This window comes from Nocardia sp. NPDC051929 (assembly GCF_044548645.1).
In the GTDB taxonomy this organism is placed as follows: domain Bacteria; phylum Actinomycetota; class Actinomycetes; order Mycobacteriales; family Mycobacteriaceae; genus Nocardia; species Nocardia sichangensis.
Map to the genome: position 1 here is coordinate 1 of NZ_JBIUCG010000005.1, position 115,343 is coordinate 115,343.

Here is a 115,343-nt window from a genome sequence, read left to right on the forward strand (position 1 = left end):
TGCACCATCAGCAACCACATTCCGCAGTTCTACCGGAATACCCAGCACCCCAACACAATCGACACCCGCCCATCATCGAAAGTGGGACAGAGCCAGATTCGGTGAGCGCAGTCACCGTTGGCCGACCGGGTGCTCGCACGCACGACGGCCGCCGGACCGGCCGGCCACGATGTGGTCTTCCTCAGCCTGCCGCGCGGCCAGTCCGCGGCCATCGCCGCCGAGTTGCCCGAATCCACGGTGATCATCGACTGCGGCGCTGACTTCCGGCTCAGCGAACCGAACGCCTGGGAGATTCATCGCTGAACCATCCACCAGCTCCCAGCAGCCGCCCGCCCCCTTGCTAGCCGCGGATCCCTTCGCGGACAGCTGCATGGAAGAAACTTTGCCGCTGATTCGTGAACCCAGCGACGAAGGCTTCCGGTTGAGAGGGCGTTCTGAGCACCTACAGGACCCCATTCCCGACCGATCGAACCGCCCACCCGTGTCAGCGCCTCCGCTTTTGACCGACTAACTACGCAAATTTGCGGATCTGCGGTGTCCAGACCATCTCAGAGGGCCTGAAAAGAACGCATCCTCCGCAAATTTGCAGAGGATGCATGACAAAACGTGTCCGGAGGGGGAGTGGACCACTACGCACACGTGCTTCATCAACGACAGATCCTGCCCCTGGCGTGAGGGCCAGACGGCGGTGTCTTTCCCGTCGGAATGGTGGGCCGCCGACAACCGCCCGGCAAGAAGGTGGTCGGAACCGAAACCGGATCGGCTGCTATTCGAAGACTTCCGCGTGCCACCAGCGATCGGGGTCACTGAACCAGGGGCCGACCCGGTCCGCGTCGAGGACCCGTAATTCCTTCAGATCGATGTTGTACCGGCGGTAGAGCGCTACGATCTCGCGCAACCCGTCTTCATCGACCGCGTCGAGATCTACGGTGAGGTACAAGGTGCGCACCCGTCCTTGGTAGGACTCGATGCAGGAGATCTTGTCGAGCCACCCGAAGAACGCCGCCTCGTCTTGCGGCGAGTAGTAAGTGACGCCGGTGGCCTCGATGACCACGGTGCCGGTGCTGTTCATCGCGACTTCCCGCCTGGGTACACGTTCGTATAACCACCTTTCTTCTCTTGCACGTCCCAGTGCGGGCCGCCGTGCGCTGTCGAGCCTTGACCGGTTGGCACCCACACACGCCCATCCGCGTCGAGCCAGCCGGACCCCTTACCGTTCGGGTTGGGAACCCACTTGTCACCGTCTTTAGGTGGCACGAACCCTTCCGCCTCGCCCGGACGGCCCGGGGCCTTCGGCCCATTAGGGTCATACGCATTGGCTGGCGGCTTGTAGTTGGAATTGAACGTCGCATCACCGGCGATGGACAGGATAGTCAGTCCAGTGATGGTGGCCAGCGCGGTCGTAGCCAGTGCTGCCGCGCTGAACTTGATTCCGCTCAACGCCGTGAAGAACGTTCCGATTACACGTGCGATGGCCGTCGCGGCGCTGTCGAGGGCGGGGCCTTCCACCGTTGCGGCTCTGGGATTGCGAATCCACACCACGGTTACAGCGATCACGACCGATGCGGCGACTAGCGTCGCCGCCACCTGGGTGTTGATGTCCGCACGGACGCCGACAAGCGCTGCGTGGTGGCTGGCAGTCGCACCGGCGAGATCGTCGGCCGCCAGCTTGATCTCGCCGGCGTTCTTCGACAGTGTCCTGAGGTGGTCGGTCAGGTTCTGTATATCGGGTGCGTCGAACTTGGCCAACCCGTCGGCAACGGCGCGCAGCCGGGCTTCCGCTCCGAAGATCGTGTTGTCGTCAGCGAATGCTTTCCACGCTTTGGCGGCACGATCCAGCTTCTCGGTGTCGCCGTCGGGGATCTCACCGCCCCCAAGCTTGGCAATGACCTTCTCGTACAACTCGGGGAATTCGGACTCGAGACCACTACCGTTGTCTCTCGATGACGCCACACCGACGACAACCTCAGCGCCATAAGGCAGTTCGGACGGAATCGTGCGCGGACACGATGGGCCGACCCCTTTGTTCGGATCACGATTGGCCGCATAGTTGGCGCATTCCCAGTTGTAGCCGGACGCGATGAGGATATCGCCGAAATGCTGCAGGGCCCTGGCGAAGTTGGTCGCTGCGGTGGTGAAGGCGCCGGCGCGTTCGTCGTAGCTGACGGACCACGCCTTCACAGCTTGGTAGCTTCCGGCCATACCGCCGGTTTCCAGAAGAGCTGTCTGCAACGGGTTATAGGCGGCCTGAAACTCCTTTGACAGCTTGTAACAAGCGTCCGCAGCGGTGTAGTACGACTGCGGTGCGACAACGGCCATGTCATCCCCCCGTCATTCGCCGGTTCACATCCAGCGCGTTCGCGTAGGAATCGCGGGCTGCCTGTGCCGCCTGCTCCATCTGCGCCAGTCCGTCGAGCAACTCACGCGCCGCGGCCATCCAGTCCTGATGCTCCTCGGCGTAAGCTGCTGCTGCTTCGCCCGTCCATCGCCCGGCGTTCACCAGCTCCTGCACGCGGCTTTCCAATTGATCGAGATGGTCGGCGAAGAACTCCTTGAAGCCGCGGGCGCGGGCGGTCACCTGGTCGATGTGATCGAGGTCGAACTCGAACTGGGCGGACATGTCGTCAGTCCAACTGCAGCGAGCTGAGTGACGACGCGTTCGCGTCGTCCCGGTTCTGGAACGCCGAGGAGGTGACACCGAGCTTTGCTGCCAGGTCGGTGAGTGCGTCCCACGCTTTCAGCGCGCCGTCCTGCATGTCGTCCCAACCGGCCCGGTACGCATCGGCGGCGCTGCCCTTCCAGCTACCGAACAGCGCTTGAACTTCACGGTCCAACGACACCGAGCCCGACCTCAGCTGCTCGGCCACGTCATAGGCGAACCTGCCGACCGCCTTCACTTCCTCTGGCACCACATGCAGCGGTGTGTCACCTGTCGTCATGATCTCCCCCTCCGGCTACCGCGGACGCGTCGAGAGTATATCGACAGGTTCTGTAGTTTCTGCCCATGGCGCCGAGGTCCAACGCAGGGCTGTGTTCGGGCCGACTCGTGTCGAACCGGGTGATACGGCGGGTGCAGGTGCAGCGGCGAGCCAGGGATATCCGGCGCTGCTACGACATCTGGATACAGACTCCCGCCGTACACGCCGATGACCTGCATCACCGTCCACCGCTGTCGGTTAGTACGGGCAGTGCCCCGTCGACTATTCCGAGCCAGAGGTAGTCTCGGGCGCGGGTTACGGCGACCAGTTGGCGGCGGGCGGCGAGTTCGTCGGTGTCCTGCTGTGACGCGGTCCGTCGGCGGGGGCGTTCGCCTGGCAGCACCGGGCGGAAGACCGCTGGAAATTCCAGTCCTTTGGCGCGTTGGACGGTGCCGACCTTGACCGCGTCAATATAGCTGCCGTTGTAGTCTTCGAGCAGCTGGATCGGGATGCCCGCCGCTTTCAGCACCCACCGGAAACGATTCGCCTCGGTGTTGGTGCGGGTGATCACGGCGACGTGGCCGTTGGGTGCCCCGAGTGCGCGGATCGCCGTGGTGAGCGCGGCATCGATCTGGTTGTCGGGTCCTTCCCATTGATCGACGTGCCCGCCATCGAGGACGCCGCGCGCGTCGCGCAGCGTCACACCGGTACCGCCATCAAGGTCGTCCACCGTGTTGCGGGCGTCGATTCCCTTGGCGTAAGCGAGAATCGCTGCTCGATTGCGGTAATTGACGGACAAGAGTTCGCTGCGGTTGCGAACGTCGAACCCGGCGTGCGAGAGCCGCCAGCCACCGGGATATACCTGCTGTTGACCGTCGCCGACGAACAGCAGGGAATTGGGGGTATTGGCGGCAATCTCCCCGACCAGTCGCAAGCCCATCAACGTTACGTCTTGCACCTCATCGACGACCACCATTGAATACGGTGGGTCAAGCGGTCGTTGGCGGAGCTCCGCCAACGCTGCGGCGATCAGGTCGTTGGCGTCGAAGACCTCACGTTCGCAGCGGATTCGCTCGTACTCCTCGAAGAGCTTCCACACCAAGGGGCGCTGATCTTCACGACGCAGTGCCAAGCCCTCACGCCCGGTGCGGACCAGTGCTGCATAATCGTTGTAGTCCGTGATACCACGGCCTTTGATCAAGCGGTCGATCTCGTCTGCCCAGTATTCGAGGTTGGGCTCGATGTCGGCGAGTGGCCCGTTTTCACCGCCCACATGCGCCCATGCCAGTGACAGTGCTGTGCGCGCCCGCACAGGTTCCATACGCACCGGCTTGCCCCGCAGCCGCAGAAACTGGCTCGCCCACGCGTGTAGTCCGATGAACTCAACGCGATCGACGACTTCGGGAGCTAGCCGGGTGAAGGGAGTCCTGTGGCAAGCAGGGAGCGAGCGCACAAAGCTGGTCAACAGCAGTTTGCCGGTGCTCTCTCGTGCGATGCGCGCCAGTCGATGCAGCGCCACCACCGTCTTTCCCGTTCCAGCCGGTCCGATGATGCGTGCGGGGCCATTGTAGTTGCGCCGCACGAGGCTCAGCTGATCGGGATCGAGGAACGACAGCCAGGTCAGTAGCGGTTCCGATAGAGCACGCTCGCGCTGATCGGCGATGGCATCGTTTTCCTCGAACAGTCCCTCCGCTTCGGGTTCGGCATCGGTGCCGGTCGCTGCGATGTGTACGGGACGATATTCGGATCTGTCGGCGACTGCTTTGGAGACGTGTTCGGCGTCACGCTGTTCGAGTACACGTCCGGCGAAGAACGCGCGACGCAGCGTTCGTTCGTCGGCGACGACCACTCGATTGTCGACATGGCCGAGATCGGTGCCCACCGGCACGACCAATGCCACTCGAACCGTGCTCGCCACGAACACATTCGACCCGACCGTCAGCTTGTCGAAGAGCCGTTGCGTGCGGGCACGGACAGCGTCGATCGTCTGGCTAGTAGGTGCGGTGGTGGTGAATATCAGCGCGAACACCCCGCCGCGGCCGACCAGCAGCGCGTGCGCTCGGCCGGTCGGAACGTCGACGATGGGATCGCGCACCAGCAGATACGCCCCCCGCTCCATCAGCATGCCCGCGAACACGCTCCGGTAACCAGGTGGAAGCCCTGGCAGCGCATTGAGCGCGTCGTACACCTGTTGACGACGAACCTCTTGCGAATGCCAGCCGCGATTCACTTCTCCCACCCTTCCGCCCGCCGACCCCTGACAGGCACATCGCAAGAAGGCTACAGCCAAGCTCCAGGGGAAGTTCGCCAATTGCGCATCATGGCAACAACTTTCGAGCAGGACGGCACGCAATGCTCACTTATTCTGCACGTATATGCAGGAGAACGGTCGCAGTTCGTGAGACTACGTAGCCTCGGCCGGTCCGCCCTCGGCGTACCATCTCACCGACCGACCTCGCGTATTGCGCCATACCGCTATGGCGGTGCTGCGAGAGGCTGTGGGTCCGGTGTTGGTTGGGGTCTGCTGGCGCCGGTGCAGCCAAGGCGAGCTGGCACGGATGTACAACCGAAATTCACGGATAGCTATCGGCCGAGATACGGTCTATCGCGGCGTTCCAAGCACCGCGGCGAAGTCCCCCGGCTTGAAGTAGGGAGCCTGCTCGTTGGGGAAGGCCACGGCATCGCCCACGAGATCGGGAGAGTAGCCGTATGGGATGGATCAATTCCGGAGGCTACGCATCAGAACCGTTTTATTCGTGTCCGGTGCCATGACGTGATCCATCAGCAGTTGGCCGCCTACGAGCTGGATTCCGCTGGAGAGCGTAGGCCCATCTTCGCTCGGCGAAGACCACGTCGGGACTGAACACGATCAGTGCAGCGCAGGTGAAGTCGGCACCAATTGTAGTGCCACCAACCCAAGTCTAGGGTCAGTTCGTGCTCACCTCGGAAAGCGTCATGTCGATAGGTGCGTGCCACCGCACCGCCCTTGCTGAACTCGACCCTCTCTTCGCATCCCTCCAATCCCGCTTCCGAGGCGAGCTGTGACCGCGCCGGTGTCGGCGATGCCGGTGTGGTCGGGCCTTCTCACGCCGGTACTGGAAGTCCTCGCCGACGGCCACATCTGGCGCAAGCGCGACCTCCACACGGCGGTAGAGGACCATGTCGGGCTGACAGCCGAGCAGCGGGCCGAGGTGCTGCCGTCGGGGCAGGGGCGCGCTGACAACCGGATCGGGTGGGCCCTCAGCGGGCTGTACCGCGCGAAGCTCATCGACAAACCGGCCCGCGCTACCTTCGTCATCACCGATGCGGGCCGAGCTCTGCTCGAAGCTCACCCCGCAGGGATCACCGAGAAGATCCTGAAAGCGCTACCCCAGTATCAGGACTACACACCCGCGCGGACAGGCTCCTCGAATGGCGACGCCGTAGCCGACACACATGTCGCCGACGAAGTAGTCGACCCACTCGAGCAGATCGAGCGTGGTGTCGAACGCCTCCATTCCGAGGTCGCCGCCGACCTGCTGGCACGGCTGCGCGCGCAGGATCCGGCGTTCCTCGAACACTCGGTACTCGACGTTCTCGTCGCCATGGGATACGGCGGCACCGAAGGCCGGGCCGCCCGGATCGGCGGGTCCGGTGACGGGGGAGTGGACGGCGTCATCGATCAGGACCCGCTCGGCCTCGAACGCATCTACGTGCAGGCCAAGCGCTACGCCGCGGACAACACCGTCGGTCGGCCGGAGATCCAGGCGTTCGTCGGCGCGTTGCACGGCGTAGGAGCCGCCCGTGGCGTCTTCATTACCACGAGCGCCTTCACGTCGGGTGCCCGCGAGTACGCGCAGAACATCGGCACCCGCGTCATCCTCATCGACGGCGGGCGCCTCGCCGAGCTGATGATCCGCTACGGCGTCGGCGTCCAGACGCGACAGACCTTCACGGTCGTCGAGGTCGACGAGGATTACTTCGAATGACCCTAGGACTCCCATGAACACACTCCACCGCTGCGCCAGCGACGAGAACTTCGCCGAGCTACAGCAGGACCCGTTCTACGACCCCGCAGTCGACCTCATCGCCGACTACCTCACCCACGCGTTCGACGACCCCGCCAGCGGGGAGGTGGACCGGTGGACGCTGAGTGCGCTACCCGCCACGAACAGGACCGCCGCGCGTCAGCGCCTGTTCACGCTGAACGTCGGGCCGATGGAAGTGCTGTATGTCGAGCGGTTCCTCGAGGGCAACGGCATCGTGGACTACCGCATCGCGATGTACATGTCGGAGTACGCGCTCACCGGAGAGACCCTCCGCACCCTGGATCAGTTGGAGAACACTTTTCCACTGTTGCATTTTCAGCGCACCGGACTGGCCTCTGCGGGCGGCGACGGGATCGTCGTCGACTGGTTCGTCTCCGACGAAGGCGCCGACGAGCAGTTCTTCGGCCTGCCCCTCGCCGCAGCGACCCGACGCCTCGCTGAGCTCCTTGTAACCAAGGGGCGTGGACCGTACGCGCCGTATCACAACCGCGCCTTCGCAGCCGACGTCCTCGGGCGCATCAGCGGCGCCTGAGGATCAGCATTTACCGACTGTCGGCGCACCGACGGCGGAAAGGATCTCGGCATCGTAACCCCCCGCGGGTTAGTCTGCCTCAACTCTGGTAACCGCGGCCTCCTGAGCGGGGGCCAGATCAGGTGGACCGACCTCACGGGGTCACGTCAAAACCCACGGGCCATTGGGAGCGGTCCACCTGACCTTGTAACTCGACTGACTTCGCGCGCACTGGCCGCGCTCTGTGGTAGATCGGTACAGAGGTGGTCGTAGGCGTGATCGGGGGTTGGCGATGGCTCGGCGTCGGGGATTCTTCGCGGAATTGCAGCATCAGTTGCGGATGCGCGAGCGGGAGCAGCAGCGGATTCTTCAGCGGCAGCAGAGACTTGAGGCGCAGGCGGCGCGGGAGCAGCAGCGTGCCGTCAAGGCCGCCGAGCTGGCATCGGCCCGTGCCGCCAAGGAGCAGCAGGTCCGCTACGTCGAGCAGCGGCGTGCCTATGCTGCACACCGGACTCGTATGGTTCGTGAACGAGTCGAGGAGCTTGCCTCGCTTCTGGCCAGCTACGTTCCCACAGAGGTGCTCTGGCCAACCGACCTGCTACGGAACGAGTTCCAACCGCGGCCGTTCACCCCTGGGCCCGAGCTAGCGGCCGCCAGTCCTGCGCCGGTGTGGGAGCAGTTCGCACCACCGGCACCGACGGGCTGGCAGCGCGTGCGGAGTAGTGGGTACCAGCGGCAGGTCGAGCAGAAGCGGGCGGATTTCGAAGAGGCTCTGGCGCAGCACATGAGCCGAGAAGAACATCGGATGGCTGCGTGGGATGCGGTCGTGAGAAGCCATGAGGCCGCCGAGCGGGTTCGAGCCGAGGAAGTCGAGCAGAGCAACGCTCAGCTGGAAGTCCTCCGGCAACGCTTCGAAGCAGCGGACCCGGCTGCGGTCGAGGAGTGCTTCGAAGTGTTCCTCAAGGCAGCGGGACTGCCTGTGGACCTGCCGATCGATGTCGAGGTCGCGTATCAGTCACAGCCTCGGCGGCTGTTGATCGACCGGAGGCTTCCAGGGATCGAGGTCATCCCACCAGAGCGAGAATACCGTTACGTCCGCGAGCGCGATGAGATTGTGAGTTCTGCTCGTTCGCCCAAAGAAGTGCAGCAACGTTATGCGGATCTGCTCGGCCGACTCGTGTTGCTCACGATGCGGGATGCTTTTGCTGTGCGGCCGGGCTCTCTGGTCGAGGAAGTCGCGGTCAACGGCGTGGTCGCCGGGCGGAACAAGGCCACTGGGCGGCCGGAGGATCACGTCTTGATCAGCGTGTCCGCGACTCGCGCGCAGTTTGAGGATCTGGTGCTGACCGAGTTGGATCCTGTGGCGTGCCTACAGCAGCACTTGAACGCGATCGTTTCCCCACATCCTTGGGATCTCGAGCCGGTTCGACCGATTTTCGACCCGGACCTATCTCGCTACAAGCGGACCGACTCGGTTGATGTGGCTAGCCAGCTCGATTCACGACCCGTGTTAGTGGAGATGCCGTGGAAGGACTTCGAACAGCTGGTGCGAGAGCTGTTCGAAGCAATAGGTATGCAGTCGTGGGTCACCCAGCCGTCCAAGGACGATGGTGTCGACGCCATCGCGATCAACCCCGACCCTGTCATGGGCGGCGAGTGTGTCATTCAAGCCAAGCGCTACAAAAAGGTGGTCGAGATCGATGCGGTGCGCGCATTGGCAGGTGTCATGGAGGACAAGCACGCCAGTCGCGGGGTGTTGGTGACGACCTCATGGTTCGGCAAGGCCAGCGACGATTTCGCGCGACGACACAATCGCATCCAGCTGATCGACGGCGCGCAACTGAAGTATCTCATCAAGGAGCATCTCGGCAAAGACGTCATTCCCGGCGCAATCAAGCCCTCACGACGCAGGGGACCGTCCACGCGCTCATGAGCCGCTCAAGACAGGCGTGGGCAACATACTGCTGCACGGATTGAGCAGGCCATGAGATTCGACCGTCCTCCGTATGTGGTAGTGGACGCCACCGAGTTACGTTCGGATTTTCGACGGCGCCGCTGCTCCAGGGCAGGGTGAGACCGGCGCGGACGGCGTCGTAGTCACGCCGCAGGCCTCGAACGAAGGAGCGCAGCGCTGGTAGGTCGTCGGATTCGACTGCGGTCATCCACGCGTCCAATTCGCCGCCACGTCGCTCACGCATCATCACCGCGAAAGCACGTACCTGCCCGGCGAGCGGTGAGTTCCGGACTGGCGTCGAGCACGGTGTCGAGGCGTTGCCGATCGTGGGGATCGAGTGTGGTGAGATGGCTCATCAGCCAGGTAACGAAGCGGCGGACCGATAAGGGCTTGGCTGGGAGCCGGGGTGTGCGCTGGGCGGTGCGCAGTGGCTGCAGGAAGTCGAACAGGATCGTTCGGCTGCCGCGATATCCTCGTGCTCGGATCTCGGTGAGCAGCTCGCGCGTGTTGGTGCACCCTTCGTTCCAAGGTGCAGCAGACTAGGGTGTTTGAACTCGTCCAGCACGCTCGGTCGTTGTTTGCCGGCCGAGTCCCGGATCAGCTCGTCGGGGGTGGACGCGCGGGCCGGACGCCGGACGGTGGCGCGGGCGAGACCGAGCCGCAGGCTGATCGCGCACCGGCGCGGTCGCGGCAGATGATGTCGACACCGGGATGGGCGTGCAGCCAGGCGCTGAGCGTGTCGCTGGTGCGGTCGGCGAGCACATCGATGGGCCGCCTGGTTTCGATATCGACGAGGATCGTGCCGTAGCGGTGTCCGCGGCGTAGCGCGAAATCGTCGACGCCGAGCACGCGTGCTGTGGCATGTTCGGGGTCCGGCATCGCACGGATCTGTCGTAGCAATGTCATCCAGCTGACTGTCGCAGGTTGGAGCCCTCGGCGGGGCACACAAAACATGGGCAACTGGAAAACACCTGGTGATCGTGGGCATGTACTCAATGTGAGGGTCGCGATGATCGCGTCCGGAGAGCCGGTCATTTCCATGTTCACGGCGCCCTCGGCGGGGCGTTGTGAACGTGGGAATGGGGACGACCTGCGGTTTCGGGCGGTCGGTTGGTGATCGAAGTCGACCGGCTCGATACCGACGATCTCTCCCGCGTCCCGCCCGATCTTCTCGGGCGAGCAGCATTGCAGCCCAACCAGATCCAGATCGCGATGCTCGCGGATGCGGCTGATCATTTCGGTGCCGAGGTTGCCGGTGGCGACTGGAAGACTCGGACCTGGCCGGAAGAGCTCACGGCGAGACGCCTTTCTGTCATGAGGGAGGGTGATGTCGTCTGTTGTGTGCCAGTAAGTGCCGGTGACCGCCCGCGGCCGGGGTGCGACCGCGCCGCTGCCGGGTCGTGCGGGCGCGGTGGCCCCGCCAGGCGGTGTAGAACTGCCTCGCCCATTCGCGCACCGCGGTGAATCCCTGGATTCCTTGCGTGACAACGCAGGTGGGTCCGAGTAACGCTGGTGTGCCCAGATGCGGAGGTCGACTTCGAACTGGTCGATGACGAAATCGGCCATCGTCTCGCCGTATTCGGTGATCTCGGGGCTGTCGTCACCGGGTTTGCGGCCGATCCAGTTGCAGCGTTGGCCGGACGGGCCCGTGGTCTCGGGCGCGCGGGGCCAGGGCCGCGGCGAGTCGCCGCCCGCGCTGGCTCCGGCGACGACGATTCGGGCGGGGTCGGTTCCCGGCTGCTCGGCGATCCAATCCGTCGATGTTCGCGAACAACGCGTTCTCCGCGTCTTCTCTTGTGCGCCAGGCATTCCCGTATGCAAGCTCGGTCCTATAGCCTGACCTACTGCCCGAAAACAGGAAGGACGCCCTGTGGCCGTGACCGACCAGCCACGAGCACGCTATGCATTATCGTTCACGAGTGGCGGCCTCTTGGTCCGTGAGGGCGAGGTGGTCGCCGAGGTATATCTGGGTTGCCGTTCCTGGGACGAGACTCGCACCCGGATCGTAGAGGGTAACCGGCTACAAGCACGCACGTCCTCATCGAGCACTCGTGTCACCCGCGAGACCGTTCAACGTCTGTCCGTGCTGAGCGACAGTGAGCTCGAGCTGCTCATCGATGCAAGCCCCACCGAGCAGCGTCATCTCATGTGGGTTGCGGCCTGCCGTCGCTACGACTTCATCGGCGACTTCGCCGAAGAAGTTCTCCGCGAACGTTTCCTGCTGATGACCCCCACCTTGAGCACCGAGGACTTCGACCGTTTCCTGACCGGCAAGAGCCTGTGGCACCCGGAACTCGACGAGCTGAAATCTTCGACCAGTCAGAAGCTCCGCCAGACCCTGTTCCGGATGCTCCACGAGGCAGGACTGCGCACCACGAGTGAGGACATCATCCCTGCGGTGCTCTCCGCGCGTGTCGCCGAGCTACTCGGCCGCCGGACCCCTAGTGACCTCCGGTTCTTCCCGACCATGGCGCCGATCAGCGAGTTCGACCACGAGGTGCAGCTATGAGGACCACCCAACGGGACCTCGTCAGCGACGAGAAGCACGTCTACGACGTGCTGCGCAGTGAGCGGTTCCTGAAGATGGAAGGCCTGTCCAAGGAAGTCCCGTTCTTCATCTACCACTTCCCGCCGTCATGGGCACTCGGCGTCGACGACATGCGTGACCGTGTGCAGACGAAGCTGCAAAGCGACGAGGGGCGCAGTGTTGTGGAAATCAATCTCTACGACCTTGCCGTGGAGCTGTTGAAGGCCCGCGGTGTCTGGGAACGCGTCCTCGACCTCGAGCCAACGATGGACAAGTCGGAGTTCCGTGGGGTGTTGCAGGGCATGCTCGATCCGCACGACCACCTCGCACCCGCCATCCGGGCACGGCTCGATGAGCAGCCCAGCGACATGGTCTTCCTCACCGGCATCGGCGAGGTATTTCCCTTTATTCGCACCCACACGGTGCTCGAGAACCTGCAAAGCGTCGTGGTCGGGCGTCCGATGCTCGTCTGGTTCCCGGGCACCTATGAGTTCACCCAGACAGCCGGTCACCAGCTGCGCGCACTGAACCTCGGTGCCAGCGACAGCTATTACCGGGCCAAGGACATTCTGGAGCAAGAAGCATGAGCATGCGCACGATCAACGAGATCTTCGCCAAGCGGATCGACCGAGCAATCGAGGGTGTTATCAAGGCCGATGACACCTCCCAGCTCGCCACCGAGGTGGAGGAGTATGTCCTCACGAACGAGGCCGCCAAGGGCGTGGAGCATGTGCTGGAGGCCTACACCAACTACACGAACGCCAACGGAGTGTGGATCTCCGGCTTCTTCGGCTCCGGTAAGTCACACCTGTTGAAGATGCTCGCCCACCTGCTCGGTGATATCGACGGCCACAAGTATCCACGGGCCCGGGTCTCGGAACAATTCCGGGCCAAGGCCGATGACGCCTTCCTGCCTGCCCTGATCGCGAAGGCCGACCGGATCGCGGCCAAGAGTCTTCTGTTCAACATCGACCAGAAGGCCACGCTGATCTCGAAGGACCAGAACGACGCGTTGCTCAAGGTTTTCGTGAAGGTCTTCGACGAGTCCCGCGGCTACTACGGCAATCAAGGGCACATCGCCCGATTCGAACGCGACCTGGACTCCCGTGGTCAGTACGCCGAGTTCAAGGCCGCCTTCGAGCGCATCGCAGGGATTCCGTGGTCGCAGGGCCGCGAACAGGCGGCACTGGAAACCGGGAACATCGACAAGGCATTCGCCGAGGTCAACGGCTCCGAGAGCCCCGGCATCATCCGCCAGTACAGCCAGACCTACAAGGTCTCGATCGAGGACTTCGCTGACGAGGTCGCCGCCTGGCTGGGTCGGCAGCCCGAGGGCTACCGACTGAACTTCTTCGTCGACGAGGTCGGCCAGTTCATCGGCACCAATACCCAGCTCATGCTGAACCTCCAGACCATCGCGGAGTCGCTTGCGACGAAGTGCAAGGGGCGCGCGTGGATCTTCGTCACCTCGCAGGAGGACATGGAGAAGGTCGGCGGAGACCGCACCAAGCAGCAGGCCAACGACTTTTCCAAGATCCAGGCCCGCTTCAAGAACCGGCTCAAGCTCACCAGTCAGGATGTCGAAGAAGTCATCCGGAAGCGACTACTCGCCAAGACCGCGTCCGCCACAGGTGAGATCGCGGCGATCTACAGCGCCGAGCACGCGAACTTCAAGACGCTTTTCAATTTCGTCGAGGGACGTCACTACCCGAACTACCGGGATGAGTCCCACTTCGTGGGCACTTACCCATTCGTGAGCTACCAGTTCCCGCTGTTCCAGTCCGCGATCGAAGGCATCAGCGACCACAACATCTTCGAAGGCCGCAACAGCTCCGTCGGTGAGCGCTCCATGCTCGGCGTTGTTCAGCAGGTCGCCACCGAACTGGCCGACAAACCCTTGGGGACGCTCGCTTCCTTCGACCAGATGTTCGAGGGCATCCGCGCCTCGTTGAAGTCCGCAAACCAGCGGGCCATCAACGACGCCGAGCGCAGCCCCTCGCTTCCTCCACTGGCCGTCCGGCTGCTGAAGGCCCTGTTCCTGGTCAAGTATGTGGACACCTTCAAAGCCACCGCCCGGAACCTCACCGTGCTCGTCTATGACCACTTCGGCACGGATCTCAGCCAGCTGGGCAAGGACGTCAACGCGGCCCTCAATGCACTGGAGGCGCAGACCTATATCCAGCGCAACGGCGACCTGTACGACTATCTGACCAATGACGAGCAGAAGATCGAGCAGGAGATCAAGAATGTCGACATCGACAACCCCGAGGTCTCCGGAAAGCTCAACAAACTGCTCGCCGAGTCCGTGGTCAAGCTGACCAAGACCACCTACAAGAACGGGCAGAACTTCCCCTTCGGATACAAGCTCGACGGCACCCCGTACGGCAAGCAGTACGAGCTGTCGCTCCACTTCACCAGCCCTGAAAGCGAATTCAGCCTGGATCAGATCAAGGCCCACAGCGCCGGGCTCGACGAGCTGCGCGTTTTTCTCCCGGCCGAGGCCAACCGTATCCTCGGCGACCTGCGCCTGCTGCTGAAGACGGAGAAGTACGTCAAGCGTGCCCAGGGGTCGAGCCGCACAGCGATCGAGCAGACGATCCTGCAAGCGAAGGGAACTCAGAACGCGGAACGGGAAAAGGAGATCGTCGAACGGTTGCGTACCGCGGTCGGCGACTCGACGCTGATCCACAACGCTGGCGTCCTGGATGTCAGCTCGTCCGACGCACAGGCCCGGATCAACGAGGGGTTCCAGCGGGTCATCGCCGCGACGTACAAGAACCTCGGGATGCTCGCTGGCAAGTCCTTCAACGAGCAGAGCCTGGGTGAATTCGTGAACCCCGCAGGTGACGGCTTGTTCCAGCAGACGGCGAGCATCCTGGAGGTTCCCGGCGGAGACGTGCTCGGTCACCTGGAGCTGCGCCGCAAGCGCCATGAGCAGGTCACCATGCGGCAGCTCATCGATCGATACACGGCGAAGCCGTTCGGCTGGGATCAGTGGTCTGTCGCCGCGGTGGTCGCATACCTTGCCGGGCAGTCGAAGATCGAGATCCAACTGAACGGGAAGGTCCTGGCTCGTACCGAGATCACCGGTGCGCTGCGGAACACACAAAGCTACTCGGCCATGGTCGTCGCGCCGCAGCGGGTGTTCGATGCCAAGATCGTGAATGCGTTCCGCAAGTTCGTCGTGGAATTCACCGATGACGGAGGGGTCACCAAAGACCCGTTGGAACTAGCGCGGGCTGGCAAAGAACGCCTGGAAGCCAAACTCGCAGAACTGAAGACGCTGCGTACAGCTTCACCGTTCGCGTTCATCGATCAGCTGGACGAGCCGATCCAGATGCTCGCCGAGCTGTGTGAACACAAGGCGGACTGGTTCATTACCGACTTCAGTGACGCTGATGACCTGCTCGACGCGAAGGGCAACGTGATCGACCCGATCAAGGCCTTCCTGAACGGCAGCCAGTGCGGCATATTCGAAAAAGCCCTGGCCTTCATGCAGAACAACCAGTCCAACATCGCCTACCTGGTCCCCGGCGCAACCGACGCCGTCGAATCCGCCCTGGAAGACCCACAGATCTTCCGTGGCAACAAGACCCGGCAGCTCGGTGCCGCGGTGGAGGACCTGGAACAGCAGTTGCACAGCTTGATCGACGCGGAACGTACCGCCGCCACCGACAAGATCAACGACTACTGGCTTCAAGTGCCGCAAAGCAGGGCATACGCCGACGCAACCGATACCGCCCAGCATTCGGTGACGAGCAAAACGAAGGCCGTGCTCGACCGGGTGCGGCAGGAGACACAGATCCCGGCCATCAGGAACCTCGCAGCCCACTTCGCCGACACGATCTACCCGGAGATCATCGACGAACTGGAAGCCGCCAAGGCCGCGCCCGATCTGAGCTCCGAACCGAAACCCCAGCCCGGTACCGACCCCACCCCGAAACCCGCACCGGCGCCGACCAAGCAGACCGTGTCGATCAAGAAGCTGACGCTGCCCGGCAACGGTCAGGTCCTCGAAACCGCGGACGACGTCGACGCCTACCTCGACAGGCTCCGTGCGACGCTGCTCGCCACGATCAACGACAACAAGCGCATCACGCTCTGAGGCGGAAGAGAAACACATGGATACCAAGCCCCTGGAGCGATTCGCCACCCGGGCCCGCCGAGAACTGCTCGCTGCGGTCGAAGCTCAGGCTTCGGCGGTGCTCGCCGCTGGTTCGGTTGCGCGGAGCGAGCGTGGCCAGACGGTGAAGCGACTCGAAAGGGAGATCGCCGAGCACGGTCGCAAGCACGTGATCGACAAGGTCGCCTACACCTGGTTCAACCGGCTCATCGCACTACGCTATATGGATGCCCGCGGCTATACGACCGCCGGGATCGTCTCGACGGCGCACGGCCACGACCACGGCCAGCCAGAGATTCTCGCCGACGCTAAGCGTGGATACTTCGATGCCGAGGTAGTCACCAGCGACCGCGGGGCCGATGCGATCCTGGGGCTGCTCGACGGAACCCGTCGCAGCACGGACGCCGAAGGGGAGGCCTACGCGCTGCTCTTGACCGAGTACTGCCGGTACTGGAATAAGGCCATGCCCTTCATGTTCGAGCGTGAAGGCGATTACACCGAACTCCTCGTCCCGTCAGGGCTTCTCGCCGACGGTGGGATTCTGTCGCGTGCCCGCGAGGTGCTCACGGAGGACGTCTGCAAGGACGTCGAGGTGATCGGATGGCTCTACCAGTTCTACATCTCCGAGCGAAAAGACGAGGTCTTCGCCGGTTTCAAGAAGAACAAAAAGGCCGGCGCCGACGAGATCCCGGCGGCAACCCAGCTCTTCACGCCACGCTGGATTGTTCGCTACCTGGTTGAGAACTCGCTCGGCAGGCTGTGGATGCTCAACCGGCCGACGTCGCGCCTCGTCGACCGGATGGATTACTACATCGCCCCGGTCGACGAAATACCCGACTTCCTCGAGATCAACGGTCCTGAGGAGCTGACGGTGATCGACCCGGCCTGCGGGTCGGGCCATATGCTCACCTACGCCTTCGACCTGCTCTACGCAATCTACGAAGAAGAAGGTTACGCCCCCTCGGAAATCCCGAGCCTGATCCTCGCCCACAACCTCCACGGCACCGAGATCGACCTCCGCGCAGGATCACTGGCAGCCTTTGCGCTCACAATGAAGGCACGCGACCGGGACCGGCGCTTCTTCACCCGATCGCAGGTGAAGCCCAAGATCTGCGTCATCGAACCGATCTCGTTCGGACCCGATGAACTGGACTTCCTGGTGACCGCGGACGGCGAGCGGGGCGCGGAGGAGGCGTTCTGGAATCAGTTCCGCGACGCCGACCGGCTCGGTGCACTGATTCAACCGGACGCCGAAGAGGCCAAGCGAGCAGCTGGCGTACTTGAAGATTTGAAGGAGCAGAGAGGGACGCTCCTTTTCGAGACGCTGGACGAGGCACGCAAAGTCGTCGCGCAGGCCGCGATCCTCAGTCGCGAGTATGCGATTGCGGTGGCAAACCCGCCCTACATGGGCGGCAAGAACATGGACCCGTCGCTGACGGCCTTTGCGAAAGAGCGGTATCCGGACGCAAAGTCAGACTTGATGACCATGTTCATGAAGCGCTCCAATGTGCTGACGAGACACGGCGGGTGGTGGGGCATGATCAACCTGCCCTCGTGGATGTACTTGTCATCATTCGAAGAGCTCCGTGGGTGGCTCCTTCAAAATACCTCCATTGACACGATGTTGCATTTTGGGCGAGGAGTCTTTGGATCCGATTTTGGCTCGGTCGGATTCGTGGTTGAGAATCGGCGGCCACCCCAAGGAAGGCGTGGCGTCTACCGGAAGCTCTTCGATAAGCACGTTGAGGTGCGCTCGAATGAGAAAATCGAAACTCTCTTCAGGAGTCCTTCGTATCAGCGTTTTCATGTGGCTCAAGATGCGCTCCTCGGAATTCCTGGATCACCGATCGCGTACTGGCTCTCCGACGTCATACAGGCAGCCTTCACGGCTGGACAACCATTGCGGTTGAGCGCGGAACCGCGGAAGGGAATGGACACCGGCGACAACGCCAGGTTTCTGCGCTGTTGGTGGGAAGTGTCGCAACGAGCGACATCGTTGACCGAGTTCCGGAATGGCACTTGGAACCCTTACAACAAGGGTGGCGGGTTTCGCAGGTGGTATGGCTACCGTGAGTTCTTGGTGGACTGGCGGCATGGTGGGGCCGAGATGCGAACGCGCAGTGGAAGCCGCTACTTCGGACGGCCTGGTTGGACCTGGGGAACGGTAACATCCGGCGGGCTGTCGATACGGTTCACGCCTGAGGGTGCCGCATTCGATAACGGCGGTTGCACACTGTTTTCTGACCGAGATTTATCTGTTCCGGCCTTGATTTTAAATTCAACAACTGCGGACGCCATTCTTGCGGTAATTTCGCCTACACTCAATTTCCAGCCTATCAATATAGGGGCAGTCCCAATCGTGGACTCTGATTCGATTAAGCTTGCCGCAAATGATTCGATTCGAAGTCTGGTTGATATCTCACGGAGCGATTGGGATGATTTCGAAACGTCGTGGGATTTCGAACGCCCTTCGTGGTTGGATTCCACTCTCGTAGGCGGTTGTCTTGCTAAGCGCTACGCGGCATGGTCGTTGGCCCAATCTCGGATTGCTCGCGAGCAACAGGCGCGAGAGATGGAGAACAACCGCGTTGTCGCTGAAGCGTACGGATTATCAGACGAGGTGCCGGTCGATGTTCCGCTTCATCGCGTTTCGTTGACTCGCAATGTTGAATTCCGGTACGGCCCTGGTAAGTCCGGCGCCGAGTACGAGGCTTTGGAACGTGCTGATCTCGTTGAAGAGTTGATCTCCTACGCCGTTGGTTGCATGTTCGGTCGCTACAGCCTCGACGAGTCGGGTCTTATCCTCGCTGACCAGGGCGCGACGCTTCAGGACTACCTCGCGAAGGTGCCGTCGCCGACCTTCGCGCCGGACGCCGACAACGTCATCCCATTCGTCGACGATGGTTGGTTCGAGGACGACATCGTGGAGTGCTTCCGCAAGTTCTTGCGTACGGCCTTCGGTGCGGAGAACTTCGAGGAGAACCTGCGTTTCCTGGAGGAATCCCTGGGCGTCAAGACGATTCGGGACTACTTCATCGCGAAGTCGAACCCATCCGGTAAGAACGTCGCGAGGTCGAGGTTCTACGAGGATCACGTGCAACGCTACAAGAAGCGTCCGATCTATTGGATGTTCTCCTCTCCCAAGGGATCGTTCAACGCGCTGATCTACATGCACCGCTACACCCCCTCGACGGTGTCGACGGTCCTGAACGAGTACCTCCGTGAATACCGAGCGAAGCTCGAGGTCGCGCTCCAGCGCTCTGAGGAAGCCTCTGCCGGTGGCGCATCGGCGAACGCGCAGAAAGAAGCTGATCGCCTGCGAGCGATCCTCGCCGAGCTGCGCGACTACGAGCATGACGTCCTCTACCCGTTGGACATCCAAAGAGTAGAGATCGACCTCGACGATGGTGTGAAAGTGAACTACCCGAAGTTCTACCCAGCTTTGAGGACGATCAGGGGACTGGAGGCGTCGGATGGATGAGTTGAAGTCCCCCGGCGGACTGAGCGCGGCGGACCCGTTCGAGCGGTGGTCGGCGCCGATCGAGACAACACGGTCGGCTGTCGCCACGCCGGCGAGTGTGGCGTTGGCACTGCTGAATTGGCAGATCGGCCACCTGATCGGTACTGAGATACTCCGGCAGCAGCGCGCGGAGTACGTGGTTGCGCGTCGCGAACTCGGCCCCCGCCGAGATGACGAGGACGACGAATGAGCAAGACGCCCACGATCTCCAGCCACCTCGCGGATCGCTTCGCCGGGCAACGCATCGTCGTATGGCACGACCCCGACGGCGGCTACGCCGCTGACCTCGATAGCCACGTGCCGAGTGACGTCACCGTGCGGCGCATCGAGGGCAATGAGTTCGCCGTCAAGCATCGTGTGCTCCGCGAGGATACGACGACTCGGTTTCTGCTCTACCGCTCTGGACCCGTCGCTGAAGGGGCAGGGAACTGGTTGCTCGATCTCGAGTTGGCCTATGGACCCGTGTTCACGGCAGATCGTGGTGAGCTCATGCGGGCCGGCCTGGGGCTGACCCAGCCTGGTGCCGACGCGCTCATCGCCGAGCATGCCTCGTTCTTCGCTGACGCCACGTTGGTCGACAAACTGAAGGCGTTGCTCGCTCCGAGCGATGATCTCGTGACGGTGCGGGCGAAGATGTGCGCTGTCGCGATCGGGCAGAAGGAGCACAGCTTCTCCGAGCTCACACGTACCCTGCTGGTTCAACAGGCACAGGACAGCTCGGTCGGTTTCGACGCCCTCTCCCAGTATGGGCTCGCCGACTTCCACTGGACCGGCGCGAAGCACATCTATGGGTACCGATCGGAGTCACCGACAGTGCCGGGCTTCATTCTGTGGATGTTCCGGCAGGCTCGCGATGGCTTCGACGTCACCTCGTCGAAGCGTGCCCGCAACCTCGCAATCGATTTCCGTAGCTTCCGGGACTCCAAACGCAGCGCGACCGCGATCAAGGTACTCGCCCGCAAGGCCGAGGAGGACCTCGGCTACCAGGAGGGAGTCGCTGAAATCCCGTGGGACGCACTCAGGGACGCCGATATCTTCGAAGCCGCTGAGCGGGAGACAATCCGCCGTCTGGTCGATGGGCTCGTCAACCAGACGATGCCGCAGCGCGATGTTCTCGAAGCCATCGGCACCCGCCGTCGCGACAGCTTCTGGTTCGAGGACTACGCCATCCTCTACGAGGCATTGGCGGCCGCCGCCGAGCTTCTGCCCGCGATCCGCACCGGTCGACTGGATTTCACCAGCTTCGACGAGGGGATCACGCGGTACCGTGACGAGCTGTTCCGCATCGATCAGCGCTACCGCCAGTTCACCCACGCCTACCTGACGGCCGAGTTCAAGCAGCCGCTCGATGAGTTGGCGGGCCGGGTCGAGGCTGCCTACGTCACGAACTTCCTGGCCCCGCTCGGCATAAGCTGGCAGCAGCAGATCGACGCGGTCGAGCAGTGGCGTACGCCCGCCGTGACCTCTCAATCCTCGTTCTACGACCAGTACGTCGCGCAACTCACCAAAGGTGGTCACAAGAAGGCCGTCGTCGTGATCTCCGACGCGATGCGTTACGAGATCGCCGACGAGTTGACCTCGAAGATCCGTGGTGAGAACAAGTTCGAAGCCAAGATCGAGGCACTGCTGGGTGTGCTGCCGAGCTACACACAGCTGGGCATGGCGGCGCTCCTACCGCACAAGACCCTGGCGCATTCTCCGGCTGGTGATCCGGTTCTGGTCGATGGGCTGAAATCCGATAGTTCGGCGAACCGCAACAAGATTCTGAACGCAGTGGGGGGCGTGGCTGTCCAAGCGAAAGACTTCGTGGAGATGAAGCCGGCCGAGCGGCGAGAACTGTATTCATCCCACCAGGTACTCTACGTCTATCACGACACGATCGACGCCACCGGAGACAGCGCGAAATCGGAACACCGCACCTTTTCAGCAGTGGCAGAAGCACTCGATCAGCTGGTCGATATCGTGAAGAAGCTCGCCAACGCGAACGCCACGAACATCTTTGTCACCGCGGATCACGGCTTCCTCTATCAGCGCTCCAAACTGGCGCCGCAGTTCAACCTCACCGTCGAGCCGCAAGGTGATGAGATCGTTGCAGAGAAACGCCGTTACGTGCTGGGCCGTGGTCTGAAGGAGGATGCCGGATTCCGGACCTTCCAACCGGATCAGCTGGGGCTGTCCGGCGATCTCGAGGTGCAGATTCCGAATTCGATCCACCGGATCGTCAAGGCAGGTGCCGGGTTCCAGTTCGTGCACGGGGGAGCATCGCTCCAGGAGATCGTGGTGCCGGTCGTCTCGATCAACAAGAGACGCAACAACACAGTCGAGCCAGTCAACGTCGACATCCACCCCGAGTCCGACAAGATCACTACGGGTCAGATTGTTGTCAAGCTCTACCAGTCGATGAAGGTCGAACCGCACCGCACCGCACGACGGTTGCGTGCCGGGCTGTACTTCGGGGACCAGCTGATCTCGAACGAACAAGAGATGATGTTCGACTCGGCGAGCGACCAGGGGCGCGACCGTTTCCAGAGCGTTCGGCTCCTGCTGAGCAAGGACGCGGACGATGCGAACAACCAAGGTGTGGAATTCCGCCTGTCGGAGCCGATTGAGGGCACCGACCAGTGGAAGAAGTACAAGAGCGTGCCGTACACGATCAAACGTTCCTTCACAACGGACTTCGACTTCTAAGGGAGCGATGATGAGCGAAAACATCGACCTGAACCAGGCCGCGCCCATCGAGGACGTTCTGGAAGCCGAGGCGCCGCACGCAACGGGGCAGCCCAGCGATCTGGATCGCAAGATCAACGAGCACTTCGCTGGCGCCGTGGTCCGCAAGGACCTGGTCAAGGCGGTCAAGGGCAACGCGATCGTGCCCTCCTACGTGTTGGAGTACCTGCTCGGTCAGTACGCGGCCTCCGACGATGAGGCCACGATCCGGGCAGGCATCGACAAGGTACGAGAAATCCTGGCCCAGCATTACGTGCACCGCAACGAGTCCGAACTGGTCAAGTCGCGCATTCGTGAAAAGGGCCGCTTCCGGATCATCGACAAGGTGAGCGTCACCCTCAACGAGAAAGATGACGTCTACCAGGCATCCTTCGCCAACCTCGGAATCAGCGGAGTTCTCGTAGACCCGGGCACCGTCAACGCGAATCAGAAGCTGCTCGTCAGTGGCGTGTGGTGCCTGTGCGACATCGAATACTTCCACAGCGACGACCCCCGTGCCGTGCCATGGATTCTCGGCAGCTTGAAGCCGATCCAGATGTCGAACTTCGACTACCAGAATTACCTGGATGCGCGGGCGAAGTTTACCACGGACGAGTGGATGGATCTGCTGATCCAGTCGATCGGCTTCGACCCGGAGAAGTTCGGCCGTCGCGCCAAGCTACTCCAGCTCATTCGCCTCATCCCGTTCGTTGAGCGCAACTACAACCTTGTCGAGCTCGGCCCGAAGGGAACCGGCAAGTCGCACATCTACTCGGAGTTCTCGCCTCACGGCATGCTGATCTCCGGCGGAGAGGTCACCGTACCCAAGCTGTTCGTCAACAACGCCAACGGCCGCCTCGGGCTCGTCGGTTACTGGGACGTAGTTGCCTTCGACGAGTTCGCGGGCAAGAAGAAGCGCACCGACAGGGCGCTCGTCGACATCATGAAGAACTACATGGCGAATAAGTCGTTCTCCCGTGGAGTCGAGACCCTCGGCGCAGAGGCATCGATGGTGTTCGTGGGCAATACCTCGCACACCGTGCCGTACATGCTCAAGCACTCCGACCTTTTCGACGAGCTCCCCGAGAGCTACCACGACCCGGCCTACCTCGACCGGCTGCACTGCTACATCCCTGGTTGGGAATTCGACACGATCCGCGGCGACATGTTCTCCACCGGGTATGGATTCGTCGTCGACTACATCGCCGAGGTGCTCAAGTCGATGCGGGACCTCGACTATTCCGACCGCTACCAGCCGCATTTCACGCTTGGCTCAGACATCTCGAGCCGCGACCGCGACGGCATCCACAAGACCTTCTCCGGTCTCATGAAGCTGCTCTACCCGCATGAGAAAGCCACCGCTGAGGAGATCGAGGAGATCCTGCGCTTCGCGATCGAGGGGCGTAAGCGTGTGAAAGACCAGATCCTGCGTATCGACGACACCATGGTCGCGGTGAATTTCGGCTACCAGCCGCTGGCCGGCGAATGGACGGCCGTCACCACGCTGGAGGAAGACGAGTACCCGGGGCATTATCACCGTGGACGACCGAGTACAGGGGACGTCAATGAGGAAGCTGCGGATCCGGCTACGCCGGCGACCGCGGCTGCTTCGGCTACGGTCAAGGAGGAGTTGTACCAAGGCCAGCGGGACTTCGTCGAGAACCAGCGCGGAGTCTCCTACGAGACCCTTCTCATGCCGTACCTGCGTGGTGCGACGGAGATCGAGTTGCACGACCCGTATATCCGGATGAGTCACCAGGGCCGGAACCTGGTCGAGTTGCTGGCGTTGATCGCGTCGGCGAAGGACCCTGCTGACGAGGTGTTGTTCAAGCTGTTCACCCTCCTCGAAGATGATCCTGACAAACAGAAGAAGCAGTTGCAGATGCTCCACCAGATCGTTCAGGGATCCGCCCAGCAGGGGATAAAGGTAGAAGTGGCCAAGGACCCCGGGGGTCACGACCGCTGGATCCGCACCAACAATGGATGGCGCATCAACCTCGGTCGTGGTCTGGACATCTTCCAGAAGCAAGAAGGCGGCTGGTTCGACTTCGGTAGTACCCGTCAGGAGTTCCGCCAGGTTCGCGCCTTCGGAGTGACGTACATCCGAGATGACGGCTGACATCATTCCGAGATCAGAAACCGGACTGGCCTAAACCGTGCAGGTTAGCCGTCATCGCTACCGGCTGTCTTTCAACAGATTTCTACAGAAGGCGCGTGTTCGCCGCGTGCTCGGGCTGTTGAGGCGGGTGTCCGGCTGGGCTGCTCACGCTCGCCGAACTTCGTCGAGCGTGGTCACACCGGCAACCTCAAGGTGCTGGGCCGTCCCCCCAGGATGTTGGGCCCGTCCCCCATAGATCAGACCGATCGGTATTATAATTCTTGTTTGCCGGTGACCAGGATTTTCATCTGACCTGCACTTTCATGGCGAGTAGGCGGTCGTGGATGGCGTGTTTGTGTGTGCGGAAGTGGTCTTCGGGGCTTTGGCGGCGTGCGCTGCCGGTCCAGCAGGTGATGCGTTCCCAAGCGCGCCGCTTCACCGTAGTCACGTTGCCTGATTCAGTGTGTCATTAAGCCAGCTATGAACTCGGTGTCAGTGGCAGAGCCAGGTGGGCTGCGTCGCTCGGAGCTGCACTGTGGGATTCATTCCCACAATCGGGTGCACGGCAGTAGCGGCAGCAAGTCGTTGACCTCGTCGTCGATTGTGACGCTGAGTTTCGAGTCGGGGTAGCTGGCCGCGAGTGCGTCTGCGATATCTTGCGCTTGTTCGGCGGGTGCGCGGTAGTGCAAGTCGAGGCTGCCGGTTTCGATGTGGATGTGCCGGTATTCCCGGGTCTGATCCATGCGTCGCTCACCGGGGTTTGGTGGTTGAGGCGATGACCCGGCCGGCTTCGATGAGAGTTTGTAGCGCCGCGTCCTTTCTGCGGCAGTGCTTGGCCCGGCAGGCCCGGTGGATCTGCATGACCTGGTGTGCTTGGTACACGGTGAAGGGAACGACGGGCGCCTGGTGCGCCTGATCCTGGCACATGGCGATCAGCTGGTACATGGCGAGGGTGTGCATGCCGGTGCTCCGTTCGGGTCGCAATGAGAAGGTGCACCCGGCACCGAGGGCTTTCGCCACCGGTGCACCCCTGCGGTGGACCGGTGCGCCTTCGCGAGAGGAGGACGTCACCTGGGTACCGGGTGCAAGGCAACAGTTGCGGGTCCGGTGCTGCGGAGGTATTTCGATTCCTTCTGAGCCGCTATGCGTTCGGCGTATGCCGGATCACCAGTCGCCGCATTAGGCTTCGGTTTCTTTCACCGACTATGTCGATGAACTACCAGGTCAACCGATGGTTTGACGGAAAGGGGCATACGGTAATGAGCGTGACGGCAGACTCCGGTCACACTGCCAGGATGGAGCGGCACAAGGTCACCGGCGATGTTCATCTGTTGCTTCGCCGCGCTGATGAGGTGTTGTTCGGTCGACGCGAGAACACGGGATTCGAGGACGGGGCGTGGCATCTCCCGTCCGGGCATCTCGAGGCCGGGGAGTCGGTGGTCGAGGCGGTGGTGCGCGAAGCCGCGGAGGAGATCGGCGTACGAATTGAGCTTGCCGATGTGCAGTTCAGTCACGTCATGCACAACTCGTCCTCGGGCGGGCGTATGGCTTTCTTCTTCACCGTGCGCTCGTGGCGGGGAGAGCCGACGAACCTGGAGCCGGAAAAGTGCAGTGGACTCGACTGGTTCGCTATGGATGCGCTTCCGGACCGCATGATCAGCTACTGCCGGACCGCGATCCAGCACATTGCCAAGCAGGATCCATTCTCGACCTTCGGCTGGTAGGTCCGAGCGTGCCGACGCAGTGGCTGTTCTGGAAGCCGGCGGCAACGCTCCGCTCAGTTGTTTGCCCCATCAGCTGCGAATGTGACCCGGATGAGCGGCCACTGCCCTTCGGACTCCAGCAGACGACCGTGGCGGTGTCGTGGTCGGTTAAACAGCGGAGGCGCTGGATAGGGCGCAGCGCGGTCGCTTGTGTCGGCAGGTGGGGTGTCGTGGTGCTCATGACACCCCACAGCCGATTCTGACCAATGTTGTCCAGGGTGTCGGGCCTCGCGCTGTCAGAACAGTTGCCAGCCGTTCAGCTGTCCGATCAGTTCCTGGAGCCGCTGGGCACTCATTCGTTTCCGCTGGGCTTCCTCAGCGGTTTCACGGTTCGCGCCGGTTTGCCACCATGTGTGGCTGGTGTTGCGGTCCATGACGAGGAAGCGGTCTTTGACGGCGGGGCCGCGGATGACGAGTGAGACGGTGTACGGTTCGGCGACTACGGCGTGGACCATGCTGTGGTGGAGGGCGTAGCTGGTGCCGACGGGTTCTTCGCGTGCGTGCAGGACGGGCAATGTGTTGGGGTTGATGTGTTCGTCGAGTTCGGCGTTGCCGAACAGGTAGTGGCGGTAGTGGCCGCGCAGGATACGGCTGGCGTAGGACCAGCGGTGGTTGTGGGGGCGGTCGAAGTAACCGGGCAGAAAGACATGCAGCCGGACACGGACCCCGGATTCGCGATCGTCGAAGAGCACGATTTTGTCGAGAATGTCGTAGTGTTCGCACAGGGCCATCAGCTCTGTCCGGTTAGGTAGGTCGGTGAGCCGATGACGGATGGCCACCGGGTCGGTAGCCAGGGTGTCGAGTGCTGCGCGGCAGGTTTGTTCGACTTCGTCGATGTCTTCCCAGTCGATCTCACGCAGCTGGCCGACCACGTGGTCCAGCGCGTCGGTGGGTCTACGCATGACTATTCCTCCGGTTTGGCGCTGGATTTCCACAGTCGGCACATGGGCACGATGTCGTCGTAGGCGGTGCAGGAGGCTTGGCCCATAACGAGTTCTTCGGCGGGGCAGCCGCCGAGGCAGGCGGTGGCTTTGCATCCGCCGCAGGAGCTTTCGGCCAGAGCACTTGTGAACAGGTCGAATTCGTTGACTCCGTGGTTGAGTTGCACTTGGCCATCGACCATTTGGGCGAAGTGCAGGTCGGTGTCGAACAGGTAGGAGCAGATGTAGCAGCGGCCGTCGGGAAAGATTGAGATGCGGTCGAGCGTGCGGCCGATGCAACCTTGGTAACCCTCTGCGGCGTAGCGATCCATTTGGTCGCGGCGTGCGTAGGTCGGCTGATACCAGACACGTGTCTTGAACTGGGTGGAGATGTCGGTGAGGCGGTCGCAGAAACCCACCCATTCCGGCGGGGTCATGGCCATGTCAGAGTTACCGTGGCCGGTGCCGATGGTCGAGAAGACGTGGAATTTGACCAGGCTGACACCAAGGAAGTCTGCGATGTCCAGCAGCTGCAGCACGTCGGGTTCGTTGGCATTGTTGACAGTGCAGATGATGCGGGTGTCGAAGCCGCGCTCGACCAGCTCGGCGGTTGTCGCCAGCGCGGCAGCGAAGGTCCCTTCGCCGCGGATGGCGTCATGGGAGGCGGCAGTGCCGCCGTCGAGGCTGACTTGGATGTAGGCGAAGTCGTCGGGCTGCAGTTGCCGGAAGCGGCGCAGGGCGGGTTTCTGGGCGTTGGTGGTGGTAATGACGTGCTCGTACCCCAGTTTCTTACTGAGCCGGATGACGTCGCAGTAGTGCGGGTGCAGGGTGGGTTCGCCGCCGAGTATGGTCAGTTTGCTGCCGCCGAGGCGCCGCCAGGTGGTGAGGGTGTCGACGATCTTCGATAGCGGCATCTTCAATGCTCGCTCCAGTCTTTCGCCCATGTAGCAGTGCTCGCAGCGCAGTTGGCACGCTTCGGTGATGTAGAGGTAGACGTTGCGGAACCGGCCATAGTTCACACGGTCGATGCGGTCGGGTTCGGGCACACCCGCGTTGCGAGGCATGCGGCCGTGGCCGTAACCGTCACCGCTTGCGCGTGGGGTGGGGTTGGGCAGATCAACAGCGGTCATCGCACAGGACTCCGGGAAATGAGCAGCGGCGCAAGCAGGTCGGCTGCGCCGTTGATGGTGTGGGTAGTGTCGAGTTGGGTGAGTGGGATGTCGGCGCTGCGGAATGCGGCACGGATCCCAGCGGCGGTTTGGTGATACCGCTGCGTCCTGGCGCGCAACAACCGCGGTGAATCCCCACGACGCGGATGCAACAGTCCGCCACAACGAGCACACGTCCACGGGTCATCCGCGGCGGCGATCGCCGGCAGGCGGGGATCGTTGATCGGATCGCGTTCGCAGTGATGGCACACCCTCCGGTTGCGGGCACGTTGAGTCAGCGTCTTGAGATCTGTCACCACCTCGATGGCCTCGATATGACACGGCGTCAACGCCCACACCGTCGCCAAGAGCTGATCGACCTGCGCGGCCGAACCGGGGAAGTTGTCGAACAACACCGTGTGGACGTCCGGGTCCTTGTCGATGGTGTCGAGATACGCCCGCAGCGCCGCTGCCACGGCGCGTTCATCGATCCAGCCGAGACGATCCGGACGCGCAGCGGTCGCTTCCAGCACCTCTGGGGAGACGTGCTCCCGCAACCGGAACACCTGACGCCCAGGTGCTGATCCCAGGCGCAGCGTGAGGGTTGTCTTGCCCGCGGCGGGCGGGCCGAAAATGGGAACGACTAGGGACAATGCCACGGCTTACCCCTTTCCTTAGCGGCGTTTTCGTGACCGAACCAGCGTCGGATCAGCACGGGAAAACGACCACGACTAGCTGGTATGCGGGGTATGCATCGGACGTATAGTCGAAGCTGTCGAGTGGTTGGTAGGTTCACGCGATCAAGCAAGGCGACAACCCCAAAGTCGAACCTCGGGAGCGGCCCCCCATGAGTCGGGTACCAGTGGCACGGCGCTACTGCGCCCGATGCGGAACCAGACTCAATGGTTACAACACTGATTCCCTCTGCGGTCCCTGTGAGGTCACTACGCGTAGCGCGCGTCTCGAGCCACCCGGTGTGCCCACCACGTTCTGGCAGACCGACCAGATACGCGATGCCCTCGCCACCTGGCATATGGGTCGCGTCATCTACGCGTATCGAACGCATCCCTTCCACGGTCGGCAGCTGCCCCAAGAGCAGGTAGCGAGCTGGCTCGGCCTCACTCAGGCGCAGCTGAGCCGGATTGAGAAAGGTCCGGCGCCTGAACAGCTATCGAAGTTGACCCGCTGGGCGCAGACGTTGAAAATCCCGGCCGAACTGCTGTGGTTTCGTCTGCCGGACGGCGATGCGATGTCTGCGGAGGCAACCGACGGTGCCCGTCACAGCGCGATTGCGTTGGCGCGTTGGTTGATGTCGAACGGCACTGGTTCGCTGCCAGTAGGCCTTGCCGGGGATTTGCAGCGAGTCGGTGAGGCGCTGGAGGATGCTCGTCGCTATTTCGACGGGTCAGTCGTGGACTTCTTCCGCATGCAACTGGCCCGATGCAAGACCGATGACGGATCGCTTGGACCGGCGGATGCATTGCCGCTGACCCTTTCCGTTCTCGAGGTGATCCGACGGCACTGTCGGGAGGTACGCCCGGACGTTCAGCGTGAACTGCTAACCGTCGGTGCGGACGCGGCGGAATTCGCAGGCTGGTTGTACCGGGATCTGCACGATCCGGTAGCAGCTACCGTGCTGTACGACCGTGCGATGGAATGGGCCCAAGCGTCGGGCAACCTGCCCATGCAGGGCTACGTCCTGTTGAAAAAATCCCAGATGGCATACGACAGCCGCGATACCGGCACGCTGTTGACCCTGGCGCAAGCCGCCAAAGACGGGCCATGGCAGTTGCCCGCACGCGTGAAGGCTGAAGTCGTGCAACAGGAAGCGTTGGGCCTCGCTATGGTCGGCGAACCCCTCCGCGTGGTCGCTGAAACGCTCGATGAAGCCCAGCACCTCTTGAGCAGTGCGCGAAATATCGCTGATGAGCGTTTGACCAGCTATTTCAACGAGGCCACGTTGTTGGTTCGCTCGGCGTGCTGCTATACAGAGGCGGGCAAGCCGTCGATAGCCACACAACTGTTCAGCAAGGTGTTGGCCGGTGACGTGTTGTCACGTCGGGACGCAGGATTGTTCGGAGCCAGGCAGGCGAAAGCCTTCGCGTTGAGCGGAGAACCGGACGAAGCCGCCCGGGTCGCTGTCGAATCAGTGGTCATCGCCCGCGAAACCCGCTCGGAACGGACAATGAACGTCATCGTCGATGTCGTCCGTGCCCTCGACCCTTGGAACCACCGACCACAGGTGCGTCAACTGCACGACGCACTACTGTCGTGAGACGACTCCAGTGGTCAGCCACTCGGCAACGAGGCTGATCACCTCGGCCTGATACTTCTGGCTCCTGGGATTCAGGTATTGGGGGTCGTCGTGCACCGCGAAGCCGTGTTGAGATCCCTCGATCTCGACCAACTCAACAGGTGCCGTGAACTCGGCTACAGCCGCACGAGATCCCTCGATCGGAACCAAGGTGTCCGCGTTGCCGTGCACGACCAGCGTCGGCATCTTGATCTCATCCAGAACCTCGTTCGGCTTCAGCCAAAACACTTCATTCAGCAACGCTCGGCCGTGCTTCAGCGTAGGAGTGAACTGGACGGCCCCAGTCTCATTCAGCTCTCTGGCCTTCTCATCATTGATGACGTCACCGCTCCAATAGTCGCGGCTGTCGATGGTGCGCTTCTTGTAGTCCAGCTGGGGGTTCAGTAGGACGAGGCGGCATAGGTCATCGCTCCGCTTGGCGCAGTAATAAGCACAGACGCCGCCACCGAAGCTGGCGCCCAGCAGACTGATCTGTCGCGCACCGCTCGCCTCTCGCAAGGAGGCAACTGCGACGCGGATGTCGTTGAGGATCATCGACAGCGTGAGTTCTTCCTGTCTTCCTTCGCTTTCGCCGTGACCGCGTAGATCGAAACGGAGCGACGCGACCCCAGCCTCAGCAAGGCCATCCGCGAGGCGAGTAAAGAAACCGCCCTCCTCTCTGGTGACCCCTCCACCGTGTACCAGGACGATGGCGCGGTTGTCCTCATGTTCGGGAGTGACCACGGTAGCGGCGAGGTGGAGACCATCCAACGTGCGGATTCGAGTAACGGTACTAGACGAGGGCACCGCACCAGTCAATCAGATTCGCCCATGTTCCCGTCGTATCGTCATGCATGCTGACGAGTGACGCCACCCGACACTGACTACCGTGGCGGCACGTATCCGGCGATGACCACCGTGCCGCAGCGCAACTCTCGATCAAGCAGCGCTGGCCTGGTTTTTGATGTCGGCCAATGAGAAATCTAATGGCGCGCCACGTGTCGACGGATCTGGTGTGCTTGGCGCAGAAGCAGCAATACTACAGTTCGTAGTCGTAGCTGTATTCGTAGTCAGTGCCTGTTTCGGTTGCTTCAAAGGGCTCTTCGCAGCTTGCCCAGGTATCGGTGGGGGCTGTTGGTTGCGCAGAGGCCGGGTCGTGGTGCGTATCCAAATCGAGATGGCGTCGAGCCCGGTCTTCGAGGTCGCGTTGCGGCGGTGTCAGCTGCGTGCGGCGTTGCTGTTCGGTGAACGCGTCGTCGAGTTGGCGCTTCTCGTGAAGCCAGCGCTGTTCTGCCTGCGCCAGTTCGTGTGCAAACGCGCTGTCGCTCGTGTCTGCGGTCGCCAGCTCGGCGGCGCGCGCGGCATGGTTGTCGGCACGGTGAAGGATTGAGTCCCAGTTGTCCTGCGCTGTGCGCACTGCGGCTTGGGCGCGGCGGCTGGTCTCGCGGGCCGCAAGGAGATCCTTTTCGGCATCGTTGAGGACTTGGCGCAGGTGCTCGAGGCGGGATGCGTGCTCCGTGCGGGCGGTGCGTGCGGAGTCGGTGTTAGTGCGCCACCAGGGGATCTTTGGTGGGTTCTTCTGCGCGGTTGCCTGTTGCCGGTGAGCGCGGGTGAGGGCGTGTTCGGCGGCCGCGACTGTGGCCTGTACGGTGCGGGCGGTGCGGATCGCTGCCGCGTGTTGGTCGAGTTCGGCGTGAGCGCGGCGTACAGCGTCGGCGTCGCTGCCGCGCTCAGATCGCTGGCTACGTTCGATGATGAGCCCCATGTCCAGGATCGGGTCGAGATCGAAATCGCGCCGAGCAGACTGGATCTCGTCTTCCAGTTCCCTATCGCTCATGCGGCGCCACTGGTCGACCCGGAGTTCAGAGACCGCGCGGGCGAGTTGGTCGGCGCGGCGGCGCTGCGCGTCGTCGAGCGTTTCGACCAGTCGCCAGCGTAGCGCGGCGGCGGGCTGTTCATCCGGTAACGGGCGCTGCGTGGCGGCGGCGCGGACGGCAGTCGGTACGTCCAAGCCGGTGCCAGCGACATGGGACAGCTCCTCGGCCAGTTGTGGCCAATACGGGTCAGTCGTTATCCGTTTGTCGACTTCTTGGGCGAGCGTTGCCCAGCGGCGGGTGTTGGTGTCGAGGTCTCTGAGACGCGACCGCACTGCCGCATCCAGCTGGAGCTGGGTGCGGCGTTCGTCGACCGGGTATTGCACCGGTCCGGTCAGGCGGCGGTCGCGGTCGGGGACCGCGTGTGCTGCCCGCCAGATGGCGAGTGAGGCGGTGAGGTTCGGGTCGTGTTCGCCGAGCTGCCGCGCCCACACTGGTGCAGTTTCGGGTCTCCAGGTGTGGGTCGTAGCGCCGATTTGGGCAGCAAGATCCTTGATCTGGGCCGCGCGTACCCGCAAGTGTTCGCCGAAGTCGGAGTCGTCGCGCAGCGCCGGCGGGATCACCGGTATCCATCCCAGTGGGCCGCCGTCGATGGTTCGATTGCCGATGCGCCACACCAGCACGGCGGCTTTGTCGTCGGCAGTGTCGAGTTCCCGCGCGGTGATGGCGTCGCTGAGCGTCGTGATCGGGTCGCGCCCGGCCAGGGCGACCATGGCCAGGCGCTGGCGCAGCACTGGCCACGCCTCCTCATCGGTGAGACCGGGCACCAAGCGTTCGGCGGCCGCGGCGACGGCGGCGTGGTGCTCGTCGCCGAGCACTGCGTCGGCGGCCGTGGTAAGTGCCTCGAGGTAGGCGTCGACGACTCCGGCGAACTGCCGCTGCGGGTCGGCGGCTTGGCGGGCCTGGGTAGTCGCGGAGACTTGGCCCCCGTCGCGGCCGAGGATCTTGGTCAGCAGGTCGATCGCGGTTGGTGGATGCAGCGCGTTCCACGTCTCGGCGGGAGCGTCCTGGCCGTCGCCTGCGGTGGCGAGGTAGAGGTGTCCGCCGGCGCGGGCGCGGGTGGCCAGCACATACAGCTGGAAGCAGTCCTCGCTGCCGGTCAGCACGCCGTGGCAGGTGTCGGTGGTGAGCCCTTGCGCGGAGTTGATCGTGCGGGCGTAGCCGAGCTCGACGCATTCACGCACGTAAGCGGTGGGCAGGGTGACTTTGCGGCCGGATCCGATGTGGGTAGCCGTGATCCGCCCGTCCGGGTAGACGGCACGGACCTTCCAGCGGTAGCCGTTGCGGACGTGATCGGTTTGGGAGATCCGCAGCCGATAGTTGTTCTCCCTGGTCGTGATGATGTCCCCGACAGATGCCGAAAGCCCATCCGACAGCAGCATTTCCGGTCCGTGCAGGCCTTCGCGGCGGAGGCGTTCGTCGCGGGCGAGGGCGTTGAGCTGGCGCACCAGTTCGTTGGTCGGCGCCAGCAGCGCGACGTCGCGGCCTTGGGCGTAGTCGAGTCGCCAGGCCCGGTACGCGGCGTGGACGGCGGCGCCGAGGGTGCCGACGTGGACGCGGCCGTGGTCGGTGTAGAAGGCGATCGCGGCCGTATCGCCGTGGCGTAGGGCGAGGCTGGCGGCGCGCTCGCTCGGGTTGTCGAAGCGGACGACGCTGGTGAGGGTGGCGGCTCCGGCGTGGTGGACGATGTCGCGGATCACGCCTCCGGCCTGCACGGAGGACAGTTGCCGGTCATCACCGACCGCGCGCACGCTGGCCCCGCGTTCGATCAGCCAGGACACGGCCGCATCCAGTTTCAGGGTGGGTGTTTTCGCGGCCTCGTCCAGTACGACGAGGGTGCGGGGTCCGATCACCCGCACCCAGTCCGGTGCGTCGTCGAGGGCCCGCTCGCCCGACCGGATGTCGTTGATCACCGTGACGAGCATGTCTACGGTCTTGGAGTCCGCGCCGATCTCGCTGCCGAGGACACCGGCGGCCGGTCCTTCCGGTGCCAGCCCGAGCACGGTGCCGCCCTCGGCGGTCCAGGCGCGCACCAGCGCGGCCATGGCGGTGGTCTTCCCGGTCCCGGCCGGGGCGACCGCGACATGGAACCGGCGTCCGGAGGTGGCGAACTCGCGCAGCAACTGGACCTGGCCGTCGTTGAGCACCTGGCCGTTGTTGTTGGCGGCGTGCTCGATGATCGCGGCATCCACCGCGGCCGCCGCAATGGTGCGCCCGCCTTCGAGCAGGCTCGCCGCGATCAGGCGTTCCTCGGCCGCGAGGATCTGTGGGCTGGTGTAGAGCTGGGAGCCGGAGGTGGTGAACACGCTGGTTCCGTCGCGGCGGGTCAACGCCTCAACGGTGGGTGCGATGTCTTCGGCCTCTGGTGTGCCGCGGGGGATCGACCGGGGCTCGCTCAAGGCGGTGTCGGTGACCTGGGTGATGAGGGTGTGCCAGTCTGCGGGGTTGATGCTGCCGCGTAGCTGGCGGGTGGCTTCGGCGCGAATGTGGCGGAATTGCCAGGTCGCCCGGGAATCGGATACGACCTCCACCACTCTCGCGGCGGTCGCGGCGACCCACGCGGCGTCGGCGACCTCCCGCTGCGGGATCGGCTGTCCCAGGGCGGTCGCGACCATCGCATCGACCGCGCTCTCACCACCCAGCAGCTGCACGCCATCACGTCGCCAATCAGCGCGTTGCTCAGCACGCGAACGTGCCGCCACCTTGTGGCCCCTGGTTTTCAAGGTGGCTTCTTGGGCGAGGTCGTGCAGCTCACCCGGTGTCGGTGCGCGGCCACGCTCGGCCTGAAACCGCGTCGTGCGGGTGGTCAACTCGGCATCCACCGCAGCCGATCGCTTCGACCATTCCTCGGCCAAGCGCTCTTCGACGCCGACGATCTCCCGCACCGGCCGCTTCCCGCGCCGGCGTCGGCTGCTGCTGTGGCGTTCGGCGAACTGCACGCCGACCGACTGCTCGAGGTAGTGCTCCAACCGGGTGTTGAACAGCTCGGAGGCGGCGACGTTGTGCTGGTAGATCATCCTGCCGTCGAGTGCACCCCACTGCCCGTCATGGCGTTTGACCGCGTTCGAGATCACCACGTGGACGTGCAGATTCGGGTCACCCGCGCGACTATCGCGGTGCTGGAAAGCGGTGGCGATCAGGCCACCGACGACGTCGACCTGGCGGCGACTGTGCCGCCCGACCCGGGTGAACACCGCGTGCTCCTCCAGATAGGCCAGCACATCCTGCAGGGCGGCATCGACGGCGGCCTCGATCTTCTCCGACACCTCGCGAGGCGCCAGCGCCCACAACGTCGACACCGACTTGACCGGCGAGAACGTGAGGTCGAACCCGGCGACCCGCTTCGACGGCGCCCGGCTGGCGCGAGCCACCCAGCCCGACAATTCCCGGTCATCGCGGGGTGGGCGGCCATATTCCTCGGCGAACATGCGCCCAGCAACGTCGGTGGCGATGCGGCTGCGCTCCTCAGCGGGGATCGGGGCGTAGTGGACGCGGCCGTGCTCGGCGTTGTAGGCGGCATACGCGTGGGCCCGCTCGTAGCGGTAGGAGTACTCCGCGGCCACGTGTTTCGTGAACGGAGCACCCAGCCTTACCAGGCGTACCGCGTGCGCCCGCGCCGTGCGTCGCGAGATGCCGTCTGCGGCGCGGGCTTCTACTTCGGCGGCGATCATCACCTCGGCGTTCGGATGCAGGCCGTGACCGAACAACGCCCGCATCTGCGCTTCGGTCACCACCTCACCGACCTCGATACCGACGTTCGGCAGGCCGGAACCCAGCCAGCGGCCCGGGGATTCGCCGCGCTCGCTGTAGTAGGTCGAAAGGTCCTGCGGACCGCGATCGTTCACGTCCTGCGTGGCGATCGAACGAAGGTAATACTGGTAGCCGTCGCCACTGCCGAGCTTCGCCAGTGACATCACACAGTCCACCGTACGCGCTCTTACTGCGAAGTGACCGTGATGTTTCCGCGACCAGGGAGCATGAGGTGTGGCAGATTCTGGTTCATATGTGCTGGTAGTGGCCGGTTTCGAGTTTAGCGGAAGGGCTGGCTAGAGGTTGGTTGGATAGCGGTGGGAGCACATGCTAGTTGCGAGTTGAGCATTCGAATATTCTGTGAGATCGAATGAATTGAGGGTTGCATGGCCCTGGCTGGCTCTGTTCGCGAACTGTGACGTCAGTTGTTCGCCGATCCTGGCGGCGTGTCGCGACCTACACCTCGTCGGAAGTGTTCATGAATGCCGACGGCAGAGCAGGTCAAGGACTCGGCCGAGCAGCCATCACGTGCCGAGACACGCGGTAGTGCCGGTGTGCGGGTGGTCGGCGTCACGAGATCGACTGCGGCGCAGGATCTCCGCTCATGCCGATTTCCGCGCATCCAGCGGGATCGGTCTCGAGTGTGGATCTATCGATCGGGGCAGCTCGTCGCGGATGGCTGGTATCGCCCCAGCGGCTACGCACTTCTCGGTGATCTCCCTACTCGGGGAAGTCGGCTGGCCGACGCCGTCTCGGTCGGAGTCGATGCCCCGTGTCGGCTCTTCGGGTAATGCCGGCTCGGAACGGTCGGTAAGTGCGCGCGGCGCCCACAGATGTCGTGAGAGCTGGCCCGCCAGGCATGCACCGGCCGCGTTCAACAGCACGTCGTCGACGGATGAGTGACGGCCGATAGCGAGGGCGAACTGTGCAGCCTCCACCGCGATCGAAGCTGCTGCTCCCACCAACAGGATGCGGTACGAGCGGGCGAACCAGGGTCGGCGCACGGGCAACAGGAAGCCGAGTGCGGCGAAGACCAACAGATTCCCGCCGAACTGCTCGATTACCCGGTCGTGGGCCAGTTGCTCGGCCAGATCACGCAGCGGCACGAGATTCAGCGAACGACCTCTTCCGGTCGGCGTGAGGATCATCCACAACCACGGCGCGGTACCCGTCACCATCCCGACATCGCACAGCGCCGCCCGCCACCCGCGCCGCCCAACCAGCTGCCAGGCCACGAGACCGGCTACCGGTATCGCGGCGATCGCGGCCACCACGACCCCACCCCACGCCTCCCATGTCCCGTTCACCCCGCCAGTATCACCCAAATCACCAGCGCCACAGACCTGGCCGAAATCCCATCCACAGGCTGCACTTATCGCCGCCCACGCGCATCCATTGAGAGCTAACGGAGCATGGAGCTCGAGTGCGCACCTGTCGGCGCTCTGACGGACCCTCGGCTACAGGTGGTGGCGAAATCGCCGTGTTTCGGCTTTCATGGAAGGCGGGAGAATCGGCAGGCATGGAGGAGCCATGCCTTTCGATCTCCACGGTGAGCCCTCTACCGGCCATCTCGGCGCCCGAGCTCGTCCTGGGCCTTTGTCTCCCGCGGCGGCGCGCTCATCGTTCACCTCTACTCGCACCAGCACACCGGTCTGCCGTTCTTGGCGGAGGGATTGCCACGACCGAACGCGCGCGGCTCGTGATTGGTACAGAACGAGGTGCCGGTCGTCATCGGTCAGCTACCAGTCGGCCAGCGTAGCCGAGGACGTGTGCCGTGTGCCCTGATGGCAGCAACGCGCATGATCAGGCTGCCAGAAGCCGCACGAACGATGTCACTGTCGTCGTTGCAGAGGACCCGCCTCAGCTCAACGCCATGGCCGCTAAAGTGTTGCTGGAGATCATTCTCCGACATGTCCGCGAGACTCGTGTCGAGACCGTCGATAGTCCCGGACCGAGTCCAGCATTAACACCACGGCCGACTCCCTCCAGCTCAACTTCCGAAGAGGAGGCAGTTCGGCCAGGTCACCACCGAACGCCGATGTCTTTCTCACCCAGTAGGAGGAATCGCAGCAATGATCAGGTTCGCTTTCGCCGGGCGGGTCTCCACCGAGGACCAGCAAGATCCGGAAGCGTCTCGCAACTGGCAGCTCGGACGAGCGAACGCCCTGGTCGGTCAGCACGGGCAGATCGTCGTCGAGTTCTTCGACATCGGGCAGTCGCGGTCGATTCCCTGGAAGCGCCGCCCTGCGGCCGGGCGGCTGCTCGAGCTGCTGAAAGAGCCCGAGCGAGGGTTCGACGCGGTCGTGATCGGCGAACCGCAGCGCGCGTTCTACGGCAACCAGTTCGGGCTGACGTTTCCGGTGTTCGTCCACTACGGCGTGCAACTGTGGGTGCCGGAGGTCGGCGGTCCGATCGATCCGGACTCCGAAGCGCACGATCTGATCATGTCGGTGTTCGGCGGTATGTCCAAAGGCGAACGCAACCGCATCAAGATCCGCGTCCGCGCCGCCATGGCCGCGCAAGCGCAAGTCGAGGGCCGCTACCTCGGCGGTCGGCCACCCTACGGGTACCGTCTCGCAGACGCCGGGCCTCATCCGAATCCGGGCAAAGCCGCCGACGGTAAACGGCTGCATAACCTTGAACCCGACCCTGTCACCGCGCCGGTGGTGCAGCGGATCTTCAGCGAGTACTTGTCCGGCATAGGGATTTTCGCTATTGCGCAACGCCTCACCGCCGACAACATCTTGTGCCCGTCGGCCTACGACCGCAGGCGCAACAGCCATCGCTCCGGCGCCGCGTGGTCCAAGAGCGCGGTGCGCGCGATCCTGGGCAATCCGCGCTACACCGGCTACGAGGTATGGAACAAACAGCGCAAGCAGGAGTCCCTCATCGACGTCGATGACGTCGCCTTGGGCCATCACACCCGAATGGCGTGGAACGCGAAGACGGAGTGGGTCTACTCCGACCAACCTGCCCATGGTGCGCTCATCAGTAAGGACGTCTTCGAGCAGACGCAACTTCGACTTGCCGCCCGAGGCCCGCAGTCGACGGGCAGGACCACGACCCGTCGTCAGCACCCGTACGCCTTCAAGGGACTGCTGTTCCATGACGCCTGCGGACGCCGCATGCAAGGCAACTGGAACCACGGGCTGCCGCACTACCGCTGCCGGTATCCCTCCGAGTACGCCCTCGCCAACAAGATCGACCACCCGACAACCGTCTACCTGCGCGAAGACCAGATCAGCGGCCCGATCGATTCATGGTTGGCCGAGATATTCCACCCCGACCGGATCGAGCATTCGCTGACCATGCTCGTAGACGCCCAGACCGACAACACACCCGCCATCGAGAGTGCACGACGATCACTTGCCGAACACGACCGCAAACTATCCAGGTACCGAGCAGCACTGGAAGCGGGCACCGACCCGGCCCTTGTGGCGAGGTGGACCCAACAAGTTCAGCGCGAACGCCAGGCCACCGCCGCACAGCTCACCGCACTGGAAGCCGAGAAACGCTCAGATCACCACTTGAACAAGGAGGAGATCCACCAGCTTGTGACCTCACTGGGCGGGCTGGTTCACATACTGAAGGCGGCCGACCCCAGCGACAAACTCGAGGTCTACCGGCAACTCGGTCTGAAGCTCACCTACGACCACGAAAAACGGGTGGTCGTGGCAGAAACTGCTCCACAACCACCCGTGTGCGTAGTGTCTGTGTCCGGAGGGGGACTTGAACCCCCACGCCCGATAAAGGGCACTAGCACCTCAAGCTAGCGCGTCTGCCATTCCGCCACCCGGACCGGTGTGCCCAGCAAGATTATCGGATCATCTCCGTGTGGACCAAATCGCGGCTTGACCTGCGGATTCTTGAGCGTTTGCGGGCGACGGGCGTGTGGGCCGCACCGGCGGAAGGAGTGCGGCCCACGCGGGGGATCAGAGAAGTTCTTCGAAAGTGCGTTCGAAGCCGAAGGCTCCTCGACCGTCGGCCACTTGGCGGTCGAGGAGGGTTTTCAAGGGGGCGATGAAGTCGAGGGTGACGTGGGCGTCGCGGCTGGCGCGGTTGATCGCGTCGAGTGCGGCTTTGTGGAAGGCGATGGACTGGATGGGGTCGGTGTAGGTGGCGGTGTCGATGACGGTGCCTTGGTGCGGTAAGGATTGGGTCATCGCGGTGAGCCATGCGGCGGCTCGTCGGCCGAATTCGGCGGCGGGGACGCCGACCGACCGCATCATGGCCGCGCCGTGCAGGAAGCCGCCGAACATGGCGTACATGGCCGCCAGCAGGGCGAAGTCGTAGGTCGAGGCGAGGCCCGCGTCGTCGCCCAAGTATTCTGCGGCAGCGAGTAATTCGAGGGATTCGTGGTGTGCGTCGAAGACCGCCCGTGAGCCGCTGTAGAGGATGGACGCGCCCGGCTGTCCGATCATGGGTGGTATCGCCATGATGCCGCCGTCGAGGTAGTCGCAGTCGTGACGGGCCGCCCAGGCGGCGAGTTCGCGGGCCTCGTTGGGGGCGGTGCTGGTGAGGTTGATCAGTTGCCGTCCGGCCAGTCGGTGGGCTACCGGGTCGAGGGTGGCGTGCACCGAAGCGTGGTCGAGCAGTACGGCGATGATCGGGCCGTCGGTGTCGATCGCCTCGGCGATGGTGGCGACGCTCGTGGCTCCGGCGGCGCGGAGGTCGGCGTCCTTGCCGGGGGTGCGGTTCCACACGGTGGTCGGCAGCCCCGCCTTCAGGAAGGTCGCGGCGAGCGCCTGCCCCATCGCGCCGAGTCCCAGGATGGTCACCGGGGTATTCGTGGTCTCCGCCATTGCGGGTTCAGCTCCTTTGAGGTCGAGAAAATCCTGGTCAGCGCGCTGAAATCAAGAGTGCTCGATGACCGGCGGGCGGGCAAGTACCTACTATTTTGTGGGGTACTTACCGAATGGTTTGTGAACAGGTGGAGAGGGTGGACGATGGGCTCGAAGCGGTCGGGGCCGTACTTCTGCGGGATCGATGCGGCGATGGATGTCGTCGGTGGCAAGTGGAAGGCGCTGATTCTCTGGGAGTTGGACAACCACCGGGTTCGGCGCTTCGGCGAGCTCCGCAAGGGGCTGCCCGGCGTCTCGGAGAAGATGCTCATCCAGCAGCTGCGGGAGCTGGAGGAGGACGGCATCGTCGACAGGACCGTCTATCGGGAAGTGCCGCCGCGGGTGGAGTACCGGTTGACCGAGATCGGTGTCGCGCTGAACGCCGCGCTGGAGCCGCTGGGCGCGTGGGGGCGGGAGCGGATCGATCGGATCGGCGCGCGGCGGGTGCATGAGTAGCTCGGAAGTGAATCCTTCAAAAGTGAATGTTTCACTTGGGCAACATGGTTCAGCGGAAGATCAAGCTACTAGTTGGTAACTTGAGTTAATTTTGTGCACACCGAAGGTAATTGACGCCTAACCGGACGCGTCGTATGTTCCACGTCACAACTTTTGCAAGATGTGGGTGGCTTCGCAGATGTCGGATGATGGGTACGGCCTACGGGTCTTGCTGACGCGGGCGCTCCGCCGGATTCAGGAGTTGGAGGCGCGGCCGCAGCGCGAGCCGATCGCCATCGTGGGAATCGGCTGTCGCTTTCCCGGCGGCGCGGAATCCCCGCAGCAGTACTGGGAACTGCTGTCCTCGGGCCGCGACGCGATCGTCGAGGCGCCGGAGAACCGTTGGGTGGTAACGGATTCGGCGCCTCGACGGGCGCGGCGGCGAGCCGGGCTGCTCGCGGGTCCGATCGATGCGATGGACGCGGAGTTCTTCGGGATCGCACCGCGCGAAGCGGCGTCGATGGATCCGCAACAGCGGCTGGCGCTCGAAGTGGCTTGGGCGGCAATGGAAGACGCCGCACTGGTGCCGGGTGGTCCGGCCGCGGCCCGCACGGGGGTGTTCCTCGGTGTCAGCTGGCAGGAATACCAGCGCACGATCACACCGGACTGGGTGAGTTCGGTGGACGCGCACACGCTCACCGGGACGATGTCGAGCATCGTGGCGGGGCGGGTGTCCTACGTGCTCGGATTGCGTGGTCCCGCAGTGGCGATCGACACCGCGTGCTCGTCGTCGCTGGTGGCGGTGCATCAGGCGTGTCGCAGTCTGCGGGCTGGGGAGTGCGACGTCGCGTTGGCGGGCGGAGTGAATCTGCTGCAATCCGAGCTGACTTCGGAGGCGCTGGCCCGCATGGGCGCGCTCTCTCCGGATGGGCGCTGTCGCCCCTTCGACGCGCGCGCGAACGGGTATGTGCGTGGCGAGGGCGCGGGTGTCGTTGTGCTCAAAACGCTTTCGCGAGCGCTCGCCGATGGTGACGAGATCAGGGCGCTCGTCCGAGGCTCGAGCGTGAACCACGACGGTCGTTCCATGGGGCTGACCGCACCGAATCCGACGGCACAACGCGAGTTGCTGCGCGACGCGTTGACCGACGCCGGGTGCGCCGCCGATCGGATCGGCTACGTCGAGACGCACGGCACGGGCACGCCGCTGGGCGATCCGATCGAGATCGAGGCGTTATCGCAGGTGGTCGGCGTGCCACGTGCGGATGGGTCGGTGTGCCTGCTCGGTTCGGTGAAGTCGCAGATCGGGCACCTCGAGGCGGCCGCGGGCGTCGCCGGGCTGATCAAGGTGGTGCTGCAGATGCAGCACGAACGAATTCCACGTCAGCACGATTTCGCCACAATGAATCCGAAGATCAGGCTCGACGGCACGGCGCTGGCGGTGCCGACCGATGACGTCGCCTGGCCGCAGACGCGGCAGCCGCGATTGGCAGGGGTGAGTTCGTTCGGATTCGCGGGCACCAACGCACATGTGGTGCTGGAGCAGCCGCCCGAGGCCCTGGCGCGTGCCGATCCGAATGAGCCTGCGCTGTTGGTCATTTCGGCGCGCACCAGGTCGGCCCTCCATGCGCTGGCCCACCGCTATGCGGAGCAGTTGGACCGGCAGGAGATGCCGCTCGCCGACGTCGCCGCCACCGCGGCGCTGGGACGCACGCATTTCGCGTACCGGCGAGCGGTCGTGGCCAGGACAGCCGAAGAAGCGGCGCGCGATCTCGCGGCACCGTCAGATCGGTCCATCGATCCGGATCCGGGCAAGCCGCGGGTCGCGATGCTGTTCACCGGGCAGGGCGCACAGTACGCCGGGATGGGCGCGGCGCTCGACCGCAGGTACCCGGCTTTCCGCACGGCGCTCGACCGGTGCGACGAGTTGTTGGGACCGCTTCGCGACGGCCTGCGTCTGCGGTCGGTGCTGTTCGAGGCGGACGACGATGTGCTGGCCCGTACCGAGTACGCGCAACCGGCCTTGTTCGCGCTCGAATGGGCCTGCGCCGAGCTGTGGTCGGCGTTCGGCGTTCGCCCCGATGTCGTGTTGGGGCACAGCCTCGGTGAACTGGTCGCGGCGACCGTCGCGGGCGTGTTCGATCTCGCCACCGGCTTGCGTCTGGCTGCCGAACGGGGCCGGTTGATGCAGGCAGTGGCGCAGCAAGGGGCGATGGCGGCGGTCTTCGCCGCGCCCGTGGAGTTCGAAACACTGTTGGACGAGCTCTCGGCGAGTGTGTCGGTCGCGGCGGTCAACAGCCCCGGGCAATTCGTTGTGTCGGGATCGGTGGACGGGGTGCAGCGGGTTGTGCGGGCTGCCGAGGAACGGTCGATCCGTGCCGTGCGGCTGCCCGGGACGGCGGCGTTCCACTCGCCCCTGCTGGATCCGATGCTCGACGACTTCGAAGCCAGGGTCGCCGAGTTGGTTCCCGTCCCGCACGCGGCGACGATTCCGCTGGTGTCGAACGTGACCGGCACGCGGATCGAGGGCCTCATGGATGCGGCGTACTGGCGCGCGCATGCCCGTGGCACCGTCCGTTTCGCCGAGGGTGTGCGCTCGGCCGCCGAGTCGGGCGTGGATGTCTACCTCGAGGTGGGACCGCATCCGGTGCTGTCGGAATTCGGGCGGCACACCGACCCCGCCGCTGTGTGGGTGCCGAGCATGCGCCGGACGTCCACCGACGACGAGGTGCTGTTGACCGGGCTCGGCGAGCTGTATCGCCTGGGCGTTGAAATCGACTGGAGCGCAGTGGTTCCGCTGGACGCGCGCAGGCGCAACGGCCTGCCCACCTACCCCTTCGAACGAGAGCGGGTCTTTGTGCCGATCGAGAGCGCGTCGCCGAGCACGGGATATCTCGCCGAGCATCGCTTCCGCGACCGTGCGGTGATGCCCGCGGCGGAGCTCGCGTTGCGCGCATTGCGTGCGGCCGGAGGCGCAGGCCGCGAGCTGATCGACTTCGTCGCCGCGCGACCGGTGCCGCTGGAGGAGTTGTCCGAGCCGCTGGTGTCCGATGCGGGCGATCGCGCCGAGGTGCGGTTCCACGTCGACGAGGGCGCGGTCACCGCGGTGTCCGCGACAGTTCGAGCCGCCACGAATCGACCCCGCGATTCCGACGAACTGTCCGCGGCTCGGCTCGCGCTGTCCACCGAAGAGAATGTCGCGGCTTTCTACCGCCGGTGTGCCGATGCCGGATTGACTTTCGGCCCGCGATTCCGCTGGATCACGCGATTGTGGTCCGGCGAGGGCCGCGTGCTCGCCGAACTGACGCGCCCGGCGGAACTCGCCGACGAACCGGACGCCTGGCTGCCGTGTCTGCTCGACGCCGCGATCCAGACCGGTCTTGCGTTGGTGTCCGCAGATGGCGACGCGGCGCGTCTGCCGGTGGGTATCGGCGGTCTGCGTCTGTCCGGCCAGGATGCGGGGGCAACGGCGTGGGCGCTGGCCGAGCGCACCGGCCGCACCGTTCGTCTGACGGTCTTCGATACCGCCGGCGCGGTGGTCTGCGATATCGAAGACGTATGGTTCGCCGAGTCCGGCACTGCCGGGCAGCCGCAGGATCGGGATAGCATGTCCGGCTTCACCCACCGTCCGACCTGGGAGCGCGTCGTGGCGTCGCCGAGCGGACGGGCGCCCGCCGCCGCGTTGGTGGTCGGCGTCCGGCAGCAGGCGGACCGGCTCGCCGCCGCGCTGCGCGCCGCGGGTACCGATGCGGTATCCGTGGAGCGTACGACCGATCCGGACGTGTGGCCCGGCGACGACCGTGCGGTGATCTACCTCGCCGATGCCGAAGCGGACGACAGCGCCGAATCGGCGCGGGTGGAAACGCGATTCGCGCTCGCGGTGGTGCAACGGATGGCTCGGCTGGTTTCCGACGCACCGTTGTACCTGGTGACAATGGGGGCGACCGGAGCGCTCGCCGGGGAACCCGTGCGTCCGGCCGCCGCGACCCTGTGGGGATTGGGTGCGGTGACGCGCACCGAACTGCCCGAGTTGCGGTGCCGCCTGATCGACCTGCCCGCGGACGCGCGCTGCGACGACCACCGCTTGGTGGACGAGATTCGCTCCGGCGCCACGGATTCCGCGATCGCGCTGCGCGGGCGTCACCGTTACACGATGCGGATGCAGCCTTCCGACGAACCGGGCGGGGCGCCCGAGGTGAAGCGTGGCGGTGCGTATCTGATCACCGGCGGACGTGGCGCGCTGGGGTTGACTGCCGCGCGGACGCTGGCCGAGGCCGGCGCGGGCACGATCGTGCTGGCCGGGCGCAGCGGCCCGACCTCGCGAGACGAGCGGGAGATGGCGCGGATCGCGGCTTCGGGGGCGCGAGTCGAGACCGCGGTGGTCGATGTCGAAGACCGGAATGCGTTGTCCCGCCTGATCAGCCGCTTCGGCGTGGAGTTGCCGAGGCTGGCCGGGGTCGTGCACTGTGCGGGAGTTCTGGACGACGCCCTGTTGTTCGAGCAGACCGCCGGGCACATCGACCGGGCGTTCGCGGGAAAGGTCGCGGGCGCGTGGCACCTGCACGAGCTGACCGCGGGACAGCCGCTCGATCTGTTCGTGCTGTTCTCCTCGGTCAGCGCCGTGGTGGGCACAGCCGGGCAGGGCAATTACGCCGCGGCGAACGCGTATCTCGATGCCCTCGCCCGCCTGCGGCTGGCTCGAGGACTGCCTGCCCTGAGCATCGCGTGGGGGCCGTGGGCGAGCATCGGCATGGCCGAAGGGCTGAGCGACGCCGCCCGCCGCGCGTGGGCACGCCACGGTGTCGGCGAACTGGCCGCCGAAGACGGTGTCCGAGCACTGCGTTGGCTGCTGTCGGCGGAGGGAGTCGTGTCGGTCTTTCCCGCCGCCACAGAGGTTTCGGCGGAGCCGGAACCGATCGCCGCGGTCGAATCTCAGGATTCGCGCGATCCGGCGGAACTGCGGGAACTGGTGCGCACCCACGCCATGACGGCACTCGGCCGCACGACAGCGGTTTCCGACCGCACGCCGCTGCGAGAACTCGGGCTCGATTCGATGATGGCGGTCGAGCTGCGCAACGCGCTGTCCGCGGATCTGGGGATGCGACTTCCGGCGACGCTGCTGTTCGATCATCCGACGGTCGCCGCGGTTTCGGAGGAGATCGCCCGGCTCGGCGCCACGTCCGCCCCCGGCCGCACGGCAGGGCAGCAGGCCGAACAGCAACCGACCACGCGCATCTCCGAGCAGCTCACAGCTCCGGTATACCCAACGAAACTTCCGGTTACACCTAGTACACCGAACGTGTCTCAGCTCACAGCGCGCGAAGCCGAGCCTGCCCCGGACGATTACGCCGACGCGATCGCGATCGTCGGCGTCGGCTGCCGTTATCCCGGCGGCGTGCGCGGGCCCGCCGATCTGTGGCGCCTGCTGACCACCGAAACCGACGCGGTGACCGAGGTACCCGCGCACCGCTGGGACGTGGACGCCGTCTTCGATCCGGACCCGGATGCCGACGGCAAGACTTACACCCGCTGGGGCGGTTTCGTCGACGGTGTCGAGGATTTCGATGCCGGATTCTTCGACATCTCCGTCGGCGAGGCGCGGATGCTGGACCCGCAGCAGCGGCTGCTGCTCGAAACGGCGTGGGAGGCGCTCGAACACGCCGGTTATCCGGCGAGCCGTCTGGAGGGCAGCCGGACCGGCGTCTTCGTCGGTGTGATGTCCAACGACTATGCCGAACGGATGGCGCGGGCCGACCTCGCGCCCGATGCCTGGTTCGGCACCGGAAACCTCTCCAGCGTCGCCTCCGGCCGGCTGTCGTATTTCCTCGGCGCGCAGGGGCCGAGCCTCACCATCGATACCGCGTGCTCCTCGTCGCTGGTGACCGTCCACACCGCGGTGCGCAGTCTGCGCAGCGGCGAATGCGATCTGGCGCTGGCGGGCGGCGCCACCGTGGTGCTGACGCCTTCGCTCGACATCTACTTCGCGCGGGCGCGCGGCCTGGCCGCCGATGGCCGGTGCAAGAGCTTCGACGCACGCGCCGACGGCGTCGTCTGGAGTGACGGCGCGGGAATGCTGGTGCTCAAGCGGCTGGCGGACGCGCGGCGGGACGGCGATCGGGTGCTGGGGCTGGTGCGCGGCTCCGCGGTCAATTCCGACGGCCGCAGCCAGGGATTGAGCGCACCCAACGGTCCGGCGCAGGAACGGGTCATCCGCGCGGCGCTGGCGGACGCGGCCGTCGAGGCGGGGGACATCGACTACGTCGAGACACACGGCACCGGCACGGCACTCGGTGATCCGATCGAAGTGAACGCCCTGGCCGCAGCCCTAGGGGAGGGTCGCACGGAAACCACGCCGCTGTGGATCGGGTCGGTGAAGTCGAATCTCGGGCACACCCAGGCGGCGGCGGGCATCGCGAACATCATCAAGGTGATCGAGTCGATGCGCCACGAGCGCATTCCCGCCTCGCTGCATTTCCGTTCGGGCAATCCGCATATCGACTGGGATTCGGTCGCTGTCCGGGTGGTCGCCGAGGAGCGACCGTGGCGGCGTTCTCGACGGCCCCGGCGGGCGGGGGTGAGCGCCTTCGGGATCAGCGGGACGAACGCGCACGTGGTGATCGAAGAACCGCCACAGGTCTCGGAGGCCGATGCCCCAAAGGACGCCGGGCCTCATTTGCTGGTCCTGTCGGCGAAAAGCACCGATGCCCTGCGCGAACTGGCGGCTCGCTACCGGGATCTGCTCGTCGCCCACCCTGAGATCGCATTGGTGGATCTGTGTGCGCGCGCCGCGCTGGGCCGAACACACTTCGGTGAGCGCGTGGCGATCGGTTTCGACACTGCCGCGCAGCTGCGTGCCGCGCTCGAGAACGTCGCCTCCGGGGTCACAGTGAGCGGGTCCGTCGCTGAAGTGTCGAGCGGGTCGCTCGAACTGGCTCGACGGTATGTCGAGGGCGCCGAGATCGATTGGGGTGCCGTCTATTCCGGTCGTCATTGGCGACATGTCGATGTACCGACCTACCCGTTCCAGCGCAAACGGCATTGGCTCGAGCTGACGCCGCGCCGGGACGACTCGAGTTCGTCACGCGCCCTGCGGCTCACCCCGGAGATGTTCGCAGGACATCGGCTGCGTGGTCTGCCGACAGTGCCCGCGGCGTGGCTGAGCGTTCAGCTGAACGAGATCGCCACTCGACTGCCCGGGGCATGGGAAGTCAGGAAGCTGCGGCTGATCACGCCGTTGGAGGTCACCGCCGAAGCAGTGGTGCGGGTCGTGGTCGAACCCGGCCCGGACGGCCATGATGTGCGCTTCCTCGGCTCCGACGACGCCCGAGCCGGTTATGCGCAAGCGACACTCACTGCGGCGCAGCCTGAGCCGGTGAAACCGTATGCGGCAGACTCCGCTCATTCCGATGCGCGCATCTGGACCGCCTACTACGACGCTCTCGCCCGGCTGGGCCTGGACCTGGGTCCTGACTACCGCTGCGCCCTGGAGTTCCGGCGGATCAGCGCCACCGAGGCCGAGACGGCGTTCCGGTTGGCCGGTGACGGCACGGCGCTCGATCCGATCCTGCTCGATGCCTGTCTGCACAGCATCGTGGTGACGGCTACCGGGGGCGAGGAGTTGTTCTTGCCGTCGGAAATCGATCGTGTCCGATTCTTCGGCAACCCGACGGCGGGGGATGCGACCGTGCGGTGCCGGGTGCGGGTGACCGAACGAGGGAGGCGGATCATCGTCGGTGACGCCACCCTGTACTCGGAGTCCGGGCGGCCGCTCGCCAGCGTTCAGGGTGTGAGCCTGCTGGCCGCGAAGTTCGATACCTTGCCGGAATCGTTTGCCGCGGAGTCGGACTCGACAAGACTCGCACGTCTGCTGCATCACGTGGAATGGGCTCCTGTCGAGGGTGGCGTGCGCGAGGAACCTGCGGGTCGATGGCTGATCTTCGGTGACGGAGCGGTCGGGGACGCTGTCGCCGCCGGATTGAGCGCGCGGGGCGCTGAAATCGTGATGATTCGCCCCGAGGACGGGCACGCAGCCGACGAGATCCTGTCTTCCGAGGCCGCGAATTCGTTTCAAGGCATAGCCTTCGCGTGGGCGGCGGCTCCTGCCCAGGTTCGCATCGAAGCCGCCCTGCGGTTGACGCGCGCTCTGGACTCGGCAGCACACCGGCCCGCCGCGCTCTGGTTGCTGACCGTGAACGCTCAGCGCGTCACCCCGGCCGACCTGCCGGACCCTGATCAAGCTTTGCTGTGGGGTTTCGGACGCACGCTGGCCACCGAGCACCCCGAGTTCGGATGCCGATTGCTGGACCTGCCCGCGGAAACCATCGTGGACAGCGCCCCGATCGTCGATGGTTTGCTCAGCGGCCGCGCCGCAGGCGAATTCGCCCTCCGCGACGGCCGTTGGCTGACCGCGCGCGTCGCCGAAGGCCTCGCGTCCACCGACTACCGGTTGGTCGCGCACCGTTCCGGCGAGTTCGAACGGATGCGGTTGGAGCCCGGTATCCGACGCGCACCGGCAGCAGGGGAAGTCGAAATCGTCGTCGCCGCCACTGGCCTCAACGCCCACGACCTCTGGGTGGCCTCGGGCATCCATCCGGATGGGGCGGGACCGCTGGGTTCCGAGTGCGCGGGCCGGATCACCGCGATTGGTGCCGGGGTCGAGCAATTCGCGGTCGGTGACCGCGTCGTCGCCTTGGCGGCCGACAGTTTCGCCCGCCACGTGACGGTGGACCAGGCCATGGTGGCCCGGCTGCCGGACGACCTGCCCTTCGCCGACGGCGCGACCGTGCCCTACGCCTTCACCACCGCCTGGCACGCGCTGTTCGACCTCGGCGGTCTGCGCGCCGGGGACCGGGTGCTCGTCCACGGCCCCGCCGATGGCATCGGCATGGCCGCGGTGCAGCTCGCCGTGCACGCCGGAGCGCAGGTGTGCGCGACCGCCGCGCTGTGTCGCTGGGCGCGGAACACGGGTCTGCCGGTCACACAGATCCATACCTGGCGCAGCCACGAGTTGGGCGAACGGGTTCGGGCGGCGACCGCCGGGCACGGACTGGACGTCGTCGTGCACACCTCGGGGGACGGCTTCGCCGCACACGCATCCGAAGTACTGCATGCGGGAGGCCGATTCGTCGAGATCGTCGACCCGGTGCAGACCGGAACGGTGCATCGGCATGCGGATGTCGACCACCGGACCTTCGATCCGGTCGCTGTCGACCCGCGGCGACTGGGCGCTGCCTTGCGCAGTGTGCTGGCACTGTTCGAGCAGCGCGCTTTGACCACGCTGCCGCACGCTGCCTACGGCATCGATCGTGCCGCCGAGGCGTTCCGCGCCATGTCGCAACGAGATCATCCCGGTCGCGTCGTCCTGCTCGGCAAAGACGTCCCGGTCGCCGCGGGCGGCGACCGGTTGCCCGATGGCACCTATCTTGTGACGGGAGGGTTCGGCGGCCTCGGCGCCGAGGCCGCGCACTGGCTGGCCGACCGCGGAGCACGGCATTTGGTGCTGGTAGGCAGACGCGCGCCGGATCCCGCAGGGGAACGGCTGCTGGAATCGCTGCGCGGCACCGGCGCTCGAGTGACGGCGCGGCAGGCGGATGTCGGCGACCGCGCGGCCGTCGCGGAACTGCTGCAAAGCATTTCGGAATCCGGATTCCCGCCACTGCGCGGCGTGGTCCACTGCGCGGGAGTGCTCGACGACGGCGTGATCAGCGAGCAGACCTGGTCGCGGTTCGAGACCGTGCTCGGACCCAAATACCATGCGGCGCGCCACCTCGATGAGCTCACCCGCGATCAACCGATCGAACTCTTCATCACCTACTCCTCCGTCGCGGGCGTACTCGGCACCCCTGGCCAGGCGAATTACGCCGCGGCCAACGCGGCATTGGATGCGCTGGCCTGGCGGCGGCGTGCCGAGGGACTGCCCGCGCTGAGCATCGGATGGGGGCCGTTCGCCGACGTGGGCATGGCCGCCGATCGGCCCGACGTCACCGCACGTCTCGTGCGGCGCGGGCTGCCTCCGCTGTCCGCGGGCGACGCGGCCGCGGCGCTGGAGCACCTCGTCCGGCACGACAGTGCTGCCCCTGGCGTCTTCGAATTCGTGCCGGAGCGGTGGTATGCGCAGCGCATGCCGCAGATCGCGCCGGCCGTACCGCCGACGATTCCACGGGAGACCACCGGGGTACCGCGAACGCAGTCGGCGTCCGACGATCTCGCACCGTGGGAGGCGCTCGTCCAGCGCGTCGCGATGCGGGTACTCGATCGCGCGGGCGAACTCGATCCTGATCTGCCACTGCACGACACGGGCGTCGACTCCCTGACCGGAATGGAACTGCGGGCCGCGCTCGCCGTCGAGGTCGGAATGCCGCTGCCTGCCGGGCTCGTCTTCGACTATCCGACTGTGCGTGAGATGGCGCGGTTCCTGCACCGCAAGGGCGCAGCCGCTCCCAGCGGAGGCGCAGCCGCTCCCGTCGGCGGCGCGAACGTGATCGCCGCTGATGTGCCCTCGTACGCGGCCGATTTGCCTCTGGCCGGGGCTGACGATTTGTCCCCCGCCGGGGCTGAGGTGCCCCCGGTCGTCACCGACGTGCCTCTGGTCGCGGCTGACGTGCTCTTGCCTGCGGCGGACGTGTCCGCTGTCGCGGCCGACGTGTCCCCGGTGCCCGCTGACGCGCCCTTGGTCGCGGCTGATGTGCCCCCGGTCGCTGACGAGGTGAACCCGGTCGCACCCACGCCGCGGTACCCGATCGCGACTCCACCAAAACAGTCTGCGAGACAGGATGTTTCGCCGGGCATCGACTTCGAGACCGACCGTACCGACGACGACCCGATCGTCATCGTCGGCATGAGCTGTCGTTTCCCCGGCGGGGTGCGCACACCGGAGGACTTCTGGGACCTGCTGTGGCACGGACGCGACGCGATCACCGAGGTGCCGCCGCAGCGCTGGGACATCGACGCCTACTACGACCCGGACCCGGCGTCTCTGGGCACGATGTACACCCGCTGGGGCGGTTTCGTCGACGACGCCGACGAGTTCGACCCCGCGTTCTTCGGTATCGGCGCGGCGGAGGCACGCGCGATGGACCCGCAGCAACGCCTGCTGCTCGAAACCACGTGGGAGGCGCTGGAGCGCTCGGGCCGCGCACCCGGCGCGTTGGCGGGCAGCCGCACCGGCGTGTTCGTCGGACTGTGCTTCAGCGAATATCCGGCCACGCCGACCCGAGCCGACCATCCGACCGCGATCGGCGCCTACTCGGTAATCGGTTCGGCGCCGAGCGTCGCGGCGGGGCGCTTGGCCTACGTTCTCGGGCTGCAAGGCCCGGCGATGACGCTGGACACGGCATGCTCCTCCTCACTGGTGGCGCTGCAAGCGGCGGAAGACGGGCTGCGAGCGGGCCGTTGCGATCTGGCACTGGTGGGCGGGGTGAACCTCCAGCTGGCTCCGGAGACCACCATCGGTTTCTGCCGCCTGGCCTCGCTGTCGCCCGATGGACGCTCGCGAGCGTTCGACGCCGACGCCAACGGCTACGTCCGCGCCGACGGCTGCGGCGTGCTGGTGCTGACCCGGCTGTCGCAGGCCCGGCGCAACGGCGATCGGGTGCTGGCGATCGTGCGCGGCGTCGCGGTGAATCACGATGGACGGTCCAACGGTCTCACCGCACCCAACGGCCCGGCCCAGCAGCGCGTCATCACCGACGCGCTGGAACGGGCGGGCCTGCGGCCGGACACGGTGGACTACGTCGAGACACACGGCACCGGCACCCCGCTCGGCGATCCGATCGAGGCCACCGCGCTGGCCGAGGTGTACGGATCGGGCCGCACGCAGCCTCTGCTCATCGGGTCGGTGAAAACCAATATCGGGCACACCGAGGCGGCGGCAGGTGTCGCGGGCGTCATCAAAGCCGTGCTCATGTTGCAGCACCGCCGGATCCCGCCGAGCTTGCACTTCCACACTCCGAACCCGCTGATCGACTGGGCCGGGCTGCCGTTGGAAGTGGTGCGCGAGGCGCGGGACTGGCCGCGCACCGGGCACGAACCGGCGATCGGGGTCAGCTCTTTCGGGATGAGCGGCACCAATGCGCACGTCATCCTGGCGCAGGGTGATCCGGTACCCGCGCCGCGACCGGAATCGCCGACCGCGCAGGTGCTCGTCCTCTCCGCGCGCGACGAGACCGCCCTCGCCGACAGCGCGCGGCTCTGGGCAGACCGAATCGACTCGGCGCAGGCGACACTCGGCGATCTGGCCTACACCGCCGCGACCGCGCGGACACACTTCGAAGAACGGCTCGCGGTGGTCGCCGACACCAGCGCCGGCGCGGCGCGAGAGCTGCGTTGGCCGATTCCGATCCGTGGCCGGGTGGAGCGAACCGCGCGCACGAAGGTGGCGCTGCTGTTCACCGGGCAGGGATCGCAGTACCCGGGCATGGCACGCGAGTTGTTCGACTCCGAACCGGTCTTCCGTGACGCGCTGCGGCACTGTGACGCGGCGCTGGAGCCGATCGCGGACGGTATCGGACTGATCGAGGCCCTCTACGGCGATCACGGTCCGGAGCTGTTGCGTCGCACGGTGTTCACCCAGCCGGTGTTGTTCGCGGTCGAGTGGGCGCTGTGGGAGCTGTGGCGGTCGTGGGGGATCGCCCCGGCGGCGGTGCTCGGGCACAGCGTCGGGGAATACGTCGCGGCCTGCGCCGCCGGGGCGATGAGCGTGGAGGACGCCCTGCGGCTCGTGGCCGTGCGCGGTCGCCTGATGCAGCGCCTGCCGGACGGAGGCGCGATGGTGGCCGTCGACGCCCCCGCCGAGCAGATCTCGCCGCTCGTCGCACGGTATGCGCCCGCGGTGTCGATCGCGGGATACAACGGACCGGCTCTGGTGGTGGTCGCCGGACCGCGAGCCGCACTCGATCCGCTGCGCGAGCAGTTGTCGGCCGACGGTATACGGTCCGCCGATCTCACCGTCTCGCACGCCTTCCACTCCGCGGCGATGGACCCGATTCTCGACGACCTCGCCGCGGCGGCGTCCCGGGCGAGGATGTCCGATCCCGTGATTCCGCTGATCTCCAACCTCACCGGTGCGGTGCTGCGCCCGGGCGAACTCGACCCGCGGTACTGGGCGCGGCATGCGCGTCAGCCGGTCCGGTTCGCACAGGGCTTGCGTGCGCTGGCCGAGCTGGGGATCGACGAGTTCCTCGAAATCGGGCCGCATCCGACGTTGTCCGCGCTCGGCGGGCGCGTGCTGGGTGACTCGGCGCGGTTCGTCGCGTCGCTGCGTCGCGGCCGTGGTGATCGCGAGATGATGATGACGGCGCTGGGACGCCTGTATGTCGGGGGCGTGGCGGTGGACTGGGAGCAGGTGCACCGTCCGCACGATCGTCGGCGCGTGTTCGCCCCGACGTATCCTTTCCAGCGGCAACGCTATTGGGTCGAATCCCGGTCCTACGCCGCTGGGGCGGCACCGAGCAGCGCTGGCGACGGGCACACGCTTATCTCCACGCGGTCGGGCAGCGTCTCGGAGGAGCCCGGAACCGCACCGACACCCGCCGTGGGCTACTCGACGCGTCCGGTCGACGCAGTCCTTCCGCACTCTGAGGCCGCCGGCGCAGGACACTCGAAGGTTTCGATGCATCTGCATGCCGAGCTATCGGATCGCAGCGTCACGACCCATCCAACTCGCGGTTACGAGACGGTCCCGGGATCGGGCATCGCAGCCGAGCCGAATCCTCTGACGCACCTCGGGGCCGCGCCTCCGTCGGCCGAGGTGGATGCCGTCCCTTATGCGGGTCTTCGGACGCGGCAAGAGATCGCCGCGGCTGCGGCCCGGCAGGCAGATCATTCGATATCGAGCAGCACCGCGACGAATTTCGATCTGACGCTCGGGCCGGATTCTCCGTCATATCTGGCCGACCATGTCGTGGATCGGACTGTCGTCGTGCCGGGCGCCTGGTTCGTCGCCACCATCGCCGACATCGCGCGCGGACTCGTCGCCGGTGACGTCGTCGCGATCGAGGACCTCGTGATCACCAGCGGACTCGCGCTGACCGGCCCGCAGCAGGTACGAATCGTCTTCGACCCGGCCGCCGACGGATTCGCGGTGCACGTGCGGACGGAAAGCTCAGGCACACACGCCCGCGCCCATGTCCGCACCGGAACGCACCGGATCCCGGATGGTGCCTCTCTCGGGGAGATTCTCGGCGCCTGCCCGGAACACCTGGGCGCAGCGGAGTTCTACCAACGGCTGACCCGCGCGGGCCTGCCTTACGGACCGGCGTTCCGCCGTGTCGTCGGCCTGCGCCTGGGTCGGCGCGAAGCCTTGGCCACGTTGTCGGATTTCGAGACCGATACCGGCCCTGGGGCGGTGCACCCGGTTCTGCTGGACGCGGCGTTCCAAGCCACCTACGCGGCGATGTCGCCGCGGGCCGACGAGCAGACGTGGGTGCCGTTCGCGGTGGACCAGGTACTCGTCTCCGCCGCGGCGGGCACCGTTCGATTCGGCCATGTGCGCGTCCTCGAGCAGACGCCGCAGCTGTGTGTCGCCGATGTTCGACTGCTCGATGAGGAGGGCTCTGCGGTGCTGGTCGCGAACGGATTGCGAGTGATGCCCACGCCGAATTCGGCCGGGCAGTCGTCCGCCCCGGCGTCCCCCGATCGGTCGGTCGCGGACACCTACCGGATCGACTGGCGGGAGACCGGCCCGGCGGCACCGGCCTCCGCGGCCGGGCGCTGGCTCGTCATCGGTGCGCCCGGAAGCTTCGCCGACGACGTCGCGGACGACTTGCGGGCACGTGGCGGGGAGTGTGTAGTCGCCAGGCCCGGTGACGGGTTCAGGTTCCGCGGGGAAGACGAGTTCGAGATCGACCTCGGCGTGCCCGCGGCCGTGCGGGCGTTGCTCGGCGCGGTGGACGACGGTCGCGCACCGCTGCGCGGGATCGTCTCCGCGGTCGCGTTGTCCGACGAGGACGCGCCCGCACCGGTGGCCGCGGAACGTCTGGTGGTGGGCGCGCTGCATCTCGTGCAGGCCGCGGCGCTGGCCGGAGAACCGGCGGTGTGGCTGCTCACCCGTCACGGTCAGCGAGTCGAGCCTTCCGATCGGGTGGCGCCGCAGCAGTCGGCGCTGTGGGGATTCGCCCGCAGCGCGCAGCTCGAACACCGCGAAATGGGCTGTCATGTAATCGATCTCGATAAGGACGCCGACGTTCGCTCCGTGGTCGACACGTTCTTGACACCCTCGTCGCCGCGGCAGCTCGCGCTGCGTCAGGGGCGTCGTCGGGTGCCTCGGCTCGTGCCGTTGACAGTGCCCAGCGCGCCGACGGTCGCCTCCGGCGCGGGTGGGACGGTGCTGATCACCGGTGGCCTGGGTGGGGTCGGTCTGCGGCTGGCTCGCTGGTTCGTCGATCGCGGTTGGCCGGACCTGGTTCTCGCCGGGAGGTCCGCGCCCGATGCTCGAGCGGAGTCCGCCATCGCCGAATTGCGGGGGCGTGGCGCTCGGATCGAGGTGCGGTCGCTCGACGTCGCCGACCGTACGGCCGTGGCGGCCACGCTGACGTGGATCGACCGTGAGCTGCCGCCGCTGGCGGGCGTGGTGCACCTGGCCGGGGTGCTCGACGACGGCGTGATCGCCGAGCAGACGGCCGCACGGGTCGGGCGGGTGCTCGCGCCGAAGACGTTCGGGGCATGGCATCTGCACGAGCTGACCGAGAGCCGGTCCTTGCGATTCTTCTTGCTGTTCTCCTCGGCCGCGGCAGTGGTCGGACTGCCCGGTCAGGCCGGCTACGCCGCCGCGAACGCCTTCCTCGACGGCGTGGCCGAGTCGCGCGACGCGTCTAGCACGCCCGCGCTGTCGATCGCGTGGGGCCCGTGGGCGGACACGGGAATGGTCGAGCGGCTCAGCAGCGGCGCGGTGCAACGGCTGGCCCGCCGTGGTTACGGCCTGCTGCGGCCCGACCGGGCTTTCGACACGCTCGCCGAACTGATCGGTTCCGCGGCTCCGGCGGTCACCACTATGCCGTTGACGATGTCGGGTATGACCGCCGCCGACGTGCCGGACGTGCTGCTGGACTTCGTCGCGCCGATCGAAAATGCGTCCACGCCGACAGATTCGGCCGCCGACCTGTCCGCGCGGACGGAGGCGCTGGTGCGCCGCTGCCTCGGGTTGGCGCCCGGCGATGATCTCGATCGGCCGCTGCACGAACTCGGGCTGGACTCGGTCGCGGCGCTCGAGATCCGCGACGAACTGTCGCGCTCCAGCGGTCACCGCCTGCCCGCCACCCTCGCTTTCGAGTACCCCACCCCGCGCGCGGTGGTCGGCCTGCTGGTGCGGCTGACCTCCGCGCAAGCGCCGTCCGCGCCGCCGCCGATCGACAGCAATGGCGATTCCTCCGATCGGACGGCGGCGCGGACGCCCGCTCCCCGGCTGAACGTGGAAATGGCCGTGGGCGGCACCGTGCCGATGTCGAACGGCGTCGCGACCGTGCCGCCGCGGGCAACGGATACCGCCCCACACACTCACCAGACCGGCACAAACGACGCGGCCGCTGCCGACCGCTCGGCTTCGCGCGACCGGCGGCCCGTGACCGCGCACGCATCGGCAGACCCGTTCGGGTCGTCCGCGCCGACCGCGCCCAGCGTCGGTCGGCAGGAGGTTCGACATGCGTCGGCCGAGTCGTTCGCATCGCGCGAGACACCGACCGCGGCCGCCATCTCGAACACCGATCGCCACATCGACGCGGTGGGGGACATCGCGATCGTGGGCGTGAGCGGACGCTACCCGGGCGCAGACGGGCTCGACGAGTATTGGCGGGTGCTGGTCGAGGGACGCGACTGCGTCACCGAGATCCCGCGGCAGCGGTGGGATCACAGCCGCTATTTCGTCCCCGACCGCCACAACCCTTTCACCGCGTACACCAAGTGGGGCGGGTTCCTCGACGACGTCGACTGCTTCGATCCGCTGTTCTTCGCCATCTCCCCGCGCGAGGCGGAGATCCTGGACCCGCAAGAGCGGCTGTTCCTGCAAACCGCCTGGGCCGCATTGGAAGACGCCGGACACTCCCGGGCCGACCTGGCCCGTGGCGGCCTGCGTCCGGAGCAGGCCGGTGTGTTCGTCGGTGTCATGTGGGGCACCTATCAGATGTTCGGGGCCGAGGAGTCCCGGCTCGGGCGCGGCACGCTGCCCGGGTCGACGTTCTGGAGCATCCCGAACCGTGTCTCGCACGCCCTGGACTTCCAAGGGCCGAGCATGGCGGTGGACACGGCGTGCTCGTCCTCGCTCACCGCACTGCACCTGGCCTGCCAGAGCATCCGGACCGGCGAATGCAGGCTGGCGCTGGTCGGCGGCGTCAATCTGTCACTGCACCCGTACAAATTCGTCGCGCTCAGCCAGGGGCAGTTCGCCTCCACCGACGGCCGCTGCCGTTCCTTCGGCGCAGGGGGCGACGGGTATGTGGCCAGTGAGGGTGTGGGGGCGCTGGTGCTGCGGCCGCTGGCCGACGCCGAAGCCGACGGCGACACCATCTACGGCGTCATCAAGGGCACCGCGATCAACCACGGCGGCCGGGTCAACGGGTTCACGGTGCCCAATCCCGACGTGCAGGCGGCGGTGATCCGCTCGGCGCTGCGCACCGGTGGCGTGGACCCGGCGTCGGTCTCCTACGTCGAAGCGCACGGCACCGGCACCGCGCTGGGCGACCCGATCGAAATCGCCGGTCTGGCAAAGGTGTTCGGCACGTCCGGCGTGACCGAGCTGCCGATCGGTTCGGTGAAGTCCAATGTCGGCCACCTCGAGGCCGCGGCCGGTGTCGCGGCGCTGACGAAGGTGCTCCTACAGTTGCGCCACCGGACCATCGTGCCGTCGCTGCACGCCACGCCGCCCAACCCGAACATCGACTTCGCGGCCACACCGTTCCGAATCCCGTCCCGCCCGCTGCCATGGCCCGGCGGAGATCCGGCGCGGCCGCGCCGGGCGACGGTGAGTTCGTTCGGGGCAGGCGGGGCCAACGCGAACGTGGTGATCGAGGAGTACGTGGATCGCAGGCCGCAGACGCGGTTCAGCGGCGGTCAGGTCGTCCCGGTCTCCGCGCGCGACGGCGAGCGGCTCACGGAGTACGTCACCGCGCTGGATCGTTTCCTCTCCGGGCAGCAGCCGAACCTCGCCGATCTGGCCTTCACCATGCAGGTGGGTCGGCAGGCGGGCAGCGCGCGCGCCGCGTTCGTCGCGCGCGACATCGGCCAGTTGCGCGCCGCGGTCCGCGCCTGGGTCGAGGACGTGCCGGGCGCTAGATCCTGCCGGGACGCGGCGGAGGATTCCCGGATCGCGCGTTGGCTCGGCGGTAAGGACCTCGATTGGGCCACCGTCCGTGATCCGGGACCGCGACGCCGGATTCCCGCGCCCACGTACCCGTTCGCCCGAGAGCGGTACTGGATTCCGGACGTCGCGTCCAGCGTGGAACCGGGTGCCGGGCACAGTGACCAGTCCACATTCACGCCGGACAACACCTCACTGCCGCAGCCCACGTCGACTTCGGGACCTGTTCCGGTCGCGCAACCCGCGCTGAATGGGCAGGCCACGCTCCAAGCGGGAGCACCGCAACCCGTATCAGCGCAATGGCTCGCACTCGAGCCGTTGTCGGAGCTTTCGACGGGCGGATTCGAGACGGAGGCCGGGATGCGGGAGTCCGCGCCGACCCGCCGGGCAGCAGCGCAACGGTTGCTGGTCCCGGTCTGGCGAGAAGCCGCGCTGCCCGGCGGTGACCTGCGTTCCCGCCGCGCCCTGCTGGTATACGACGCGCGAACCCCGCACCACCTGCTGGAGGCGCTGACCGCCGCTACCGGTGATCCGGGCCGCCTGGTGCGGCTCTCCGAACTACCGGGCGACCTGCACCGCGACGACTTCGACGCGGGCGCTGCGCTCGGCCGGGCGCTCGCGGCCCGTTATCCCGACACCGACTGCGTCCTCGATGTGGGCGATCTCGTCCCCGCGGCGACCGGACGACCCACCGGCGACCTCGGCCGAATGGGGTTCTACCAAGGCGTGATCGAGGCGCGCGCCGGTTCGCTCGCGCTGCTGCACATCGCCGCCGGACACCCCGGCGCGGACGGCCCGGAGTCCGCGCCGCTGGGCGGCCTGGTCGCCGCGCTCGCCGAGGAGATCCGCGACGTGCGCACACGGAGCGTCCATATAGGTGACGAGCGCGACGCGGTGTGCGCCGATCCCGCGCGATTGCTGACGATACTGGGCGCGGAGAGCGCGGCCACCGAGGACAGCGCGCCGCGGGTGCGGTATCGCGGTGGAATACGCGAAGCCGTCGAACTCACCGACGCGACAGCCCGCGACGGTCTGGTGGTGGATCCCGCCCGCACCTATGTGGTGACCGGCGGCACGCGCGGACTGGGTGCGGCGTTCGCGGCGGCGTTGGCCGAACGCGGAGCGCGCCGCTTGGCCGTCCTTGGCCGGGAACCGCTACCGCCGCAGACGGAATGGGACCGGGTCGCTGCCGGAACCGGCCCCGAGGCGGAGAAGGTTCGGCGGCTGGTGCGGTTGCGTGACCGCGGCGTCGCCGTGCGCACCTACTTCGGCAGCCTCACCGACGAGGCGGGCTTGTCCGGCTTCTTCGACCGAGTGCGCAACGAGCTGGGCCCGATCGGCGGCGTGCTGCACTGCGCGGGAAGCGTATCCGCGGAGAGCCCGGCGTTCGTGCGCAAGACCGGCGACGCCGTCGCGACCGTGCTCGCGCCCAAATTGGGGGGCACCGCGGTCCTCGCCGACGTCCTGGCCGCCGACCGTCCCGACTTCTTCGTCTTGTTCTCCTCGGTGTCGGCCGTGCTGCCCGGCTTGTCGGTAGGCCTGTCGGACTACGCGATGGCCAACGCGCACCTCGACCGCTTCGCCGAGGCCCAGCACGCCCTGGGACGACACTGGTTCCGGTCGATCAATTGGCCGTCGTTCCGTGACACCGGGTTCGGCGAGGTGACCAGCGCGGCCTACCGCGCCACCGGCCTGCCCACCCTCAGCGCCGAGGAAGGATTCGAGCTACTCGACGCGGCACTGGGTCTACCCGCCCCGGTAGTCTTGCCCTATCACGGTGCGGCACTTCATCTTTCGACACGGACGAATCGACCTGCGGCAGAGGTGGCGCCCGTGCCGACCGCGCGGCCCACGGCGGCGAACGGCTCCGCGGCGGCGTATCAGGAATTGCTGCGCATCTTCTCCGACGAACTGAAATTGGCCCCCGCCCGCTTCGAGGGCGACAAACGGTTCGAGGAGTACGGCGCGGATTCGGTGTTGATCGCCTCGGCGGTGCGCCGGATCGAGCAGGTCGTCGACGCGCCCTTCGACCCGGCGCTGGTACTGGAGTTCCCGACCCTGGACGACTTGGCGGGTCTGTTGACCGAGCAGTTCCCGGAACGTTTCGCGCCCGAAGCGCCGCCGGATCCACCGGCCGATCCGCAGCGGCCACCGGCTGATCATCAACGCACACTCGACAGCGGGACATACCGTCCCAGTGCGGCCACCTGGGCGGCCGACGCCCGCAGTGGCCGGGCAGCCGAGCCCATCGCCGTGGTCGGCATCGGTTGCCGCCTTCCGGGCGGCGACACTCCGGACGCGTTCTGGCGCCTGCTCGCCACGGGCGCCTCCGGCATCCGGGAGGTGGACCCGGCTCGCTGGGATCCCGCCCGGTTCTACCGCCCGGGCGGCGGGCCCGGTCTGACCAACAGCAAATGGGGCGGGTTCGTCGACGGTGTCGATCTGTTCGATCCGCGGTATTTCGGGGTCACCGACGAGCTCGCTTGGCAGATGGACCCGTTGCAGCGGCTGCTGCTCGAGACGTCGGTGCTGGCCACCACCGACGCCGGATACCGGCGCGAAGAGTTGGCGGGCAAGCGAGTCGGCGTCTACGCCGGCAGCAGGGCGGCGAATTACTTCAACCGCATCCCGGTCGCCGACCGGCACACCATCATCGGCATCGGGCAGAACTTCATCGCAGCGCGCATCTCGGACTTCTTCGACTGGCACGCGGGCAATGTCGTGCTCGACAGCGCGTGCTCGTCGTCGTTGCTGTCGGTGCATCTGGCCTGCCAGGCGTTGCGGGCGGGCGAGGTCGACGCGGCGCTGGCCGGTGGGGTCGAAGTGCTGCTCGACGAGATGCTGTTCGTCACGTTGTCGGCGGCGGGTGTGCTCTCGCCGAACGGGCGGTGCGCGACGTTCTCCGAGGACGCCGACGGTTTCGTGCCGGGCGAGGGCGCGGCGCTGCTGATGCTCAAGCGGCTGGACGACGCGCTCGCCGACGGCGATCGGGTCTACGCGGTGCTGCGCGGCTCGGCGATCGGCAACGACGGGCACACGATGGGCATCACCACACCCAACATGCGGGCACAGATCGAGGTGGTCACCGCGGCGCTCGAAGTGGCGGGCATGTCCCCGGACGCGCTGTCGTATCTGGAGGCGCACGGCACCGGCACCATGATCGGCGACCCCATCGAACTGAAGGGGTTGGCGACCGTGCTGGGCGACCGGTCGCGCGGCCCGGAGCCGTGCGCGGTCGGCAGCGTGAAAACCAATATCGGGCACCTGCTGTCCGCGGCGGGCATCGCCGGGGCGGTCAAGACGATCCTGGCCGTGCACCACGCGGCGCTGCCGCCGTCGCTGCACTGCGACAACCTCAATCCGCGATTCCAGTTCGCCGGATCGCCGCTGCAGGTCAACCGAGAACTGCGCCCGTGGCGTCCGGCCGACGGCAGGCCCCGCGCGGCGGGCGTCAGCTCGTTCGGCTTCGGCGGCACCAATGCCCACCTCATCGTCGAGCAGGCGCCCGATGGGCACCGTCCGACACGCCACCCCCTGGATCCACCCGCCTTCCGCAAGAGGAGCTTCATGCTGCCGAAAACGGTTCCCAGCACATCGACGGAGCCCGCGCCGCGGATCGTGGTGCCGATCAGCGCGCCCGCACCGTCGTTCCTCCAGGTGGAGCCGCTGCGATGAGCGGGATCGAATTGGACAGCTTCGCCACCACCCTGCGCGCCGAGGACCCGGTGGTGCGCGACCATCGCGTGCACGGTGTACGGATCCTGCCGGGCGTGGTGTATCTCGACATGATCCTGCGCGCGGCGATGGCGGCGGGGTACCGGCCCGGCGAACTGACGATCCGAGAGGCGTTGTTCCAGCGTCCGGTCGCCCTCGCCGACGACGGCGCGGTGCGCATCGCGTTCCGCGTGGATCGTCCGACCGGCCGGATCGCCATCGACGTCCAGAGCCTGGACGCGAAAGGCGTGCCGGTCGGCGCGATCGAGCCTGTCGCGGAATGCGTTGTGGTGCGGTCTGCTTCCTCCGATCAGCCGCCGGGGATCGATGCGGCCGAGTTGCGGGCGGCGTCCCGTGCGCGTGGCATGGCGGAGCTGTACGCCCAGACCGGCGGCCGCGGTATCGATCATCGCGAATTCATGTGCGCCACTGGGTATTTCGCTCGGCGCGACGATGTGGTCACCGCGACGCTCGGTCTCGGCGCGGAGGCCGCGGCGCATCTGCCCGGCTTCCTGCTGCATCCCACGTTCCTGGACGCCTCCACGATCGTGCCGTTCATCGATCCGCAGCGGCTCGGCGTGGACGACGACAGCGCGTTCATCCCCATCTTCTTCGGCGACGTCCGCGCCTGGCGCCCGACGCCCGAGGAGGTGCTCGTGCGAGCGGCGGTCCGCGGCGGCGGGCACGGCGGGGACCTGCTCGAAGCCGATGTGGCGCTCTACGACCGGGACGGAGCCCCGGTGGCGCGGTATCGACTGACGTCCAAGCGCGTGCGTGGCAGCGCGGATATCCAGCGGTTGCTGACGCGGCCGCAGGCAGCACCCACGGGACAAGCCACGCCGCGACCGACGACTGTGCCGGTGGCCTCGGGTGATCCGCGTGCGGTGATCACCGCCGATCTGGCCGCTCTCGTGGCCGGTGAACTCGGCGCCGACGCCGCGGGGATCGCCACCGACGTCGGGTTCTACGAGCTCGGATTGGATTCCGGTCGTCTGCTGCGGCTGACCGCCGAGTTGGAGGCGAGGGTCGGCGAGCCGCTGTATCCGACGCTGCTGTTCGAGTACCAGACCATCGACGCGCTCGCCGGACATCTCGCCGACACCGCCGGCGCGAAGTATCGCCCCGCCACGTCGGCCCCGGACACCGTGCCCGTTGAATCCACCGTGGTCGCCGAGGTGGCGGGCCCGCCGACAGTTGACCAGGTCGCGTCGCCGGAATCGGTAGCGGCGGAAGACCTCGTCGTTTTCGGGTTCGACTGGGAGCCCGACACCACCGCGCATACGCGTCGGGAACCCACCAGCCTGCTCGTCTTCGATACCGCCGAGCACCCTTACCCGCACGGCGCGGCCGCGACTGTCATCCGGGTCCGTCCCGGTGGCGAGTTCGTCTCCGGTACAGACGCTTTCGTCGTCCACCCGGCGGACGCACGGCACATGGAGTCGCTGGTCGACCAGCTGACGGCCCGGCGGCTGCGCTTCGACGCCGCGGTGTACCTGTGGCCCGAAACGACGACAGACAGTGACCCGCAGGCGCTGATCGAACGGGTGTACCTGCCGCTGCGCGATCTGCTGCGCGCGGTCGCGGGAGTGTCCGAACCGCCGGTGCGCCTGGTGCTGGCTCTCACACCGGCGACACCCGCGGGTGAATCGAGTTGCGCCCTCCTGGGCGGTGCGGCCCGCACACTGCGGCTCGAGCAGCCGCAACCGTTGCTGCGGGCCATCCAACGCGACCCCGCCCGTCCGATCGACGACATCGTGGCCACCGAGCTGGGCGTCGACGAACGCGACCCCGCCACCGAGATCCGCTACCACGGCGCAGAACGCCGGATCCGCCGGACCCGCCCGCTCACCGATGCCACGCCGAGTTCCGGCGACGCGGTGCTGCGCACGGGGTCGGTGGTCGTCGTCACCGGTGGATTCGGCGGGATCGCCCGTCACCTGGCCCGCCGCCTCGCCGCCGAGTACAGCGCACGGCTGGTGCTGGTATCGCGCCGTCCGCTCGACGCGTCGGCCGCGGGACTGCTGGCCGAGCTCGGCGAACTCGGCGCGGAAGCCGTACACGTGCGCGCCGACGTGTCGGTCGCGGCCGACGCCGAACGCGTCGCCACGATCGCCCACGCCACCTTCGGGCCGGTCGACGTGCTCTACCACGGTGCGGGTCAGTTGCGCGACGGACTGCTGTCCGGCAGCAGCCGCGACGACGCGAGAACCGTTCTCGCACCGAAGGTCTACGGCGTCGAGCACTTGACGCGGGCGCTGCCGGAGACCCGCCTGACCGTGTTGTTCTCCTCGGTCTCCGCGGTGCTGGGCAACCCGGGGCAAGCCGATTACGCGGCGGCCAACCGCTATCTCGACGTCTTCGCCGAACAGCGCGACCGAGCCGGAAGCAGGACGATCAGCATCGGCTGGCCGCTGTGGGCCGAAGGCGGTATGCGTCCGCCCGCCGAGCAGATAGCCGCGCTGCGGCGCGCCGGTGTGGGACTGCTGCCCACCGCGACCGGACTGGACCTGCTGTTGTCCTGCGCGACGCTCCACCGCGCACAACTGGCCGCGGTATGGGGCCACAGCGACATCCTGCGAGCACGACTACAACCGGCGACCGCACCGTCCGACGCGCCATCCGCGCCGGGCGATGCGCATCACGCGACCGTGCCGGTCGACGAGCATCGCAAGTCCGTCGAGGAGCCCATCGCGATCGTCGGAATCAGCGGCCGCTACCCCGACGCGGAGGACATCGAGGAGTTCTGGCGCAATCTGCGCGACGGACACGACGCGGTCGGCCCGGTCCCCGCCGAACGCTGGTGGCTCACCTCCGTCCGAGGCACGCCCGGCGCGCCACCGATGACCGGCGGATTCCTGCGTGACGTGGGTGGTTTCGACCCCCAGTTCTTCCGCATCCCGCCGGTTCAGGCGCCGCTGCTTGACCCGCAGGAGCGATTGTTCCTGCAGCAGGCGTACGCGGCGCTCGAGCATGCCGGCTACCACCACACCGACCCGGCCGTGCGCGACCGCCGGGTGGGTGTGTTCGTAGGCGCCACCTGGAGCGACTACCGGCTGCTCGGAGTGGCGGCCAGCCGCGACGGCGATCCGGTCGCGGTGGCCTCGATCCCGTCGTCGATCGCGAACCGCACCTCCTACACCCTCGGTCTGCGTGGACCGAGCCTCACCGTGGACACCGCGTGTTCGGCGTCGCTGACCGCACTGCATCTGGCGCGGCGCAGCCTGCTCGACGGCGAATGCGACGCGGCGCTCGTCGGCGGGGTGAACCTGTTGCTGCACGAGGACAAATTCCTGCTGCTGCACAGCCTGGGCATGATGTCCGAGAGCGGCCGGTGCAGGCCCTTCGCCGCGAGCGCCGACGGCTATGTGCCCGGCGAAGGCGTCGGGGCGCTGTATCTGAAGCCGCTGTCGGCCGCCCGCGCCGACGGCGACACCATCCACGGCCTGATCCTCGGCAGCGCGGTGAATCACGGCGGGCAGACCTCCGGGTACAGCGTGCCGCATCCAGGGGCGCAAGCCGACGTGATCGGCGAGGCCCTGCGCGCCGCCGGGGTCGACCCCGCCGCGATCGACTACCTCGAGGCGCACGGAACCGGGACACCGCTCGGCGATCCGATCGAAATAGCCGGGCTGGCCGCCGCTTTCGGCAGGAACGACGGCGGCCGCTCCCGCGCACTCGGGTCGACGAAGTCGAACATCGGCCACCTGGAAGCGGCTGCGGGCGTCGCGGGTCTCACCCGGGTGCTGTTGCAGCTGCGTCACGGCCGGATCGCGCCGACATTGCATGCCGCACAGGTCAATCCGGCCATCGCGTTCAACTCGGTGCCGTTCCGCTTACCGCGTGAACTGGAGGATTGGCCGCGCCGCACCGTCGACGGCGTCGCGGTGGCGCGGCACGCGGGTATCAGCGCCTTCGGGGCGGGCGGCGCCAACGCTCACGTGGTGCTCGCGGAGTTCATCGACGACCGAGTGCGTCCGGGCGCCACCGGTGAACCCGAGATCTTCGTGCTGTCCGCGCGCACTCCGGAGCGGCTGCGCCGCTATGCCGAAATCATGGCACGGCACTTCCGCACCCTCGACCCCGCGGATTTCCTCGACGCGGTGCGCACCTTGCAAGTAGGCAGGCCCGCACTGGCCCACCGGCTCGCGGTGGTCGCGTCCTCGCCGCTCGAGGTGGCCGACGCGCTCGATCAGTTCGGCGCCGACCAGCTCGGCCCCGTGGTCACCGGCAGCGTCGACGCACACACCCGGCCACCGCTGTACGCGCCCGCGGCGGACGACCGAGAGCTGGCCAGGCAGTGGGTCGCGGGTGCCGACGTCGACTGGCGTGGACGCGGCGGGCCGCGCCAGCGAATCCCGCTGCCCGGCTATCCGTTCGAGCGCACCGACTACTGGATCATCGCACCGCCGCGTGCGGGGTTCGATGCCGCGGTGGAGCGGTTCGACGCGTCCATCCAGCCCGCGGGCACAGTGGAGCCCGGTAAGGCCGAACTCGGCCGCTACGCGGCGATGCTGCTGTTCGCCACCTTCGCCGGAATGGGGCTCACGCCGGGGGAGTGGACCACGCGGTCGCTGGACGCGCGCCTTGGTGTGCGGCCCGAATTCGACCGGCTACGCACCAGCTGCCTGGATATCCTGCGGCGACATGGGCTGGTGCGATGGCACGACGACCGGATCGAAGTGCCTGGTCCGCCACCCGGTACCGGCGGGATGCGCGCCGACCTGCTCGCGCGCTTCCCGGAGACCGAACCATACGTGGCCTTGCTCGATGCCTGCCTGGCCGCCTATCCGCGCGTACTGCGCGGCGAGATGTCCGCGACCGAGGTGCTGTTCCCCGGCGGGGACCTCGAACTGGTCGGCGCGATCTATCGCGGCAACGCCGCCTACGACTTCACCAACGGATTGCTCGCCGGATTGGTGTCGGACGTGGCGCAGCGGCATGGCGAGACCCGGCCGGTGCGGATCGTGGAAGTCGGCGCGGGCACCGGCGGTTCCACGCACGCGGTGCTCGACGCGCTCACCGAACGCGGGATCGCGTTCGACTATCACTACACCGACGTATCGCACAGTTTCGTCGCGCACGGCCGACGCACCTTCGGTACGCGGTCGAACGTGCGGTTCGGCGTGCTGGACATCGAGACGGATCCGATCGCGCAAGGCTTCCCCGCACACCAGGCCGATCTGGTGATCTGCGCCAACGTCCTGCACGCGACGCGGTCGATCGACGCGACGTTGCGCAACGTCCGGCGGCTGCTCGCGCCCGGTGGCGTGCTCGCCTGTACCGAAGCGACCGCCGACCTCGAGGTTCTCGCGCTGACGTTCGGCCTGCTGGAGGGCTGGCACGCGTATCGCGATCCCGAGGCGCGTCTCCCGTATTCGCCGTTGCTGTCCGAATCGCAGTGGCGGGACGCCATGAGTGCGGCGGGTTTCTCTGAAATCCGCGCCTGGGGTCCCGGCCTGTCGGAGGACCCGGAGCCGAGTTTCCGGTTGCTGGCCGCGGTCAGCGCCACCACGCTGCCCGCTGTCGCCTTACCCCCGGCCGATGTGCAGCCCGCCACCGCGCGAGTCGGCCTCGCCGATACCGAGAACCCGCCCGCCGGTGCGCGGCCGGACGCGGAACCGGCCACCGTGAGTGGTGCGGCCGCCCTGGAAGCCGAACTCGTCGCCCTCGTCGCCGAGGGCCTCGGTGTCGGGCGCGGCGAGGTGCGCGCGGAGCTGCCGCTGTCGGACTACGGCGTCGATTCCATTCTCGCGGTGAAGATCATCGATCGAGTCAACGCCCGCTACGACTTGGCGCTGCGACCCACGGTGGTGTTCGACCATCCGTCGGTGCGGCTGCTCAGCAGGCACATGGCCGAACAAGGCGCTTCCGCTCCTCGAACCGCCACCGCGCCGCCCGCACGGCCCAGCGAAAGGTCAACATCGATGGACATCGCCATCATCGGCATGTCCGGGCAGTTCCCGGGCGCGGCGAACCTCGAGGAGTTCTGGCGCGATCTCGCCACAGGGCGGGACGCGGTGACCGAGATCCCCGCCGGACGCTGGCCGATCGCTGAGCATTTCCGTCCCGGCCTGGCGACGCCGGGCAAGACCTACTCCAAGTGGGGCGGCTTCCTCGACGGCGTCGAAAAGTTCGATCCGGCGTTCTTCGACATAGTGCCTGCCGAAGCCGATTACATGGACCCGCAGCAGCGGCTGTTCCTGGAACACAGCTGGCTGGCCCTGGAAGACGCCGCCATCGACCCGAAGTCGTTGCGGCGCACCCGCTGCGGCGTTTTCGCCGGGTCACCCGGATCGGACTACGCCACCCTGCTGCGCAACCGCGGAACGGTCGGCTCCCATCACGTGTTCACCGGTAACAGCCCGGCCATCCTGCCTGCCCGCGTGGCCTATCACCTGGATCTCACCGGCCCGTGTCTCGGTCTGGACACCGCTTGTTCCTCGGCGCTGGTCGCGTTGCACCAGGCATGCCGCAGTCTCACCGCAGGGGAGTCGGAGCTGGCGCTGGCCGGGGGTGTCGCGGTGTTCGTGACACCCGAATACCACCTGCTCGCCTCCTCGATGGGCATGCTCTCACCACGCGGGCGATGCGCGAGTTTCGATGCCGACGCCGACGGTTTCGTGATCGCGGAGGGTGTCGGCGTGGTGGTGCTCAAGCCGTTGGCCGCCGCCGAACGCGACGGCGACCCGATCCACGGGGTGATCCGCGGGATCGGCGTCAACCACGACGGCCGCACCAACGGCATCACCGCACCCAGCGTTCGTTCGCAGACCGAACTGGAACTGGCGGTGTATCGCGACGGCGGGATCGATCCGTCCACCATCGGTTACGTCGAAACGCACGGCACCGGAACGCGGTTGGGCGACCCGATCGAACTCGAGGCACTCACCGCGGCGTTCCGTCGCTACACCGACGCGGTCGGCGTCATCCCGGTGGGATCGGTGAAATCGAACATCGGGCACGCCTCGCACGCCGCGGGCATGGCGAGCCTGTTCAAGGTGCTGCTGGCCATGCGCGCCGGACAGGTGCCGCCGTCGCTGCACGTCGCTTCGGTGAATCCGCTGCTCGGATTGGAGCAGTCGCCGTTCTTCGTCAACACCGAACTGCGGGCCTGGGACGGCGCGCCACGCCGAGCCGCGATCAGTTCCTTCGGTTTCAGCGGCACCAACGCGCACCTGGTGGTCGACGGCGCACCGGCCGTAGCGACCGCACGGCGTGCGGGGCCCGGGGAACCGCAGGTGGTGGTGCTCTCCGCGCGCAGCGCTACGAGCCTGTCGCGGATGGCGCGGACGCTGCGCAGGCAGCTCACGGCGCATCCGAATCTGTCGCTCGCCGACGTCGCGCGCACGCTCGCGGTCGGGCGCAGCGAATTCGAGCATCGGCTCGCGGTGGTCGGGGATTCGGTGGATGCGGTCGTGGCCCGGCTTGCCGCCTTCGCCGACGGCGACCGGCCTGCCGGGGTCTACACCGGAACGACCGACACCCCCGCCGCGGACCGCGACACTGCCACCGTGCTGGACGACCCGGAGGCGGTGGCACGGCAATGGGTCGAGGGCGGGCACGTCTCACATGCGGGCTGGGCCGACCCGGCCGCGCGCCGTATCCATCTGCCCGGCTACGAGTTCGACCGGGAACGGTGCTGGGCACCGGACATGAGCGCCCCTTCGTCCGAGCACACGGCGCGCCCGTCGCACAGCTCCGTTGTCGGCGAAGCCCAGGACCTCGCCGCGACGCAGCGCACCGCAGCCCCATCGACCGGCGCGGCGCCCCGCGAGCTCAGCACCGCCGCAGCGGTGGCATCCGGCACGTCAACGGTCGAGACGGCACTCGATGGACCCGCGACATCCTCGCAAGCTGTCGGAGGCTCGTCGGTGCCCGCGACACAGACGGCCGCTGCGCTCCAGGACAACAGCGCGCTCCAGAACCCTGCCGACGATCGGGCTCGTGGACTTGCTGCGCCTGATCATGCCCAGCCCACACCGCCGGACCCCACGCAGCGACGGCAGTCCGCCGAGACCTACCTCAAAGGCCTGCTCGCCGAGTACTGCCGACTCGACCCGCAGCGGATCCGCACCCGAATCCCGCTGCAGGACTATGGCATCGACTCGGTGCTGATCAGCAAGATGAACGACCGGCTGGAAACCGACTTCGGACCGATGCCGAGCACGCTGATGTTCGAATACCAGACCGTTCGCGACCTCGCGGGCTACCTCGCCGACGAGCACGGGCCGCGTCTGGCCGCCATCACCGACGACACGACGACCGCAACCGCGGCATCCGGCGGCGCACCCGCGTCGGTGGGCTCGGTCGCCTCCGAGCCCACCGCTCCCGCCAAGCATTCCGCCGACGACGCGGACGACGCCGAGGACATCGCCGTCATCGGCATGGCGGGCAAGTTCCCGATGGCGGGGGACATCGAGGAGTTCTGGGCCAACCTGGTCGCCGGTCGCGACTGCATCGTCGAGGTGCCGCCGCAACGCTGGGATCACCGCGAATACCTGTCCGACGATCCCGACGAACCGGGCACCACCTACGCGCGCTGGGGCGGATTCATCGACGACGTCGACAAGTTCGACGCTCGCTTCTTCGGCATCACCCCCAAAGACGCCGAGGAGATGGACCCGCAGCAACGGCTGTTCCTCGAAACCTCCTGGGCGGCTCTGGAAGACGCGGGTTACTCGCCCGATCGGGTACGCCGCAGCGCCGCCGCACGCGGCCTGCCGGATGCCGGCGTCTTCGCCGGGGTCGGATACGCCGAGTACCAGGCGTTCGTCGGCGTGCCGATCTCGGGGTATTTCGCGGTGGCGAATCGGGTGTCCTACCACTTCGGCTTCACCGGCCCGTCTCTCGCGGTCGACACGGCGTGCTCGGCGTCGCTGACCGCGCTGCATCTGGCCTGCGAGAGTCTGCGCCGCGGCGAAGCGGCCTACGCGCTGGCCGGTGGGGTGAACGTGTCCATCCATCCCGGCAAGTACTTGCTGCTCGGCTACGGCCGCTGGGCATCCACCGACGGCCGCTGCCGGACGTTCGGCGCGGGCGGCGACGGCTACGTGCCGGGCGAGGGTGTGGTCACGTTGGTCCTCAAACCGCTGCGGCACGCACGCGCCGACGGTGACCGCGTTTACGGCGTGATCCGGGGCAGCACCGTCAACCACGGCGGACGCACCAACGGGTTCACCGTCCCCAACCCAGTCGCCCAGGCCGACCTCATCGGCCGAGCCCTGACCGCGGCACGCGTCGACGCGGCCGACATCGGCTACGTGGAAGCCCACGGCACCGGTACCGCGCTGGGCGACCCGATCGAGATCGCGGCCCTCACCAAGGCCTATCGGCGCTCGACAGCGGAGCAGGGCTACTGCGGCATCGGCTCGGCGAAATCCAGTGTCGGACATCTGGAAGCGGCGGCGGGCGCGGCGGGCGTGGTCAAGGCGCTGCTACAACTGCGCCACGACACCATCGCGCCGAACCTGCACAGCGATCCACCGAACCCGGGAATCGACTTCGCGGCGACACCGTTCCACGTCATCGATCGGCCCACACCCTGGCCGCGCCCCGTCGACGGCACACCACGCGTCACCGCCGTCAGCTCGTTCGGCGCGGGAGGCTCCAACGCCCACATGATCCTCACCGACGCCGAGCCCGTGGCGGCAACGCCGGAAGATGGGCGGCCGAGGATCGTGGTGTTGTCCGCCCGCGACGCCGACCGGCTCGCGGAGCTGGCCGCCCGCACCGCCGATCGGCTGCGCGATCACCCGCTCGCCCTGCCCGATGTGGCGTGGACGCTGGCCGTCGGCCGGACACCGTTCGAACATCGACTCGCGGTGGTCGCCACCTCGACGGCCGAACTCGTCGAACTACTCGACAGCACAGCCGATGCCGGCGCACCCGCACCGGCGGAGGGACTACTGGTCTTCCGCGGCGTGGCCCGCACCCACCGCGACCTCGACGAGCTGCCCGGCGAATCGGATGCCGACCGCGCCGAAGTGCGCGCCCTGCTGCGGTCGGGCAACCTGCCGCGAGTCGCGGAACTGTGGGCAGGCGGATGGACCGTGGACTGGGAACAGGGCTACGAGCAGCCGTTCGGCCGGATCGTGGGTCTGCCCGGTTATCCGTTCGCCCGGCGCAGGTACTGGATCGTGCCCGAGGACTACCGCAGACGAACACCGCACGTGGTCGCGAAGACGGTGGTCACGCAGGAGATCGAGCCACCGCAGTCGGAGCAGCGCAACGGGCACTCACCGAACGGCACAGCGCTTCAGGACGTTGCGGCACCGCCGGAACCGGTCGAAACGCCCACCGCCGAAGTCGCCGCACCGGCCGTCGCCGAGTCCTCCGGTGACGAATTCGACAGCGAGTTGTGCGACCGGCTCGCCGAGCACATCCGGGAGATCTTCGCCGATCTGACCAAGTCCGACCCGGCCGAGCTCGACCTCGACGCGGAATTCGCCGACTTCGGATTCGACTCGGTGGCCACCGTTCGGATGCTCAACCGGCTGATGAAGCACTACGACGTCAAGATCCCGGCGGAATCGACCGAGCTGCATCCGACGATCGCGTCGCTGTCGCACTACCTGGTGGCCGAAGGCATCATCTCCGGCACGGCACACGACGATGCTCCGCGCCCGACCGTGGCCGCCGCGGCCACAGCGGCCCAGCAGGACATCCCCGTGGTGACGACAGAGGTCCCGATCCCGGTGCGGTCGGTCTTCATCACCGGCGTGACCGGCGTGCTGGGCGGCAAGCTGCTGCACGATCTACTCACCCGCACCGACGTCCGCGTGACCTGCCTGGTGCGCGGCAAGACCGTGGCCGCGGCCGAGCGTCGGATCAAGCACTTCCTGAGCACCTACGACCCGGAGTCGACCCTCGACGAGGCGTTCGCGCAGCGCGTCACCGCGGTGCTCGGCGACGTCTCCAGCGAACGGCTCGGCCTGGACGAGGTCACCTGGCGGCGGCTGGCCGACGACGTGGACTTGACCATCCACGCCGCGGGCCGCACCACCTTGGTCACCTTCTACGACGCCCTGGCCCCGATCAACGTCGAAGGAACCCGTCGCGCGGTGGAATTCGCGTTGCGCTCGCGCGGCAAGTACCTGGTGTACGTGTCGAGTTTCAGCGCGCTGGGCGATCGGCTCAATTTCAACAACCCGCCGTTCACCGAGCGGGATCTCGAACTGGGTCAGGGCTACGACCATCTGCCCTACCAGCAGACCAAATACGAGTCGGAGAAGCTGATCCGGGAGGCGAGCGAACGCGGACTGCTGTGGGACATCGTTCGCCCCGGCAACATCATGGGCGACAGCCGGACCGGCCGGTACCCGTTCTCCGAGGTCAGCGTCAAAGGCGCGTACTACGACATCCTCAAGACGATGATCGAGACCGGCGAGACGATGCTGACGCCGGTGCACTGGGACATCAGTCCGGTCGACTACGTCAGCGCCGCGATCGTGCACATCGCCACGCGCCGCGCCACCTACCGGGAGACCTACCACCTGACCAATCCGGACATCCGGCGCTACTACGACGTGGTCCGCTACGTCCAGCGTGCCGGGTACGAGGTGGCGTTGGTGCCGCTGGAGGAATTCCACCGCAGGGCCACCGACCGGCAGATCTACCGGCTGGGCACCGACGAGGTGTACGACAGCCAGACCCTGGAGATGTTCAAGTACGGCATCGAACTGTTCGGCACCATCCACTACGAGGAGAGTTCCTACGCCGACTGCACCTACACCCGGCGGGTGCTCGGCGCGGCGGGCATCGACTGCCCGCCGACCGAGGACCTGGTGCGGGTGTACCTGGCGCACTGCGCCGAGGTGGGCTACATCCCCGCACCCCGCGGGGCCGAGCCGACCGCGGAGGTGCTGCGGTGAGCTGCACGATCGTCTTCCCGGGGCAGGGTGCGCAGCGCACCGGGATGGGAGCGGATTTCTGCGCCGAATTCCCGCTCGCGCAAGACACTTTCGCCGAAGCGAGCGCCGCGGTGGGCGAGGACCTGCTGCGGATCTGCGTCGAGCGGGATCCGCGACTGCATCGCACGGAGTACACCCAGCCGTGCGTGCTGACGATGGAGATCGCCGCCTACCGGGTGCTGGTGAGCGAATCCGGCTGGCAGCCCGTCGCTTTCGGCGGGCACAGTCTCGGCGAGTACGCCGCGCTGGTCGCGGCGGGCGTCTTCGAACTCGCCGACGGGGTACGGCTGGTGCGCACGCGCGGCGCGCTGATGCAGCGCGCGGTGCCGGAGGGCGCGGGCGCGATGGCCGCGCTGATCCTGCCGGGCATCGCCGACTCGGGGGTGGCCGATCTGGTGGCCGAGGCAGGCGTCGAGGTGGCCAACGACAATTCCACCGATCAGCTGGTCATCAGCGGTGAACGCGACGCTGTCGCGGCCGCCCGTGTCGTGCTCGGCGAGCGCTTCCCGGAACTGCGGTTCGTCCCGTTGCGGGTCAGCGCGCCGTTCCACTCCCGCTGGATGCGCGGCATCGAGGACGAGTTCGCGGGGCATCTGGCCGAATGCACACCGCGCATACGGGCTGAGCGCGCGGTCGCGGTGACCTCGAACTACACCGGGGAGTTCCATCGGCCCGAAACCCTCGCCGAGCATCTGGTCCGCCAGATCTCCGCCCCGGTGCGCTGGACGGCGAACATGCGAGCGTTGCTGCGCTCGGGCACACCCCGCTACGAGGTGGGCCCGTCGGCACCGCTGTCGAAGTTCTTCGCGACGCTGGATGCCCCGGTGACCCGGATCGCGACGGTAGCTGATGTACGTGCGCTGCCCCTATCGAAAGCCGCTCCGGCTGAGACGGTCTCGGCGATTTCCTCGGCAGCCGCACTGACAGCGGCTGCGCCGGTCACACCGAGAACGGCTATGCCGGTCGCACCGGAACCCGCTCCGGCTGCGATGACCTCTCCGACGGCGGTTGCGGCGCAACCAATTCGCGAGGCGCAAGGGCTGACCATCCATCGCAAGAGCGCCGCGACGCCGAGCCTGCGGTTGTTCTGCTGGCCCTTCGCCGGCGGCAAGGCGGCGGCCTACACGCCGTGGCGGCGCCAGCTGCCCGACTGGATCGAGCTGTGCGTTCTGGAACTGCCTGCCCGCCAACGGCATCTGGCGCAGACGCCGATCCGGCGATTCACCGATCTGGTCGAGACGGCGTTGACCGCGGTGCTGCCGCTGACCGATCTTCCGTTCGCGTTCTTCGGCCACAGCCTCGGCGCGCTGGCCGCCTACGAGGTCGCCCGCCGCCTGCCCGAGGGGATCGCGCCACGCGCGTTGTTCCTCGGTGGTGCGGTGGCCCCGCATCTCCCCAGGCCGGGTCGGTTGTCGGAGCTAACGGACCACGAGTTCGTCGCGGCGGTAGGCCATTACGGCGGCATCCCGCCGGAAGTGCGCGAGACCCCGGAGGTGATGGCGCTGTTCCTGCCCGCGTTGCGCAGCGACTTCGAGATCTTCGACGACTACCGATTCACACCCGCCGCCGCGCCGTCGTGCCCGGCCCACCTGTTCGGTGGTCGCGACGACCGCCAGGTCGCGGTCTCCCAGCTGGAGGCCTGGCGCGACGTCCTGCCTGGACTGCGCTCCACCGAGCTGCTGCCCGGCGGCCACTTCTTTCTCGTCGAGCAGCGGGCAGCGCTGCTCGACTCGCTCGCGGACAAGCTCGCCGCTGTCCGCCCCGACGCGGTATCCGCCTGATGAAGGGATTCAGTAATGAAGGTCGAAGTCCTCACCCCGTCGTGCAACCTCGACACCGTCCGCGACGGGCGCGGTGGCATTTTCACCTGGGTCCCGCCGGAACCCCTGCTCGAGTTCAACCTGATCTACATGCACCCCGGCAAGGTGCGCGGCCTGCACTACCACCCGCATTTCGTCGAGTACCTGCTGTTCGTCGAGGGCAACGGCGTGCTGGTGACCAAGGACGACTACGAGGATCCGGACTGCCCGGAGGAGTTCATCCATGTGGGCAAGGGCATCTGCACGCGCACGCCGATCGGGGTGATGCACACCGTGTACTCGATCACCCCGCTGACCTTCGTCGCGATGCTGACCAAGCCGTGGGACGAGTGCGATCCGCCGATCGTGCAGGTGGCGCCGCTGCCACACACCTTGGAAGGCAAGTCGTGAGCGGCCGAATATCGGTGCGGCCGACCAGCGCGGCCGCCCGCGCCGGGCAGGACCTCGCATGAGCGGGATGCGGGTGGCGGTGCTCGGCGCCGCGGGATACGTGGGCGCCGCACTGGTCGAGGCGCTCGGCAGGACGCGGCGATGGGAGGTCGTGCCCGTGGTGCGCGACGACCACGAATCCCACTGCACGGCAGGTCGTTACGACGTGCTGATCAACGCCGCCTGCCCGTCGAAGCGGTTCTGGGCCGAGCAGCATCCCGGCGACGATCGCCGGGAGACGGTGGACAAGACGCGCCTGCTGCGCGAGCAGTGGCGCTGGGACCGGTTCGTGCAGATCAGCAGCATCTCCGCACGGACCCAGCTGGACACGGTCTACGGCCGCCATCGCGCGGAGGCCGAGCGAATGTGTTCCGGCCGCGACACTTTCGTCGTCCGGCTCGGCCCGATGTACGGCGGCGACTACCGCAAGGGTGTGCTGGCCGACATGGCCGCCGACCGTCCGGTGTTCGCCAGCGGCCGCTCCCGGCAGAGTTTCGCCCCGGTGGACTGGTGCGCCGACTGGATCGCCGCCCACCTGGAGGACACCGGCCTGCGCGAGGTCGGCGCACGCACCACCGTGACGCTGGCGGAGGTACGCGACGCGGTGGGCTCGTCCTCGCAGTTCGCCAAAAATGTTGTCGACGACCAGTTCCCGACCACCGCCACCGGCCCGGACTGGCCGGAGGCGGCGGCGGTGATCGACTGGCTGGCCGGGCGGAGGGTCAGCGATGCGCGGGCGAGGTGACGCGATGCCTGCCGGGGCGCAGGTACTTCTCCGCGCACAGCACCAGCAGGAAACGCACGCTGGTCGCGACATCGCGGGTGCGCATCTTGGAGGCGCCCGCGGTGCGGTTGAGGACGTGGATCGGCACCTGTTCGATCCGGAAACCATTGGCGGCGAGGATGTAGAGACTTTCGAAGAAGAAGGAGTAGCCGTTCGAGCGAACGCGATCGAAAGCCGCCACCGGAATCGTGTCCAACCGGTAGTAGCGGAACGCGCCGGTGGCATCGTAGGGCATCCGCAGCAGTGTCACGGTGAGAAAATGCCCGACCCGGGTGAGGACCTTGCGGAAGGGAGTCCAGTCGGCGAGGCTGTCCTCTTTCAGATAGCGCGATCCGACCACGATGTCGAAACCGTCGGAAGCGGCGCGCAATGCCGGAAGATACGACGGCGGATGCGCGAAATCGGAATCCATCGTGATGATGTGCGCATATCCCTGCGCGTATGCCCAGCGGATACCGGCCTGGTGTGCGGAGCCCACGCCCTGCCGTCCCGCCCTGTGCAGCACGTGGATGCGGGGCGCGTGCTGTCGGGCCAGCTCATCGAGCAGATCTCCGGTGCCGTCCGGGGAATTGTCGTCGACGAACAGGACGTCGAAATCGGAGCCCTGTTCCAGGATCTGAGCGAGCAACGGGCCCACGTTGCGACGCTCGTTGTACGTCGGAATCATTACCAGAGTTTTTTCGGAGGCCGCGCTCATGCAATCGAATTCTAATACCGGCGGCGGCCGAAAGATAGGTATTGCCCGCCATTTGACGACCGGTTAGTCTCGGGGCTGGAGGTTTGATGAGAAAGGCACTGATAACCGGCATCACCGGCCAGGACGGGTCTTATCTGACAGAATTCCTGTTGCAGCAAGGATATGAGGTGCACGGGATTGTCAGGCGTGCGTCGAATTTCAATACCGACCGCATAGACCACCTGTATTCCGATACCCATTCCCAACGCCGGCTGTTCCTGCACTACGGGGATCTGATGGATTCCAGCAGTCTCAACCGGATCCTGGAGGACGTACGACCGGCGGAGATCTACAACCTGGGCGCGCAGTCGCACGTGCACATCTCGTTCCAGATCCCGGAGTTCACCGCGGAGACCAACGCGATCGGCACACTGCGCATCCTGGACGCCATCCGCAAGACCGGCATCGCGACCCGCTTCTACCAGGCTTCGTCCTCGGAGCTCTACGGCGGCCTGCACGACGTGGCGCTCAGCGAGCGCACGCCGTTTCATCCGCGCTCGCCGTACGCGGTGGCGAAGCTGTACGCGTACTGGATCACGGTCAATCATCGCGAGGCCTACGGGATGTACACGGTCAACGGCACCTTGTTCAACCACGAATCACCTAGGCGCGGCGAGGTTTTCGTCACCCGCAAGGTGACAAGGGGCGCGGTGCGCATCGCGCAGGGCAAACAGGAGAAGTTGTTCATCGGCAACCTGGACGCCCGCCGGGACTGGGGATACGCCAAGGAGTACGTCGAGGCGATGTGGCTCATGCTGCAACAGTCCGAACCCGACGACTACGTGATCGCCACCGGCGAGACCCACAGCGTGCGCGAGCTGTGCGAGACCGCGTTCGCCGCCACCGGTGTCGAATTGATCTGGGAAGGAACCGGATTGACCGAGAAGGGGATCGACCGGCGAACCTCGCGAGTGCTCGTCGAGGTCGATCCGACCTATTTCCGCCCCGCAGAGGTGCATCATCTCACCGGTGACCCGAGCAAGGCGCGCGAGAAGCTCGGGTGGCAGCCCCGGACGAGTTTCACCGAACTCGTCGAGTTGATGGTCGCCCACGATATGGAGAACGCGTGACGCAAGCAGTGGCGGTGCAGGGCTGCCGGGTGTGCGGGAACACCCGGCTCGAAACGGTCGTCGACCTCGGCACGATGGCGTTGACGGGAGTGTTCCCGGCCACCGATCCGACCGAGGTGCCGCGCTACCCCTTGGAGTTGGTGCGCTGCGTGGCCGAAGGCAGCGAGGAGTGCGGGCTGGTGCAGTTGCGCCACACCGCAGACTTCGGCGAAATGTATTCGCCCGGCTACGGATACCGCTCCGGGCTGAATCGATCGATGATCGAGCACCTCGCCCACCGGGTGGACAGGATTCGGCAGCGGGTGCCGCTGTCACCGGACGACGTGGTGATCGACATCGGCAGCAACGACGCGACGTTGCTGCGCGCCTATCCAGAAGGGTCGGCGACGATTCTGGGCATCGACCCGCTGGGGGAGAAGTTCCGCCGGTTCTATCCGCCGCACGTGCGGTTGGTGACCGGCTACTTCGACCACGAGCTGGCCGAATCGGTGCTCGAGGGGCGGCGGGCCAAGGTGATCACCTCGATCGCCATGTTCTATGACGTCCCGCGCCCGCTGGAGTTCATGCGCGCGGTGTACGACAACCTCGCCGACGACGGCATCTGGGTGCTCGAACAGAGCTATCTGCCCGCGATGCTGGCCACCACCTCCTACGACACCATCTGTCACGAGCACCTCGAGTACTACACCCTCGACCAGATCGAGTGGATGGCGCGGCGGTGCGGATTCGTGGTGCTCGAGGTGGAACGCAATACCGTCAACGGCGGCAGCTTCGCACTCACACTCGGCAAGCAAGGGGTGGCCTCGCCTGCCGACGCCGCCGCGCTGGATCGGATGCGCCACGAGGAGTCCGCGCTCGGGTTGCACACCTCGCAGCCGTACGCGGAATTCGCCAAACGGGTCGACCAGCACCGCGAACAGGTCCGGGAGTTCTTCGACCGCTCCCGCAAGGCCGGTCTGCGCACGCTCGGGTACGGAGCCTCCACGAAAGGCAACGTGGTGCTGCAGCACTGCGGGATCGGGCCGGAGGATCTGGCGTGCATCGCGGAGGTCAACGACGACAAGTTCGGCAAGTTCACCCCCGGCAGCGCGATCCCGATCGTGTCCGAGGAGCAGGCGCGTGCCATGGCGCCCGACCAGTTCTTCGTGCTGCCCTGGCATTTCCGCACCATGATGCTGGAGCGGGAGAGCGCTTTCCGCGCGGCGGGCGGGCGGTTGGTGTTCCCGCTGCCGGAACTGGACGTGGTGTGAGATGACCATCGTCGTCACGGGCGCGGCCGGGCAGGACGGCACGCTGCTGTCGGACCTGCTCGCCGGGCGCGGCGAGCGCGTGCTGCGCATCGGCCGCGACGGCCCGGTCGACATCACCGACGCCGCCGCGGTCGAGGAACTCGTCGCCGCCGAACGCCCCCGGCAGGTCTACCTGCTGGCGGCGGTGCAACATTCCTCGCAGGACGACCACGGCGACCCGCACGAGCTGGCCCGCGCCTCGCATCGGGTCAACACGCTGCCGGTGCAGCATTTCGCGGAGGCGATCGATCGCCACCGCACCGGCACCCGCCTGTTCTACGCGGCCTCGTCGCACGTCTTCGGCTCCGACGGCGACGCGGTGTGCGACGAGAACAGCGGGCTGCGGCCGGACTCCATCTACGGGGTGACCAAAGCGGCCGGCCTGCTGGCCTGCCGCGCCTACCGTGCCCGCGGCGTCTTCGCGGCGGCCGGCATCCTGTTCAACCACGAATCTCCGCTGCGTGCAGAGAAATTCGTCACCCGCAAGATCGTGCGCGCCGTCGCCCGGATCCAGCGCGGTGAGACCGGCACGGTGGAGGTGGGCAGGCTGGACGCGGGCGCCGACTGGGGATACGCGCCGGACTACGTCGAGGCGATGACGCGGATCCTGGCGCTCGACGAGCCGGAGGAGTTCGTCGTCGCCACCGGCGAACACCACACGGTCGCGCAGTTCTGCGCGGCGGCGTTCGGGATGGCCGGACTGGACTGGCACGACCATGTCCGCGAACGGTCCTCGGTGCTCACCCGCGGCGGGCGACCGCGAGTGGGTGAGTCGAGGAAGTTGCGCGCGCGGACCGGGTGGCGCCCTTCGGTGGATTTCCACGGCATGGTGCGGGCCATGCTCGTCGCCGAGGGCGTGCGCCTTGCTGAGCAATCGAGGCCGGTACGCACCGGCGGAACGGATGGATGACGTGACCCTGAACGACGAGAACGTTCTCGCCGCCCACTTGATCTCCGTCGCCGACGGCGTCCCCGAGGAGACCGCCGCCCGGATCGGCGAGATCGGCACCGAGACCGTCGCCGACGCGGTGCTGAAGGAGATCGCCTGGCGCGCGGGCTACGGCGCGCGCCCTGGACAACCGGTGACCGCGGTGTTCGAGCTGACCCACGAGGGCAAACAGCTGGACTACGTGGTCACCTTCGGCGCCGACGACCCCGCGATCGCCCCGGGCACCCTGGAGGATCCGTGGCTGGTGGTGCGCCAGGATCTGGTGGAGTTGCTGCGCGCGGTCTACGGACCGCCCGACGCGGCCCTGGGCACCCGCGCCATCACGATCAAGGACGAGCCGGGGCCGGGCAGTTTCGCGCCCGACGACCCGTGGCGATTGGCCCGCGACGCCGCCGCCGTCGCCGCCGACCGCATCGTCACCGCCTGCCGTCCCCACCACTACGACCTCGACGCGCTGTCGCTGCACTTCGGTTCGGACAAGTGGGGCGGGCACTGGTACACCCAGCACTACGAGCGGCATTTCGCGCCGCTGCGCGACAGCCGGATCCGCATCCTCGAACTGGGCATCGGCGGATACACCGCCCCCGACGTCGGCGGCGCGTCGCTGCGGATGTGGAAGCAGTACTTCCGCCGCGGCCTGGTGTTCGGGCTGGACTACTTCGACAAGTCCGGCATCGCCGAGCCGCGCCTGCAACCCCTGCGCGGCGATCAGGGCGATCCGGCGTTTCTCGACGGGCTCGGCGACTCGCTCGGCCCGTTCGACATCATCATCGACGACGGCAGCCACATCAGCGGCGACGTGATCGCCTCGTTCGGTGCGCTGTTCGCCCACCTGCGGCCGGGCGGACTGTACGTGGTGGAGGACACTCAGACCTCCTACTGGTCGGGCTGGGGCGGAAGCAGCACCGCGACCGACGATCCGGCCACCACCATCGGTTATCTGAAGACCCTGGTGGACGCCCTGCACCACCAGGAATTCGAGAAGGAATCCGGCCGAGCGGCAGGCGCTTTCGACGACTGGATCGGGGCGCTGCACTTCTACCACAACATCGTGGTGATCGAAAAACGCCGCAATGCCGAGCAATCGGCTCCATCATGGGTGCCTCGGCACACCAATCCGATGGAGTGGATGAAGCCGAAGGAGTGATCGGATGAAGTTTCTAGTCGTGCCGGTGCCCTCGTCGGGCCATCTGCTGGCGATGGTGCCGTTCTGCTGGGCGCTGCGCCAGGCAGGCCACGAAGTGCTGGTCGCCTCGCGCGACGACGTGACGGCGACCGCGCTGCGCTCGGGGCTCAACGCCGTCGAGGTGACCGCGCTGAACGTGCCGATGGACCAGTTGCGTACCCAGGTGAACCCGGGCATGTTCCCGCTGCCGCTGTTCGCCGACCGCGACCAGTCCAGCGGACAGGGCCTGTGGCAGATCGCCGCGCAGAACTGGCACAACCACGCCCGCCAGTACCTCGAGACGTTCGCCGCGGTGGCCACCGACTGGGGCGCGGAGGTGATCCTCACCGACCCGCTGGCCACCATCGGCCGCGCGCTCGGCGCGCAACTGGATCTGCCGGTGCTGGTGCACCGCTGGGGCATCGACCCCACCGGCGGTCCCTTCACCGACCGCACCGCCGCACTCGCCGAGGAGGCGGGCACTCGGCTGGCCGATCCGGTCGCCGTGCTCGACATCTGCCCGCCGCGGCTGCAAGCGCCCGACGCCGCGCCGAGCATCCGGCTGGGCTACGTCCCGTTCAACGGCACCGGCGTGCTGCCGCCGTGGCACCGCAACGAGCACGGCCGCAAACGGATCGCGGTCTGCATGGGCGGCAGCACGCTCGGCCTGACCGGTCCCCGGCCGCTGGAGTCCGTGCTCGCCGCGCTGGCCGCCGTCGACGACGCCGAGGTCGTCGTCGCGCTCTCGGCACCGGACCGGGCCACGGTCTGCGAACTGCCCGGCCATGTCCGTGTCGTGGAAGAGGTTCCGCTGAACCTCTTCCTGCCGGGCTGCGATCTGCTCGTGCATCACGGCGGCTCGACCACCGGCCTCACCGCGGGCTGGTTCGGCCTGCCGCAGTTGGTGCTGCCACAGATGTTCGACCAGTTCGATTACGCCAGGGGCCTGGTGCGCAGCGGGGCCGGGCTGACCGCAGAGACCGCTGCCGGGCAAGGCGACGTCGAGGCGCTCACCACCGCGATCCGCACGCTGCTGCGCGAGCCGCGTTTCCGCGCCGCCGCCGAACAGATCGGCGCCGACCTGCGCGCCGCGCCCGCACCGGGCGACGTGGTGTCCCAGGTTGTTCCGCTGCTGGCCGAGCACGCCGGAGCAGCGACCAGATAGACCGTCCGCGCGGCCCGAACCGGGCGGCGCGGGAACCGAAAGCCGTAGGTTGCAGATGATATCCAGGACATGGACCAGGTTCCGTGGTTCGCTCGACTACTACGCCGCGATGTACGCGGTGTTCGTGGTCGGCATTCTCGTCCCCGTCGTGATGATCGTGCTCGCGCTCACCGGCCTACCGGGCCCCGTGACCGCCGTGCTCGGCATCGTGTGCGCGGCGGTGCTGTTCGTGCTGTTCGTGCCGAGGGTGCCCGACGAGTGGCGGGAGGTGGTGCGCAGCAAACCGATCGTGGTGCGGGTGCTGTGGAGCCTGGTGATCGTGCTCGTCGTCGCGGTCCTGGCCCGGTTGACGCAGTTCATCCTCGACGCCGACAACGTGGACGCCTCGCTGTCGGCCGACGACGACTTCCTGGTCAAGAAGACCCACCTGTCCGGCTACATCAGCGGCGCGCTCATGGCCGAACACGACCCGGCCGGTCTCTACGACCGTCACCGCTACGAGTCGCCCCAGGCGGATTCGATCCTGCCCGCGGTGACACCACAGGATCGCGACGCCTACCTCTACCCGCCGCCGTTCCTGCTGCTGCCGCGATTGCTGCTGCTGTTCAGCCACGACTTCGCCACGCTGCGGGCGCTGTACTACTCGCTGTACGTGGCGATCGTGCTGGTGGCCATGTTCGCCATCGCCCGCTGGATCGGCGGCAGGCAGGGCGGGGTGCTGGCGGCGCTGACCCCGGTGGTGTGGATCAGCCTGCCGACGCTGGCGACCATGCAGATCGGCAACGTCCACGTGCTGGTGCTGTATGTCGGCGGTGCGGGCGCGATGGCGCTTTTCCATCTGCGGCGCAACATCTTCGGCGGCGCGGCGCTGGCGTTCGCGATCGTCGCCAAGGTGTCCCCGGCGATTCTGCTGGTCTATCTGCTGGTCCAGCGGCGCTGGCGGCCCGCGGCCTGGACGGCCGTGTTCGGCGGCCTGTATTCACTGGCGACGTTGGCGATCTTCGGTTGGGAGCCCTGGCGGCAGTTCTTGTCCGACGGCACCTGGAAGCGGCTGGCCAGCGGGGAGTTCCACCAGTTCGTGCTGGTCGAACGCGCCAATCAGCTGGTCAACTATTCGCCGTTCGGGCTGCCCTACAAGGCGAACATCATGGGCTGGGACATCGGCGATCCTGTCGGTCCCGCTCGCCTGATCACCAACGTCTACACCTTGCTGCTGCTGATCCTGGTGGCGGTCACCGCGGTGCGCATCCACCGGCGGCTGTCGGCGGGGGCCGAAGGGCCGCGGGTGCGCGCCGAGCAGCTGGCCATCTGGCTGGCGGTGCTGACGCTGGCGTCGTTCCGCGCGCCGTTCGGGCCGTGGGTGTACATCGCGGTGGGCGCGGTGTGGATGCTGGCGGTGTACGCGGGGCTGATGCGCGGCGGCAAACGCACCGTCGCCCTGCTGACGGTGGCCTGGCTGATCATCGCGGTCTACAACGAGAACGTCTACTTCACGCTGGTGGCGCAGACGATCATCTACGTGGCCTGCTTCTTCGTGGCCTGGCGGGCGAGCGCGGGCACCGAGCCGGAAGCAACGCCGCCGCAAGAGGACTCCCCGCGAACGGAACGGGTCTCCGCGGCATGAGCACCTATTGCGTGATCGGCGCGGGTGCGGCCGGTCTGGCGACCGCACGCGAATTCGCCGCGCACGGCTTGGATTTCGAGGTGCTGGAAGCGGCCGACGGTATCGGCGGGATCTGGGACGCCCGGCGCCCGGACTCGCCGGTCAGCCGCAACACGCACGTGATCGCTTCCAAAGGGGTGCAGGCGTTTTCGGGGTTCCCGATGCCCGATGACTATCCCGACTATCCCGGGCACGAACTCGTGCTGCGCTACCTCAACGCCTACGCCGACGCTTTCGAGCTGTGGCCGCGCATCCGGTTCAACACCGCGGTGCGGCACGTCGAGCCCGGCGATGACGGCTGGTCGGTGACGCTGGCCGACGGATCCGAGCGACGCTACGCGGGAGTCGTCATCGCCACCGGCCACGACCGCACCCCGCGCCGCATCGACATCCCCGGCTCGGGCACGGTGCCGGTGCTGCATTCGAGCGAGTACCGCGATCCCGAACAGGTGCTCGGCAAGCGGGTGCTGGTGATCGGGGCCGGGCAGTCGGCGGCCGACATCCTGTCCGACTGCGCGGTCAACGCCGCGCTGACCCTGCACAGCAGCAGGCGCGGGTTCTACTGCATGCCCAAGTACATGCTGGGCCGCCCGACCGACAGCATGCTGCAGGGCCGGATGTGGCGGCCGCTGCGCAAGCGGGCCTTCGAGCGGCTGTTCTCCTATCTGCGCGGCCGCTCCCGCTCGTTCGGGCTGCCGGTGCCCGATTTCGCCGAGGGCATCGTCATCCCGATGCTCGGCGACCAGTTGCACCACTACTACACGCACGGCGACATCACACCCAAACCCGACGTCACATCGATCGACGACGACCGGGTGACGTTCGCCGACGGCACCGAGGAGAAGGTCGATCTGGTGGTGCTGGCCACCGGGTTCGTGCCGAACTACCCCGTCGTCGACCGAACTCTGTTGAACTGGGCCGACGGCAGCCTGCGACCGGGTTTGTATCTCAACATCTTTCCGCCGCACACCCGGGACTTGTTCGTGATCGGGATGGTGCGCCCGATCGGCCCGCACTGGGACGTCTACGAGAAGCAGGCCGAGTTGGTCGCCGAATATCTGCGCGCCAAGGCGAACGACCCGGTGCGGGTCGAGCGTTTCGACCGCGCCACCCAGGGCCGCCAGCCCGACCTGTACGCCGGGCTGCGGCTCTATCACGCCGACCAGTACCCGCTGGTGGTGGAGAAACAGGACTACGTGAACCAACTGCGCAAGCACGCCAAGCTCTTGAAGTGAAAGGTCGGACCATGAAAGCACCCGGGCCCGGTCTGGTGGAAACCGGACGCATGCTGCCGAAACTGGCGAAGAACCCGCTGACGACGGTGGGCGCGTTGCTGGACGGCTACGGCGACGTCGTGCGGGTCAAGGCGGGCCCGATGCTGGTCTACCTCGTCGCGGATCCGGCGATGACCGAGTACGTCCTCAAGGACAACTACACCAACTATCGCAAGAGCCCGATCTACGACGAGTTCAGCATCCTGCTCGGCGACGGGCAGCTGACCACCAACAACCTGGAGTACTGGCGTAGACAGCGCAAACTCATCTCCCCGGCGTTCTCCCACTCGCACGTCAAGGGTTTCGCCGACGACATCACCGACAGCGCCGCGGCGATGCTCGACAGCTGGGACGCCGCGGCCGGAGAATTCCGCGACATCTACGACGACTACGTCAAACTGCTGCTCGCGGTGACCGGCCGGATCCTGTTCGGCATCGACCTGTCCACCGACACCACACAGGTGACCGACGCGATGCGCGCGGCGTTCGCGCTCATCATGAAGCGGGTGAACGCGCCGGTGAAGCTACCGCAGTCGTTCCCGACGCCGGAGGCCCGCCGGGTCGCGCGCAAGGTCGGCGAACTCGACGACGTGGTGCGCCATCTCATCGACGAACGCCGCCGCGGCGGCGACACCAGCGACGTGCTCACCGCGCTGGTGCGCGCTCGCGACGAGGGCGGGCAGGGCATGCGGGAGGAGGACTTGCTCAACGAGATCAAGACCTTGCTGGTGGCCGGTCACGAGTCACCGGCCAACGCGCTGTCGTGGGCGTGTTACCTGCTGGCCACCCATCCCGAGATCCAAGAGCGACTGGCCGAGGAGGTGCGCTCCGTGATCGGCGACCGCACGCCCACCTTCGCCGATCTGGGACAGCTCAGCTACTGCCGCATGGTGATCGAGGAGACGATGCGGCTGTATCCGCCCGCCTGGATCGTCGAACGCACGCCGATCGCCGATGACGAGATCGGTGGCTACCACGTGCCCGCGGGCGCGCGGGTCACGTTGTGCATGTACTACGTCCACCGCGACAAACGTTTGTGGGACGACCCGGAGCAGTTCCGTCCGGAGCGTTTCGCCGACGCCGCCGTGGCCGAACGGCACAAGTTCGCGTTCTTCCCGTTCTCCGGCGGCCCCCGCATCTGCCTGGGCAAGGACATGTCGATGACGGAGATGGTGCTGATCTTGGCCATGACGGTGCAGCGTTTCCGCCTCGAACTCGACGACACCCACCCGGTGGTGCCGCTGGCTTCGGTGAACCTGCGCCCGGAGTTCGGCATCCGCATCCGCCCGGTCCGCCGCGTCACCCAACCCGTCACGACCTGACCTCCCGCCGTGGCCGCACACTTCAGGAGCTTCGAGCATGCCTGACGGGGTGCCAGTGAGAATCGTGTCACCTGGTACATGAAGCGTTGCTGCCCACTAGTGCGCACACGCCGGGATCCGATGGATCAATGTCCGGGGGCCGCAACGAATTGGTGACTGTGTTCGCGGAGGAACTCGGCGAACGTCTGCGGCGAACGGCCGATGGCCTCGGTGAGTGCGGTGGTATCGACCGGCGGGGCCGAGGGCAGCTGGGAGAACATCGCGCCGATGGCCGAAATGTGCTGCGCCATGGCTGGATTGATGGATGGTTCGGTGCCGTTGTGTGCGAGGGCTTCCAGTTCGCGCTGCCATTGACCGGCAGGGATGGGGGTGTATCGGACCGGTGTTCGCGTTTCGGCTCCGATGAGAGCGGCGATCTCGGCGTGGCTGTGCACGGTCGCCCCCTGCGGGTAGAGCGTGGTGCCGCGAGGGTATCGCGCCGGGTCGGTCAGCGCCGCCACGGCGAGATCGGCGGCGTCGAGACCGCTGATCCACGGCACCGCCGCATCGCCGAAACTGTTGGCGAAGCTGCGGGTCTGGCGGATGGATCCGGCGTGCAACAGCACGATGTTCTCGTAGAACAGGGCCTTGATCCGTAAGATCGTCGGTTCCAGTCCCGCCCAGGACAGCACCTGTTCAGCGGCCCATTGCGCGCGTCCCAGCCCACTGGGGTTGTCGGGGGCCGAGACCGCCATGGACATCACGACCAGCCGCGGCGTGGTCTCGGCATGCCGGATCGCGGAGGCGAGATCGGCGGCGGCCTGCACGATGCCGGGAGCGACCGGATAGGTGAAATACACGGTGTCCACGTCCCGCACGGCCGCATCCAGCGTCCGGCGATCCAGCAGATCGCCCACGACGATTTGCGCGCCGAGAGCGCGAAGGCGTTGTGCGCGTGCGTCATCCGCGCGGACCAGCACGCGGACCGCGTGGTCGTGTTCACGAAGACGCCGCACGACATGTGAGCCGGTGCCGCCGTGTCGTCCGCCCGCACCGATGACGAGCGTGGTGGTTCGGGGGCTGTCGGGGGAGAAAGTCACAAGTGCGCCTTCCGATCGTTCACCAGGGTGAGATGTGGCAGCTCGTGGTCCGGCTGCGACGCCCACGCTAGAACCAGTAACTACTATTATGCAAGTTACTGTAGGGTTACTGTGGATGGCGAAAGGATCAGCAGGTGCGGCGAACGAGTTTCCAGGCGATGGGGTGCCCGATTGCGGGCGCTCTGGAGTATGTCGGCGACTGGTGGACGCTGCTGATCGTGCGCGACGCGCTGGACGGGTTCACCAGATTCGACGAGTTCGAACGCAACCTCGGCATCGCCCCGAATATGCTGACCAGGAGATTGCGCACTTTGGTCGAATCCGGGCTGCTCGAACGCAGGCGCTACAGCCAGTCCCCGCCCCGCTACGAGTACGTCATCACCGACAAGGGGCGAGACCTTTCTCCGGTCCTCGTCGCCCTGTACGCCTGGGGCCGCAAACACACGGGATCGGATGCGCCGAGCGTGGTCCTCACCGATCGGGACACCGGGGAGGAGGTCATGCCCGGCCTCGTGGACCAGCACAGCGGACGCCCCCTCTCGGCCGTCGACCTCGCCTTCCTCGCCGGCCCAGGGGCCGACGGTTTCATGCGTGAACGTCTCGACCCCGAGTTGCGGGAGGCGCGGCGCCGACGCGGCGCCAACTAAGCGCACGTCTCCTTTGACGGACTGATGCCAGACGGAAAAACCGCGCGGAGCAACGGCCTGATGTGCCGAGCCGCGACAGCCGCGGCTGCCGCAACTCGATGCGGTTCGGCCCTTCGGACGCGTTCGAAGCCAGGACAGATCGGGATTCGCCTGGTCCGTCCGCGTTGCCCATCACCACGGAGGCACGCGCCGCGGCAATGAGCGAGGCCGTTCGGAGCAGGCTGCATTGTGTTGGTGCAGGTCAGGGCTCGAGCACGATCTTGCCGTGGGTGTGGCGGCGTTCGAGTTCGGTGTAGGCCTGGCGGACCTGCGCCAACGGGTAGACGTTCGCGATCGGGACTTCGAGGTGTCCGTCGGCGATCAGGGCGGCCAATTCGGCGAGCACCTCGGCGCCGGGCCTGGCGTCGGTTCCGGGTTCGGTTTTGACTCCGTACTTCGCGGCTGCCGCGAAATCGGCGATGGTGTCGATCCGTTCGACCGAGACGCCGAGAGCCAGGGCCAGTTCGACGTAGCCGCCGCCGTGGGTGTCGATGAAGGCATCGACGCCGCCCGGTGCGGCGGTCTCGATCCGTTCGGCGACGCCGGCTCCGTAGGCTACCGGAATCACGCCGTGGCTTTGCAGCCATTCGTGGTTGCGCTCGCTCGCCAGGCCGATCACGGTGGCTCCGGCACGGCGAGCGAGCTGTACGGCGAGCGAGCCGACTCCGCCGGCCGCCGCGGAGACCACAACGGCCTCACCCTGCCCGAGCTGTACGGAATGCACTGCCCGCCAGGCGGTCACGCCGGCGACGTAGAGGCCGCCCGCCACCTCCCATGAGACGTTGCGCGGTTTGGGTGTGAGGTTGTCGACGTCGACCAGGACCACCTCGGCCTGGGCGGCCCGCTTCTCGGAGAACCCGATCACCTCGTCGCCGACCGAGAATCGGTCGACTCCGGCGCCGACCTCGGCGACAACCCCAGCGAGGTCGCTGCCCTGCCCGGACGGAAATGTCGAGGGAAAGATGTCGGCCATCGCGCCGGTACGGATGGCCGCCTCACCGGGATTGATGCCAGCCGCCCTTACCTGCACGAGGACCTGCCCGTCCTCGGGTACGGGCCGGTCGACGTCGTCGACCCGCAAGACCTCGATTCCGCCGAACTCGTCGTATCTGACTGCCTTTGTCATGGTCTTGCTTCTCCCTCGGCGCGCGGCGCGCAGCTGACGTCGAGAACGGGAACGGGCGGCAACGGTGTTCTTGTCACCAGGGCACTGTTCCGGCGTCGTCGAAGAATCCGCCGGTCGGTCCGTCGTCGGGCAGGGTCGCGAGGTGAATCGCGATGGCCGCGCCCTGTTGCGGTGTGCGGACGCCGCGAAAGCCGTTGAGGTCGGTGGCGGTGAAGCCGGGGCAGCCGGAGTTGATCAGGATTTTGGTGTCGCTGAGTTCCTTGACGTATTGGATCGTGAGGGCGTTGAGGAAGGTCTTCGACGCCAAGTAGGCGGCGGGAACCGGGCCCATGTCGATGCCGGGTGTGGTTTGCAGGGCGAGCGAGCCGACGCTGCTGGACATGTTGACGATTCGCGGTGAGGCCGAGGCGCGCAGCATCGGCAGCATCGCGTTGGTGACCCGAATGACCCCGATCACGTTGGTTTCCACGACGATTCGCACGGTCGCGGGATCGACGGTGGTCGGTGTCTGCGGCAGGTCGCCGGTGATCGCGGCGTTGTTGACCAGGACGTCGAGCCCGCCGGCCTGGTCGGCGATCAATTCGGCCGCCGCGGCCACGCTCGCGTCGTCGGTCACGTCGAGCGGCACACCGAACGCATCGGTCCCGGCCGCGCGCAGCTTCTCCACCGCGGTGTCGCGGCGTTGCCGATCCCGCGCGCCCACACCGATTCGCCAGCCGAGCGCGCCCAGGCCTGCGGCGATCTCGTATCCGATTCCCTTGTTCGCGCCGGTCACCAGCGCGATCGTCTGTTCACTCACACCGTCGATCCTGCTGCGGCTGCGGGTGCGGCGTCCAAGACCGGTCGGGTTTGCGTCGATACCGCACGGGTATCGGTCGAGGTCATCGCCGGTTACCATGGCCTGGTGGAGACGCGGGAGATGCGATATTTCGTCGCCGTCGCCGAGGAGTTGCACTTCGGGCGAGCGGCGCAACGGCTCTCCATGGCGCAACCACCACTGTCGCGAGCCATCCAGCAGCTCGAGCGGCGGCTCGGAGTCGTTCTGCTGCACCGCACCGCTCGCGCCATCGCCTTGACCGAGGCCGGGACGGTGCTGCTGCGCGAGGCCCGGACCGCGCTCGACGCGGTCGAAGCCGCCGAGCGCCGCACCCGCCGCGCCGCGGCCGACCAGCCGGGTGTGGTGCTGGTCACCAAGGCCGGCGCGTCCAGGGAACTGTTGTCGAAGCTGCTGGACGCCTACGCCGCCGAACCGGGCGCCGTGGCCGTCGAGGTGATGCTGTGCGGGCCCGGCGAACCGGAAATTCTGCTGCGCAACGGGCGTGCCGACGTTGCGCTGCTCCACCGGCCCTACGACTCGACAGCCGGATTCGACACCGAGGATCTGCATACTGAACAGCAGGTGGTGGTCCTGCCCGCGGGTCATCCCCTCGCCGACCGGGCGCATCTGTCGTTCGCCGAACTCAACGCCCAGACGGATCTGCCTCTGCCGCGCTGGCCGCGACGGGATGGAAGTTATCCGGACGGCCCCGGCCCGCGGGTGCGCGACCATACCCAACTGCTCCAACTGATCGCGCTCGGACTGGCCTGCGCGGTCGTGCCCGAGTCGCTGCGAACTCAGCTACGCGACGATCATGCCGTGGTGGCGGTGCCGGACGCACCTGTGGTCACGACCGTCATCGCCTGGCCGCCACACAGCAGATCCAAAGCCGTTGCCGACCTCGTCCGCACCGCGACACGCCTCTGATCGGCACCACTGTTCGCCGACCGCATCGGGTTCGGGCTATCGCAGATGTTCGAAGAATGTTCGCAGATCAGCTGTTAGTTGAGCCGGCGCCTCCATGGCCGGGAAGTGCAGGCCGTGCTCGAATTCGGTCCAGTGCGCGTCCGGCGGCGCCGGGACTACCTTGCGCACGGTCTCGTCCGCACTGAACACCGCGAAGCCCTGCGGTACCGCGGGCGCTCCCCAATCCGAGGAGTGCGCTTGGTCATAGAGGGTGTGCGCCGCGGTGATGCCCGCTCCGGTGAACCAGTAAAGGCTGACGGTAGTGAGCAATTGGTCGCGATCGATCGGCAAGTCGGTCCATTCCTCGAACTTCTCGGCGATCCACGCCAGCTGCAGTAGCGGCGAATCGACGAGACCGTAACCGATGGTCTGCGGTCGGCTCTGCTGGATCGACAAGTATCCGGAACCCTCCTTGCGGAACACGTCCATGCGCTCGAGGATCAGCTTGTCGACCGGGTCGTCGGCATCGAGGCGCTCGGCTATTCCGGGAAGGAACGTCGCCACATTGGCGGCGGTCAGCGGATCGGTCACGACGTGGACGCCGATGACATGCTCGCTGTCGCGGGCGCCGACCAGGCCGGATATGCCTGCGCCGACGTCGCCGCCGTGAACCCCGTAGCGCTGGTAGCCCAGCCTGCGCATCAGCTCGATCCACGCGTTCGCGGTGCGGCCCATCGCCCAGCCGGTCGCGCTGAGCGGAGTGGAGAAGGCGTAACCGGGCAGCGACGGCGCGACCACATGGAACGCAGGCCCCTCGGCCGGGTCGACCAAAGGCTCGATGAGGTGGAGGAATTCGGCGACCGAGCTGGGATAGCCATGGGTGATCAGCAGTGGCGTCGCGTCCGCTCGGCCGGAGCGGACGTGCAGGAAATGAATGCGCTGGCCGTCGATCTCGGTCGTGAACTGCGGGTAGGAATTGAGCGCGGCTTCCTGCGCACGCCAGTCGTAGCCGGTGCGCCAATATTCGGCCAGCTCCTTCAGGTAGAGCTGCGGTATGCCGCGGTTCCAGCCGGCATCGGGCAACTCGGCCGGCCAGCGGGCATCGGCGAGCCGATGGTGCAGGTAATCGAGATCGGACTGCGCGATGTGGATGCGAAAGGGCTGGACTGCGTCACTCATTGGGGTTCTCTCTGTCGGCTCGGGCGAGCGTTTCGCGCTGGTGAAACATAAGGTAGTTGCAATTGCGGAAAGGTTGGTTCCTCGATTCGGGAGAAGATCGATCAATGTTCGAAACCTCGGCACGACTGCTTCGTCTGCTTTCGCTGCTGCAAGCGCGCCGCGACTGGACCGGACCCGAGTTGGCCGCTCGACTGGAGGTCACCGTGCGCACCGTCCGCAACGACGTCGACCGCCTGCGACGGCTCGGCTATCCCGTCGAGGCTCGGCCGGGTGTCGACGGTGGATACCGGCTGGGTGTCGGAGGTGCGCTGCCGCCGCTGCTGCTCGACGACGACGAAGCGGTCGCGATCGCGATCGGGATGCGCAGCGCCGCAGCCGGTTCCATCGCGGGCATCGAAGAGACCTCGTTGCGTGCACTGACGAAACTGCAACAGATATTGCCGTCGCGGCTGCGCCGTCGCGTCGACGCCTTCGGGTCGCACACTCTCGCGCTTCCCCCGCGCGGCCCGCTCGTCGACCCGGATGTGCTGACCGTGATCGCCGACGCCTGCCGCGACCATGAACGACTGCGGTTCGACTACCAGACGCATTCGGGGGCCGCCGGTCGGCGTTCGGTGGAGCCGTATCGCCTGATCAACGATCGACAACGCTGGTATTTGATGGCCTGGGACCTCGACCGCGTCGACTGGCGGACCTTTCGCGTCGACAGGATGCGGCCCCGCACACCGACCGGCCCCCGCTTTACGCCGCGGCCGCTGCCGCCCGACCATGAGATCACCGCACGAGTCGCCCGCGGAATCGGCGAGTCGACGTGGCGCTTCCGCGCCAGGGTGATCGTGCACGCACCCGCGGATCACGTGCGCAGCCGACTCCCGATTCCCGTCGACGTCGAGCCGTTGAGCGAGGACCGGTGCGCGTTCGAACCCGGCTCCGACCATCCGGAAATGCTGGCGCTCTACCTCGGGCTGCTTGGCGCCGACTTCGAGATCGTGGACTCACCCGAACTGGTGCGGACCCTGCGGACGATCAGCGAGCGCTACCAGCGCGCGCTCGCCCCGTCGTCGGGTCGACGTCGATGGTCGCCACCGACGGGCGGGGCCTTGTGATGTGGTGGCGAGGTCATGGAGTGGTGCGGTAGCGGCCCGGGGTGGTGCCGACGAGGTTGGTGAAAGCGGCGATGAAGCTGCTGGGGTTCGCCCAGCCGCAGGCGTGGGCGACGCGGGTGGTGTCGTGGCCGTCGGCGAGCAGGACGAGTGCGTGGTAGACGCGGAGCTGGGTGCGCCACTCGTAGAAGGTCATGCCGAGTTCGTTGTGGAACAGGCGGCTGAGGCTGCGGGCACTGGCTCCGATCGTGCGCCCGAGTTCGGCCAGTGACGTGTTGTCCGCGGGGTTCTCGGAGAGGATCCGCGCAATCGCTTGCAACCGGTCGTCATGGGGTTTCGGCAGCACGAGTGGCTGTTCGTGTGCTTCCTGGAGTTCATCGACGAGGACGCGGCGAAGGCGAGCGCGCGCGGCGCGGTCGTGGTCGCGTGGGCTCGTGAGGGTGAGCAAGATTTCGCGGGCGAGGCCGGAAGCCAGGAACACGGCGGGACGGTCCGGCACGAGCCGCGCCTGGGATGGGGGTAGGAAGACGATCCGCATGTCGGTGTCGCCGTGCGCCCGATGGTAGTGCGTGAACTCGGCAGGGGTCCACGCGATTCGATTGGCCGGAACGATCGATGTGCCCTGTTCGGTGTGCACGGACAGGACGCCGCGAGCCGCGTAGACCAGGTGTCCACGCGGATGGGAGTGCACCGAGCTCGTTCCCCCCGACGGCCACAGGTGCACCCCTCCGGACGGCCACAGCTGGGATGTCGGGCCGAGCCGGGGAAGTTGGCGGCCAACGGGCATGGGTTGGCATTCTATCGGTAGACGGCCACACGATCGGCTGGCGACAGTGGACGCATGCGCAATGACCTCCATTCAGACAGCACCGCCGCCCCGATGCGGCGTGAGACGACGAGTACGACGATGCGAGCGGCCGTCTGTGTACGGGCGGGTGACCCGGAGGTACTGGAGATCCGTGAGCTACCGGTACCAGCGATTCGGGAGGGCTGGAGCCTGGTGCGGGTGAAGGGCGCGGGCTTGAACCGATCGGAGCTGCGAACCCGTCAGGGACATTCCCCGAACGTCCGGTTCCCCCGTGTGCTCGGGATCGAATGTGTGGGAATCGTGGCAGCCTCGACCGATCCCATGTTGCCGGTCGGCGCGACCGTCGCGGCGGTGATGGGTGAGATGGGCCGGGAGTTCGACGGCGGCTACGCGCAGTACGCGTTGTTGCCGAATTCGCTGCTGATGCCGGTCACCACCAGGTTGCCGTGGGAGGTCTTGGCCGCACTGCCCGAGACATACTTGACCGCGCAGGGCTCACTCGACGCATTGGGCATCGTGGCGGATAGCCAGGGGCGGTTGCTGATTCGCGGTGGGACATCGTCGGTGGGTATGGCGGCAGCGTCGATCGCGTCCGGCCGCGGCATCGAGATCGCTGCCACGACCCGACGGCACGACAAGATCGACGCGCTGACCGCGATCGGCGTCGACCACGTACTCGTCGACGACGGCGGGTCGCTGGCGGCCGGCGTGCAGGCGGTCTGGCCCGAAGGGCCCGACTACGTGCTGGATCTCGTCGGAGCGCGCACGGCGGTGGACTCGCTGCGCCTGGTCCGCCGGGGCGGCACGGTATGTGTGGCGGGTTCGCTGAGCGGGTGGCTGATCTCGGACTTCGAACCGATAGCGATGATCCCGTCCGGAACCAAACTGACGGCTTTCCACAGCGACAACCTGAAGGGCAGCGCGGGCGCGGCCGTGCTGCAGCGCGTCGTCGACGAAGTCGAGGCCGGTGTCTATCGACCCAACCTCGACCGTGTCTTCGGTCTGGACGACATCGTCGCAGCCCATCGGTACATGGAGGACAACCGGGCCACCGGAAAGGTCGTCGTGGTGCCCTGAGCGCTCTGCGGGCTCATGGCCGGTTCCTGGGACGCTTGTCAGCGAGCCAGCGCCTGGTCGCGGGGGACAGGGTGCACAGCAGCCCCGTACAGGAGAAAAACAGGAGCGTGCCGACGAAAACCAGGTCGCTGGTACGGCTGTCGCCACCCAGACCGGCTCCGGCTCCGACCAAGCCGACCAGCGTGAGGATCCCGGTACCCAACGCCACGGCGATGCGGCCCGCTCGCTTGCGCCGGAACAGTGCGATCGAGCCGCCGAGCAGCACCAGTGCCATCGTGGTGGAGATCGCCATGGGGGCGAGAAGTTCGAGGGCGACCTCACGCAGCGTCTGGCGGTGACCGTATTCGATATGCGGGGTCGTCAGCTCCATCACCCCGTTGGCGATGATCAGACAGAAGACCAGCCCGAAGCCGAACGCGACGACAGCGCCGATCCTGGGAACGACGCCGGATGGCCGGGCCGGATCGTGGATGGGCGTGAGCGGCTGCAGCGGCGGTAGGTGTTGGGCGCGCCACCGGGGCTCCGAAGGCTGGTTGAGCAGGGTCGGGGCCGAACGCGGCCACGGGTCGACCGCCGTGGCGGGGTGGGCCGAGCGTTGGTCGACGAAAGCCGGCGCGGGCGCCACGGCGGGAGCGTCGCCGCGCAGGGCCGCCGCCGCGGCCGCGGCGAAGTCGCCGCAGCTGGCGAATCGTTCGTCGCGGTGCTTGGCCAGGGCACGGGCGAGCACCTCGTCGAGTCGTCGTGGCAACTCGGGGCGGGTTCCGCTGAGGCGCGGCACCGGCTTGGCGATGTGTCCGGCGACGATTTGACCGGGATTGGTCGAGGGGAACGGTGGTTGCCCCGCCAGCATCGTGTAGAGGGTGCACCCGAGGGAGTATTGATCGGCGCGGTGATCGACCGGCTCACCGGACAGTTGCTCCGGCGAGGCGTAGGCGAGTGTGGCGGTGAACGTTCCGGTGGCGGTCAGTTTGGTATCGGCGTCGAGTATTCGCGCGATCCCGAAATCGGTGAGCAGAGCATGTGTTTCGCGACCGGCTTCCGGTTCGGCGATCAGGATGTTGGCCGGTTTGATGTCGCGATGCAGCACACCTCGGCTGTGGGCGTAGTCCAGCGCCTTCGCCGTATCGCCGACGATCCGCAGGACCTGTTCGGGGCGGGTGCTCCGGGGATCGAGCCGCGCAGCGTCGGTGCCACGGACGTACTGCATGGAAATCCACAGGTGCCCGTCCTCGGTGCCGCGGTCGTAGACGCCGACGATGCCCGGATGCTCCAGGCGCGCAACCACATTGGCTTCCTGTTCGAACCGCCTGCGCAGCTCCTGGTCCTCGGACACCGCGCGATTGAGCAGTTTGAGCGCCACCAGCCGCGGCAGGCGCGGGTGCCGCGCCAGATAGACGGTGCCCATACCGCCTTGCCCGAGCACGCCCTCGATCACGTAGCCGGCGAACGACTCGTGCTGCCTCAACACCTATGGCCCCCTTCTAGACCCGGCCACCCGGACCGCAGGCAGCATAACTCCTGGTTTCCGGGCCCGGCTTCGCGACGGGGACCTGCCGCACGGTCCGTGGCCGTCGCCGAAGGTCGACCGGATCGAACCGATCGCGGCCAAGTATGCCGAGGAGTGACCGCGCGGCGTATACCAGTTCTGCATTCGTCATCGGACCGCCCTGCGGCGAGGCTGGGGGCTGCCGGAAGCCGTCATCCTCTGAGTGAACATGTTCCAGATCGGCGACGCGATACCTGCGTTGGGAGGACCCGCAAGCCGCCCTGTACTGCCGATTCGTGCACTCCGCCTGTACGCGAGCCGACGATCTCGGCGGGCTGGCGACGGGCTGCGAATGTGACGGCTGTCACTTCGTGTCAGATCTGGACGGTGTGGCGTGTCTGGAGGGCATGACTGATTTCAATGCCATCACCAAAGTGGTTGTGATCGGCGGCGGTTACGCCGGTACCGTGGCGGCCAATCGGCTGCGGCTGCGGCGCGATGTCGAGATCACACTGGTCAATCCGCGTCCGCGGTTCGTCGAGCGCATGCGGTTGCACCAGTTCGTGGCCGGTACCCATGAGGCTGCCGTCGACTACGACACACTGCTCGGCGCCGGGGTGCGGATGATCGTCGATCGTGCCATCCGCATCGATACCGCCGCCCGCCGGGTGGAACTGGGTTCGGGGCGCGCACTCGACTACGACTACGTGGTCTACGCGGTCGGCAGCACCGCCGCCGTGCCGGCGTCGGTGCCCGGTGCCACCGAATTCGCCTTCCCGATCGCCGAATTCGAACACGCCCAGCGGCTGCGCGCGGCGCTGGCGGACGTGCCGGTCCATGCGCCGATTGTCGTCGTCGGCGGCGGGCTCACCGGCATCGAGACCGCCGCCGAACTCGTGGAGCAGGGCCGTACCGTGACACTGGTGGGTGGCGGTAAGTTGGCGGCGAACTTCTCGAATCCGGCCCGGCGATCGGTGGCGAAGTGGTTATCAGAGAATGGAGTCGAGGTGCGTGAGCAAGCGCGGGTGGGCGAGGTGCGACGCGACGGGGTCGTCCTGACCGACGGCGATGTGCTGCCCGGTGCGATCACGATCTGGACCGCCGGATTCGGGGTGCCCGAACTGGCGGCACGCAGTGGGCTGCGCACCGATGACCTGGGCCGGCTGCTGACCGACGAGACGTTGACCAGTCTCGATGACGAACGCATCGTCGCCGCAGGGGACGCGGTCGCGCCCTCGGGCCGCCCACTGCGGATGAGCTGCTATGCCGCCCAACCCTTGGGCGCGCAGGCCGCCGACAATGTACTGGCCCGCATCGCCGGGGACGAACCTGCTGTGCTGGACGTGGCCTTCACCGCCTGCACCGTGGGTTTGGGTAGCCGCGCGGGTGCCATGCAATTCAGCCGTCGTGACGACACACCCGTGCCGATGTATCTCGGCGGGCGAACTGCCGGGTGGATCAAGGAACGGGTGGGTCTCGCGGGCCCGATCGGGACCATCCGCAAAGAAGCCCGCAAACCCGGCGCGATCCCGACCTTCCTGGGCTTGGGCAGGCGTAAGGATCTGAGCGCAGCCGAGCCGCAGGGAGTTCCGAAGCCGTGACCTCCACCGACGAGCACACCGAGCGTTTCGTTCACCTGCGACCGCTGCTGTTCACCATCGTCTACGAAATCCTGGGCTCGGCAACCGAAGCCGACGACGTGCTGCAGGACAGCTATCTACGGTGGCGGGGGGTGGACCTGGCCACGGTCCGGGATACGAAATCTTATCTGGCCCAGCTCGTCACGCGGCAGGCATTGAATGCGTTGCGGGCCGGCGCCAGTCGTCGCGAGGAGTACGTCGGACCGTGGCTGCCCGAGCCGCTGCTGCTCACCGACGGTGACGCCTCGAGCGATGTGGTACTCACCGAATCGGTCTCGATGGGGATGCTGATCGTGCTGGAAACGCTCACCCCCACCGAGCGGGCGGTCTTCGTGCTGCGTGAGGTCTTCGGCTTCGACTACGACGAAATTGCCTCCGCGACAGGAAAATCCGTCGACGCCGTGCATCAGACCGCCCGCCGCGCCCGCAACCATGTCCATTCCCGGCGCAAGCGCTACGGCCCCGTCGACACCGTCCGAACCGCCGCGGTCACCGAACGCTTCATCACGGCCGCGACCACCGGGGACATGGAAGGCTTGCTGTCGCTGCTCGCGCCGGACATCACCTGGACCACTGACAGCGGCGGCAAGGTGACCGCACTGCCGGAGCTGGTCATGGTCGGCGCCGAACGAGTGGGCGCGATTCTCATGGCGGTCTTCAAATACGCTCAGCGGCGACCGGAAGTACGCATCGAGACAGTGAACTGCAACAGTCAACCGGCACTCGCGTGCTATATCGGCGACAAACTGGAAGCCGTCCTCGTGTTCGACATCGCCGACGACCAGATCGTCAGCGGCTACGGCATCCGCAACCCCGACAAACTGGCCGCTCTCGAAATCCCGCGCGCCATCAGCCGCACTGAAACGCCCACGGCGTAGTCCCGCCCCACCTGGTGCATCCCATAATGCCGGGGACGGTGTCGGTAGTGGTGTAGCTGAGGAGTGCGTCGATGTGTGGACGCAGGGCGCGCCAGGTGGTGGGATCTTCCCGCGAGGGCACCTGTCGGCACCCACGCGCACCACCCGAACCCACTGATCGGACCACTGGGAGGACGTCGCGCTGTCCCACCTCTCCGGCTGATCTCCCGCAGGCCGGACGAGCGTGCGATCGACCGCAGCGAAAGCGCGATCTACCGCACCGCAGATGCTCTCGCTTGCGATTTCGGTTCAGCCGAGCAATTCCCGGCTCAATGCGAGCAGTTCAGCGGTCGACAGAGCTTCCTCCTGCACCGGCGGTCGCGGGTCCGCCGCCGACGCAGTGGGTTCCGAGGGCACCGTCGCCGGGTTCGCGGGTTCGAGGCGGGCGTGGAGTTCGGCGGCCAACAGCTCCACGGTGGGGCAGCCCCAGATGACGGCGGCGGGGACCTCGATGCCGAGGCGGGCTCCGAGGCGGGCCGACAGTTCCACGGCGTGCACCGAGCCGATTCCGAGCTGTTCGAAGTTCTGCCGGGCGGCCACCCGGTCGGGCTCGATGCCGACGACTTCGGCCAGTTCGGTGGTGACCAGGGCGGCGAGCGCAGCGACGCCGGGCGCGGAGGAACGTGTGGGGTCACTCGACGCGATCGCCACGGGGCGCGCCGCCGAGTCGTCGATCATCGCGATGGAATCGACCGATTCGGCAGTTGCGCCCGACGCCGCGACCGCCGCGGACTGAGATCTTGCACTCGAAATGCCAGTAGTGGCAGCGATTTCGATGGGCACCGCGTCCCACGAGGGCGACCCGGGTGCCTCGCCGCGGGCCTGCGGGTCGGCCCAATGCCGTTCGCGCTGGAACGGATAGGTGGGCAGCGAGACCGGGCGGCCCGCCGGGTTCACGGCAGTCCAGTCGGGCTCGATGCCACGCTCGAACAGCCTTCCCACCGCGTGCAGTAGGTCGCGGTGGTCCACTGTGCCGGGACGCAGAGCCGCCGCCAGCAGCAGATTCAGCGCCTCATGGTCGTCTCCCTCGGTGTCCCCATCCTCGGCGAGGTAGGCGTCGAGGAATTCGACGACCTGGCCCACGTTGTCGGCGACCGTCGAAATTCGATGCTGGAAGGCGGTTCTCGTGGCAAGCGTGTGCGCGAGGTCGCTCAGGCGGATGTCCGGGTCGCGCACGAGACGCTCACGCAGCCGATGAGCGTGTTCCCGCAGCGCGGCTTCGGTGCGGGCGGACAGCACCACCAGCCGCTGCGAGACGCCGCCGTCATCGACCGGATCGTGCGCGGGTGCCGCTTCGGCGATGACGTGGGCGTTCGAGCCGCCGAAACCGAACGCGCTCACCGCGGCGCGCGCGGGGGCGTCGTGCCGCGGCCACGGCATCGCGGTGTCGGCCACGCGCACTCCCGTCGCGGCGGGATCGAATTCCGCGGGTGCGTGGTCGAAGTGGAGGCTGCGCGGGATCCGGCGATGCGACAGGGCGAGCGCGACTTTCACCAGTCCGGCCATGCCCGCGGCCGCTTCGGTGTGTCCGATATTGGTTTTGACCGAGCCGACGATCAGCGGTGCGCCGGGCGGCCTGCCGGTGCCGTAAACCTCTGCCAGTGCGGTCAATTCGGCGCGGTCACCGACGGCGGTGCCGGTGCCGTGCGCCTCGACGTAGTCGATCGTCGCGGCGTCCACACCCGCTCGCGCGCAGGCCCGCCGCAACAGCTGCCGTTGACCGTCGGCGCTGCTGGCGGGCATGGAGCGGTGCCTGCCGTTGTTGTTGGTGGCACTGCCCAGCAGGGTGCAGTAGACGCGGTCGCCGTCGCGCAACGCTTGTCGCAGCGGCTTGAGTACGACGACCGCACCGCCTTCGCCGCGCACGTAGCCGTCGGCGGAGGCGTCGAAGGTGTGTGACCGGCCGCGCGCGGACAGCACACCCAGCGCGGACAACCCGATCGCGGTCTCCGGTATCAGATTCAGTTGCACGCCACCGGCGACGGCCAGCGCGCTCTCACCCGTCCGCAACGCCTGGCAGGCCAGGTGCACCGCCACCAGCGATCCGGCGCAGGAGGCATTCACGGTCATGCTGGGACCGTCGAAACCCAGGAAGTACGACACCCGGTTGGCGATCACACCCTCGACATCTCCGGTGCTGGTGAACGGGGTGATGGCGGTGGCGCCCCTGGCGAGTTTGACGGCGCGATAATCGTTGAATTTGTTGGCGAAATACACGCCGGTGTCCGGCACCCGGTCGGGCCGGATCGCCGCGTCTTCGAAGGCTTCCCAGGCCAATTCGAGCGCCAAGCGCTGCTGCGGATCCATATCGGCCGCCTCACGCGGGGTGATCCCGAAGAATTCGGCGTCGAAACCGGCGACATCCGCCACATACCCGCCCGCGACCGACACCGTCTTGCCCACTGCGGCACGATCGCGCCCGCGGTGGTCGCCGCACCAGCGGCCCGGCGGCGGCTCGTCGGCGATCGTGTCGATCTCCTCGATCAGCAACCGCCACAACGCTTCCGGAGAATCGGCGCCGCCGGCGAAGCGACAGCTCATGCCGATCACGGCGATCGGCTCCGCGCCGACGCGGTCCGGCCGAGAACCGTTGCGCCGCTTGGTCTTTTTCACGCTACTCACCTGCCCGCGATCCACCGACCGTGCACTCGCGCAACAGGCGGTGCGGTGAATCTGCCGATCTTGTTGTGGGGTCGGGACATGTGTCGGAGACTTTACCTGTGCTGTTTTCCGAACGCCCCGTTTTCGCCCGGGTGACGTCCGCGCTGGGGGGCGAGGCACGGCGTCGAGAACTATTCCGATTCGCTTCCGTCGGTGTCGCAGCGTTCACGCTGGACACCGCGGTGTTCCTGACCTTGAAGAGCACTGTGCTCGAGCCGCATCCGGTGACGGCGAAAGTGGTCGCTGTGCTGGCGGCGATCACGCTGTCATATGTGCTCAACAAGCAGTGGTCCTTCGATGAACGCGGTGGGCGGCGCGGTCATCACGAGGCCGCGCTGTTCTATCTGGTCAGCTTCCTTGCCGTCGCGATCAACACCGCGCCGCTGTGGGTGTCGCGGTACGTGCTGCATCTCGAGGTGCCCGAGGTCTCCCGCTTCACCCAGAACGTGGCCGACTTCGTGGCCGCCCAGTTGATCGGCACCGCGCTGGGGATGGTGTTCCGGTTCTGGGCCTTCGTGCGGGTGGTGTTCCCCGACAAGGTCCAGCCGCCCGATCCGGTGTGAGTTCCGATCACTCTGATGACAACCCTGTCGAAGGTGATCGCGCACCGTGCGGGCCGCGTCGCCTCGCCGTGACACCCGTCCGCGCGTTCGCCCTGCCGCACGGGTGGTAGGAAAGGGAGCGTGTCCGCAACTGGCGAAGGATTCGACCCGAACAGAAACTCCCGCGCGGTGTCGGAAGTGGTGGAGCTGGTCAGCACGCTGATCCGCTTCGACACCTCCAACACCGGCGACCTGGCCACCACCAAGGGGGAGCGCGAGTGTGCGCAGTGGGTGGCCGACCAACTGCATCAAGCGGGGTATGTCACCGAGTACGTCGAGTCCGGCGCGGAGGGGCGCGGCAACGTCTTCGCGCGACTGGAGGGAGCCGACCCGAGTCGCGGCGCGCTGATGATCCACGGGCATCTGGACGTGGTGCCCGCCGAGGCCTCGGACTGGAGCGTGCACCCGTTCTCCGGTGCGGTGCGCGACGGCTACGTGTGGGGTCGCGGCGCGATCGACATGAAGGACATGGTCGGGATGGCGCTGGCGGTGGCCCGCCAGTTCAAGCTCGAGGGCACGGTGCCGCCGCGCGATCTGGTCTTCGCCTTCCTCGCCGACGAGGAGAACGGCGGCAAGTGGGGTTCGCAGTGGCTGGTGGACAACCGCCCCGATCTGTTCGACGGCGTCACCGAGGCGGTGGGGGAGGTCGGCGGGTTCTCGTTGACCGTGCCGCGGCCCGACGGCACCGAACGCAGGCTGTATCTGGTGGAGACCGCCGAGAAGGGCCTTGGCTGGATGCGGTTGCGCGCCAAGGCCCGCGCGGGCCACGGCTCATTCCTGCACGAGGACAACGCGGTCACCATCCTCGCCGACGCGGTGGCCCGTCTGGGCAAACACACCTTCCCGTTGGTGCTGTCGGATTCGGTGGCCGCGTTCCTCGCCGCCGTCGCCGAGGAGACGGGTCTGGAGTTCGATCCGGCGAGTCCCGACATCGAGGGCCAGCTGGCGAAGCTGGGCACCATCTCCCGCATCATCGGCGCGACCCTGCGCGACACGGCGAACCCCACCATGCTGCAGGCCGGTTACAAGGCCAACGTGATCCCGCAGACCGCCGAGGCGGTGGTGGACTGCCGTGTGGTTCCCGGACGGCAGGCTGAGTTCGAGCGGGAGGTGGACGAGCTGATCGGCCCCGACGTCGAACGCGAGTGGATCACCAAGCTCGACTCCTACGAGACGACCTTCGACGGCGATCTGGTCGAGGCGATGAACAACGCCGTGCTGGCCCACGACCCGCGCGGCCGCACCGTGCCCTACATGCTCTCCGGCGGGACGGATGCGAAGGCGTTCGCCCGCTTGGGTATTCGCTGCTTCGGTTTCGCGCCGTTGCAGTTGCCGCCGGAGCTGGACTTCACCGCCCTGTTCCACGGCGTCGACGAGCGGGTGCCGGTGGAGGCCCTCGAATTCGGCACCCGCGTGCTGGAACACTTCCTACTGCACAGCTGATCCGATCCGGAAGAGAGGTTTCATGACCTACAACCCCTACGACGCGCTTCCGCAGGTGCCGTCGTTCACGCTCACCTCCGACGACGTCACCGACGGGCAGCCGTTCAAAAATGAGCAGGTCAGCGGCATCTTCGGGGCGGGTGGCCAGGACATCTCCCCGCAGCTGTCCTGGTCGGGTTTCCCTGCGGAGACCAAGAGTTTCGCGGTGACGGTGTACGACCCCGACGCGCCCACCGCCTCCGGCTTCTGGCATTGGGTCGTCGCCGATATCCCCGTGAGCGCGACCTCCCTGCCCGCGGGCGCGGGCAGCGGCGAAGAGGGCGGCGCGATGCCGACCGGTTCGATCACTCTGCGCAACGACGGCGGCTTCCACGGCTTCGTCGGCGCGGCCCCTCCGCCCGGGCACGGCCCGCACCGCTACTTCATCGTCGTGCACGCCGTCGACGTCGACAGCCTGGGCATCGATGAGACCGCCACCCCGGCCTACCTGGGCTTCAACCTGTTCTCCCACACGCTGGCTCGTGCGACCCTGGTCGCCACCTACGAGCAGAAGTAGGAACCGCCGCACGATCGTGGCCCTGAGCGAATCGCTCGGGGCCACGGTGCTTTCTGCCGGCAGCGCTCATGCAACAGGATTTCGCGGGCGCGAATCGGCCTGCGCCGTCGAGAATCACTTTATGGACATCTCTGAAGCGGTCCGAGGCGCGCGCCTGCTCGCTGCCGATATCGAACGGTCCCTCGGCTTCTCGGCAAAGGTCGGCACCGAGTACCCCGAACGGTGGCGCCGCTTCCACGAGTCGGCGGGGCGTCCGATCCCGACGGCGTGGGTGAGCATTTCGGTACCGGAGGTCGGCACGACCATAGCCCTGGATCCCAGCGACCCGGGCAGTACGACTGCCGAAGGGTTCGCGATGGGGCTCGTGCAGGTTCTGCAGGACGATATCCAGATCCACCTGCGCGAGCCGTGGCCGAGGGATCCCGCCGCGAGCGGCCACGCCCTGGCGGCGACCGAGCGGGGCTGGCAGAGCACGGTGGATCGCGACCACCTGGTTCCGTATGGCGAACTCGGGCTTGCGACTTGATCCGGCCCGTCGGCAGTTCCAGTGTCGACTCGTTCTCGTCGGCACATGGATTCAGTGGTGCACGGAGCGCTTACTGCCGCCGCAATCGGGCGGATATGGCTCAACAAGCTCGGGAAGTGCTGGTTCTCGGGCATCCGGGGTCTTCACCGATGACTGGTGGCCTCAGTTACTGATCGCGCGGCGTGTTGCCGCGACCAGGGTGTCCGCGGTGGTCCGGTCCATGGGTTCGCTGGTGATCAGCCAGTGATAGACCAGGGGGCCGAACACGAGGTCGCGGACAGTCTCGGTCGGCAGGTCGGGGCGCAGCCCGCCTTGTTGGCGGGCACGCTCGATCACGGCGGTGATCACGTCGTTTCGCGGTCGCAGGTAATGCTCGCGCAGCTGACCGGCGAGCGTGGCGTTGCGGCCGACGTCGGCGTGCACCGCGAGCACCACTCGCCCGAGTGATGACGCGGCCAGTCGGGTCACGAAGGTGACGGCGAGTTCCGTGAGGTCGCGCAACGCGTCGCCGGTGTCGGGCACCTCCAACGGCGGAACCGCCTCGATGAGCGCGCGCACTACGAGTTCGTCCTTGGTCGGCCAGCGCCGATACACCGTGGGCCTGCCGATCCTCGCGCGGGAGGCGACCGCCTCGATCGTGAGATCGGCGTAGCCCGATTCGATCAGCAGGTCGATCGTCGCGGCAATGATCGCCTGGTCTATCTCACTATTGCGCGGTCGCCCTGTCGCCATATAGTTACGTTACATCACGTAATGAAAGTAGGTAGATCGCGATGCGGAAATCCGTGACGTGGGGGCTGTTCCTGGCCTGGTTGGCCAACGACGCCGAAGAGTGGTTCACGATGTCGCGGTGGTCGCGAACCAACGCAGCCAAGGGCGGCAAGCCGCTGCCGGGGCCGGTATGGCTTCGAACGGAGGTCTCGCCCGCGCACTCGCGGGTGGCCATCTCACTGATGGGGCTGATCGTGCTGACGGCCTCGGCCGCAGGCGCGCGGACCGGCGGCGGCTCCCGGTTCTTTCAAGCCACGCTGCTCGGCTTCGGCGTCCACGGCGTCGGTCATCTGGCGCTCACCGTGGCGCACCGAGGCTATACGCCCGGGGTGGCGACCGCGCCGACGGTGGTCATTCCGTTCTCGCTGTGGGCCTGGCGAACGTTGGGCCGGGCCGGAGTTCGGCGCGACGACGCCCACACCTGGCTGGGCAGCGCGGTGTTGCTGCCCACCACGCTCGCGGCCGTGCACGCCGTCGCACGGGCCGTCACCGACCGGCCGGATCGGCCCTGAAGGCCGAGCCGGATTCGCCTGCGCCCTCGGGAATTGTTGTCAAGTGAGGTCTTTCACGCACTCTGATGGCACGAGCTGGCATTCCAGTGGTCTGTCTCCGCCCTGGGGGCCGGGCGCGGGCAGCCCTGCCGCCGTTCTCGCCTGGCCCGTGACGAGAAGCTCGGGAACGAGCGCGGGTCAGTTGCGGGCGGAACTCATGATGCCCATGCTGTCAGGTCCCTTAAATCGGCGTAGCCAGAGCGCGCCGCCCCGGACAGGACTGCGCCGCCGCGGTATTCCCAGGGGGTTATCCAGGCGCTACGCTGCCGCTGGACAGCCGCCCAGGTGGGCGCGACGGATTGATGAGGGTTAGAACGTGATCATTCGCACGGAAACGGCCTGGGTGCTCTTCTTCGCCGGGCTCATCTTCCTGTGGGCGCTGGTGCTCGGCGTGTGGAAGTGGCAGGCGATGACCACTTCGCCGGACGGCCTGGCCCACCCCTACGTCGACATCGCCCACCGGGCAGCGTTGCTGTATTCGTTCGCGACCGGATTGATCGCGTGGTTCGTCGAGCTGTCGGGCTGGCCGACCGCGGTGAACGCCACCGCGGCGGGGGCGATCATCCTGCTGTTCGTGGTGACGATCGCGAACTACATCCGGCTCGGACTGCAGCGCGAGACCGACAACCAGATGCGCAACCCGCCGCCGTCGATGCGTTTCGTCCTCGCCGCCTTGATCATGGGGGAGATCGGCGGATTCGCCGTGCTACTGGTCGGCTTCGCTGTCGAGCAATTGGGCTAGCCGGGCTGATCCGAGGGCGAGCCGAGCAGCGGCGTCTCCTACGATCCGTTTGTGGCGGTGGTCTTGGTGACGGGCATGTCCGGCACAGGGAAGTCGACGGCGCTGGTTGCGTATGCTGCCTTCCAGCCAGCTGCTGCGCGGTCAGGCCGCGAGCAGAGATCGTGTGCGTTCGGCGAAGTCCGCGACCAAAGGATGTGGACCGAAAGCGACCATGCGCCGTTGGATGTCGTGCACGGCTTCCACGGAGCGAGAGGACTTGACCTTTCGGGCGAGATCCAGTGTCCGCACGCCGGTGGCGTGAGCGGCCTCGAGGTCGCGTCGTTGCAGGTGGGTGACCGCGAGCGCGGCGTGCGAGAGCGCTCCTCGCCGTGCTCGGTTCTGCGCACGGGCGTAGGCGATCGATCGGCGGGCGTGCGATGCGGCTTGTTCCGGCTGTCCCAGATCGCGAAACGCGTTCGCCCACTCACCGCAGATGTATGCCTGATCGATGAACAGTGCCCATTCGGGTTCACGATCGGGCTCGATGCGAGCGAACGCGTTTTCCGCGGCGTTGATCGCACGCGCGGCACCTGTCTTGTCACCGATGACGGCGAGCGAGCGGGCCTCCAAGGTCCACAAATCCGCGAGGCAAGCGGGCGCGTCCACCTTCGCCAGGCCTTGGCGGCCCGCCTGCGCGAGGCGTCGGCCTTCGTGCGGATGCCCGAGCAAGGTCGCCTGGTCGGCCAGTCCGGCGAGGACGTGCGCGCCGAGCGCGGGATCACGTGACTCTTCGGCCAAGCGCAACGCCTGGATCAGATACCGCTGCGCCGTGCCGTGCTCGCCGTTGTCGAACGCCATCCATCCGAGCAGGTAGGTCTGTTCGGCCGCCGCACCGCACAGCGCCACGCGGACGTCTTCTGTGTGCGTGCGCCGCAGCAGCGGGTACACGTGCTCGTTCATGTAGGCCGCCAGCACCAGCCGCCCCGAGCCACCGCCCTGGAAGATATCCATTTCTTGGAATGTGCCGAACATGTTCTTCACGGCGGTGACGTCCTCGAGCCGTACTCGCCGACGTTCATCCGGTAGCTGATCCAAAGTGTTCAGCAGCCAGTCGCGGGACGGCCCGATCGCCGCGACGGCGGCGAACGGAGCTGCGGCAAGGAGCTTCCTGCGATCCACGTCTGCCCTCCCGAGGTCTGCGACCGCTTCCAGTGTCCGTGTCCACGATGGGTGGTAAACGAGGGCGCGGTCAACGGCCGGCATCTCACCCAGACCGAGGTCATAGGTCGTCACGCGATATCCGAAGTGCGCCGAGAACAGATCCGCGAGGATTGCCGGAACCGGCGGGCGCGGGCGTTCTCCCTCGTCCACCCAGCGCCGCACGCTGGACGCGTCGGGCCTGATCTGGGGCTCGCCCCATTCGACCGCCAGCGTGCGCACGCGGCGCGCCAATTCGCTGCGACTCCAGCCGGAACGGGCCAGCCACTGGGAAAGGTGCATGTTCGCACTGTTCATCACGCCCGCCATTTCGTCACCGGAAGAAACCGATCCACCACCTTTCAACACCCGCTGCGACCTTACTCGCCACGCATCCGAAGTGTGTGCTGAATACGCGCCCGGTCAGGGGGAGCTCAGCGCGAATCTCACCGCGCGCCCCCTCCCGCTTCCTGGTGGTTTCCGCATATCGCGGTACCGGGCGCATCTCCACCGTCGATTGATCTGAGCAGGGGGTTTGATGATGGGCCGGGTACTTTTCGGGAACACACCGCTGTCCCGGTGCGCCTACTACCGGCAGGTGTGCGATCTGCCTGCGGAGGTCGATCCGCCTCAGGTGGGGCGCATAGTGCTACGCATGGGGGTGGCGTGGGCGGTGATCATGCCCGCCACATTGGGGCAGGACGTGAAGGTATGGATGCAGCGGCACCACCACGCTCTCGGGCCGATCATGTCGCATCCTCGGTCGAAGCGGTGGACGTATCTGACGCAGCCCGACCTTCCCGATGACATCACGCTGTTCGCGGAGATGTTCCGGCTCAATGTCTCGCTGGTGTGCGCCGGTGGAACCGTGGCGTTGCCGAGTCCAGCCGATCAAGGGACCACGTTCCGTTCCTGGGTAGTCCGACCCGCCAGCGCTTTTCGCCCCGCTGGAAGCGTCGTTGTGGCCGCTATCCGTGGATGCGTGGCCGAAAGCATTGCTCGCCGGAAGCGGGGCATCGCGTATGCATGAGGCGCCTGCGGTGTGGAACACGTTGAGGCACTGCGGGATCGGCGGATGCGAACGCTGCGATCTCCATGTTCGACACGCGCCGACGGAGCCGCAACGGTGAACGGCGATCAGCGCGGCGTGTCTCCGCTGCCGTCCGAGCCGGATGTCCATTTGTCGGTGTTCTGGCACGGCGTCCGGATGGATTTCGTCGCCTGCGTGACCGCCGCGTGCTTGTTCGTCCAGGAATGGCGCGCCCGGCACTGGCACGACGCGGTCGAGGTGTCGATGGACGACACCGACGGGCATCCGCGCCTGCCGTGCGAGCGGTTGTATCTGGAGCCGTGAAAGTCGGCCCGAACGCGCTGCGGCCCCGGGCAGGGTTCCGGTCGTAGTCGCGCAACCATCGAAATTCGGGTAGCTGCCGGTCGATGTGGGTGTTCGGCGCGAGCGCGCGTTGACAAGCCTGGTTTCTCAACCGATCCGGAGGGAAGCTGGGTAGCCGATCAACGCGCGCCCGCGTCAGGTACGAATGCCCGACGGAGTGGCTCGAGGTCAGGGGGTGTGCTCGCGTGCGGTGAACGCGGCGACCAGGCCCTGGGCCGTTCCGTCGTTCCGGTCCCCGAAGAGCTCGGCGGTTTGGGTGGCGACCTCGGTGCTGCGGGCGAACATGTTCTGCTCGTATTCGCTCAGGGCGGTCTCGATGTCGTCGGGGTGCGCGGCGAGGGCGTTGCCGAGTTCGGCGCCGTCGAGCAGGGCGAGGTTGGCGCCCTCGCCGTTCGTGGGCATGAGGTGGGCGGCGTCGCCGAGCAGGGTCACCCCTGGTATCCGATCCCACCGGTGCCCGATCGGCAGGGTGTAATGCGGGCGCCAGACCGGCGGGAGGTCGGCGTCGGTGATCAGTGCGGTGAGTTCCGGTGCCCAGCCGTCGAACTCCTGCGCGATCCGTGCGGTGGCCGCGGCGGCATCGGTGAAATCGATGGCGGCGAACCAGTCGTACGGCCTGGCGAGCACCACGTAGGCGTGCAAGGTGTCGCCCCGTTCCCGGTGCGCGTGGATCTCTCGGCCCGGCGAGGGCGCCATCATCGACCCGCCGCCGACCGCTTCCGCGGCGGCGGGATGTCGGGTGTCGGCGTCGAACAGGTAGGTCTCGACGAACGACTCGCCGGTGTAGTCGGGTACGGCGGTGGACAGCAGCGGCCGGACCCGTGACCACGCGCCGTCGGCGCCGACCAGCAGGCTCGTGACGACCGTGCTGCCATCGGCGAAGGTCACCTCGTGGCGGCCCGCGCCGAGAGCGCGAGCGCCGCTGAATTTGTGACCCCATCGGACGGTGCCTGCCGGCAGCGAGTCGAGCAGCAGTTGTCGCAGTTCGCCACGCTGCACCTCGGGGCGTCCACCGGTGCCGTCGTCGGGTTTGTCCAGCAGGACGGTCCCGTTCGGGTCGAGGACCCGCATCGCCTGGCGGCCCTCCAGGATGAGGCCGCGGAATTCGTCCATCAGTCCGGCCGCCGCGATGGCGAGTTGGCCGTTGTAGTCGTGGATGTCGAGCATGCCGCCCTGCGTGCGTGCCGTCGGGGTCGGTTCGGCCTCGTACACCGTGGCCGGGATGCCGTGGACGTGCAGGACGCGGGCCAGAGCGAGTCCGCCGAGTCCGGCGCCGATGATCGTTACTGACTTGGTCATGGTGACGAGAGTGCTGGGCAGGGATTGCACCGTCCTTGCGCCCGGCTTGCACCCGCATGCGTCCATCCCCCGTATGCCGCATACGGCCACGCGCAGCGTGAAACTCGTCAGGCATCCAGCCATGAAACGCCTTGCCTACGTTCAGATCTGCACTGGGAATGGATCGACCGGACTGACAGCCCCGGTTGCTCGACAGCTTTCACGAAGGGCCGGGCGCCGGGGCCTACCGGGCCCGTACACGTTTGCGGTGCAGAGCACCTCATTGATCTGTGTCCCCGACTTGTCCGCGGAACCGACGTTGGCCAGAATCGTCGGCGGGTAGGGGGTTGAGGTCCAAGTCCGCGGAATCCGGCGCTGAGGAACCACCGATAGCTATTCGAATTGTGCGGCAACGAGTTTCAGCGGTGTCGTCTTGCGGCATCGACCTTCCTGCACGGGTCGACATCTCGACACCGGCGTCGACCCCTGCTGGTTCGTTACACGGCGGGCAGCAACCGCGTGCGGGGTGCATGATGCCGGCGAGGGGCGGGCATGTTCCTTCCCGTGCCTGGTGGGGGGGTTCGATGAAGGAGCCGAGGACAATGAGGTCGCGTGAGGATCGGAACGAACCCGTTCGGGCGGAGCGGGGTAGCGGTGTGTTCGAGCGGCCATGGATGAGCACCGGCGTGACAGGCTTTCGATCGAATCTGCCCGCCGGCTCCAGCGCCAGCTGCCGACCGAGATCACACCGGGGCTGACCGACAGCGAATTCGACACCATCGAATCCTGCTACAACTTTCGATTCGCCGACGACCACCGAGCCTTCCTGGCGGCCGGACTTCCCGTGGACGAGCCTGAGTCCGGATGGCGAGGCTGGCCGGACTGGCGACGCGACGACACGGAAGTCTTGCGTGCGTGGCTCGCTCAACCCGCCGAGGGTGTGCTTTTCGACGTTGAACACAACGGTTTCTGGCACCCGGCATGGGGTGACCAGCCCGCTGATCCGATCCGATGTCTGGGGATCGCGCGCCGCGGGCTCGAGGCCGCGCCGCGGCTGGTTCCTGTTTTCGGTCATCGGTTCCTGCCCGGCATCGCGGGGCAATAGGGTCACCCGGTGCTGTCGATTGTCCGGACCGACGCGATTTACTACGGCCTGGACCTTTCCGACTATCTTCGGCATGAATTTCTGAGACAGGCCAGCGACCTCGACTTGGCTCACGCAACAGTTCCCTTTTGGAACTACCTGCTCGGCGACAGCGGCGGACCACCGACCTTGCGGGTCGTCGCACCGTCTGATCCCTACGCTGTCAGTCCCGACCAAGCCGTAGAACAACTGCGCATGCTGGCGCTGGAACGTCTCATCGGACGCCCGGTGGAACCGCAAAAGCTCATCGAAGCTGCCCTCGTCGCACTGGTTGTCGATATCGACAGCGAGTCCCTGCCTCTGCTCGGCGGACTCACTCGAGCAGAGCAAGACCGAGCCGAGGAACTGTTCGACCAGGTGCTGGACGAACTCGACATCGTGGCAACGATTCCCACCGGTGAGCGCGATGTCCGGCACCTGCTGGTTCGATGGTGGCTTCGTCAGATCATACAGGGCCATCTGCCGCCCGTGATCGGTGCCGAACTGATCGCGACCCAGGCTTGGATGCAGCTCGACCGGCCGCAATCGCTGCGCCCGCTGCTGGAGCTCACCGACCGCTACAGCGACTGGGAAGCCAACCAAACCGCCACGCCTTCCCAGCTTGCTACAGACATCGTTACTGCGGCGCAGGGGCTACTGAACGGCTCGTGGGCGTACTGATCAACTCTCGGGCAGGCGAAAACAGTTCGACTTGG

At 66.8% G+C, this 115,343-nt stretch carries 68 protein-coding genes, 1 tRNA gene and 4 pseudogenes; 44 read left to right on the forward strand and 29 right to left on the reverse strand.

The features are described from left to right. Nucleotides 1–114: 114 nt before the first annotated feature. Nucleotides 115–291: pseudogene (locus tag ACIHAX_RS07660) on the forward strand (N-acetyl-gamma-glutamyl-phosphate reductase); the annotation flags it as partial. Between the two features lie 475 nt (nt 292–766). Here the strand turns inward: ACIHAX_RS07660 and ACIHAX_RS07665 are convergent. From ACIHAX_RS07665 to ACIHAX_RS07685, 5 genes are all read right to left on the reverse strand, one after another. Further along, nucleotides 767–1,072, reverse strand: a complete 306-nt coding sequence (locus ACIHAX_RS07665) for a hypothetical protein (protein WP_397276366.1) — start codon at nt 1,070–1,072, stop codon at nt 767–769. Beyond that, on the reverse strand, nt 1,069–2,319 hold the full coding sequence (locus ACIHAX_RS07670) for a polymorphic toxin type 37 domain-containing protein (RefSeq protein ID WP_397276368.1): 1,251 nt from the start codon (nt 2,317–2,319) through the stop codon (nt 1,069–1,071). Before ACIHAX_RS07670 ends, ACIHAX_RS07665 begins: the two co-directional genes overlap by 4 nt. A gap of 1 nt (nt 2,320) precedes the next feature. Next, nucleotides 2,321–2,620 carry a WXG100 family type VII secretion target gene (locus ACIHAX_RS07675; RefSeq protein WP_397276370.1) on the reverse strand — a complete coding sequence of 100 codons (300 nt, stop codon included), beginning with the start codon at nt 2,618–2,620 and terminating at the stop codon, nt 2,321–2,323. 4 nt (nt 2,621–2,624) lie between these two features. Next, nucleotides 2,625–2,939: a WXG100 family type VII secretion target gene (locus tag ACIHAX_RS07680; protein ID WP_397276372.1), complete on the reverse strand. Its 315-nt coding sequence runs from the start codon at nt 2,937–2,939 to the stop codon at nt 2,625–2,627. A 217-nt stretch (nt 2,940–3,156) separates the two neighbouring features. Next, nucleotides 3,157–5,106, reverse strand: coding sequence for a UvrD-helicase domain-containing protein (locus ACIHAX_RS07685; protein WP_397276374.1), 1,950 nt, complete (start codon nt 5,104–5,106; stop codon nt 3,157–3,159). A gap of 874 nt (nt 5,107–5,980) precedes the next feature. Here ACIHAX_RS07685 and ACIHAX_RS07690 point away from each other — a divergent pair. From ACIHAX_RS07690 to ACIHAX_RS07700, 3 genes are all read left to right on the forward strand, one after another. Continuing rightward, on the forward strand, nt 5,981–6,886 hold the full coding sequence (locus ACIHAX_RS07690) for a restriction endonuclease (protein ID WP_397276686.1): 906 nt from the start codon (nt 5,981–5,983) through the stop codon (nt 6,884–6,886). Between the two features lie 13 nt (nt 6,887–6,899). Then, entirely contained in the window at nt 6,900–7,478 is a 579-nt protein-coding gene (locus ACIHAX_RS07695) for a hypothetical protein (protein ID WP_397276376.1), read from the forward strand. A 301-nt stretch (nt 7,479–7,779) separates the two neighbouring features. After that, nucleotides 7,780–9,390, forward strand: coding sequence for a restriction endonuclease (locus tag ACIHAX_RS07700; protein ID WP_397276379.1), 1,611 nt, complete (start codon nt 7,780–7,782; stop codon nt 9,388–9,390). 618 nt (nt 9,391–10,008) lie between these two features. On the opposite strand, the gene ACIHAX_RS07705 is transcribed toward ACIHAX_RS07700, so the two are convergent. From ACIHAX_RS07705 to ACIHAX_RS07715, 3 genes and pseudogenes are all read right to left on the reverse strand, one after another. Further along, on the reverse strand, nt 10,009–10,317 hold the full coding sequence (locus ACIHAX_RS07705; protein ID WP_397276688.1) for a transposase: 309 nt from the start codon (nt 10,315–10,317) through the stop codon (nt 10,009–10,011). A gap of 219 nt (nt 10,318–10,536) precedes the next feature. Continuing rightward, a pseudogene (locus tag ACIHAX_RS07710) lies at nt 10,537–10,727 on the reverse strand (dihydrodipicolinate reductase); the annotation flags it as partial. A gap of 91 nt (nt 10,728–10,818) precedes the next feature. Further along, nucleotides 10,819–11,034, reverse strand: a pseudogene (locus ACIHAX_RS07715) (2Fe-2S ferredoxin); the annotation flags it as partial. A 253-nt stretch (nt 11,035–11,287) separates the two neighbouring features. On the opposite strand from ACIHAX_RS07715, the gene ACIHAX_RS07720 reads away from it, so the two are divergent. From ACIHAX_RS07720 to brxL, 7 genes are read left to right on the forward strand one after another with little or no spacing between them, the layout of a single operon-like run. After that, nucleotides 11,288–11,920 (forward strand): DUF1819 family protein, encoded by a 633-nt coding sequence (locus tag ACIHAX_RS07720; RefSeq protein ID WP_397276690.1) that lies wholly within the window; start codon nt 11,288–11,290, stop codon nt 11,918–11,920. Beyond that, nucleotides 11,917–12,525: a DUF1788 domain-containing protein gene (locus ACIHAX_RS07725; protein WP_281880371.1), complete on the forward strand. Its 609-nt coding sequence runs from the start codon at nt 11,917–11,919 to the stop codon at nt 12,523–12,525. The genes ACIHAX_RS07720 and ACIHAX_RS07725 overlap by 4 nt, the downstream gene beginning before the upstream one ends. After that, nucleotides 12,522–16,043, forward strand: coding sequence for a BREX system P-loop protein BrxC (brxC, locus tag ACIHAX_RS07730; protein WP_397276382.1), 3,522 nt, complete (start codon nt 12,522–12,524; stop codon nt 16,041–16,043). The genes ACIHAX_RS07725 and brxC overlap by 4 nt, the downstream gene beginning before the upstream one ends. Before the next feature lie 16 nt (nt 16,044–16,059). Then, the gene (gene pglX / locus ACIHAX_RS07735; protein WP_397276384.1) at nt 16,060–19,542 is read left to right on the forward strand and encodes a BREX-1 system adenine-specific DNA-methyltransferase PglX; all 3,483 of its coding nucleotides are present in this window, start codon (nt 16,060–16,062) and stop codon (nt 19,540–19,542) included. Continuing rightward, complete coding sequence (locus ACIHAX_RS07740) at nt 19,535–19,771, forward strand: hypothetical protein (RefSeq protein ID WP_397276386.1); 237 nt, start codon at nt 19,535–19,537, stop codon at nt 19,769–19,771. Before pglX ends, ACIHAX_RS07740 begins: the two co-directional genes overlap by 8 nt. Next, a complete protein-coding gene (gene pglZ / locus ACIHAX_RS07745) occupies nt 19,768–22,269 on the forward strand; it encodes a BREX-1 system phosphatase PglZ type A (protein ID WP_397276389.1) in 2,502 nt (833 codons plus the stop codon). The genes ACIHAX_RS07740 and pglZ overlap by 4 nt, the downstream gene beginning before the upstream one ends. A gap of 10 nt (nt 22,270–22,279) precedes the next feature. Then, nucleotides 22,280–24,406, forward strand: coding sequence for a BREX system Lon protease-like protein BrxL (gene brxL / locus ACIHAX_RS07750; RefSeq protein ID WP_397276391.1), 2,127 nt, complete (start codon nt 22,280–22,282; stop codon nt 24,404–24,406). Between the two features lie 521 nt (nt 24,407–24,927). Here the strand turns inward: brxL and ACIHAX_RS07755 are convergent. Beyond that, nucleotides 24,928–25,128 (reverse strand): hypothetical protein, encoded by a 201-nt coding sequence (locus ACIHAX_RS07755; RefSeq protein WP_039798165.1) that lies wholly within the window; start codon nt 25,126–25,128, stop codon nt 24,928–24,930. A gap of 7 nt (nt 25,129–25,135) precedes the next feature. Next, complete coding sequence (locus tag ACIHAX_RS07760) at nt 25,136–25,345, reverse strand: hypothetical protein (RefSeq protein WP_397276394.1); 210 nt, start codon at nt 25,343–25,345, stop codon at nt 25,136–25,138. 251 nt (nt 25,346–25,596) lie between these two features. Here ACIHAX_RS07760 and ACIHAX_RS07765 point away from each other — a divergent pair, with 251 nt between their 5' ends. Then, nucleotides 25,597–26,109 carry an NUDIX domain-containing protein gene (locus ACIHAX_RS07765; protein WP_397276396.1) on the forward strand — a complete coding sequence of 171 codons (513 nt, stop codon included), beginning with the start codon at nt 25,597–25,599 and terminating at the stop codon, nt 26,107–26,109. Nucleotides 26,110–26,384: 275 nt separating this feature from the next. Here the strand turns inward: ACIHAX_RS07765 and ACIHAX_RS07770 are convergent, their stop codons facing one another. From ACIHAX_RS07770 to ACIHAX_RS07780, 3 genes are read right to left on the reverse strand one after another with little or no spacing between them, the layout of a single operon-like run. Further along, complete coding sequence (locus ACIHAX_RS07770; protein ID WP_397276398.1) at nt 26,385–27,083, reverse strand: hypothetical protein; 699 nt, start codon at nt 27,081–27,083, stop codon at nt 26,385–26,387. Continuing rightward, nucleotides 27,053–28,198 (reverse strand): radical SAM protein, encoded by a 1,146-nt coding sequence (locus tag ACIHAX_RS07775; protein ID WP_397276400.1) that lies wholly within the window; start codon nt 28,196–28,198, stop codon nt 27,053–27,055. Before ACIHAX_RS07775 ends, ACIHAX_RS07770 begins: the two co-directional genes overlap by 31 nt. Further along, a complete protein-coding gene (locus ACIHAX_RS07780; protein ID WP_397276403.1) occupies nt 28,195–28,875 on the reverse strand; it encodes a hypothetical protein in 681 nt (226 codons plus the stop codon). The genes ACIHAX_RS07775 and ACIHAX_RS07780 overlap by 4 nt, the downstream gene beginning before the upstream one ends. Before the next feature lie 317 nt (nt 28,876–29,192). Here ACIHAX_RS07780 and ACIHAX_RS07785 point away from each other — a divergent pair, with 317 nt between their 5' ends. Beyond that, complete coding sequence (locus ACIHAX_RS07785) at nt 29,193–30,491, forward strand: helix-turn-helix domain-containing protein (protein WP_397276404.1); 1,299 nt, start codon at nt 29,193–29,195, stop codon at nt 30,489–30,491. On the opposite strand, the gene ACIHAX_RS07790 is transcribed toward ACIHAX_RS07785, so the two are convergent. The 3 genes from ACIHAX_RS07790 to ACIHAX_RS07800 form a co-directional block, all read right to left on the reverse strand. Further along, entirely contained in the window at nt 30,480–31,280 is an 801-nt protein-coding gene (locus ACIHAX_RS07790; protein WP_397276407.1) for an alpha/beta hydrolase, read from the reverse strand. The two genes, ACIHAX_RS07785 and ACIHAX_RS07790, sit on opposite strands and share 12 nt — an antisense overlap. A 268-nt stretch (nt 31,281–31,548) precedes the next feature. Further along, nucleotides 31,549–36,297 (reverse strand): MobF family relaxase, encoded by a 4,749-nt coding sequence (gene mobF, locus ACIHAX_RS07795; RefSeq protein ID WP_397276692.1) that lies wholly within the window; start codon nt 36,295–36,297, stop codon nt 31,549–31,551. Nucleotides 36,298–36,735: 438 nt separating this feature from the next. Further along, complete coding sequence (locus ACIHAX_RS07800; protein WP_397276409.1) at nt 36,736–37,440, reverse strand: VanZ family protein; 705 nt, start codon at nt 37,438–37,440, stop codon at nt 36,736–36,738. A 765-nt stretch (nt 37,441–38,205) separates the two neighbouring features. Here ACIHAX_RS07800 and ACIHAX_RS07805 point away from each other — a divergent pair. Next, nucleotides 38,206–39,105: pseudogene (locus ACIHAX_RS07805) on the forward strand (recombinase family protein); the annotation flags it as partial. A gap of 742 nt (nt 39,106–39,847) precedes the next feature. Here ACIHAX_RS07805 and ACIHAX_RS07810 read toward each other — a convergent pair. Then, nucleotides 39,848–39,932: transfer RNA gene (locus ACIHAX_RS07810), tRNA-Leu, on the reverse strand. Nucleotides 39,933–40,065: 133 nt separating this feature from the next. Then, on the reverse strand, nt 40,066–40,935 hold the full coding sequence (locus ACIHAX_RS07815; RefSeq protein WP_397276411.1) for an NAD(P)-dependent oxidoreductase: 870 nt from the start codon (nt 40,933–40,935) through the stop codon (nt 40,066–40,068). Nucleotides 40,936–41,079: 144 nt separating this feature from the next. On the opposite strand from ACIHAX_RS07815, the gene ACIHAX_RS07820 reads away from it, so the two are divergent. From ACIHAX_RS07820 to ACIHAX_RS07845, 6 genes are all read left to right on the forward strand, one after another. After that, the gene (locus tag ACIHAX_RS07820; RefSeq protein WP_355077950.1) at nt 41,080–41,430 is read left to right on the forward strand and encodes a helix-turn-helix domain-containing protein; all 351 of its coding nucleotides are present in this window, start codon (nt 41,080–41,082) and stop codon (nt 41,428–41,430) included. 178 nt (nt 41,431–41,608) lie between these two features. Then, nucleotides 41,609–63,367, forward strand: a complete 21,759-nt coding sequence (locus ACIHAX_RS07825; RefSeq protein WP_397276413.1) for an SDR family NAD(P)-dependent oxidoreductase — start codon at nt 41,609–41,611, stop codon at nt 63,365–63,367. Then, a complete protein-coding gene (locus tag ACIHAX_RS07830) occupies nt 63,364–75,276 on the forward strand; it encodes a thioester reductase domain-containing protein (protein WP_397276415.1) in 11,913 nt (3,970 codons plus the stop codon). Before ACIHAX_RS07825 ends, ACIHAX_RS07830 begins: the two co-directional genes overlap by 4 nt. Continuing rightward, nucleotides 75,273–77,096, forward strand: a complete 1,824-nt coding sequence (locus tag ACIHAX_RS07835) for a thioesterase domain-containing protein (RefSeq protein WP_397276417.1) — start codon at nt 75,273–75,275, stop codon at nt 77,094–77,096. Before ACIHAX_RS07830 ends, ACIHAX_RS07835 begins: the two co-directional genes overlap by 4 nt. 15 nt (nt 77,097–77,111) lie before the next feature. Then, nucleotides 77,112–77,525 (forward strand): hypothetical protein, encoded by a 414-nt coding sequence (locus ACIHAX_RS07840; RefSeq protein WP_356966209.1) that lies wholly within the window; start codon nt 77,112–77,114, stop codon nt 77,523–77,525. Nucleotides 77,526–77,583: 58 nt separating this feature from the next. Then, nucleotides 77,584–78,309: a hypothetical protein gene (locus ACIHAX_RS07845; protein WP_379252436.1), complete on the forward strand. Its 726-nt coding sequence runs from the start codon at nt 77,584–77,586 to the stop codon at nt 78,307–78,309. Here ACIHAX_RS07845 and ACIHAX_RS07850 read toward each other — a convergent pair. After that, nucleotides 78,287–79,015, reverse strand: coding sequence for a polyprenol monophosphomannose synthase (locus ACIHAX_RS07850; protein WP_364425661.1), 729 nt, complete (start codon nt 79,013–79,015; stop codon nt 78,287–78,289). The genes ACIHAX_RS07845 and ACIHAX_RS07850 overlap by 23 nt on opposite strands. Before the next feature lie 116 nt (nt 79,016–79,131). Here ACIHAX_RS07850 and gmd point away from each other — a divergent pair, with 116 nt between their 5' ends. The 8 genes from gmd to ACIHAX_RS07890 are packed head-to-tail and all read left to right on the forward strand — an operon-like array spanning nt 79,132 to nt 88,981. Next, nucleotides 79,132–80,154 carry a GDP-mannose 4,6-dehydratase gene (gene gmd, locus ACIHAX_RS07855; protein ID WP_355077957.1) on the forward strand — a complete coding sequence of 341 codons (1,023 nt, stop codon included), beginning with the start codon at nt 79,132–79,134 and terminating at the stop codon, nt 80,152–80,154. After that, nucleotides 80,151–81,404 carry a class I SAM-dependent methyltransferase gene (locus ACIHAX_RS07860; protein WP_397276420.1) on the forward strand — a complete coding sequence of 418 codons (1,254 nt, stop codon included), beginning with the start codon at nt 80,151–80,153 and terminating at the stop codon, nt 81,402–81,404. The genes gmd and ACIHAX_RS07860 overlap by 4 nt, the downstream gene beginning before the upstream one ends. A gap of 1 nt (nt 81,405) precedes the next feature. After that, nucleotides 81,406–82,353 (forward strand): GDP-mannose 4,6-dehydratase, encoded by a 948-nt coding sequence (locus tag ACIHAX_RS07865; RefSeq protein WP_356966202.1) that lies wholly within the window; start codon nt 81,406–81,408, stop codon nt 82,351–82,353. 1 nt (nt 82,354) lies between these two features. Beyond that, nucleotides 82,355–83,539 carry a class I SAM-dependent methyltransferase gene (locus ACIHAX_RS07870; protein ID WP_397276422.1) on the forward strand — a complete coding sequence of 395 codons (1,185 nt, stop codon included), beginning with the start codon at nt 82,355–82,357 and terminating at the stop codon, nt 83,537–83,539. A 4-nt stretch (nt 83,540–83,543) separates the two neighbouring features. Next, on the forward strand, nt 83,544–84,722 hold the full coding sequence (locus ACIHAX_RS07875) for a nucleotide disphospho-sugar-binding domain-containing protein (RefSeq protein ID WP_397276424.1): 1,179 nt from the start codon (nt 83,544–83,546) through the stop codon (nt 84,720–84,722). Between the two features lie 55 nt (nt 84,723–84,777). Beyond that, complete coding sequence (locus tag ACIHAX_RS07880; protein ID WP_355077962.1) at nt 84,778–86,346, forward strand: glycosyltransferase family 87 protein; 1,569 nt, start codon at nt 84,778–84,780, stop codon at nt 86,344–86,346. Continuing rightward, a complete protein-coding gene (locus tag ACIHAX_RS07885) occupies nt 86,343–87,620 on the forward strand; it encodes a flavin-containing monooxygenase (RefSeq protein WP_397276427.1) in 1,278 nt (425 codons plus the stop codon). The genes ACIHAX_RS07880 and ACIHAX_RS07885 overlap by 4 nt, the downstream gene beginning before the upstream one ends. Nucleotides 87,621–87,631: 11 nt before the next feature. Next, nucleotides 87,632–88,981 (forward strand): cytochrome P450, encoded by a 1,350-nt coding sequence (locus tag ACIHAX_RS07890; protein WP_364425670.1) that lies wholly within the window; start codon nt 87,632–87,634, stop codon nt 88,979–88,981. Nucleotides 88,982–89,106: 125 nt separating this feature from the next. Here ACIHAX_RS07890 and ACIHAX_RS07895 read toward each other — a convergent pair whose 3' ends face one another. Further along, nucleotides 89,107–90,060, reverse strand: coding sequence for an NmrA family NAD(P)-binding protein (locus tag ACIHAX_RS07895; RefSeq protein WP_397276429.1), 954 nt, complete (start codon nt 90,058–90,060; stop codon nt 89,107–89,109). Nucleotides 90,061–90,194: 134 nt separating this feature from the next. On the opposite strand from ACIHAX_RS07895, the gene ACIHAX_RS07900 reads away from it, so the two are divergent. After that, a complete protein-coding gene (locus ACIHAX_RS07900) occupies nt 90,195–90,707 on the forward strand; it encodes a helix-turn-helix domain-containing protein (RefSeq protein ID WP_355077966.1) in 513 nt (170 codons plus the stop codon). Nucleotides 90,708–90,948: 241 nt separating this feature from the next. On the opposite strand, the gene ACIHAX_RS07905 is transcribed toward ACIHAX_RS07900, so the two are convergent. Then, a complete protein-coding gene (locus ACIHAX_RS07905) occupies nt 90,949–91,872 on the reverse strand; it encodes an NADP-dependent oxidoreductase (RefSeq protein WP_397276432.1) in 924 nt (307 codons plus the stop codon). Nucleotides 91,873–91,945: 73 nt separating this feature from the next. Beyond that, entirely contained in the window at nt 91,946–92,671 is a 726-nt protein-coding gene (locus ACIHAX_RS07910; protein WP_379252447.1) for an SDR family oxidoreductase, read from the reverse strand. 105 nt (nt 92,672–92,776) lie between these two features. Between ACIHAX_RS07910 and ACIHAX_RS07915 the strand changes: the two genes are divergently transcribed. After that, complete coding sequence (locus ACIHAX_RS07915; protein WP_397276434.1) at nt 92,777–93,616, forward strand: LysR family transcriptional regulator; 840 nt, start codon at nt 92,777–92,779, stop codon at nt 93,614–93,616. Between the two features lie 36 nt (nt 93,617–93,652). Here the strand turns inward: ACIHAX_RS07915 and ACIHAX_RS07920 are convergent, their stop codons facing one another. Next, complete coding sequence (locus tag ACIHAX_RS07920; protein ID WP_397276436.1) at nt 93,653–94,879, reverse strand: epoxide hydrolase family protein; 1,227 nt, start codon at nt 94,877–94,879, stop codon at nt 93,653–93,655. Here ACIHAX_RS07920 and ACIHAX_RS07925 point away from each other — a divergent pair. Continuing rightward, complete coding sequence (locus ACIHAX_RS07925) at nt 94,879–95,880, forward strand: YafY family protein (RefSeq protein WP_364425683.1); 1,002 nt, start codon at nt 94,879–94,881, stop codon at nt 95,878–95,880. The genes ACIHAX_RS07920 and ACIHAX_RS07925 overlap by 1 nt on opposite strands. A 13-nt stretch (nt 95,881–95,893) precedes the next feature. On the opposite strand, the gene ACIHAX_RS07930 is transcribed toward ACIHAX_RS07925, so the two are convergent. After that, a complete protein-coding gene (locus ACIHAX_RS07930; protein ID WP_364425685.1) occupies nt 95,894–96,664 on the reverse strand; it encodes a helix-turn-helix transcriptional regulator in 771 nt (256 codons plus the stop codon). Between the two features lie 120 nt (nt 96,665–96,784). Here ACIHAX_RS07930 and ACIHAX_RS07935 point away from each other — a divergent pair, with 120 nt between their 5' ends. Then, a complete protein-coding gene (locus ACIHAX_RS07935) occupies nt 96,785–97,762 on the forward strand; it encodes a zinc-binding dehydrogenase (RefSeq protein ID WP_397276694.1) in 978 nt (325 codons plus the stop codon). A 13-nt stretch (nt 97,763–97,775) separates the two neighbouring features. Here the strand turns inward: ACIHAX_RS07935 and ACIHAX_RS07940 are convergent, their stop codons facing one another. Next, nucleotides 97,776–99,230 (reverse strand): serine/threonine-protein kinase, encoded by a 1,455-nt coding sequence (locus tag ACIHAX_RS07940; RefSeq protein WP_397276439.1) that lies wholly within the window; start codon nt 99,228–99,230, stop codon nt 97,776–97,778. 425 nt (nt 99,231–99,655) lie between these two features. Between ACIHAX_RS07940 and ACIHAX_RS07945 the strand changes: the two genes are divergently transcribed. Together ACIHAX_RS07945 and sigJ are read left to right on the forward strand one after the other, a co-directional pair. Further along, the gene (locus ACIHAX_RS07945) at nt 99,656–100,849 is read left to right on the forward strand and encodes an NAD(P)/FAD-dependent oxidoreductase (RefSeq protein ID WP_397276441.1); all 1,194 of its coding nucleotides are present in this window, start codon (nt 99,656–99,658) and stop codon (nt 100,847–100,849) included. Beyond that, entirely contained in the window at nt 100,846–101,766 is a 921-nt protein-coding gene (gene sigJ / locus ACIHAX_RS07950) for an RNA polymerase sigma factor SigJ (RefSeq protein WP_356966148.1), read from the forward strand. The genes ACIHAX_RS07945 and sigJ overlap by 4 nt, the downstream gene beginning before the upstream one ends. Nucleotides 101,767–102,054: 288 nt before the next feature. Here sigJ and ACIHAX_RS07955 read toward each other — a convergent pair whose 3' ends face one another. Further along, nucleotides 102,055–104,418 carry a beta-ketoacyl synthase N-terminal-like domain-containing protein gene (locus tag ACIHAX_RS07955; RefSeq protein ID WP_397276443.1) on the reverse strand — a complete coding sequence of 788 codons (2,364 nt, stop codon included), beginning with the start codon at nt 104,416–104,418 and terminating at the stop codon, nt 102,055–102,057. A 107-nt stretch (nt 104,419–104,525) separates the two neighbouring features. Here ACIHAX_RS07955 and ACIHAX_RS07960 point away from each other — a divergent pair, with 107 nt between their 5' ends. From ACIHAX_RS07960 to ACIHAX_RS07975, 4 genes are all read left to right on the forward strand, one after another. Further along, nucleotides 104,526–105,029, forward strand: a complete 504-nt coding sequence (locus ACIHAX_RS07960) for a GtrA family protein (RefSeq protein ID WP_355077980.1) — start codon at nt 104,526–104,528, stop codon at nt 105,027–105,029. A gap of 120 nt (nt 105,030–105,149) precedes the next feature. Further along, nucleotides 105,150–106,511, forward strand: a complete 1,362-nt coding sequence (locus ACIHAX_RS07965; protein ID WP_364425693.1) for a M20/M25/M40 family metallo-hydrolase — start codon at nt 105,150–105,152, stop codon at nt 106,509–106,511. A 22-nt stretch (nt 106,512–106,533) separates the two neighbouring features. Beyond that, nucleotides 106,534–107,067 carry a YbhB/YbcL family Raf kinase inhibitor-like protein gene (locus tag ACIHAX_RS07970; protein ID WP_397276445.1) on the forward strand — a complete coding sequence of 178 codons (534 nt, stop codon included), beginning with the start codon at nt 106,534–106,536 and terminating at the stop codon, nt 107,065–107,067. Between the two features lie 16 nt (nt 107,068–107,083). Beyond that, the gene (locus tag ACIHAX_RS07975; protein WP_397276447.1) at nt 107,084–107,593 is read left to right on the forward strand and encodes a hypothetical protein; all 510 of its coding nucleotides are present in this window, start codon (nt 107,084–107,086) and stop codon (nt 107,591–107,593) included. A 162-nt stretch (nt 107,594–107,755) separates the two neighbouring features. Here the strand turns inward: ACIHAX_RS07975 and ACIHAX_RS07980 are convergent, their stop codons facing one another. Next, entirely contained in the window at nt 107,756–108,325 is a 570-nt protein-coding gene (locus tag ACIHAX_RS07980) for a TetR/AcrR family transcriptional regulator (RefSeq protein WP_397276449.1), read from the reverse strand. A gap of 41 nt (nt 108,326–108,366) precedes the next feature. Between ACIHAX_RS07980 and ACIHAX_RS07985 the strand changes: the two genes are divergently transcribed. Continuing rightward, nucleotides 108,367–108,876, forward strand: coding sequence for an HXXEE domain-containing protein (locus ACIHAX_RS07985; protein WP_397276451.1), 510 nt, complete (start codon nt 108,367–108,369; stop codon nt 108,874–108,876). A gap of 361 nt (nt 108,877–109,237) precedes the next feature. Beyond that, complete coding sequence (locus tag ACIHAX_RS07990) at nt 109,238–109,657, forward strand: hypothetical protein (RefSeq protein ID WP_364425722.1); 420 nt, start codon at nt 109,238–109,240, stop codon at nt 109,655–109,657. 141 nt (nt 109,658–109,798) lie between these two features. On the opposite strand, the gene ACIHAX_RS07995 is transcribed toward ACIHAX_RS07990, so the two are convergent. After that, on the reverse strand, nt 109,799–111,136 hold the full coding sequence (locus tag ACIHAX_RS07995; RefSeq protein ID WP_397276453.1) for a hypothetical protein: 1,338 nt from the start codon (nt 111,134–111,136) through the stop codon (nt 109,799–109,801). A 352-nt stretch (nt 111,137–111,488) separates the two neighbouring features. On the opposite strand from ACIHAX_RS07995, the gene ACIHAX_RS08000 reads away from it, so the two are divergent. Together ACIHAX_RS08000 and ACIHAX_RS08005 are read left to right on the forward strand one after the other, a co-directional pair. Next, a complete protein-coding gene (locus tag ACIHAX_RS08000) occupies nt 111,489–111,863 on the forward strand; it encodes a DNA-directed RNA polymerase subunit beta (protein WP_397276455.1) in 375 nt (124 codons plus the stop codon). Between the two features lie 96 nt (nt 111,864–111,959). Then, a complete protein-coding gene (locus tag ACIHAX_RS08005; protein WP_379252466.1) occupies nt 111,960–112,187 on the forward strand; it encodes a hypothetical protein in 228 nt (75 codons plus the stop codon). 207 nt (nt 112,188–112,394) lie between these two features. On the opposite strand, the gene ACIHAX_RS08010 is transcribed toward ACIHAX_RS08005, so the two are convergent. Further along, nucleotides 112,395–113,525 carry an FAD-dependent oxidoreductase gene (locus ACIHAX_RS08010; RefSeq protein ID WP_379252467.1) on the reverse strand — a complete coding sequence of 377 codons (1,131 nt, stop codon included), beginning with the start codon at nt 113,523–113,525 and terminating at the stop codon, nt 112,395–112,397. Nucleotides 113,526–114,174: 649 nt separating this feature from the next. Between ACIHAX_RS08010 and ACIHAX_RS08015 the strand changes: the two genes are divergently transcribed. Further along, nucleotides 114,175–114,609 carry a hypothetical protein gene (locus ACIHAX_RS08015; RefSeq protein ID WP_397276457.1) on the forward strand — a complete coding sequence of 145 codons (435 nt, stop codon included), beginning with the start codon at nt 114,175–114,177 and terminating at the stop codon, nt 114,607–114,609. Nucleotides 114,610–114,618: 9 nt separating this feature from the next. Continuing rightward, a complete protein-coding gene (locus ACIHAX_RS08020) occupies nt 114,619–115,308 on the forward strand; it encodes a hypothetical protein (protein WP_397276459.1) in 690 nt (229 codons plus the stop codon). Nucleotides 115,309–115,343: the final 35 nt, after the last annotated feature.

Coding starts and splice junctions, on each gene's coding strand:
- ACIHAX_RS07845 (WP_379252436.1), top strand. CDS start 77,584: ATGAGCGGGATGCGGGTGGCGGTGCTCGGCGCCGCGGGATACGTGGGC.
- ACIHAX_RS07690 (WP_397276686.1), top strand. CDS start 5,981: ATGCCGGTGTGGTCGGGCCTTCTCACGCCGGTACTGGAAGTCCTCGCC.
- pglZ (WP_397276389.1), top strand. CDS start 19,768: ATGAGCAAGACGCCCACGATCTCCAGCCACCTCGCGGATCGCTTCGCC.
- ACIHAX_RS07675 (WP_397276370.1), bottom strand. CDS start 2,620: ATGTCCGCCCAGTTCGAGTTCGACCTCGATCACATCGACCAGGTGACC.
- ACIHAX_RS07815 (WP_397276411.1), bottom strand. CDS start 40,935: ATGGCGGAGACCACGAATACCCCGGTGACCATCCTGGGACTCGGCGCG.
- ACIHAX_RS07775 (WP_397276400.1), bottom strand. CDS start 28,198: ATGACCGCTGTTGATCTGCCCAACCCCACCCCACGCGCAAGCGGTGAC.
- ACIHAX_RS07820 (WP_355077950.1), top strand. CDS start 41,080: ATGGGCTCGAAGCGGTCGGGGCCGTACTTCTGCGGGATCGATGCGGCG.
- ACIHAX_RS07905 (WP_397276432.1), bottom strand. CDS start 91,872: ATGACAAAGGCAGTCAGATACGACGAGTTCGGCGGAATCGAGGTCTTG.
- ACIHAX_RS07670 (WP_397276368.1), bottom strand. CDS start 2,319: ATGGCCGTTGTCGCACCGCAGTCGTACTACACCGCTGCGGACGCTTGT.
- ACIHAX_RS07665 (WP_397276366.1), bottom strand. CDS start 1,072: ATGAACAGCACCGGCACCGTGGTCATCGAGGCCACCGGCGTCACTTAC.
- ACIHAX_RS07885 (WP_397276427.1), top strand. CDS start 86,343: ATGAGCACCTATTGCGTGATCGGCGCGGGTGCGGCCGGTCTGGCGACC.
- ACIHAX_RS07985 (WP_397276451.1), top strand. CDS start 108,367: ATGCGGAAATCCGTGACGTGGGGGCTGTTCCTGGCCTGGTTGGCCAAC.
- ACIHAX_RS07695 (WP_397276376.1), top strand. CDS start 6,900: ATGAACACACTCCACCGCTGCGCCAGCGACGAGAACTTCGCCGAGCTA.
- brxC (WP_397276382.1), top strand. CDS start 12,522: ATGAGCATGCGCACGATCAACGAGATCTTCGCCAAGCGGATCGACCGA.
- ACIHAX_RS07850 (WP_364425661.1), bottom strand. CDS start 79,015: ATGATTCCGACGTACAACGAGCGTCGCAACGTGGGCCCGTTGCTCGCT.
- ACIHAX_RS07945 (WP_397276441.1), top strand. CDS start 99,656: ATGACTGATTTCAATGCCATCACCAAAGTGGTTGTGATCGGCGGCGGT.
- ACIHAX_RS07865 (WP_356966202.1), top strand. CDS start 81,406: ATGACCATCGTCGTCACGGGCGCGGCCGGGCAGGACGGCACGCTGCTG.
- ACIHAX_RS07830 (WP_397276415.1), top strand. CDS start 63,364: ATGAGCGGGATCGAATTGGACAGCTTCGCCACCACCCTGCGCGCCGAG.
- ACIHAX_RS07740 (WP_397276386.1), top strand. CDS start 19,535: ATGGATGAGTTGAAGTCCCCCGGCGGACTGAGCGCGGCGGACCCGTTC.
- ACIHAX_RS07980 (WP_397276449.1), bottom strand. CDS start 108,325: ATGGCGACAGGGCGACCGCGCAATAGTGAGATAGACCAGGCGATCATT.
- ACIHAX_RS08000 (WP_397276455.1), top strand. CDS start 111,489: ATGGGGGTGGCGTGGGCGGTGATCATGCCCGCCACATTGGGGCAGGAC.
- brxL (WP_397276391.1), top strand. CDS start 22,280: ATGAGCGAAAACATCGACCTGAACCAGGCCGCGCCCATCGAGGACGTT.
- ACIHAX_RS07725 (WP_281880371.1), top strand. CDS start 11,917: ATGAGGACCACCCAACGGGACCTCGTCAGCGACGAGAAGCACGTCTAC.
- mobF (WP_397276692.1), bottom strand. CDS start 36,297: ATGTCACTGGCGAAGCTCGGCAGTGGCGACGGCTACCAGTATTACCTT.
- ACIHAX_RS07705 (WP_397276688.1), bottom strand. CDS start 10,317: ATGACATTGCTACGACAGATCCGTGCGATGCCGGACCCCGAACATGCC.
- ACIHAX_RS07755 (WP_039798165.1), bottom strand. CDS start 25,128: ATGGATCAGACCCGGGAATACCGGCACATCCACATCGAAACCGGCAGC.
- ACIHAX_RS07765 (WP_397276396.1), top strand. CDS start 25,597: ATGAACTACCAGGTCAACCGATGGTTTGACGGAAAGGGGCATACGGTA.
- ACIHAX_RS07760 (WP_397276394.1), bottom strand. CDS start 25,345: ATGCACACCCTCGCCATGTACCAGCTGATCGCCATGTGCCAGGATCAG.
- ACIHAX_RS07935 (WP_397276694.1), top strand. CDS start 96,785: ATGCGAGCGGCCGTCTGTGTACGGGCGGGTGACCCGGAGGTACTGGAG.
- ACIHAX_RS07680 (WP_397276372.1), bottom strand. CDS start 2,939: ATGACGACAGGTGACACACCGCTGCATGTGGTGCCAGAGGAAGTGAAG.
- ACIHAX_RS08010 (WP_379252467.1), bottom strand. CDS start 113,525: ATGACCAAGTCAGTAACGATCATCGGCGCCGGACTCGGCGGACTCGCT.
- ACIHAX_RS07970 (WP_397276445.1), top strand. CDS start 106,534: ATGACCTACAACCCCTACGACGCGCTTCCGCAGGTGCCGTCGTTCACG.
- ACIHAX_RS07880 (WP_355077962.1), top strand. CDS start 84,778: ATGATATCCAGGACATGGACCAGGTTCCGTGGTTCGCTCGACTACTAC.
- ACIHAX_RS08015 (WP_397276457.1), top strand. CDS start 114,175: ATGGATGAGCACCGGCGTGACAGGCTTTCGATCGAATCTGCCCGCCGG.
- ACIHAX_RS07995 (WP_397276453.1), bottom strand. CDS start 111,136: ATGCACCTTTCCCAGTGGCTGGCCCGTTCCGGCTGGAGTCGCAGCGAA.
- gmd (WP_355077957.1), top strand. CDS start 79,132: ATGAGAAAGGCACTGATAACCGGCATCACCGGCCAGGACGGGTCTTAT.
- ACIHAX_RS07825 (WP_397276413.1), top strand. CDS start 41,609: ATGTCGGATGATGGGTACGGCCTACGGGTCTTGCTGACGCGGGCGCTC.
- ACIHAX_RS07890 (WP_364425670.1), top strand. CDS start 87,632: ATGAAAGCACCCGGGCCCGGTCTGGTGGAAACCGGACGCATGCTGCCG.
- pglX (WP_397276384.1), top strand. CDS start 16,060: ATGGATACCAAGCCCCTGGAGCGATTCGCCACCCGGGCCCGCCGAGAA.
- ACIHAX_RS07840 (WP_356966209.1), top strand. CDS start 77,112: ATGAAGGTCGAAGTCCTCACCCCGTCGTGCAACCTCGACACCGTCCGC.
- ACIHAX_RS07930 (WP_364425685.1), bottom strand. CDS start 96,664: ATGCCCGTTGGCCGCCAACTTCCCCGGCTCGGCCCGACATCCCAGCTG.
- ACIHAX_RS07925 (WP_364425683.1), top strand. CDS start 94,879: ATGTTCGAAACCTCGGCACGACTGCTTCGTCTGCTTTCGCTGCTGCAA.
- ACIHAX_RS07875 (WP_397276424.1), top strand. CDS start 83,544: ATGAAGTTTCTAGTCGTGCCGGTGCCCTCGTCGGGCCATCTGCTGGCG.